This window comes from Klebsiella sp. 18074, assembly GCF_902705905.1.
GTDB classification, from domain to species: domain Bacteria; phylum Pseudomonadota; class Gammaproteobacteria; order Enterobacterales; family Enterobacteriaceae; genus Klebsiella; species Klebsiella terrigena.
Window position 1 is genome coordinate 1 of record NZ_CACSIS010000013.1, and the last position, 113,171, is coordinate 113,171.

A 113,171-nucleotide genomic window follows, 5' to 3' on the forward strand; every position below is an offset into this window, starting at 1 on the left:
AGCCGGTGGTCTGGATGGCATCCGGGCCGTACTTAGCCTTAATCGCGCTGAGGCGCGTGGCAACGTAGTCGAGGGCCTCATCCCAGGAGACGGACTCCAGCCTGCCGCCGCGCTGGCGGCGGATCATTGGGGTTTTCAGGCGCGGGGTGAGGATCTGGGTATCGTTAATAAAGTCCCAGCCGTAGTAGCCCTTCAGGCACAGGGTTCCCTGGTTATTTTTGCCCATCGCCGGCTCGGCGCGGATAATCTGCCCCTCTTCGGTCACCAGCTTTATCTTGCAGCCGGCCGCGCAGTAGGGGCACACGGTTGTTACCATTTTCATTGTGACGGGACTCCTTTTAATCATGCGGCAGCGATGTCGCGATTAAAAAAACAAAAAAAAACCAAACCGGCTGCTGATACCGAGATCGACAGCCGCTTGTATCGCCGGAAAGCTCATCATCAGCAGTAGGGTCACGGCGAGGGTCAGGCGAAGTAGCATGGTGGTTTCTCCGCAAGCTGTTGTGCTTATTTGCAAAATGAAACGCGGCAGCGGGTCACCCCGATGCCGCACCGTCCAGCGCTACTCCTCATGCTGCTGTTTTTTAACCTTGCGCATTAATAACCACATGCGCACCGTGCGCGGCGCACGATGCGCCGCCTGAGCTTCCGGCACCAGACCGGTGTGCTTGTTGTAGCCGTTGAAAAACAGGTTCAGGGTGACGGCGCTAAACGTAGCCAGCATGATCCCGCTGTGCAGCAGCGGCTGCAGTACCTCGGGGAATTTAGAGAAAAACTGCGTCGATAGCGTTGGCGTCAGGCCGACGCCAAGGCTGATGGCGACGATATAGAGGTTGTAGCGATTGGTGGAGTAGTTGATGCGGGCGAGAATGCGTATCCCCGTTGCCAGCACCATGCCGAACATCACCAGCCCCGCACCGCCCAGCACGAACTGCGGGATAGAGGCCACCAGCACCGCCATCTTGGGCACCGTGCCAAAGATAATCAGAATGGCGCCAGATGCGACGCAGACCCAGCGGCTATGGACGCCGGTGACGCTGACCAGGCCCACGTTCTGCGAGAAGGAGGTGTGCGGAAAGCTATTAAACAGCCCGCCGAATAGGGTACCGATGCCGTCAACGCGCAGGCCGCGAATGATATCTTGCGGCGTCAGCTTACGACCGACAATTTCGCCAAGCGCCAGAAACATCCCCATTGACTCAATGAAAACGATGATCATGACGGCGGTCATCGTGATGATTGATATCGGATCGAAGACGGGCGTACCTAAGGCCAGCGGAGTGACCACGGCGAACCAGTGGGCGTCATGCAGGCCGGTGAGGTTAACCTCATTCATCATCATCGACAGGCCGAAACCGAAAACGATGCCTAACAACACGGCGACGTTAGACATAAAGCCTTTGGCAAAGCGGGTGACCAGCAGAATAAACAGCAGTACGGCAAACGAAATCCCCAGATAGATGGGGCTGCCGTATTCCGGATTACCTTTCCCTCCGGCCGCCCAGTCGATCCCGACCTGCATAATGCTCAGACCGATGGATGTGATGACGACGCCGGTGACCAGCGGGGGGAAAAGCGGCATCAATCGGCCGATCAGCGGCGCCAGGAGGGTGGTAATGATCCCGGCCGCAATCGTCGCGCCGAAAATACCCATCAGTCCGATATCGGGATTCATGCCGATGGCCAGCATCGGCGTCACGGCGGCGAAGGTCACCGACATAATAACCGGCAGGCGAATGCCCATAAAACGTCCGACGCCGATACACTGCAGCAGGGTAACGACGCCGCAGCAAAACAGATCGGAGCTGATCAGCAGTGCGACCGTTTCCTTGCTTAGCCCCAGCCGGTCGCCAATCATTAAAGGGACGGCGACGGCACCGGCATACATAACCAGAACGTGTTGCAAACCAAGAACGACCAGCTTCCCCGGGGATAAGACGCGATCCACCTCATCAATTGTGTGGGGGCTACCAGTGACCGATGGTGGTTGAGAATCAATGGCGCTCATAATGTATTTCTCCTTAATATCCAACGGCGGGCTTAGGAGCCGACCGGGAAGGGGGTGAATAGAGAGAGTGCAAAGCTCGCTATTACCATGCTTAGGCAGTGCCAGTTTTTCTTCCTGCAGGCAAAATAATGTTGAAATGAGTCGAATATCACAGAAAGAGGCGGTAACGGCGGCGCGCGGTGGGAGAAAAAACGCCGTGGAGAAAATAGCGTCTCATAATGAGAGGGAAATAATCATTCTGACTCACAATATGATTCTGCAGCGCGTCTCCCTGATATTTATGCCGGGTGAAGGGGATATTTTTTTGAGGCTGCTCGCAAAAATAAGTTCGCCACGATTGAGAATGTAAAAATCGCCTGATTATTGCATCGCGACCCTTTGTCAATTTCGGAATAATAACAAGGGAAGCCAATGAACCGATTTATTGTTGCCGACGCTGCGAGCTGCATCGGCTGCCACGCTTGCGAAGTGGCCTGCGCTGTCGCCCACAACGAGGACTGCTGGCCGCAGCGGCGGCATGATTTTCTTCCGCGTATCCACCTGGTTTCTCACCGCGGCGTCAGCCGCGTGACCACCTGCCGTCACTGCAACGATGCGCCCTGCGTGGCCTCCTGCCCGACCCAGGCGCTCTGTTTCTCCACCGACAGTATCCAGCTTAAGCCGGCGGAGTGTATCGGCTGTAAAAACTGCGCCGTTGCCTGTCCCTTTGGCGCGATCGAGATGGTAGCCGCCGGTGAGGATGCGCCGCAGCTGGCGCAGAAATGCGATCTTTGTCGCCAGCATCCGTCGGGCCTGCAGGCCTGCGTCAGCAGCTGCCCCACCGAGGCGCTGCGGCTGATGGATGAATCCGGGCTAAACCAGCTGCGTCGTGAAAGGCAGGCCCGTGCCGCCCAGGGTCAGCCGGTGCGGATGCGGGGCGACGACCGGCGTTCGGCCTTCTTGCGTAAGCCGCCGCGGGTGGGGGGGCAAAAGATCTCCGCCGAGGAGCGCAAGGCGCATTTCGCGGAGATCTATCACCCACTCGGCGCCGCTGAGGCGGAATATGAGAGCGAACGCTGCCTCTACTGCGCGCAGAAAGCATGGTGCAACTGGACCTGCCCGCTGCATAACCACATCCCGGATTTTATTCGCCTGGTGAATGAAGGAAAGATTATCGAGGCCGCGGAGCTGTGCCATCAAAGCAGCTCATTGCCGGAAATCTGCGGCCGGGTCTGCCCGCAGGACCGGCTGTGCGAAGGGGCCTGTACCATGAAGACCCAGGGCGGGGCGGTAACCATCGGCAATCTCGAGCGCTATATTACCGACAGCGCGCTGGCGATGGGCTGGCGGCCGCAGGCAGGGGACGTCAGCCCTCGTGAGGAGCGAGTGGCGGTGATTGGCGCCGGGCCGGCGGGCCTGGGCTGCGCCGATATCCTGACGCGCGCGGGGGTAAAGGTTGACGTTTTCGACCGGCATCCGGAAATCGGTGGGCTGCTGACCTTCGGTATTCCGCCGTTTAAGCTGGATAAGAGCCTGCTGGCGGTGAGAAGAGAGATTTTCAGCGCCATGGGCATTCAGTTCCATCTTAACCACGAGGTGGGGCGCGACGTGGCGTTCGCCGATCTGCTGGCCGACTACGATGCGCTGTTCCTCGGCGTCGGCACCTACGGCCTGATGGCCGCCGGCCTCGAGGGGGAAGATGCCTCGGGGGTGATTCAGGCGCTGCCGTTTTTGATTGCCAGCACCCGCGAAGTCATGGGACTGGAGGCGTCCGGGGAGTATCCGCTCACCGATATCGAGGGTAAGCATGTTGTGGTGCTCGGCGGCGGCGATACGGCGATGGACTGTCTGCGCACCGCCGCTCGACGCGGTGCGGCGAGCGTGACCTGCGCCTACCGCCGCGATGAGCAGAGCATGCCGGGTTCGAAAAAAGAGGTGGTCAACGCCAGGGAAGAGGGCGTGGCGTTTCAGTTTAACCTCCAGCCGCAGCGGATCCTCCGCGGCCGTAAAGGGGCGGTGCGCGCGGTGAGCATGATCCGTACCGAAATGGGCGAGCCGGGGCCGGACGGGCGACGTCGCCCGCGCCCGGTTGCCGGTTCTGAGTTTGAGCTGGCGGCCGACGTGCTGGTGATGGCGTTTGGCTTCCAGGCGCACGATATGCCCTGGCTGCGCGGTCACGGGATCGACCTCGACCGCTGGGGGCAAATCTGCACGGGCGGCGAAGGCCGGGCCAGCACGCAGACCCGCAATGATAAAGTTTTTGCCGGCGGCGACGCGGTACACGGTGCCGATCTGGTGGTGACCGCAATGGCCGCCGGGCGCCGGGCGGCGGAAGAGATGCTCGGCCTGTTTAAGCGAAAGGAGAGCCTATGACCCGTTTTATTATCGCCAGCGCCGAGGCCTGCATCGGCTGTCGGACCTGCGAGGTCGCCTGCGCGCTGGAGCATTCTGCATCCGCGGCCATGTTTCAGCCGCGTCTGAAGGTCCAGCGTCTCGATAGCCTCAGCGTACCGGTAATGTGCCATCAGTGCGAGAACGCCCCCTGCGTGGCGGCCTGCCCGGTGGCGGCGCTGAGCATGGGAGAGGATCGGGTTGAGGCCGATGCGTCGCGCTGCATCGGCTGCCAGAGCTGCGCGGTAGCCTGCCCCTTTGGGGCCATTATCGTGGAGATTGTCGCCGCGCATCCGCCGCTGATTATCAAATGCGATCTGTGCGCGAGCCGCGAGGGCGGTCCTGCCTGCGTGGCGGTTTGTCCGACCGCAGCGCTGAGCGTGATGACCAGCGAGCGGCTGGCCACGCTGCTCAAACGGCGCCAGGAGGCCGCCGCGCGCGGGGAATGGAGATCGCTGTCGAGCGATCCCCTGGTCAGCTGAGAAGAGGTTCCGTTCAGCGGGCGCCTGGCAGAACATGCGGCCTCGGTGCCAGGAGGCCGCTGCTAGCGAGCGGGGAATGGAGATCGCTGCGGAGCGATCCCCCTGGTCAGCTGAGAGGAGGTTCCGTTCAGCGGACGCCTGGTAGAATATGCGGCCTCGGTGCCAGAAGACCACTGCTAGCGAGCGGGGAATGGAGATCGCTGTGGAGCGATCCCCAGGTCAGCTGAGAGGAGGTTCCGTTCAGCGGGCGCCTGGTAGAATATGCGGCTTCGGTGCCAGGAGGCCGCTGCTAGCGAGCGGGGAATGGAGATCGCTGCGGAGCGATCCCCAGGTCAGCTGAGAGGAGGTTCCGTTCAGCGGGCGCCTGGCAGAACATGCAGCCTCGCTGCCAGAAGACCACTGCTAGCGAGCGGGGAATGGAGATCGCTGTCGAGCGATTCCCCTGGTCAGCTGAGAGGAGGTTCCGTTCACCGGACGCTTTGCAGAACATGCGGCCTTGATGCCAGGTGACCGGGTTAAGGGGAAGATAACCGTCTTCCCCTTAACAATCCCCGCGGTCCCGCACGGAAATCGGTGCTGCGCTCTGCGCTCACCTCCCGGCCTGCAGCCTGCGGTCGGCTCAACTCGACCTGCTCGCCCATTTCAGGGGCTCGCTCCTGTCTCGATTCGCCTCTTGCCGCCATCCCTGGCGGCCAGCCCTTGTCTTTCGGCCTTCGGTTCGCCGATTTCAGCGGGGAGCCAGGGCCCCGCTGCATGCCTTTTCGCTACGGGACGCACGTCGTCGCGGTTGAATCAGGCAGCAAGCGGTGCACTCGCGGATCAGGTAAAAAAGCCGGTCAGCTGCTCTGCTGACCGGCTTGAGGCCTCGTGGACTAACCCGCGCCGATGCATGGCCGACGCAGCCTTAAGACAGCGCGTCCATCCGCGCCCACATCTTCATCGCCGCTTTCTGAGCCTCGGCAAAGAGCGGCTGGTGATCGAAGCTAAACCGCCGGTTCTCGTAAATCATCACGCCATTGACCATCACGCTATGCACGTGGCTGCTGCCGAGGCCAAAGGCGATATGCCCGGCGATATTCTCGGCGATAAGCGGCGTGGGCGACGGATAGTCGCAAATCGTCAGGTCGGCTTTGTATCCCGCCTCGAGGCGGCCGAAGCGGGCGTTAAAGCTGCGGGCGAGCAGCTCGTTGCCGTTGCTTAAGGCGCGGGCAAAGCCGTCCGGCCACAGCGGCCCGCCGGCGTCGCGGTGCTTAAAGAAGGCAAACTTTAGCTCTTCAAACATATCCGAGCCCAGGCCGTCGGTGCCCAGCGCCAGGTTGCGGAAGTCCACCAGTCGCTGGTTATAGCCGACGTGGTTGTTCATATTTGAGCGCGCGTTATGCACCAGGAACCCATCCTGAGAATTGAGGATCTCAATATCTTCATCGGAGAGGTACAGGCCGTGGGCAACCAGCGTCTTGCGGTCAATCAGGTTAAATTCCGCCAGCCTGACCAGCAGGTCTTTACCGTAGCGATGATGGCTATGGCTAACGTCGTAACGGTCCTCCGCCGCATGGATATGCAGGCCGCGGCCGGTGGCCTGCAGCGCCTCGCCGAGCATCGCCAGCCCTTCGTCGGGTAGGGTAAAGGGGGCATGGGCGCCGATGTGCGCCTCAACCAGGTAGGGGTCGCGGCCCATCTCCCGGGCGCTGTCGACTTCGTGGGCAAAGCGAATATTCTCCTCAACGCAGGCCCGGAGCTCCTTAAGCCCGCCGTTGCGATCGGTGGTCTCAAAGCAGGTCATTCCCCGCAGGCCGACCCGCAGAAAGGCGCTGCGCAGCTGGCTGAGCGACCCGGCGATATAGCCGGGAGAAGCGTGGTGGTCAATCACCGCGGTGCAGCCGCTGCGCACGGCTTCCATGGCGCAAATCAGCCCGCTGTAGTAGAGCGACTCCTCATCCAGCGCGCGGTCGAGGCGCCACCACAGATTTTTCAGCGTCGAGATAAAATCGGGGCTGGAGGGGATAGTGGCCTGGATCCCGCGCGACAGGCCGGAATAGAAGTGGTTATGCGCGCAGACCATCCCCGGCATCACCAGCCGGCCGTGCATCTCTTTGACCGTGGCCTGGGGATAGCGCTGAGCGATCCCCGGAGCAATATCGAGGATCGCGTCGTTTTCAATCGCGATATCGATACCTTCCATGACCTTCGCCGGATAGAGCTGCGCGGCGGTGGCATTTTTCAGAATTAAGATACTCATACTTCGACGCCTCCCAGCAGGTAGCGGTGGTTAAGATGAACGTGGCTAATGATGCGGCAAAGATCGGTAACGGCAGGGGGAACGTCAGCGATATGGCCGCTATCGTCGATTTTCAGCAGCCAGGTATGCTCGTTTTGCCGGAGGTGAACGCTGTCGTCCTCGATGAAGAAGCCGGGGTTGCTGCTGTTGGCGAAATCCTGCGCCAGGCTAAAGACGGTAATTTTGTCTTTGTAGGGCTTGCCCTGCCACGGGCAGAACTGTGCGCAGTTGCCGCATTCGTTGCAGTAGGCGTCGAGGTGTAGCGTCTGGTAGCGGTTCTGGAATCCCGGCACGGCGATTGAGACGTTGGCGCGGTTTGGGCACACGTCCACGCATTTGCTGCACACGTAGTTGCACTCCAGGCAGCGATCCGCCTCCTGAGCCACGAACGCCTCCCGGCGATCCCTTGCCACCTCAGCGATGGCGATAGTCCCTTTGCGCTGGTAAATATCCGCCGGATCGACGTTGTTCCACCGCTTATGCTGATGGTGGTTGGCAATATTCTCTCGCGCCAGAATCGCATCCGCTGCCCGGCGCGCGTTGCCGATCGCCGAGACGATGGACGACGGGCCGCGCTGAACGTCGCCGATAAGAAATACCCCCGGCAGCGCGGTTTCTCCCGTAGGATCCGCCGCCGGCCAGCCGCTGTCGTCCAGCGGAATGCCCATCGCCGCCAGCGCCGCAACGTCCTGCTGTTCGCCGATAGCAGTAATGACCGTATCCGCCCGTAGGGTGCGGGTTTGGCCGGTTGCCAGCGGGCGACGGCGGCCTTTTTCATCGGCGTCGCCGAGCGCCATCACCCGGACGGTGAGCGTCCCGTCGGCGTAGAATTGTTCAGGATTACTGAGAAACTCGAACGCGACGCCGTCACGCTGCGCCTCTTCATACTCTTCGCGCCATGCCGGCATCTCCTGCAGAGAGCGGCGGTAGACGATGGTTGCTTTCTCCACGCCGGGTACCCGCAGCGCGGCGCGGGCGCAGTCCATGGCGGTATTGCCCGCCCCGATGACCACCACCTGTTTCCCCAGGCTCAGCGTCACTCCGCGATTGTATTCGCGTAAAAACTGCAGCGATTTTCGCACGTTACGGTTGTCGCCGCTGAGGCTGACGCCGCTGTTCTTGTCGGTGCCGGTGCCGACCAGCACGTAGCGGTAGCCTTCGCCGCGAAGCTTCTCCACCGTCAGCTGCGGATCGCAGCCGTAGACGATATTAACCCCGTGGTTCACCACAAAATCGATATCGTGCTGAATCAGCTCCCCGGGAATACGGAAGCGCGGAATGATGTTGCGCACCACGCCCCCGGCGTTGGCTTCGCGTTCAAACAGGGTTACCGGGTATCCTGCTCGGGCGAGAAAGTAGCCGGCAGCAAGCCCCGCGGGGCCTGCGCCGATCACCGCCACCGGGTTCAACGAGCCGGAGCCGGCCGGCCTGTGCCAGCGCCGCCGGTACTCTTCCCAGCCTTTCTCGAGCGCGATTTTCTTCAGCTCGCGGATATTGAGCGAACTGTCGTAGTCGAGGCGAGTACAGTTGCTCTGGCACTGATGATCGCAAATATGGCCGGTAATCGCCGGCAGGGCGTTACGCTGATAGATAAGCTCCAGCGCGTCGGCATAGCGCTGCTCGCCCATCAGGCGAATATACTCGGGGATATCCTGCTTAATCGCGCAGGCGCTCACGCAGGGCGCGACGTAGCAGTCGGTGAGCGGCAGTGGCTCTGCGACCTCGATGCGGTCCGGCGATTTCCAGTGCTTCTGGGTGTACTCCATGCTGATGGCTTTTTCGGCCAGCGCGCTGAGGCGCGGGACGTCCACCTGCTGTAAATCCCAGCCGCTGGCCTGCTCCAGCTCGCGCATGCAGGCACTTAGCCGCAGATAGCCGCCCGGTTTTAGCAGGTCGGTGGCCATGGTAATCGGGCGGATCCCGGTTTCAAATATCTCGCGGATCGTCAGCTGGCTGGCGCCGCCGGAGTAGGAGATAGGCAGCCTGCCGTCAAATTCGCGGGACAGCAGGGCGGCAACGTTGATGGCGAGAGGGAAGAGCGCGCGGCCGGACATATACATCTCATCGCCGGGCAGCGCCCCTTTGCGATTGATCGTCCCAAGAGTGTTGGTCAGCTTGACGCCGAAACCCAGCCTGCGCTCCTCCGCCAGCGCCATCAGGCGGTGCAGCATTTCCAGCGCCTGGCCGATTTTCAGATCGTGGTCAAAGGACTCTTCATTCAGGCCGATGTAGCTAAAGCCGCAGGTATCGAGGATTTCGCGCACGCGCGGGTAGCCAAGCAGCGTCGGGTTGAGCTTCACAAAGGTATTCAGCCCTTTCTCTTCCAGCATATAGCGGCAGATGGCCTCAATTTCATCGGGCGGACAGCCGTGCATGGTGGAGAGCGTGACGCCGCTCACCAGCCGGCTCGGGATGCGCTGGGCCAGCGTCGCCAGCTGCGGACGAATATCCTCCAGCTGATTGCCGATCACAAAGCGGTCGCTATGCGTCCAGCGGGAGAGCGTATCGCGATACTGCTCGAATTTAGGATGAAAGGCGGCATCGATCATATTGTCGATAAACTGCTGCATCGGCGGCTGCTTAATACCGTCGAGGTTATAGCCGACGCTCATATTAAAAATAAACGACTTGCCGGATTGTGACGGCGTGAAGGGGAATATCTCCTCCAGCAGGTGGAGGATAAACCAGGCTTTCAGATATTCATCCCAGGCTTTGAGCAGGGTAAATTCGGTGGACCACTCGGTGTTAAAACATTCGTCCTCGGCGTCGATACAGGGTTTTTCTAGCTCAAGGTGGTCGAGGATCTGCACGGTTTTCAGTTCAATAAAACGCCCGCCGGTGAGCCATGAGGTAATGATATTTTGCGCCAGCTGGGTGTGCGGCCCGGCAGCGGGGCCGATGGGCGTGGCGCAGCACTCACCAAATACGCTCAGGCGCCTGGACGTTACCGGGATATAAAACTGCTGTTCCGGAATGCCGAATATTGAACGGTGATGCTGGTACTCATCGAAAATACGCGTCAAAAGTTCCTCAAACGGGACGGGACGCATAATATCACCCATAACCCTCTCCTTAGATTCATGTATGCGATCAATGTTGCCGGTACGAGCGCGCTATTTTCAAGGCTGCCATCTCAGTAATGAAAATAGCGTGCGGCGTATTCATTCCGGCGGATGGAGAAAGGAATAGCAACATTCGCACCAGTTATTTAACCGGCGGCAGGATTAGGCATGAATTTGTGAAGGAACTCTAAAGTTGACGACGGTTATTGCCGTGAGATCGCCTGTTTAAATGAGAATTAAAATCATTCAATAATGCACGGGGAGAATAGCGTTAAAAATTATCGGCGAGCTATCACAATGATAATGTTTGCTGTGCGGCTTTATTATTAAACGGGCAAACTATTCCGCCAAATGAGTCCGCCAAATGAATAACGGACGTGCTGCCGGCAAATAAAACCGTCCGCCTGACCCCGCTTCCGCGACCCGGTTCACGAATCTGGCCTAAAAGCTGCGGCTGAGCATGAACCTTGCATACTCCATTCTAGCGTTAGGCCGCTGCCGTCAATGCTGTCCGCCGTTTCAGGCCCGCCGGCAGGATGTCGCCGCTGGGTGGGAGAAATCAGCAGTCTCAAAGTGAGAAAATGCGGCCAGCCCGCAGATGACGCAGTGCAGAGTACAGGACCCGGCCCGCCCGGGCTGACCACCGGAATAGCCATTGAGGTTGTTATGAATATTTTCTCAGAAGCCGCGAGGCTTGAAGCACAGAACTGCCCGTTTGCGCTGGCGCAGATTGTCGAGAGCCGTGGCTCAACGCCCAGACACTCCGCGCAGATGCTGATCCGCGCTGATGGCACCATTATCGGTACCATCGGTGGCGGGATGGTCGAACGTAAGGTCATCGATGAAGCGCTGGGGGCGATGGCTGAAAAGTCCTCGCGCATGTTTCACGGCCGGATGGCGCGCAGCGGCACGGATGCCGTAGGTTCCGACTGCGGCGGGGCGATGTCGGTGTTTATCAGCGTCCACTGCCAGCGGCCGCGGCTGGTGCTGGTCGGGGGCGGGCACGTCAATCGCGCAGTGGCGCAGGGCGCGGCGCTGCTTGGGTTTGATATTGTCGTCACCGATATCCATTCTGCCAGCCTCGATCCGCAGCTGTTTCCGCCGACCGCCCGGCTTGTGCATGCCGAAAGCTTTGCCGCGGCCGTTGAACGGCTGGCGGTGGGGGCCGATGATTTTGTCCTTATCGCCACGAATAATAAAGACCGGGAGGCGCTGGATAAGCTGATCGACCTGCCGGTGGCCTGGCTCGGGCTGCTGGCCAGCCGCCGCAAGGTGCAGGTGTTTTTACGCCAGCTGCGGGAAAGCGGCGTGGCGGAAGAGCATATTGCGCGTCTCCATGCGCCGGTGGGCTACAACATTGGCGCCGAAACGCCGCACGAGATTGCGGTCAGCGTCCTGGCCGAGATCCTGCAGATCAAAAACCAGGCTCCCGGCGGCCTGATGATGCCCGTATATCAGGATAGTGAGGGACAGAAAACGCTGGAGACCGCATGATGTGAACCCCCTCGCGAGTGCCGCGAGGGGCCGTGGGCTATCCTTCAATCAGGGTTCCCGTTTTGCCTTCTATCCCTTCCCGGGCCTTGCTCAGCATGGTAATTAAGGCCCGGCGCCCCGGCCGGGAGCGGGCAAACGCCGCGGCGGCCTCGACTTTCGGCAGCATGGAGCCTTTGGCGAAATGGCCTTCGGCAATAAAGCGGTCGGTATCGCTCAGCGAGAGCCGGTCCAGCCACTGCTGATTGGCCTGGCCAAAGTTGATGGCTACTTTTTCCACCGCGGTAAGGATAATCAGCATATCGGCATCGATCGTGGCGGCGAGCCTGGCGCTGGCCCGGTCCTTATCGATGACCGCGCTCACCCCGCGCAGGTGGTTCCCCTCGCGGACCACCGGAATACCGCCGCCACCGACGGTAATCACCACCTGTCCGGCATCCATCAGCGCCTTCACCGTCTCTTTTTCGATAATATCGACGGGCTCCGGCGAGGCTACCACCCGCCGATAGCCGCGCCCGGCATCCTCTTTCAGCGTGTAGCCCTGGCGGGTCAGGACTTTGGCCTCCGCTGCGCTGAAGAATGAACCGATGGGCTTGCTCGGATCGAGGAAGGCCTCATCGGCGGCGTCAACCTCAACCTGGGTGATCACCGTGGCGACCGGAACCGGCATCCCGCGGGCGAGCAGCGCCTCGCGCAGCGCATTTTGCAGATCGTAGCCAATGTATCCCTGGCTGAGGGCGACGCAGACCGACATTGGTAGCATCGGGGTATGGGCCTCGGTTTTGGCGGCGGCTTCGAAGGCCAGATTGATCATCCCGACCTGCGGGCCGTTGCCGTGGGTCACCACGACCTGATGCCCTTGGGCAATGAGGTCAACAATCGCCTGCGCGGTTTGCGTCACCGCCTGCATCTGTCCGGCAAGATCGTCCCCTAAGGCGTTGCCGCCGAGGGCGAGAACAATTTTCTTACTCATTAATGCCTCTCTTTAAAAGCGTGCGCCGCGCGAGAAATCCGGCGCGGCTGAAAAAGGGTTACGGCGTATAAATCGGCCTTGCCCGGCGCTGCCGGTAAAGGTGCCGTGGCTGAAAATGACCCGGCCATGAGACAGCGTCTGGCGGATGGCGCCCTGGCAAATAAACCCCTCCCAGGGCGAGTAGTCGGCGTTGTCGTGGAGCTGTTCGTGGCGGATGGTGGTGGTTCGTCGCGGGTCGATAATGACCACATCGGCATCCGCGCCGGGTGCCAGCACGCCTTTTCGCGGCCAGAGGCCAAACAGCCTGGCCGGCGTGGTGCTGACGAGCGATACGAAGCGCTCCGGCGAGATCCTGCCGCTCATCACGCCGTGCGAAAACAGCAGCAGCAGGCGGTTCTCAACTCCGGGCAGGCCGTTGGGGCAGCGGCTGAAGTCGCCGCCGGATAGCTGCTGTCGCTGGGCCATGGAGAAGGCGCAGTGATCGGTTGCCACCACGTCAATGGCGCCATCGGCGATGCCGCACCACAGCGCGTCGTTGTGGCGGGCGTTGCGCAGCGGCGGACTGAGCAGAAACTGCAGCGCGTCGTCGCGCTCGTAGCAGCGCTCGTCGAGCAGCAGATACTGCGGGCAGGTTTCGACCCAAACCGGCTGCCGGCGCGCCTGGGCAAGGCGCAGATAATCGAGCCCCAGCCCGTTAGAGAGATGCACGATATACAGCGGGGCGTTGCCGGCAAGCTGGGCCAGGTTGATCATCCTGGCGATGGCTTCGGCCTCGCACTCCGGCGGACGGCTCAGGGCGTGATAGCGCGGCGCGGTTTTGCCGGCGGCGAGAAATTCGGCGCGCTTTTGCGCAATCACGGCATCGTTTTCCGGGTGGACGGTGGTGAGCGCTCCGGCGTGATGCAGATGCTTTAGCGCCTGAAGAACCTCGTCATCGTTAAGCTTGTACTGGTAGGTGAGATAGAGCTTAAAGCTGCTGATCCCCGCCTCAACCATCAGCGGGATCTCATCAAGAATGGCGTGGTTGATATGCTGGATCACGCCGTGAAAGCTGTAGTCGATGGTTGCTTTGTAGGCGGCGTAGCCGTGGTAGGCCTCAAGCTGGTGGCGCAAACGGCAGCCGGCTGGCCCGAAGCCCATATGATCGATAATGGTCGTTGTGCCGCCGCAGGCGGCGGCGCGGGTGCCGGTGAAAAAATCATCGCAGCTGCGGGCGAGTCCGGTATCAATATTAAAATGCGTGTGGACGTCCACGCCCCCAGGCATCACGTAGCATCCCTCGACGTCAATTATTTCGCAGGGCTGCTCCACGGTGATGTCTGCCGCCAGCTGACTGATTAAGCCGTTTTCAATCAGCAGGTCCTGTTTTGCCTGGCCGTCAGCGTTGACGACGGTGCCATTTTTAATCAGTACGCGCATAAAAAGCTCCAGACTCCCGTCGCTGGCGGCGGGAGGTATTGCGGATAATCATTATTCTGTTGCCAGCCAGCTCAGCGGGATGGCGGCATACATTGCGGCACAGGTCACGAGATGCGATTTCCAGGTTTTTTCATTCGGGGCGTGGGCTTCCGGCTCTTTGCCGGGGCCAAAGCCAATGACCGGGATCCCGTGACGGCCCATGATCGACACGCCGTTGGTCGAGAACGTCCACTTATCGACCACCGGCGCTTTGCCAAACAGGCCCTCATAGGCGTTACTGAGCGCCTGGACGGTAAAGTGGTTCTCCTCCACTTTCCAGGTTGGGAAGTAGCACTCGGTGGGGTAGACCAGGCCGGTCCAGGAAGGGCGGTCGTAGTTGTACATCGATACCACCGCCCCCGTTTTTTGTACCGCCGGCAGGGCGCGGATCTCGTCCAGCGCGCCTTCCCAGGTCTCTCCCCAGGTCAGGCGGCGGTCGATGGAGACGGCGCAGCTGTCGGCAACCGCGCAGCGGCTGGGTGAGGTAAAGAAGATTTCCGAAACGGTCAGAGTGCCTTTGCCGAGGAAGTCGTCATTGCCCAGGCGTTGGGAGAGGTCCTGCAGTTCGTTAAGAATCGGCCCCATTTTGAAAATCGCGTTATCGCCGCGCTCCGGCGCCGAGCCGTGGCAGCTGACCCCCTGGACGTCGACGCGGATCTCCATGCGTCCGCGCTGGCCGCGGTATATCTGGCAGTCGGTGGGCTCGGTGCTGACCACGAACTCGGGACGAATGCCGGACTGCTCGATGATGTACTGCCAGCAGAGGCCGTCGCAGTCCTCTTCCTGAACGGTACCGGTCACCAGCAGGGTATAGTCATCCTCGAGGCCCAGGTCCTTAATGATTTTTCCCGCATACACCATCGAGGCCATACCGCCTTCCTGATCCGAGGTGCCGCGCCCGCCGATCAGCTCGTCGGTCTCCATGCCTTCATAGGGATCGAAATTCCAGTTTTTGATATTGCCGATGCCCACGGTGTCGATATGCGCGTCCATTGCCACAAGGCGCGGGCCGTGGCCGATATAGCCGAGGATGTTGCCCATAGGGTCGATTTCAACTTTGTCGAAACCCACCTTCTCCATCTCTTTTTTAATTCGCTGGACGACGCGCTTCTCGTCGCAGCTTTCGCTGGGTATGGCCACCATATCGCGTAAAAAACGCGTCATATCCTGCTGGTAGTGGTTAGCTTTTTCGAGGATCAGTTTGAATGGAATATGCTTAGCCATGGCTCGGTTCTCCGGTTCTGATTTTCCCGCCGCGCGGGATGAGTTGAAAAGTATGCTGAGGCCTATCGTGTTGCCGGGTGTTTGCCTTCCCAGACCACTTCCCGGTAGTGCTTCACGTCGGTATCGCCTTCGGTGCTGATGACCAGCACGACGGCGTTGCTGTCCAGCCTGAGCTTGTGCATCAGCGCTTCGCGCTGGGGATGAAAATGTACGGCGGCCAGCACTCCGAGCCCGACGGCGCCGGACTCGCCGGAAATCACCCGCGGATCGCCGCCGGTGGGATTACCCAGCACGCGCATCCCGAGGGCGGCGACGGCGTCCTGGCAGGAGATAAATTGGGTCGCGCAGTTGCGCAGAATTTCCCAGCCCAGCGGATTGGGCTCGCCGCAGGCGAGGCCGGCCATGATGGTGGCCATTTCGCCGCCGACGTTGACGATTTGGCCCTTAACGCCGGAGCGGTATAGGCAGTCGGCCAGCTCGGGTTCGATAATCACCGAATGCAAATTGTTGGCGCCATAGGCGTCCACGAGGTAGCCCAGCACGCCTCCCGCCATGGCGCCGACGCCGGCCTGCAGAAACACGTGAGTGGGGCGGGCAATGCCCATGGACGCGATCTGCTCGACCGCTTCGTCGGCGAGGGTAGCGTAGCCTTGCATAATCCAGGTCGGGATGCGGGTATATCCCTCCCAGGCCGTATCCTGCACCACCTCCCAGCCGTTTTGCTGCGCCGTTTGCAGGGTGAAGCGCACGGTATCGTCATAGTTCATTTCGGTGACGATGCATTCGGCGCCGAGCCGCCGGATGGCGTCGACGCGCTCCTGGGCCGATCCTTTTGGCATATAGATCACCGCGTTCTGCCCCAGCTGCTGCGCGGCCCACGCCACGCCGCGGCCGTGGTTGCCGTCGGTGGTCGTTGCGAAGGTCATTTTCTCCGTCATGCCGGGCTTGAACGTGTCGAAGGAAAATTCGTTGATATCCAGGCGATATTTTTCGCACAGCAGCTGCGCAATGGCCCAGGCGCCGCCGAGCATCTTGAAGGCGTTCAGGCCGAAGCGCTGCGATTCATCCTTGACCAGAATCCGGCCGAGGCCAAAGAGGGCGGCAAGGTCGTCGAGGGCATACAGCGGCGTGGGCTGATAGCCGGCGATTTTTTGATGGAAGCAGCGCGCCTGCTGCGCCTGCTGGCGAGAAAAAAGCGGCGAGCCCGTGGCGTTAAAAAACCGATTATCGGCAATATCCATTTTCAGTGAGAAAGCAGACATACTCTTTCCTTATCCTTCATGACGTGAGAGGGAGAGCCAGCCAGCGGCCGGCCTGAGGGGTTATTTGACGCGTTTTTGCGCTTCGTCCAGCAGCTGATCCAGCAGCAGGCCGGGTTTGGCATATTTCCGACAGAGGATCATCGAGGCGATGATGTACGGCTTCCAGCTCGCTTCTTTATAGGTGGCGATGCGGTATTTTTCGAAGACCGCTTCGCTGACTTCGCCCTCGGCGCAGGAGACGCCGGTGATATCGGCGGGGAGACAGTGCATATAGAGCGCGTCGCCGCCGTTCGTCTGCGCCATCATCTCTTCGGTGCAGTGCCAGTCTTTATGATTCGCGTTCTGCGCCAGGCAGGCGGCTTCCAGGGCCTCCAGTCCGTCGCGATCCTCGGCGCGCAGCAGTTCGGTGCGCTTTTCCATGACCTTGTAGGGCGCCCAGGATTTCGGGTAGACGATATCGGCATCCTTGAAGGCCTCTTCCATGCTGGTGACCTGGCGGAAGCTGCCGCCGGAGGCCTCGGCGTTGTTTTTGGCGACTTCGATAACGTCGGGGATCAGATCGTAGCCTTCCGGGTGGGCGAGGGTGACATCCATACCGAAGCGGGTCATCAGGCCGATGATGCCCTGCGGGACCGAGAGTGGTTTACCGTAGCTCGGAGAGTAGGCCCAGGTCATGGCGACTTTTTTGCCTTTGAGTTCCTCTAGCGAGCCGAAATGCTCCCGCAGCCAGGCGAGGTCGGCCATGGCCTGGGTTGGGTGATCGATATCGCACTGCAGGTTGATAAGCGCCGGGCGCTGGGGCAGCACGCCCTGACGATAGCCGTCGTCGAGCGCTTCGCCCACCTCGCGCATATAGGCGTTGCCGGCGCCGAGGTACATGTCGTCGCGGATGCCGATAGCGTCCGCGCAGAAGGCGATCATGTTGGCGGTTTCACGCACGGTTTCGCCGTGGGCAATCTGCGATTTACCCTCGTCCAGGTCCTGCTGCGCAAGGCCGAGCAGGTTCAGCGCCGAGGCGTAGGAAAAGCGCGTGCGGGTTGAGTTGTCGCGAAAAACCGAAATGCCCAGACCGCTGTTAAATACGTTGGTGGCGATATTTTCCGCGCGCAGGGTTTTTAATGCCGCCGCAACGTCCAGCACCTGTTTTAGCTCATCCGGGGACTGCTCCCACGTCAGCAGGAAGTCCTTCTGATGAAGATGCGAATCTAGCTTGTTGATATCCTTAATCAGGTCGTTAACAGTTTTCATTTTTTAAATCCTGGGGTGAGTGACGGCTTAATGATTGCTGTGCGGTCGGAAAAGGGTGGTGACGCAATAGCGACTGCCAGCGCTATATTTCTCCTAACAATAAGCATGCCAGTTCATCCAGCCTCAGGCGTAACGGGGGGGAAGGGGCGAGAATTATGCGAAGGTTGTCACGAAATATAGCTTCAGGTGGTCAGAGGTAATAATAAATTCACGGTCTTATTCGGATGCGGGCGAAAGCAGGTTAAGTCCGCGAAGAGATATACCCTCGGCGGCGGCGTAAAAAGTCACCAAAGTGATAAATACACCGCGTCAATTCTCATATTGATATGAAAATGTGATACTTCTTACATATTTTCGTCAAGGAGTGAAAAAGAAGCCTGCCTCTATCAAATATTGTTGGCGGCTGAGTTAGTATCATGGCCGAAGAATAAGAACAATCACATATCCCAGATATCTCAGTTGGTTAGTGATATTAAAAGGTCTATTATGATGCCCTCTAACACATTTTCCGTTTTGATGCAGATTCAGCCGACCATCCAGCGCTTTGCGAGGATGCTATCCAGCGTGCTTCAGCTCGAAGTTGAAATTGTTGATAACACGCTGTGCCGGGTTGCCGGGACCGGCGTATATGCCAAATCACTGGGGCGCAAATTAAATACAGATTCGCGACTTTTGCGCTACATTATTGAAACAAAGAAAGAGAAGGTGGTAACCCATTCCCGTTTCGATCCCTTGTGTAAAGGATGTACCAGTAAAGATAGCTGTAAAGAGAAAGCTTTTCTGGGTACTCCGGTTATTTATCAGGAGCAGTGCGTAGGGGTCATTAGTCTGGTGGCATTAACCTGCGAGCAGCAGGAGCGTATTAATAACAACCTGCGCGAGTTTTCCGATTATGTCCGCCACGTTTCGTCTATATTTGTTTCACGACTGCTGGAGGATCAGGGCGGCAGCGATAATATCCAGAAGATGTTTTTAACGATGATCGAAAATATGGACCAGGGGGTTCTGGTTGTCGGTCACGATCAGAAGGTCAAATTTGCCAATCATACGGCGTTAAAGATTCTCGGGGCGAACCAGGGAAATATGATCGGTCAGCTCATTAATTTCAGGCCGCTGACCTTTGAGCATAATTTCACGCGCGGTCATATGCAGCACGTGATCTCATTCGATAACAAGACCGAAATGATTATTGGCCAGCTGCACGCGGTTCAGGATCAGTGGCTGTTTTTAATGGCCTTCCATCAATCGCACTCCTCCTCGAATTTAACCGCCTCGGTGGAGGAGCCGCAGATTGAGCAGATGGTGGGAGAGTGTCGGCCGATGCGGCAGCTGAAAAAGCTGATCAGCCGCATCGCCCCCAGCCCCTCAAGCGTCATGATTGCCGGCGAAAGCGGCACCGGGAAAGAGGTGGTTGCCAGAGCGATACACAAGCTCAGCGATCGTCAGGCCAAACCTTTTATCGCCATTAACTGCGCCGCTATCCCTGACCAGCTGCTGGAAAGCGAGCTCTTCGGCTACGTCAAGGGCGCGTTTACCGGTGCCTCGGCGAACGGCAAGACCGGGCTTATCCAGGCGGCAAACCACGGCACGCTGTTTCTCGACGAGATTGGCGATATGCCCCTGACGCTGCAGGCTAAGCTACTGCGGGCGATTGAATCGCGCGAAATCCAGCCCGTCGGCGCCAGCCATCCGGTGCCCGTCGATATCCGCATTATTTCGGCGACTAACCAAAATCTCGAGCAGTTTATCGTGGCCGGTAAATTCCGCGAAGATCTCTACTATCGCCTCAACGTGATCCCTCTCAGACTGCCGCCGCTGCGGGAGCGTCAGGAGGATATTGAGCTGCTGATCCACTATTTTCTCCATCTGCACACTCGGCGCCTTGAGCTGGTCTACCCCGGCGTGGCTCCGGAGGTCGTTGCCATGCTGAAGGGCTACCGCTGGCCGGGAAATATTCGCGAGCTGAGCAACCTGATGGAGTATCTGGTCAACGTGGTGCCCTCGGGCGAGGTTATCGACGCCTCGCTTCTGCCACCCAATATTATCAGCGGCGCCAGGCTTGCCGAGCGTGAACCTGGCGCCGCCCTCCCGGTGAGCATGCCGGGAGAAGAGGAGAGCGTCACGGCGCTGGAGGAGATGGAAAGGCAGATGATCCGCGAAGCGTTAACCCGCCATAGCAATAAAAAGCAGGCGGCAGATGAGCTCGGGATTGGCATTGCCACCCTGTATCGTAAGATTAAAAAGTATGAGCTGGTGGGGCTGTAAAAGCGCCGGCCGGAGGGGCTGAAAGCACCCCGCGTATCACTCTGAGAGTCCAGTTATCAAAATCGCTACCGGGCGCCCGCTTCGTTGTCGCTCTTTGATGACTTTGGGGTTGTTCGTTTTTTGAGCGCAATGTTCAAAGCGATCCGCCGTCGTGCTTGCTCGCTTCAGTCGCCATTTCATAGTCTTAACGGGATGGATGGCACCGTTCTTGCCTTGTGATGTTCTCTTCGGCCGCCGCGGCGGCCGGTAGCAAACATGATAAGGACAGGAACATGGCGCAAACCAATGACAATATCGCTCCCTCATCCGTACCCCCGCGACACGCTTTTTTTTCAAAACCACGCATTATCGCCCGACCGGGGTTTAACCGCTGGCTGGTGCCGCCGGCGGCGCTGGCGGTGCATCTCTGTATCGGGATGGCCTACGGTTTTTCCGTCTTCTGGCTACCGATGTCGCAGCTGGTGGGCGGCAGCGGATCGCTGCACTGCCCGGTCACGATGTCCTTCTGGCAGCAGCTTTTTACCCGTGAATGCGACTGGAAAATCTCGCTGCTAGGCTGGACCTATACGCTGTTTTTTGTCTTTCTCGGCTGCTCCGCGGCGCTGTGGGGAAGCTGGCTGGAAAAGGTCGGGCCGCGGCTGGTGAGCTTCATCGCAACGCTATGCTGGTGCGGCGGGCTGCTGCTCTCAAGCGTTGCCATCTATTTTCATCAGCTCTGGCTATTGTGGCTGGGGGCAGGGGTTATTGGCGGAGTCGGCCTTGGGCTGGGCTATATTTCTCCGGTCTCGACCCTGCTGCGCTGGTTCCCCGATAAGCGCGGAATGGCCGCCGGCATGGCGATAATGGGCTTTGGCGGCGGCGCGCTGGTGGGGGCGCCTCTGGCAAACGCGTTGATGAATTTTTTCGCCGACGCGACGGGTAACGGCGTCTGGCAGAGCGTTCTGGCGCTGTCAGTCATCTATGCCCTGTTTATGCTCTGCGGTACCTTCGGCTATCGTCTGCCGCCGATGGGCTGGCATCCTGCCGGAGAGAAGGCGCTAAAAGTGATGAGCGCGCATTCCACCATTCAGGTACACGTCAGCATAGCCTGGCGCACGCCGCAGTTCTGGCTGCTGTGGCTGGTGCTGTGGCTGAACGTAACGGCGGGGATCGGTATTTTAGGGATGGCCTCACCCATGCTGCAGGAGATTTTTGCCGGCAAGCTGCTGGCGACGAGTCTGCAATGGCACGAGCTTAACGCCGACCAGCTACGGCGCATCGCGACCATGGCGGCAGGCTTTACCGGGCTGCTGAGCCTGTTTAATATCATCGGCCGCTTCTTCTGGGCTTCGGTTTCGGATCTTTGCGGCCGGAAAATGACCTTTGCCATGATTTTTCTTCTCGGCGCCGCGCTGTACGGCTCCTTGCCGCTGATCAACCACGGCGGCTATGTCGCCATTTTCGTCTGCGCCCTGTGCGTTATCATTTCGATGTACGGCGGCAGCTTTGCCACTATCCCCGCCTATCTGGCCGATATCTTCGGCGCGCAGATGGTGGGGGCGATTCACGGGCGTCTGCTGACGGCATGGTCCGCCGCCGGTATTAGCGGCCCGGTTTTAGTGAATTATTTACGGGAATATCAGCTGGCGCAGGGGCTTGCTCCACAGCGGGTATACGATATTACGCTGATGGTCCTCACCGGGCTGCTGGTTATCGGCCTGATCTGCAACCAGCTGATCCGCCCGATACCGCAAAAATATGCTATGTCCGCCCAGCAACAGCAGCAGGCGAAGGGGTTGTATACGGTGAATGAGAACGCGCAGCTCAGCTGGGAGCCGCGGCCGTCGAGGGCGCTGATGGCCTTGAGCTGGTTCGCGGTAGGGGTGCCGCTGCTGTGGGGAATAGGGACCACCTTCCAACAGGCGGTGAAGTTCTTTATGTAGCTATCCGCCAGGCAAGCGCCCGCCGGGGCATCGGCCGGGTGCTCGCTAAATCGCCGTTTATCAAAATAATTCCCATTCGACCCGTCGGTGATACACTACATACTGTGATCTTTGTCATACCGTAATTAAAACAGAGAAAAGAGACACTGCTATGCAACATATCATTGAGGGTTTCCTCAACTTCCAAAAAGAGATCTTCCCCCAGCGTAAAGAGCTCTTTCGTAGCCTGGCTTCCAGCCAGAATCCCAAAGCGCTTTTTATCTCCTGCTCCGACAGCCGTCTGGTGCCAGAACTGGTGACCCAGCAGGATCCTGGACAGCTCTTTGTTATTCGTAATGCGGGTAATATCGTGCCTTCCTTCGGGCCGGAACCGGGTGGGGTTTCAGCTACCATCGAGTACGCGGTTGTTGCCCTCGGAGTGACCGATATCGTGATTTGCGGCCATTCTAACTGCGGCGCGATGACGGCGGTTGCGACCTGTCAGTGCCTCGACTCCATGCCGGCGGTTTCCCACTGGCTGCACTATGCCGATGCGGCGAGAGCGGTGGTTGATAGCAAAACCTGGGATAGCGAAATCGATAAAGTGAATGCGATGGTGCGAGAGAACGTTATCGCCCAGCTTAACAATATCAAAACGCATCCGTCGGTAGCCGTCGGGCTGCGCGACGGCGCGCTGCGCCTGCACGGCTGGGTATATGATATCGAAAGCGGTGCGATTGGTGCCCTCGATAAAAACACCAAATCCTTCGTCTCGCTCTCTGAAAACCCTGAAGTTTTCTTCGAGTAGCTCTTCTACAGGGCATGGAAGCCCTGCATCCCGCACTTCGCCGTCATCCTGCTGATAAACGCTCCGCTACGCCCGCTCGGGTCTGATAGAGGCTTTGCCGATCGCCAGCAGCGCGACGCTCAAAATAAATCCCGTTCCGCTGAACAGATAGAGCGAGCCGGCGGCTCCGATAGCCTCAGCGCAGTATCCCGCGCTGAGAGAGACGATCGCCGAGACCGCCATTTGTCGCCGGTAGCTTCTGGCGATCGCGGCTGGCACCTGTTGCCGCTCGAAGTTTCTGAGCAACGCGTAGACGGCGAGGGAGAACACGACGTTAGAGAAAATATGCGCCACAAAGACCAGCGCCAGCGCCACAGCGGGCCACGGCGCGAAGGGGATCAGCCCGTAGCACAGCAGAAAAATCGCCAGGCAGCCGATCGGCAGCCCGTTGCTGCTGCTGTTTTTTTCAAAACGCGCCGGGTTGAGCAGCAGCGGCCCAACCAGCTGGCCCAGGCTGCGGGTAAAAAGCAGCGCCAGAGCGGTTGTTTGTTCCGGCGAGCCTGATGAGAGCGCCCCAGGTGCCAGCCCCGGAAGCAGCGCCATTGCCGGCGCCCCCGCCGCGGCCAGCAGGGGAAGGAGCAGCATCGCACGGCGCTGGGAATGGGTCAGCGTTTGCCGGCGCAGCGGAGAGTGGCTCCGGACGTGCTCGACAAACGGCGCGCCGACGCGCGTTTTCGCCCGCCCGAGGAGGATGAGGGCGGCGGCGAAGCTCAGCAGATCGATAAGCAGCAGATGCGTTGCGCTCATATATCCCCGCAGGACGAATCCCAGACCAATACCGCAGAGCACGTTACCGGCAAAAATAATGCTTTCGAGCGTCGTGGCGACCGGGAGCTCCTCTTCGCTCAGGCCGGTTTTGAAGAGTTGACTCAGCGCCGGGAAGGTCATGCCGGTGGTGAACGCCCCGATCGCCTGAGCGATGAGCAGCAGCGGGATAGAGTCAATCGCCACGGCATAAAACGGCGCCGCCAATCCGATAAGGCCGAGCCCTTCGCCGAGTATCAGGATCGTAAAGGGGCTCAGGCGCCGGCAAAAGCGTTCGCCCACGATGCTGCCGAGCAGTCCTGGCACGGTGGACAGAACGTAGGCGAGAGCCAGCGACGCGACGGGTGTCGAGAGGCGGATTAGCTCGCCAAAAACGACGATCCAGGTGATACCGTTGCCTATCGAGGAGATCAGAAACGCGAGAGCGAGCAGGCGTAGCCACGGCTTATTCGCCATGGTCTGGAGAAGGATTCGAATCATTGTCATGTCCGTAATAAGCGAAAAATTGTCTTTCCAGCCACGGGCTAGCCGCCGTTAGCTGAAAATTAATACAACTGTTATCGGGCTTATTGTCAGGACATTACATAACCAGGGATCCGCCGGGGAGGAGTGCAAGTGTTAATTTAATATTGCATATTTGTAGCGTTGTCAACGCCGGCGCGCCGACAACGCTATCGTGCTCTCTGCCGTGCTGGCGGACGGCTTACAGCACGCCATCGCCGCCGTCCGAACACCAGACCTGGCCGGAGGTGAACGAGCAGGCGTCGGAGGCCAGCGTCACGTACAGCGGGGCAATCTCCACCGGCTGCCCAGGGCGACCGAGCGGGGTATCCGCACCAAACTGGCGGACCTTCTCCTCAGGCTGGCCGCCGCTAGACTGCAGAACCGTCCAGTAGGGGCCGGGGGCGACGGCATTGACGCGGATCCCCTTCGGGCCCAGCTGTTTGGCTAATGATTTAGTGAAGGCCACGAGGCTGGCTTTGGTCTGGGCGTAATCAAAGAGTATCGGGCTCGGCTTAAAGGCCTGAACCGAGGAGGTGTTGATGATAGCGCTATGCTCTTTGAGATGGCGCAGCGCGGCTTTGGTTATCCAGAACGGCGCGTAGACGTTGGTTTTGAAGGTGGCGTCAAAATCCGCCGTCGTGAGTTCTGCCAGCGAGTCGCAGTACTGCTGACGCCCGGCATTATTGACCAGAATATCCAGACCTCCCAGCTCTCTGGCGGCCTTTTCAACCAGCGCTTCGCAGAAGGATTCGCTACGAATATCGCCGGGAATAGCCACCGCCTTGCGCCCTGCGGTCTCAATCAGAGCGATGACCTCTTCGGCGTCGGCTTCTTCCTCCGGCAGATAGTTTATCGCCACGTCCGCTCCTTCCCGAGCAAACGCAATGGCCACCGCGCGGCCGATACCCGAGTCGCCGCCGGTAATCAGCGCTCTCTTGCCGGACAGCCTGGCCGAGCCAACGTAGCTTTCTTCGCCATGATCGGGAACGGGCAGCATCTCCGATGCCAGGCCGGGAGGTGTTTGCGGCTGGTCGGCAAAAGGAGGGAGGGGGTATTGTGCGCTGAGTTTGGCGTGGTCGCTCATCTAATTTCCTCTGTTCAGGTAAATATTAATAATAGGCCCAACGACCGGCGCGAAAAGGTATTTTATGGATTAATTAAGCCGTGGTGTCGGTGTTATTATGTTGCCGCGGGAAGATATCATGCGTAATTGGCTGATTAGCCTCCATGTTTTATTCCAACGCCCGATTTGGGCTGAATAAAACTTTAGGATTGTTCCAGCAGTCGGTGCGGAAGGTATTACCTGGCGATGCGTGGTGGTAATAGCCTGCGGCAGGATGATATTAATTTTACGTTCTTTACAAATACGCCGAATTTTAGCGCTGAAAAAATAATTCGGTGCCGCTTAATAGGTTGTCCGGTTGAGGGTTATGCGGGATGGAATGAGATGTTTAAATTTATTTCTGGCGCCATTTTTATTGGCCTGGCCCGCCGGGTAAGCGATCCGGCGGTTTGACACAGGCTTCATATCACTTACTGTTAACTCTCGACGGCGATGATTTTCCATCGCGAATCATTTTTCATAAACCAACCGAAAGGTAGCATTATGGCAGAGCACAGAGGTGGAACGGGTAATTTCGCGCAAGACCGGGAAAAAGCATCTGCAGCCGGTCGTAAAGGCGGTCAGCATAGCGGGGGGAATTTTAAAAACGATCCTCAGCGTGCTTCAGAAGCCGGGAAAAAGGGCGGTGAGAATAGCCACGGCGGCGGGCGTAAATCAGGCGCCAGCTAATTCCCGCTCGGTCTGGCATAAAGCGTAACGCTATCGTCAGCGTCATATATCCTGCGGGCCGTTGGCCCGCATTTTTTTGCCCACAGCGTCAACGCACCGGCATCAATGCTATATATCTGCGTCGTCTGTTAAATAGTCTGCTCTTTGCGTAACGACCGCAGCCAGCAGCGGAGGATAAATACTATGTCCCAGTCTAGCGTAAACGCCCCTGATAAACCGGCCCGCCATCCGGCAAAAGGCGATCCCCGCGAACGAGGGGAAATACCGCGTAAAAGGGATGATAGCGAAGATCGCAAAAAGGACCCCTGGCAGCCTGCTCCCGACCGGCGCTAAGGGCAGGGCCTTAGCGCCGATGCCCGCCCGAAAGCGTCAATGGCGGCTAGCGCTCGATAAACGGCAGCCACCGCCGCGGGCGCGCTGCCGGCTGCGATGCGGCTTTAGCCATCGCGGCGCCGATCTCCGCGCAGACCGTAAGCCCCTGAACGAACGGGCGGTCGTGCATGAGATAGGGCAGCGCACCAAACGCAATGCGCCCGCGAACGATCTCCGGCTCCAGCAGCGTATAGTCTTCCCCGACGTCGGGAATAGCGTCCCCGGCGGCGAGGATCTGCTGGCGCAGCGTCGGGAACGGCAGGTCTTTGGTCTTCAGCGGCTTCTGCCCTCTGGCATCGATAAAGACCTCAAAGGCATACCTGGACTGGCCAACGCTAATTTCCGTTAGGTTATCCTCAATGGCGATGGCGTAATCGGGCCCAAGCGGGAGAATGCTGATAACGCCGGCCTCGTGCAGCGCCAGCAGCCGACGAATGGATTGCGACGGGATCGCCGCGTAGTTATCGATAAATACCCGCGCCAGGCCGGCGCTAAACCGCTCGCTGTCCCGTGAGTTGAGATGAGGGACGATGGCCTGGACCGCTTCATGCAGTCTGAGGATTGCGTAGCGCCAGGCCACCGTGCGCCTGTCGCGCTTGTTGCGCTCGACCTCGATGAGATTCGCCTCGGCCCAGCGGAAAGGGTCACGCTTCCTGCGCGCGGCGAACCAGGCATTGTGGAAGCTGTCGGCGTTAAGCGAGTGCAGCGCTATTTCCCGGCTCCACTGCGGGTCGGCGGCGTCAATTTCCTGCGCCATCAGCGCGAAGACCCGGTCGAGCAGCCCCTCGGGTCCGACGGCGATGTGCCGGGCAATCGCCTCGTTGCTGGCGATTGTTAAGGGCTCATAGGGAATGGGGCAGTAGAAGTCGGCTTCAGGCAGGATCCCGGAGCGAGACATCATCACCATTTCCAGCGCCTCGCTGCCGCGATCCAGCCTGAAGCTCAGCGACCGGTCCTCCGCCTCCACAAACTCCCCGTGCTGCGCGGCAACCGCCATGGCGGCATCGATGCCGCTGAGCGACGTTCCCATAATTCCGACCCGACAGGGCGCGATGCGCGCGCTCATTAGCCCCGACCACGGGCTCGGGAAATGGGCGCGCGGGGTGGTGTCGTCGTCAGGCCAGACGTGGCCGGTGGCGATAACCGCAAGGTCAAAATGCGCGGGTTCTGTAACCCTCTGGGCGCAGAGCATCACGCCTTCGGAGGTGACGTGCAGATCCTCCACCCGGCAGGATTCGTGGATCGCGACCTCAAATCCGCGCCGGCGGGCCGTCGCCACCAGCTGCAGAAACTGGTCGTGGAAATATTCACCCAGCAGCAGGCGCGGCAGGAACTGGCGGATATGAAGAGACTCTTTACGCACCCCGTAGCGCGCCAGATGCTCAGCGCTCAGCCCCTGCAGCCAGTCGATATAGGTTGAGAAAATGGGGGGGATTTCGATGCTGGCAATGTTCGCCAGCATCATCCGCGCGGTGTCTTCCTTGCTATAGGGCATCCCGACGCCGGCCCGGTCGGCCTGTTCATAGATGGAGACGGCAAGCGGTATCGCGTTCTGTAAAAGGGCGTGAAAAGTATAAATCCCCGTCGGTCCGGCGCCGATAATCGCAATTTTCTTCATTGATATGGGCTCGTTGTTTTAGGCGCAGCCATCCGTTATCTGGCTGATGCTGAAGGTGTAACTAAGGGCACGGACCAAAGTATAAACGAAGGATCGCGGGGCAACGGTAAAGTGCCTGTATCTGCTAGCGAATAGTTGTGCTGAAGCGGCGGGAGCATCCTTTCATTAAAGGGGACTTAAAATCATTTTTTGTTGTTGTCAATTCCGCGGCGTTAGCCTGCCCGGTATGAGGAACCGAAAATCATGGGGATGAGGGGAATTAATAATTAACGCGGACGGTATTTTTCTTGCGGCAATAAACAAGCCCAGAATTTAATGATTGTGATTATATACTCGTCATACTTCAAGTTGCATGTGTGTTGGCTACGTTCGCTCACCCGAATCACTTACTGGTGTAAGCTCATCGGGATTCACTCCCTTGCCGCCGTCCTGCAACTTGAATTATTTAGAGTATATTATGATTAAATTGTGTTTATTTAATGTGGATGTAATTCATTGAATTTTATTGGCTGTAATTAATAAATCTTGAGTTTATTTGTATCTTGCTGTTTTTATTGTTTTATTTTTATTTACATCCTGCCAGTTAATTATGGGCTTGATAATGAATCTCGTTTTTAATAACGTAGGGCGGCACAATAATCCTATTGGGTGCTGTTCGGAATACGCTCTCAAAGAATAGCGTGGCGCGTTTGTCTCTTCGTTTTTCCAGGGCGGAATTTTTATTTTTGGCAAAAAGGGTTAATTGATATCCCGATATAACATCGGGAGGCGCCTGCTTACGCCAAAATCAGAGACGATGTTCTGTGCCTGGAGGTTGCTGCCGTTGTTTATCTGACGGATGAAGAAGGCGTGCCCCGACAGCAAAAAAAGAAAACAGGGCATATTTCATGAAACATTATTCGCAGTACTCGCTGGCCGTGCTGATTCACATGGCTATCTGGGGAGTGGGGTTGCCAGCGCAGGCCGCTGACGACAGCACGCCAGACGAAACGAAGAAATCCGCTGCGGCAACCGCATCGGAGAATCACGACGAAACGATGCTCGTTACCGCGGCCGCGCAGACTCTCCAGGCCCCCGGCGTCTCCACCATCACTGCCGATGAAATCCGCAAACATCCACCCGCACGCGACGTCTCCGAACTGATTCGTACCCAGCCCGGCGTCAACCTGACGGGCAACTCCACCAGCGGTCAGCGCGGTAATAACCGCCAGGTCGATATTCGCGGTATGGGGCCTGAGAACACGCTGATACTGGTGGACGGTAAACCGGTGACCAGTCGTAACTCCGTGCGCTATGGCTGGCGCGGAGACCGCGACACGCGCGGTGATACCAGCTGGGTACCGGCGGAAATGATTGACCATATCGACGTTATTCGCGGCCCGGCGGCGGCCCGCTACGGCAATGGCGCAATGGGGGGCGTGGTTAACATTGTCACTAAACCGACCAGCAGCGAGTGGCATGGTTCCTGGAATACCTATATGAACGCCCCTCAGCACCGTAAAGAGGGCTCGACGAAGCGCACGAACTTCAGCCTAAACGGTCCGCTGTCGGATGAGGTCAGCTTTAATTTATGGGGTAACCTGAGCAAGACCTAGGCCGATGCCCAGGATATTAACTCCGGTCATGAAGCGGCACGAACCGGTACCTATGCGGGATCCTATCCTGCAGGGCGCGAAGGCGTCGTGAATAAAGATATCCACGGCAAGCTGCGCTGGGAGTTTGCGCCGATGCAGGCGCTGGAGTTCGAAACCGGCTACAGCCGTCAGGGCAACCTGTATGCCGGCGACACGCAGAACACCAACACCAGCACGCTGGTGAAAAGCATGTACGGCAAGGAGACCAACCGCCTCTATCGCCAGACCTACGGCGTGACCTGGACTGGCGGCTGGGATAACGGCGTGACCAGCAACAGCTACGCCCAGTATGAACATACCCGCAACTCCCGGATGAGCGAAGGGCTGGCGGGCGGAACGGAGGGCATCTTCTCCAGCAGCGAATTCTCGGATATCGACCTCTCGGACGTGCTGTTGCACAGTGAAGTGAATATCCCGTTTACCCTCGGGGTTGAGCAGAATCTGACCCTGGGCACCGAGTGGAACCAACAGCGGATGAAGGATGGCGTGTCGACCACCCAGTCTCTCTCCTATGGCTCCATCGACGGCACCCCGGCAACCGGGCGCAGCCCGTACTCCAGCGCGGAAATTTTCTCGCTGTTTACCGAAGACAATATCGCGCTGACGGATAGCACCATGCTGACGCCAGCCCTGCGCTTTGACCACCACAGTATTGTCGGTAATAACTGGAGCCCATCGCTGAACCTCTCCCAGGGGCTCTCCGATGACTGGACGCTGAAACTGGGGATTGCCCGTGCCTATAAAGCGCCGAACCTCTACCAGCTCAACCCGAACTATATTCTGTACAGTAACGGCCAGGGCTGCTACGCCAGCAGTTCCGCCTGTTACCTGATGGGTAATAGCGATCTGAAGGCCGAAACCAGCGTTAACAAAGAGATCGGTCTTGAGTATAAGCACGAGGGCTATCAGGCGGGGCTGACGTGGTTCCGCAACGACTACCGCAATAAGATTGAATCCGGTTACTCGGCGGTAGGCACGGCCAGCAACGGTACGACCAATATCTATCAATGGGAAAACGTGCCGAAGGCGCTGGTAGAAGGGCTCGAAGGCTCGCTAAACCTGCCGGTGAGCGAAACGGTCAACTGGAGCAATAACCTGACGTGGATGCTGCAGAGTAAGAACAAGACCACCGGCGATCGCCTGTCGGTCATTCCGCAGTTCACGCTGAACTCGACCGTTAGCTGGCAGGTGCGCGACGATCTCTCCTTACAGAGCACCTTCACCTGGTATGGCCGCCAGAAACCGAAGCGCTTTAACTATAAAGGTGAGGCGGTGTCCGGAAGCGAGCTAAACGAAGTCAGTCCATACAGCATTGTTGGGCTAAGTGCGACCTGGGACGTCAATAAAAACCTGAGTCTAACCAGCGGCGTGGATAACTTGTTTGATATTCGCCACTATCGTGCCGGTAATGCGCAGACGACGGGGAACTCGACAACCGGGGCTTATCTGTATGGCGCCGGCGCGGAAACCTACAACGAGTCGGGGCGGACGTTCTATGTGAGCGTGAATACGCATTTCTAAGGCATCATCAATCACGGGCCGGGATATTTTGCTATTTCGGCCTTTTTTGCCGTCAGCTAAAACAACTTGTCCGTAGCATTTGCCGGGCGGATTGCTGGCGCTAAAAGCACCTACGCTCCGTGCCGCTGACGGATCTGGTCAGGACTGGAATCTGGGATGTCTGGTTAGCATCAGGCGTAGGGTATTAAATGAATTTGGATGTCGTGGAACAGGGGATGTCGAGTAGGACTGAACTGCTTCAGGAAGCGCTTCTTTCGAGGAAAATGCACCAGATTAAGAAAATCTGGTGCGTCCGAGTGGACTCGAACCACCGACCCCCACCATGTCAAGGTGGTGCTCTAACCAACTGAGCTACGGACGCATTTGGTGCGTTTAATTGGACTCGAACCAACGACCCCCACCATGTCAAGGTGGTGCTCTAACCAACTGAGCTATAAACGCTTTATGGTGCGTTCAATTGGACTCGAACCAACGACCCCCACCATGTCAAGGTGGTGCTCTAACCAACTGAGCTATAAACGCTTTATGGTGCGTTCAATTGGACTCGAACCAACGACCCCCACCATGTCAAGGTGGTGCTCTAACCAACTGAGCTATGAACGCAATGTTGTGGTGACAACGGGGACGCATATTAGCGATAGGGAGAGGTTGTGGCAAGAGGCAAACGTCACTTTTCTTGCAGAACAGACGCGATTGCGGAAGTTTTACTCATATTGTCTATATTTTGCTGATGATAAAGGATATTTCTTGCCCAGTTTGCCCCGGTAGGCCCTGGCGAGCGGGGAGATGGGGCGTTTCGCCTCGCCTGCAGAGAACCTGTTGGCGGGCGGACGCGGTATCGTTAATCCGTCGCGGACGCACAGGGGAGCGCGGCGGGTAGCCGGCGTCGGCTAACTCTTATCCCGGGTGAAATAGATAAAAGATGCGCGCGTGTTGTCGCGATATTTATTAATTAAATGTAATTAACTACCGATAATGATTTGTGTGGTCAATGTATTCGCTTTGGCGATATTTGTGATGTGGGTTTTTCTTATGTGCGATATTAATATGATTATCTTCTTTGCTGGTTTGAGTTTTATTTTGGTCACGAATTTATGGCTATTAACAGCGTAACGTGGTTCTCGCACTCACTAAACAATCAAGGGAAGTGAAAATAAGCACACAGGAAGTTCAGGATTTAAAAAACGAAGAGATAGATGGCGCGTACCTGAAGGCCTGCGTGGTGAATACCACCCGCTATCGCGTGCATGGTGAGATAAAATATGCCGCCTGCAGCACCGACGATTTTGACCTGCGGGCCGGGGCGCAGGAGTCGTTTGCCCGCGGGCTATGCCTGCTCACGCGGATTAATGCGGTAGTGCAGCTTGAAGACCGGGACATACAGGCGAAGCCGTATACCTCAACCGGCACTTCATACAGCCAGTTCGCGGTGATTGAAGTTGCGCCAGGGATCTTTGAAGTGACGCGTCGTACTTAATAATAAGTATCGGCGTAACGCTTTTGTATTTTGATATGAACAAGGTCGCTGTTGCGGCCTTTTTTAATTTATGGAAGCGTTGAGTTTTATTTAAATATAAGACGAAGAGTGAAGAGGGCACAGATTATCAGCAGGATCAGAATGAGCTCAAAACGATAGCGTTGCAGCATAGTGCTCTCCTAAAAAAATCGGCGCTGAAGCAGCGCCGATTTATTACGATACCAGACTAAGCGGAGTAATTATGCAGCCGGCTGTGCAGCAGGTTTAGCGGCAGCGTGGTGTTTAGCTTTGTGGTGTTTTTTAGCGGCCTGAGCTTTCTGGGCTACGGCAGGTTTTGTTGCGGCTTTATGGTGTTTTTTAGCGGCCTGGGCCTTCTGGGCTACGGCAGGTTTTGCTGCGGCTTTGTGATGTTTTTTCGCAGCCTGAGCTTTCTGGGCTACGGCAGGTTTTGCTGCGGCTTTGTGGTGTTTTTTAGCGGCCTGGGCTTTCTGGGCTACGGCCGGTTTAGCTTCTGCTTTTTTGTGTTTTTTAGCAGCCTGAGCTTTCTGCTCTGCAGCCGGTTTGGCGGCGGCTTTATGATGTTTTTTGTGATGAGTGGTCTTGGCAACGGTGCTGTGAGTTGCAGCAGCCGGAGCCTGAGTGGTGCTTACCGCATCAGCAGCGAAAGCAGCAGAAGAGAGACCCATAGCAGCGGCAACGACCAGAGCTAATACTTTTTTCATTCTGATATCCTCGAAAATGTTTCTTCAGTTAACCCCCACTGCGGGGCTGTTGAAACAACTATATGCCGGTCATGGCGCGAGTTCAGTGAGTGTTTGGTATCGGCAGGTAACCGAATGTACGACGCAGGCTGCGGGAGGGCATAAGGGGGTTCCGCTAACGAAGAAGCGTTAGCGGAGTGGGTCGTGATTAGCCGCGCGACGTTTGGGCAAGCGTCGCGGCGAGCTCACGTTCGCTCATCGGGATGCAGTAGGCGGGTGTGCCGCGTTCAAAGCGCCATCCTTCGCTGAGCGGCCCGACGTCAAGGGCATCAAAACCAAAGGCGTCGTACAGCGCGGCGGCGATGGCTTTCCCCTCTTCGTCATCGCCCGCCAGCGGCAGCGCCCGGCGATTTTCCGCCCCGGCGGCCAGGCCATCGCTTTCCAGCTGCGTCATCGGGATGGCGTTGAAAGCTTTGGTGATTCTGGCGGCGGGCAGGATCCGCGCCAGCAGTTCGCTGGTGGTGGTTTGCCCGGAGTCGAGCTCGGCAATGTCGCCGTCCCGTTCGGGGTAGTAATTGACCGCATCAATAACGTGTTTGTTGTTAATGCCAGCGACCGGCAGCGCGTTGACGGCACTGAGGGGGACGGCAATCACCACCACCTCGCCAAATTCGGCAGCCTCGTCCGCGCAGCCCACCTGGCAGCCGATCATCGGCCGCAGGCTGAACAGCGTCTGCGGCCCCCGCGAGTTACTGAGCATCACGTCGTGGCCGGCCTGCAGCGCAAGCTTAGCGATGGCACGTCCTACAAACCCGGCGCCTATTATTCCGATCTTCATCTTTAACTCCTGACAAATTGCCTCGTTGAGGGAATAAATTTAATTCCCTCGTCACAGAAGATAAATCGTAAGATGGTTGCATGATAAACAACTCAAATGAGTGAATCATGGATCAGCTCACCAGCATGAAGGTTTTCGTCAAGGCGGCAGAAACCGGCTCATTTGCCGCCGTCGCCGAGCAGCTGCAGCTTTCGCCGCAGATGGTTGCCCGCCACGTAGCGGCCCTGGAGGCACATCTCGGCACTTCGCTCATCGCGCGAACGACGCGGCGGCAAACCCTGACCGATATCGGCCGCAGCTACTATGAGCGCTGCCGCGTGGTGCTCGACGAAGTCGCTGAGGCCGACGCGCTGGCGCTGGAGATGAAGGCGACTCCCTCCGGTATTATCAGAGTCAATGCGCCGGTTACCTTTGGTTCACACGTGCTCTCGACGTTTATCACCGACTATCTCGCCCGCTACCCCGAGGTTCAGGTTGAGCTGACCCTCAGCGACCGCATCGTCGACCCGATAGAAGAGGAGTTCGAGGTGATTATTCGCATTGGCGAGCTGGCCGACAGCACCATGGTCGCCTGGCCGTTGCGCCCCTACCGGCTAATAGCCTGTGCCTCACCTGACTATATCTTGCGCCACGGCGAGCCGCAGACGCCGGTGGATCTTCAGCACCACTCCTGCCTGGTCTATGGCCACTGGTCGGCCATGAACGCCTGCCGCTGGCAGTTCGCCAGGGAGGGCGCCACGGTGGAGGTTAAGCCCGCAGGGCGCTTTCGTTCGAACGACTGGAAAGCGCTGATGAACGCCGCTCTCGCCGGACACGGCATCACCCTCGGGCCGGAAGAGGTGCTGAGAGTCGAGGTTGAGGAGGGCAGGCTGGTGCAGGTTTTATCGGGGTTTTCCGGCCCTTCGCGACCGATGCATGTGCTGGTGCCGGCAGGACGCCGACGAACGACCAAAATCAAATGCTTTGTCGAGGCGCTGAGAGAGGCGCTGGGCCCGCGCGGGCCCGGCTATCGCTGAGAAACGGCGCCCCGAAAACGGGGCACCGCTGCCGGTTAGCGCGCTGCGCGCTGTAAAATGACGCTCGACGGCTGACGCTGGAGGAAGCGCATCCGCAGCATCATCAGGATTGCCGCGGAGGTCAAGCCGATAATAAACCCGCACCAGAAGCCGGCAGGCCCCATGCGCGGGACGACAATATCGGTTAACGCCAGCACATAGCCGCTCGGCAGTCCCAGAACCCAGTAGGCGGTAAAGGTAATAAAGAAGATTGAGCGCGTATCCTTATAGCCGCGCAGGATCCCGCTGCCGATGACCTGGACGGAGTCGGAGATCTGATATATCGCCGCCAGCAGCATCAGCTGGGAAGCCAGCACCACCACTTCCGGGTTGTCGTTATAGAGAAGGGCGATCTGTTTACGCATCAGGATGGTGAAAATCGCCGTGATCGCGGCCATGCAGACGCCAACGCCGACGCCGGTTCTGGCGGAGGTTTGCGCATCCAGGGTTGAGCCCTGGCCGAGACGAAAGCCGACGCGGATAGTAACCGCCGCCGCCAGCGACAGCGGTAAAACGAACATCAACGAGCTGAAGTTAAGCGCAATCTGATGGCCGGCGACATCGATAATGCCCAGCGGAGAAACCAGCAGCGCAACCACCGCAAACAGGGTCACTTCGAAAAAGAGCGCCAGCGCGATCGGCAGCCCGAGCAGCACCAGGCGCTTGAGGATGGCAAAATCCGGCTTGCTGAACCCCTCGGAGCCCCGAATATCACGCATTGAGCGCGCCCGACGCACCCAGGAGATCATGCTGAAAAACATCACCCAGTACACGGAAGCCGTTGCCACGCCGCAGCCCACGCCGCCCAGCTCCGGCATGCCGAAATGGCCGTAGATAAAGATGTAGTTGACCGGGATATTCACCAGCAGGCCGATGAAGCCCATGACCATCCCCGGCTTGGTTTTCGCCAGGCCTTCGCACTGGTTACGCGCAACCTGGAAGAAGAGGTAGCCCGGAGCACCCCACAGCAGCGCGCGCAGGTAGCCGACGGCTTTATCCGCCAGCGCCGGGTCAATATTATTCATTGAGCTGATGATATAGCCGGCGTTCCACAGCACCACCATCACCAGCACCGAGACGAACCCCGCCAGCCAAAAACCCTGGCGCACCTGGTGCGCAATGCGCTCACGGCGCCCGGAGCCGTTGAGCTGCGCGACGACCGGCGTTAGCGCCAGCAGCAGGCCGTGGCCAAAGAGGATCGCCGGCAGCCAGATGGAGGTACCGATGGCGACGGCTGCCATATCGGTGGCGCTGTAGCCACCCGCCATGACGGTATCGACGAAGCCCATTGACGTCTGGGCCACCTGCGCAAGGATGACGGGAATAGCCAGTGCTAACAACTGACGCGCTTCAATGAAGTACTTCTGCACCTGTACACCTTTATATTGTTGTTATTTTGAGACTAAAAAAGCCGCCGTTAATGGCAGCAAGAAGAAAAAGCAGAGGGATTAGCCAGTCTATTGTAGCGAGGATTAGCCATTAAGCCAGTGAAAAAATGGTAGGGCACGATGCGTGCTGGCAACCTTATTTACCACCTGTTATTGTTCCCGATTAATATATTGTGAGCCATTTCTACAGGAGCAAAGCATGTTTACTGGCATTGTGCAGGGGACCGCTAAAGTGGTGTCCATCGATGAGAAGCCCAATTTTCGTACCCACGTGGTGGAACTGCCTGAGCACATGCTCGACGGACTGGAAACCGGCGCGTCGGTTGCACATAACGGCTGCTGTCTGACCGTCACCGAGATCGACGGCGCGCGCATCAGTTTTGACCTGATGAAAGAAACTCTGCGCATCACCAACCTCGGCGCCGTGCGTCAGGGAGACGTGGTCAACGTTGAGCGCGCGGCAAAATTCAGCGATGAAATCGGCGGCCATCTGATGTCCGGCCATATAATGACCACCGCAGAGGTGGTTAAGATCCTGACCTCGGAAAATAACCGCCAGATCTGGTTCAAGGTCCAGGACCCGGCGCTGATGAAGTACATTCTGTATAAAGGCTTTATCGGCGTTGACGGCATTAGCCTGACGGTTGGCGAAGTCACGCCAACGCGCTTCTGCGTGCACCTGATTCCGGAAACGCTGCTGCGCACCACGCTGGGGGTGAAAAAGCTGGGGGATCGGGTCAATATCGAGATTGACCCGCAGACGCAGGCGGTGGTCGATACCGTTGAGCGGGTGCTGGCCGCGAAAGAGGCCGTCCAAAAGGCGACGCAAGAGTCATAGTCGTGGGCTGCTCGCTACGATGGGGCTGCCGTTTAGCTCCCGGCCGCAGCCTGCGGTTCGCCGATTTCAGCGGCGCCATTTCTCATCGTTGAAAGCCCGCTATTGCGGAAAAAAGTACGGGATGGAGAAAAAAATGCCTGTCGGTGATGACACCGGCAGGCATGTTGAGTGCAGGTCAGGATCTAGCGCGCCACGCGCAGGCCGCTCTCGGCACCGCGAGAAAACACCACCTGCCATAGCTGAATATCGCGTGCGCGAAAGGCACCGGCGCAGGCGTTCAGATAATAGCTAAACATGCGCTTGAAACGCTCGGTGTAGTTATCGGCGATATCCGGCCAGCTGGCGAGGAACCGCTCGTACCAGGCCATCAGCGTGGTATCGTAATCGGCGCCTATATTGTGCCAGTCTTCCATCACGAAATGCGTTTCGCTGGCTTTTGCAATATGGCGTACCGACGGCAGGCAGCCGTTAGGGAAGATATATTTATTGATCCACGGATCGACGCTCAGGTCCGTTTTGTTTGAACCGATGGTGTGCAGTAAAAAAAGACCGTCCGCTTTCATATTCCGGTCGACGACATCGAAATAGGTGGCGTAGTTTTTCGGCCCTACGTGCTCAAACATACCGACGGAAACAATGCGATCAAAACTATCATGTAAGTCGCGATAGTCCTGTAGCAGAATAGTGACGTCTAATCCCTCACACCGCTGCTGGGCCATTTTTTGCTGTTCGGCAGAAATGGTAACGCCAACCACGCTAACGTGATAATTTTTTGCCATGTAATAGGCCAGACCACCCCAGCCGCAGCCAATATCCAGCACCCGCATCCCCGGTTCAAGCTGTAGCTTACGGCAAATAAGATCTAATTTAGCCTGCTGAGCCTCTTCCAGAGATTGCGCCTCTTTCCAGTAAGCGCAGGAATATTGCATATAGGGGTCGAGCATCTGACTAAAGAGGTCGTTGCCGAGATCGTAGTGCTCTTTGCCGACTATCCAGGAACGTTTTTTACTTTGCAGATTGAACAGGCGAGCGGCAGCAATACGCAGCGTATCTTTGAGATGGCGGGGAAGCTGGTTTTCCAGCCCGGCGCGCAGCACCTTGTGGAAGAAAATATCCAGACGCTCGCAGTCCCACCAGCCGTCCATATAACTTTCACCTAACCCCAGAGACCCTTCCTGTAGCACGCGCTTAAAAAAGAGGGGGTTTTTTATCCGTAGATCGGAGGGAGCGGGGCCATTAATTTCAATACCCGCACGACCGAGCAACTCAGCTGTAATTCGGTACCAGTCGTCATTTGGTACACTTACTTCTTCTATACACGATGAACTCATAGCTTCTCCATCACGCCCAAGTGATCAGAACCTTAAAACAGCGTAGACGCTTTTTTTGGCATTGTGAGAAATCTCACGGAAAATCCGTGAAGCTGCTATCCGACGTAGAACAGAGGAAGGGAGATAACCCTTGCCGAAAGGCCTTCCATGGTGAAACGGGAAGCATCCTGCTCCCGTTAATATCGATAAACTTTCTATTTATGTGATACGGGATCCAGTATAGGCCCCTATTTTAAGGCTTTCAATAAAAACATATTAGCAGGCTAATTACTGGACCTTAACATCGCTGAAACCATTCTATGCATGTGACGACTGGGTGCTGAGACGGGCGCTCCGCAGCTGCATCGCATATCCCAGTCCGGCCAGCACGATGGAGGCCAGCATCACGCTGGTGGTGGTGAGCAGCGGGGTGGCAATCAGCGTTGACACCAGCAGGCTGGTCAGGAAGCACAGTCCGAGCTGCAGGGTATTCTGCAGCGCCGCGGCGCGACCCGTCGCCTGAGGGAACGGCCGCAGCGCCTGGGCGACGACAATCGGGTAAATGGCGCCGTTAACGATAGCCATCACGCAGAAGGGGGCCATCAGCGCGACGATGGAGACATCCTGCTGCAGGCCCACCAGCCAGGTGGCGGCAACGCTGATCGCAAAAACGACCAGCAGCCACGGCAGCAGCAGCTGTCCCTGCCATTTCTGCAGCGCCGCACGACAGCCGTATCCGCCGATTAAAAAAGCGATAGTCTGCGGCACGTAGCTCAGGCCGATGGCGGTTGGCCCGTAGCCCATGTCGTGCAGAATAAACGGCGAACCGGTCAGCCAGGCGAAAAAGCTGGCGGAGCAGGCGGCGTAGATCAGCACGTTGCCGCTGTATTCGCGCGAGCGCAGCAGCGCCAGGAAGGTGAGCTTTTTCTGCGTGCTGCTATCGGGTCTGCTCACCGGCTTGAGGCGTAATGCAGGCAACATCAGCAGCAGAGTGATGATAAACAGGGTAGCGAAGATAGCCTGCCAGTCGAAATGGGCGAGCAGCCAGCTGCCGAGCAGCGGCGCCAGTGCCGGGGAGAGGCCCACCAGCGGCATGATGGTGGCGAATATGCGGTTGGTGCGCTGGGCAGGATAATAGTCGGTGACCATCGCCTGCCAGGTGACCGCCGCCGCGCAGACGCCGATGGCCTGCACAAATCGCAGCGCCAGCATCAGGGTCGCGTCCTCGACCCACAGCATGCCAAGGCAGCCGACGGCGAAGATCGCCAGGCCGCTGAGCAGCACCGGCTTACGCCCATAGCGATCGGATACCGGGCCCCAGAACAGCTGGCCAAGGGCGAAACCGGCGAGAAACACGCTCAGGCTGGCGCTGACCGAGGCCGCCGAAGTATTGAGATCCTGTTGGATAGCCGAAAACGCCGGCAGATACATATCAGTTGCCAGGAAGCCGAGCACGCTGAGGCCCGCCAGCCAAACCAAAAATCCTTTCCCAGGTTGTTGCATAAAGTTCTCTTTTTTCTGATGCAGGTAAGATGCCGCAGAGTGTAGGGAGTGCATTCTGGCTTGTGAAACGCTAATATTTGTTACATGCGTTCAAAAAATTTGCAGGCAGAATATGTGGTCCGAATACTCCCTTGAAGTGGTTGATGCGGTTGCGCGCAACGGCAGCTTTAGCGCAGCGGCTCAGGAGCTGCATCGTGTACCCTCGGCGGTCAGCTACACCGTGCGTCAGCTCGAAGAGTGGCTGGCCGTTCCGCTCTTTGAGCGCCGCCATCGCGACGTGGAGCTCACCCCTGCCGGGGTGTGGTTTTTACAGGAAGGGCGTTCTGTTATCAAAAAAATGCAGATCACCCGCCGCCAGTGCCAGCAGATCGCCAACGGCTGGCGCGGGCAGCTCTCAATTGCGGTTGACGATATCGTTAAGCCGGCGCGGATGCGGCAGATGATTGTCGATTTTTATCGCCACTTTCCGGACGTCGAACTGATTGTTTTCCAGGAGGTGTTTAACGGCGTCTGGGACGCGCTGGCCGACGGCCGCGTGGAGCTGGCCATCGGCGCGACCCGCTCGATTCCGGTCGGCGGACGCTACGCCTTTCGCGATATGGGCATGCTGAGCTGGCACTGCGTCGTCGCCAGCCACCATCCGCTGGCGAAAATGAGCGGCCCGCTGAGCGATGACACGTTGCGCAACTGGCCGTCGCTGGTCAGGGAGGATACTTCACGATCGCTGCCGAAGCGCACGACGTGGCTGCTGGATAATCAGAAGAGGGTGGTAGTGCCGGACTGGGACGCCTCGGCAACCTGCCTGTCGGCCGGGCTCTGCATCGGCATGGTGCCGTCGCACTTCGCCCGTCCGTGGATCGACAGCGGCGAGTGGACGGCGCTGGCGCTGGAAAATCCGTTCCCGGACGCCGCCTGCTGCCTGACCTGGCAGCAGAGCGATATCTCGCCAGCGCTCTCATGGCTGCTGGACTACCTTGGCGACAGCGAAACGTTAAATCGGGAGTGGCTGCGGGCGCCGGAATAGCCGACGCCCGGCAGGATTAGCGGCGGTAGTCGACGAACGGGCCGTCGATCACCGAGCGGCGCTCGACCAGCCGCGGGTGAACTTCGATAGACTGCGATTCTTCGCGCTTGTTAACGATGCGGTCCATCAGCATATTGAAGGCGGCTTCGCCGAGAGAGTCCTTTGGCTGATGAATGGTGGTCAGCGCCGGGCTAAAGTAGCGGGCGTTGCGCACGTTGTCATAGCCAATCAGCGAAATATCCTGCGGAACGCGCAGGCCCATTTCGTCGGCGGCGCAAATCGCCCCCATTGCCATGATATCGCCGCCGCAGAAGATGGCGGTCGGACGATGCTGCTGGCTGAGGATCTGCTGCATGGCGCGGTAGCCGGACTCCGGCTCGAAGTCGCCCTGAACCACCCAGCTTTCCGGGACGTTAATCTGCGCTTCTTCCATCGCTTTCATAAAACCGGCCAGACGCCCGGCGCCGGTGTTGCGCTCCAGCGGACCCGGGATCACGCCGATTTCACGATGGCCGCGCTCAACGAGGTAGCGACCGGCCATATAGCCGCCTTCAAAGGCGTTATCGATAACCGAATCGGTAAAGTCGGCCTTGGACTCACCCCAGTCCATCACCACCATCGGGATGTTGCGGTACTCTTCGAGCATCGAGAGCACCGACTGCGGATATTCGGAGCACATCACCAGCAGGCCGTCGACGCGCTTTTGTGCCATCATTGACAGGTAGGCCTGCTGCTTTTCCGGATCGTTCCAGGCGTTGCCCAGAATTAAGGTGTATCCCTTCTGGAAGCAGCTCTTCTCAACGGACTCGATAATCTCGGCGAAATAGGCCGCTTCGCTGCTGGTAGCCAGCAGACCGATCGATTTGGTGTGATTAACCTTCAGGCTGCGCGCCACCGCACTCGGAGAGTAGTGCAGCTCTTTGATGGCAGCCCATACCGCGTTGCGCGTCTCTTCAGCGACAAAGCGGGTTTTGTTAATTACATGTGAAACTGTTGTAGTGGAAACGTTTGCGCGCTTCGCTACATCTTTAATTGTTGCCATTACTTCTCTCTCCAGACCTTGACCTGATCGTCTGATTATCGATACGGAAACGTTTGCCTATACACACCCTGAGTACAATGTTCAACATTGCATTACGTCGGGAAACGACACAGAACGACAGGAAGGGGTCAATGGCCGATACGCTTTCAAATTAGCGTGGGATTTTGTCCGATCTTGCGGCAAAGGGGAAGAGTAAAAATGTGCATCACCCTAAATCTCAGAAGATTTTTATACAATATTGTGCAAAAATGAGCAGGCTCACTTTTCTTGTGGGGATAATCAGGGGGAAAATTGATGGATACAGATTTAAAGTTTTCGCTGACCACGACGATTATTGTTCTGGGCCTGATCGTGGCCGCAGCGCTGACCGCCGTACTGCACTAATTTTTTCGGGGGAGAGGCTCCTTTCCCCTTATTTCCGCGCATTATTATCAAATTCGCAAAAATCTTTTGCCATTTCGTTTACTTTTGTTTTTCTGTGATTGATGTCATGCTTTTGGCTTCTGATGAGATACCGTCGCTGAGGACGGTCTGCTGGAGTCATTGCATGAAGATCAACTTTCCCCTGTTAGCGCTGGCCATTGGGGCGTTTGGTATTGGTACGACCGAATTTTCCCCGATGGGATTACTGCCGGTTATCGCCAAAGGCGTGGATGTATCCATTCCCGCCGCGGGGATGCTGATCAGCGCCTATGCCATCGGCGTGATGGTCGGGGCGCCGCTGATGACGCTGCTGCTGTCGCACCGCGCGCGCCGTAGCGCGCTGATTTTCCTGATGGCTATTTTTACCCTTGGCAACGTCCTCTCGTCAATGGCGCCGGATTACACCACGCTGCTGCTCTCGCGCATTATCACCAGCCTGAACCACGGCGCCTTCTTCGGCCTCGGGTCGGTAGTGGCCGCGAGCGTGGTTCCTAAGCACAAGCAGGCCAGCGCGGTAGCCACCATGTTTATGGGGCTGACCATCGCCAATATTGGCGGCGTTCCGGCGGCGACCTGGCTCGGTGAGACCATCGGCTGGCGCATGTCCTTCCTCGCCACGGCGGGTCTTGGCCTGGTGGCGATGGTCAGCCTGTGGTTCTCGCTGCCAAAAGGCAGCGCAGGGGAGCGGCCGAACGTGAAGGAGGAGCTGGCGGTATTGATGCGGCCGCAGGTGCTCTCCGCGCTGCTGACCACCGTGCTCGGGGCCGGGGCGATGTTCACCCTCTATACCTATATTTCGCCGGTGCTGCATACCATTACCCACGCTTCGCCGCTGTTCGTCACCGCGATGCTGGTGCTGATTGGCGTCGGCTTCTCTCTGGGCAACTATCTGGGCGGAAAATTTGCCGACCGCTCGGTTTCCGGCACGCTGAAGGGCTTTTTACTGCTGCTGATGGTTATCATGCTGGCGATCCCGCTGCTGGCGCAGTCGCAGGTCGGCGCGGCCATCAGCATGGTGGTGTGGGGCGCGGCGACGTTCGCCGTGGTGCCGCCTCTGCAGATGCGCGTAATGCGCGTGGCTCACGAAGCGCCGGGGCTCTCTTCTTCGGTGAATATCGGGGCGTTTAACCTCGGCAATGCGCTGGGCGCGGCGGCCGGGGGGGCGGTGATTTCCGGCGGGCTGGGCTACGCATTTGTTCCGGTGATGGGGGCAATCATCGCCGGCGTGGCGCTGATGCTGGTGCTGTTCAGCGGTCGCGGACGGCCGCAAGAGGCCTTAGCCAGCCGCTAATAATCACCGCAGAAGGGTTTCCCCTTCTGCGGTGCAGTTTTATGCCGCCAGATTAGCCGCGACAAACTTCCAGTTTACCAGCGCCCAGAAGTGCTCCAGATAGTTCGGACGGGCGTTACGGTAGTCAATGTAATAAGCGTGTTCCCAGACATCCACGGTCAGCAGCGGTTTAGCGCTGCCGGTGAGCGGCGTGCCGGCGTTGCTGGTGGAGACAATTGCCAGGCTGCCGTCGGCATTTTTCACCAGCCACGTCCAGCCTGCGCCGAAGTTTTTCGCCGCCGCATCGGTGAACTGCGCTTTAAAATCAGCGAAGCTGCCGAAGGATTTAGCGATGGCTGCCGCCAGTTCGCCTTCCGGCTCACCGCCGGCATTCGGCGCCAGACAGTTCCAGTAGAACGTGTGGTTCCAGACCTGGGCCGCGTTGTTAAAGACGCCGCCTTCGGAAGAACGAACGATCTCTTCCAAAGACTGGCCTTCAAAAGCGGTGCCCTTGATCAGGTTGTTGAGGTTAGTGACGTAGGCCTGGTGATGCTTACCGTAATGGTATTCCAGGGTTTCAGCGGAAATGTGCGGCGCCAGGGCGTCTTTCGCATATGGTAATGCAGGTAATTCGAACGACATTGCTACTCTCCTTATTATATTAATGCGTGCAATAACCATGTAGTACACAGGGAGATAGTAGCAAATTAAAAGATGTGGCAAAAGAGAGAGTTAACCTGCCGCAGGCGCGGCAGGGGGTCATCAGCGGATTGTTTTAGGCGTCATCACGCGGCGGGCGCCAACGTAGTGGCGAACCCAGTAATCTTCGCTTAACGAGGTAATCTGAATATCGCGTCCGGTACGCGGCGACTGGATAAATTTGCCGTTGCCGACGTAAACGCCGACATGATCCGCCGTGCCGCGACCGCGGGTGCGGAAGAAGACCAGATCGCCGCTCTGCAGCTCGCCGCGATCGACGGGGCGAGCATCGCGCAGGTGGTACATTTCGTTCGCCGTGCGCGGGATATGAATCTTCACCAGGTCTTTATAGGCGTAATAAACTAGCCCGCTGCAGTCAAAGCCGGTGCGCGGCGAGGTGCCGCCCCAGCGATAGGGCTTGCCAATTTGGTCCATCAGCTTCGACATCGCGGTGCTCTGCGCTTTTTGCACCCGTACCTTATGCGCATCGGCCAGCGTCAGCGGCACTTCTTCCTCGGCAACCGGCTTGCAGCGCTTTTTATAGCCTTTACGCACGACGCACTTCTGCTTCACGCTGGCCATCGCCCGCGTCGGCTCGATAGTAGATTTAGCCGAGGTCGCGCACTGTTTTTTATAGCCTTTGCGCAACACGCACTTTTTCGTTCCACCGGCGGCCTGACGGTTTAATGCCGTCTGGCTCGAAGCGGTGGTGCGGGTAGGGTGTTTGGTGCGGGAAGAGGTCGATGCTTTCTTGCTGGAGGTTTTGACGCTGGATTTTGTTTTCTGAGTGGAGGCTTTTTTCTTGCGTTCGGTGGTGCCCTTTGCCTGATGCGCTTTCGGCGTGGCGGAGGCGTGCGTATGCCCTGAAGCATGCGCCAGTGGTGTAAATGAGATAGATGTAAACAGTAATGCGCAGAGCGAAATCGCGATTTTGTTTAGCCGCGCCACTGAGCAATCCCCTGATTAATTACTGACATATACACATACCTGAGCATGAATGACAAAACCCAACGATTCTAATGCATAAAAACCCTGAAAGTTAATACTCTTTTGTATCTAAAGTGCATATATAATTTTCTTCTTTAGAATCAATTGGTTAAATTGGTCAATTCAAAATCATTCAAAACAAACTCATAACTATATTTCGATCTTATCCCACTCCCTTCCCCTGTCATCGCGATATTTTGCTGTCATGACACCCGACTTATGCCCCAGAAGATGCTGCGCAAAGTCCTCTCCAGCCTGTTTATCGTACAATCGTGCTGACAGACTTCGTAGCTCATGAAAGCTCGGCGGCTCGCCAGAGAAACTAAGCCCGGACAGCTCGCGCGCTTTCCTGAAATTACCCGATACTGTTGCGGGTGATAATGCCTTACCTGCAGTCGATGAAATAATGTTTTCCCCGCCGGACAGATTGCGGCATTTCGCCAGAATTCCTTCGAGAGACACATCCAACTCATCAAGCCTCAATGCTACAGGTATGGCTAGTTTGGCCCCGGTTTTTTTCTGCTCTACGTAAAGATACCCCTCCCGCACATCCTCCCAGCTCATTGCGCATAAATCACTGATGCGCTGCCCGGTAAGTACAGCCAGATCCATCGCCAGATTTACCCACGGAGAAAGCGCCTCTGCTGCCTGGTAAATTGCCCGGTATTCGTCCAGCATCAATCTGGTGCGTTTTACCTCGAATTTAGCGGTTCTCGTTGCCGTGACGGGGTTAACCGTGATATGACCCTCCGATATAGCCTCCCTAAAAATATCGCTTAACGTCGACCTAATCAGCTTTGCCATTGCGTTCTTTCCTTCAGCTGCGTAATCGTTGAGGATCATGGCTATTTGCCTGGTGGTTATTTCCGCGATTGGGTTGTCCTGCATTCTTTCCTTTATAGACCTTAGTTTGCTCGCGTAGTCGATGAGTGTTTTTGGCTTCAGCCCCCGAGCCTGGAGGATCTTTTCGTAACGCTCCAGCCATGAATGAAAAGTAACGGAATCCACCTGGCTTATCCGCGCGCTGAGAGGGATATGGCCAGTATCCCCGAGCAACTCGATATTTGCCTGTATTGCCTCACTGACGGCAAGTCGTCGATTCCTGCCCAGACCATACTCCTTTCCGTTTCGGGGGTCGCGATAGCTGTAATAGCCTTCATTTCTGACATAGAGGTTAGGAGGCAAATCGCGCCTCTCATGGTTTCTTCTTCTTCCCACTAGTCATTCTCCGTAAAAGGCCACAGGTTGATGATTGAGCCGATTCAACCTTAACGGCTGTTTCCTGAAACAAATACTCCACACCATCTTTCTTCGGGGCCGGATAAATTTTGCTTTCTCTAACCCAACGGCGAACGGTTTCAAGGCTGCGCGGCCGCGGCTGCCGATCGTTCCATTCTTTTAAAGTAATAAGGGCCATGTTTACCTCATTACCGGCCTCTAAAGTAAACCAGGCCGGACTAATAAATTGATAAATCGATATCAGGAAACCTGGCCGGGTAAATTCCGGAGCCGCCGGGCGCAGTTCATGGCCGTGGCCACGTAGCTGCAATGTCGGTTCACGACCTCGACCGTAATTTTCGAACCCTGAACGATAACGGTGTAGGTCCGCTTCATTTTCTGGCGCCCGTACTCGCCGTAGAGCTCAACATGCTTGGCCAGTGCCGCGTCACATGCCTGGCGCCCTAGCGGAGACTGCTTGCTTCGGTTTATCAGTCGCATACACACCTCACACAAAGACGTCAACGGGATCGCCTGCGGCGTGTGCGTTGTCGTTCGCCTCTCGCCGCATGCCAAGCACATAACCAACCGGATCCCAACTGGAAAGAATCGCGCTGAGCTCCCTCTGGCTATGCCAGGTCGTCAGGCGCCTCTTCAGTTCAGTGGCGCAGGCGCGCACATTCGCCCGAGTGGGGCCGGCCATCTTCATGCACAGGCAGAGAGTTAGCAGCAGATCGGAATACTCATCAGCTGCTGCGCGTAACGCCGCGGGGTCAATGCTGGCTTCGAGTTCGGGTAATCGATGTTTGAGGCTCATGCTGCATGCTCCTTTTTCTGCTGCACTGCCAGGTTAAGCCAAAGGCATTCAGTGCGAATGGCCGTCCCTCGACCGGTGCTTATGCGAGATGATCTGGTGACCTTTTTCCAACTGGCCAGCATGTCGTTATAGAGTTCGCTGTCATAACCGCTGATCATCACCATTCCCTGCAAAGTGCCGGCTACGGCCAGTAACTGCTCATGGCCTTCTTGCGTCATTTCATGGGCGTAGTAACGGTTTCTCTGTACCCGAGTTTCCGGCAGATACGGCGGATCGATGTAGTACAGGGTTGTTTCAGCATCATGGGTACGCATAATCGAAAGGGCGTCTTTGTTCTCGATGATGACGCCCTGCAGGCGCTGACAAACAGCAGCGAGATTCGCCGGGTAGCGCTCCCACAGATGCGCTGCAGTTGCGTATTTGCGCTTGCTGTCACTTCTAAAACCGGAGTTTCCGCCAGCCGCAGCAGCAGTGCCAAAGCCCATGCAAGAGCGAACTACCATGCGGCGGGAACGTTCAACCGGGTCAGAAGTTGGTTCCCATGCATCGCAGAACTCATCGCGTGAGTAGGGCGTTAGGCAGCAAGCATCCTGCAGGCGTTGATTCAGTTCCGAGTCACGCAGTACACGAAACAGGTTCACCACCTCGCCATCGAGATCGTTGTAAACCTCGGAATAGCTACGCGGTTTCTGAAGCAATACGCCAGCTGCGCCGCCGAACGGTTCGACATAACAGACATGCTCCGGCATCTGTTCGATAATCCACGGCGCCAGACGAAATTTACCGCCGTGGTAACGGATGGCCGGATGTTTGATAGACTTTTCTCTTAACATTACGTTACCGGGAGGGCGAACCCTCCCGCCTCCCTTAGCCCACGTATTCCGGTTTCATGTCGTCCAGAGTGATGCGGAACTGGTCATACAGTTCATCACCGAGATGGCGTTTCGCGGCGGCGAGTGTGCCTTCCGCTTTAACAAACAACTCTTCCGCCTCCGGTTCGCCGGGGTTAGGAACGGAATTAATCGCGGCTTCAATCTTGTTGCGAGCATCGACCTGGTAGTAGCGCTTCACTGCCTTATTTTTCAATTCAGTGAACAGAGCAGTACCAAGCAAGGTTTTCTGTGACTCGATATCTGCACGGATAGCTTTGGCCTGATCAACGGAGCTTGCTGCATCAATACGATCGCGTATTTCGTCGGCAGCAGTATCAACGTTAGTTCCCGACTCCTGAGTACTGGCCGTAGCACCTACCGTGCTGGTGATCTCATTCAGCGTGATTTTTTCAGCCTGAGTGGGGTTTATTACCTTCTCTTCGCGCTCGTCAATTTCGTCGGCGGTATAGACCCCGAGGATCACATCTGGGCAGTACAGTCGCGCCCAACGTTTAACGGCGAGATAGGCCAGTTGCTGGCGGGGGTCAGTCGCCCACAGAGTAGAATTGCGAACTTGTGCCTGCGAAAGCATCAGGACAAGCTCGCGAGGTTCTGATTCCCCTTTGAGGGTTGCCCAGGCGCGAACGCCCACGCCAGCTTCATCTTTCAAATTCCAGCCCGGAGCGATGTACTTCTTGTTCTGGCTGCTTGTCTTCTCGACGAAGCGTCCGACGATATTTTCCCATGCGCCAAACCATTCAAAGTGAATACGGTCTTTTGTCGGAGCCATGGTGTTGATCACTGCATTAACCAGTTGCGCTTCATAACCAAGCACACCGGAGTTACCAACGATGAAAGTCTTTTGCGCTACAGCGAAAGGATCCATTCCCCAGCGCGCAGCCTGCATAACGACTGCCATGCAGGAATCAGGCTTGCCGCGGTAATGTTCAGGAACGAAATTACCGCTGTTTGCCATCACCTCAGATATTTTCAGGAGGCGGTTGAATAATTCGCCATTCGTCAGAATAGAAATGTTGTCGATTTTCTGGGTCTGGTTGTCAGTCGTAGTCATCAAATTGGACATAGTTATTTCCCCCTTAAGCCTGTACGCGCAGCGCTTCGAGACGGCGCACATCAAAATCGTTGAGCTCTTCGGCGTAGTCTTCGGTAATTGGCGCCGGCCACTCGCCTGTGTCGAAACCGTGAGCTATGGCGCGCATCGCTTTGCGATATTCCAGCATGCCGAGTTCCAGCAGCTCTTCGGATGCCTCGATGATGGCGATCCAGTGGTAGTTCTCGTCTTTGTTGACGAAAATCCAGAAAAACTGATCGAGGGCTGCGGTTTCGCAGTACATTGCTGCGCTCAGGTGGTAGTCGCGCTCGATGATTTCCCGGTGCAGTTTGGCGCGCAGGCCTTCCTGTTTGATATTCCACATGCTGATGGTCTTCAGGTCTGCACCAATGCGCAGGCCTCCCATGTCGATCTCAAGGTCAGGGCGCACGCGGATTTCCAGGCCAGTCTCTTCATCAATACCGAAATAGCTCACCTCGACGGCGCGGCTCGGGTGTGTCAGCAACTTGCCGGCGGTCGGATGATTCAACAGTGCTTTCTGAATGGCCAGCGCAGTGCTTAGCTGCTGACGGGTAACCAGCACTTTTCCTTCCGGGTTCTCGCGCCAGGCATCCAGCAATTCGTCGGCGAATACCGCATCAGCATTAACGGATTTCACAATCTGAATGAGATCCGTTTTGGTGCCGGAGACTTTCAGCGGCTGCGGCTTCTGGGCTTCCTGTGCGACCAGGTCAGGATTAATGATTGCCAGCTGTTCCAGCAATGCGTCGCGGCTGCCGCTGGTTTTAACCGGCGCGGGCAGGGTGGCGTTGTATTCTTTGATGCAGGCCTTCATTGCCGTAGCAGTATGCTTAGTCCCATTCTCGATGCGCTGGAACTCTTCCGGTAGTTGCTCATATGACGCATAGGATTCGTCAACGGATGCCCCAAGCGGGAACGGCGCGGGCAGGGTGGCGTTATGTGCATCCAGCAATGCTTTGATATCGTCACTGCTCAACAGTGCCGGCAGGGTAGCGTTGTACTCATCGATAAAGGAGCGGATCGTTGCGGTGGTGGTGAATGCACCTTCGGGGATTACGGGCTCGACGCTGAACTCTTTGTCCATGTCGTCAGGCTGCAGCGCCAGTGCATGCACAAGGTTGCCCATATCCAATACCGGGGAGCGCACTTTCTGAATGGTTTTAGATACGTGGCGTGCGTCGAAATACATCAGGGATACTCGAGCATCCTTGACCATCGTGGAGCTGGTACCGTTGGCTGCGTGATAAACCTCATTCGGCAGGCCTTCATAGCGCCCCGGTTCGAAAAACTCAGGCCACTCCACCTTTAACTCTTCAGCGGTCGCGCTGAGTTCAGGCTGTGCTTCCGCCGGGGTTACGGCATCTGTTTGCGGATCAACTGCATCAACGCTTTCGCCTGCTGATATCGCATTTTCAACTTCGATTTTGACCGGCTTAGCCGCTTCCATCTGCACATTGCTGGTGGCCTCTTCTTTGGCGTTTGTTGGGGCAGGAGAGGCCATCAGGCCTTCGATGGAGAACATGCCAGCGCCGAGATTGGCGACTTGCGGTTGTTCTGTTTTCTCCAGCTCTGCAGCGACCACATTTGGATCCGTCGGGTCGCTAAAGACCTCGCCAAACTCACCGTGCTCTGTGGTCGGCTGTTTATCAACATCATCGAAGGTCTGTGTTTCTGCTCTTGAATGGGCGGTTCCTCGGGGGGCATCATCCCATTCCGGATAACCTTTAGAGGGTTCACCATTCTCATAGATGCCATTTTCGGTAAACCAGTTGCGAACCATCGCCCGCAGTTCTGAGGTATCTTCCTCACTGTTCCATTTAATGGCTCGGGTGACACCGAAAATGCTGTGAGCGTCGTAGTCGAGAATGTCGGTGGTTTTGCCGAGGATCTTCAGCGCTTTTACGTGAATATCCTCTTTCCGGTCTACCAGGTCCTTCGCTCCAATGAGCTGGGGGCGGCTAATTTTGCCCGGTTCGGCATCGGGATAAAGTTGAGCAATGGCGATCTCAATGCCAAGATTCGCCATGCTCTGAGTTACAGCACGTTTGTAGCGTGGGGATTCAGTAGTAGTTTGTGTCTCTTGTTTTTGAATCCCTGAAATCCGATTCCCACCGGCCCACTCTTTGACCAAAATGCCACGGTCAATATGCGGGGTTTCCATCCAGACTTTCAGGAAATTAAGCAGCAAACCGAGCTCAGTCCGCTTGTCTTCGGGAAATACCTTTTTAACAGCGTCGGTTAATTTCCAGAGATTGGCTGTCGTGAGTTCGTCGATCTCAGGAATGCTTCGTGTCGCCAGCAACAGATTCTGGATGTAGTGGTTGTCAGTATCCATTTCCAGCGCGCCGATTTGGATACGCTGCCTCTGAGTGACATGGTGAGCAACAGCGTTGCTAATGAACTGAGAGATAATGAGTTGTGGTCTGCGAAGTTTCACGACCGGATAAAGTGTATTTTGATCGTCGTCTTCAGTGATATCGGCATTACCGGCGCTGGACTGACCAATCAGAATTTCACCTGTCGACGTGTCGACACCATCCACGATGACAGCCCCGTTGTCCTGGCTCTCTTCTTCCTGGTGGAATTCGTCGGCAGGAACTGCGCCCGCCTTCAACTGCCAGGTGCGCTGGTCGTCTGCGAGTTCGTAACGGTTGCACCATCCGAAATCGAGCACGCCTTCAGCCGGCAGGTCGTTAAATACCGGGAAATCGGTGCGGATCGGCTTATTGTAGTCATGACCACGGCCCGTTTCGATTCCCGCATCTTCCAGGTCTACTTCGAGCTGCAGGTTAGCGCGAGCTTCAGATTTCGCGGTGCGCCAGATAACGCCGTCTGGCTTACCTGATTTTTGAGTGGCCCTTATCAGATTAAAAAATTCCATGTCGTTGCCTCGATTTTGGATGTTAGAATCCACGGGCCATTGATAGCGCCCATTGTGTGTTCATTGGTTTTTGGTAATTTCCGGTGGAACTTTGGTCGGTGTCACCGGACGTACAGCCCGCTTCGGCGGGTTTTACGTTATGCCTCGTTGGCCATCTGGTCGTACTGACCGCACTTCTTAGAGCAATACGTTCTTTCTCGTGGCGCCAGCTGCGAGCCGTGAATGATGAGGATGGTCATGTTTACTTCAGTGCCTTCCTCGATCGGCATGCGGCAGTACGCGCATTTCTTTTGCATCGTGCCTCCTACATTTGCGCCGTAAATGCGGCGGGGTGCTCTTCTAAAACGCCCTTCAGTGGATAACAATCACCGTGAACGCCTTGCTCAACGGCTGCGTCTTTACAATCCTTCTCGCTGTCGTAAACACCGAGCAAAACATCCTGATTTCCGCCAGTTAACATGCCAACGGTGAGCATCAGCGCGAACATCGTGCTCATGACGGATCACCTTTTTGCGCGAACAGCGCAACCAGACGGCAGAAAAGGTGGCGGAAAAAAGAGCCTGTTTTTGCGATCAGATAACAAACCCTGCGAGCAAAAGCCTCGCTTTGCGTCAGGCGAACAGCCTGCTGACGAGCGGGCTGGCGAGCATAATCAACCATGAAATTACCCCTACCATTGGTTTGTAAGTGGCGGCCCAAAACAGAAGGCCGATAACTACCGAAATGACCATAGAGCGAATGCCGTTTTTACTCATTTCAGCTCCTGCCTTAACGCGGCAAACGGTGCTTGCTGACTAACCATTAATCAGGCTTTGCAATGCGGCGCCGGGTGCCTCCCGGTGACGGTAGCCAGTTAACAACTACTGCCGGCTGCTTCTTTTCCACCCCACCCGGGAAACAAGGCGGTACCGCTATAACTGAGCCGCGTGCGCATAGCCGCATTCACCGCATTGCAAAGCCTGCTGATTAGTTTTTCTGTCCCTTAAGGCCGGGTAGCCGAACGTTTTTTATCGGAGCAACGCAGCGCGTTGTTGATGAAATGAGTTTAACCATTACTAAACCTTTTTGTAAAGCGATAAGTAAACTTTTTGGTGAAGTAAATGCTAAACTTTTGCTGGGATTAGATTTTTAGAGGGAAAGAACAGAGTTGGTGGCGAAAAAAAACCGCCATATTGGCGGTTTAGATATTTGATAGCTATTAAAATCACTTTCTTGAAGCGAGTAACTCTTTGAAAAGCTCGTTAAATTTGTTGTATTTAGATTCAAAATCTTTGAGTGCTTCCCGCTTTGCCGAATCAGGAAATCCGCGAAAGTACTTTATGAGTTCTTCTTCTTCTGTACTTAGTTCTAAAGCAGCAAGTTTTGCAGCTGAGTTCTCATCATCAGCGTCAAGATAGCCGGCAGGCATGCCATAGTCTTTTTCTAGACGCCTTGCAGCCCTTTCACCAAAAGAACTCCGCCCATTTATCAGTTGCGATAAATAGCTCTTCTCTTTCTCTGGTAACGACTTTTCTGAGAACCACTCTTTAAGCCGTTTTCGTCTGATATCTGATGTCGTCATATGCGCATTTTGATTAGTAATTTATAAACAAGCAAATACTTGACTTTTAGGTTTAGTAATTTATAAACTCAAGCTACATTTACGAAGGAGCATGTATGCAACTCAAAGACTATCTCAGCATGAAAAGAGGAAACGCAAAAGCTTTAGCTGTAAAGCTTGAAGTTTCAACCTCTTACTTATCGCAAATGGCCTCGGGTAACGCAGCTATTTCACCCGCTCGCGCCATTCTTATTGAGCAACTAACAGATGGGCGAGTTACCCGAGCTGATTGTTTTCCAGATGAATGGCGAAGTATTTGGCCGGAATTTGTTCCCTCGGTCGAAACGCATAACGCTGATCAAGATCAGGGTCGGGGGTAGCGCATGCATTCGCTTCACTTCCAACAGAATACCGGAGCCGGTAGTCCCAGGCTGATAAACCGCAATCAGTCCGGCGGCCATGTTACTCATGATCAAATCCGTGCGGTTATCCGAGCTTGGTCAGCGTCGCTGGATAACCAGGATGTAGTCGCTGCACTGGTCATTGAGGAATGGGAAAGGCAGGGCGGTACCGGGCTAGATTTCCCTAAGGAACTGAGTCGCAGACGTCAGAAGTTGTTCCGCTGGCTCGATGGCGAAACGGAATATGCCCGAGAAAATATCAGGCAATTAACCCCGGCGATCTTAGCCGTTCTTCCCCTCGAATTCCGTAATCGACTGATGCCGCAGGACGATGCTTTGTCGCGTCTGGCTTCAGCTATCAAGGAGTGCGCTGAAGCAAAGCAGGCCGTGATGTTGAACGCGCCTGAGCACCAGAAATTAAAAGAGGTCAGTGAAGGGATTACTTCGTTGTTCCGGCTAATGCCAGAGCAGGCAGGCGTGCTGATGAGCATGGTCACTTCGATGTTGGGGGGCATGTGATGCGAAAGCCAAAAAAGGCGAAAGCCGGACTGCGCTAACAGTACCGACTTTCTATGCGAAATGACTGGATCAATTCACAGGGGCAATTATGAACACGAAACTAACCAATATCAATAACGGGGGTGCCAATGGCTAAAAATTCGATCGACGCTTACGGCGCCAACGGTAAAAGCAACGTGCTTTTTTTCGATCCGGAAAGTCTTCACCTGGTTACCGATACATCACACCCGCTATACGACGAGCGTGTACACCTGCCGCTGAGCGAATCGGTGATCCTCAACATCATGGAACTTGGTGTAATCGAGCCGATTATCGTGTGGAAGGACCCAGAGTCTGGAAAAACGTGTGTGGTGGCCGGTCGGCAGCGCGTGAAGAACGCCACAGAGGCAAATGCCAGGCGTAAGCGGGAAGGGCTAGAGCCCTGGCCGATCCCGGGCATTGCTAAGCGCGGGTCAGCTATTCAAATGGCCAAATACATGGTCAGCGAAAACGAGATAACGCAACCAGATACGCCACTGGGACGGGCTAAAAAAATGGTTCAGCAGATGGATTACGGGCATGACGAAAGTGATGTTGCTCTTCTTTTCGGCTGTAGCGTTAAAACTGTCCAGGCTACCGTGGCGCTCCTGGATGCGACGCAGGCTGTTCAAACTGCTGTTGAGTCCGGGAAAGTTACGGTCACACAAGCCCGCCAGCTCGTTGATATGCCTCCGGATAAACAACGTGAGACAGTCAAGCAGTTAGAGGCAGCCGCAGAGGGTGTAACTGGCCACGAGAAAGCACGCCGTCAGCGCGCTGTCCTCGGCGATACAAAGCCGCGACTTAAATCCCGTAAGGAAATCACCCAAACCCTTCAAAACGCCACCGGCGACTACGCCGCGGCTTTGCGATGGGTGCTCGGTGATGATAAGGCCCCGGATTAAATACTCAACGGGGTTTAAATTCGTGACTTCGTTAGTTGGATTTTGCAGTTTCAGCGGCTATTTGGAGCGCTGATATTAACGATTCGGCATCGTTGAAATGAAAGCGAATCGTATCAGATTCATCGCCCTGAACACTGCATTGAGAAATGATGATTTCGCTACCTTCAACAGAAATATCAATTTGATCGCGATGCGGAAGAGAAAAGGAAAATGACTCCATTTGAAAATCTCTTAAACGGTTTGTCTTGCTCATGAAAAGGGCTAAGTGGGTAGTTTATGGCTAGATATCGAAAAATAGAAGTTCAAATGTGGGGGGATAGTAAATTCCGCGCGCTGTCTGCGTTGCCGCCTTGCGGGCAAGGGCTCTGGCTGTATTTATTAACGAATGTAAATACGAGTCCTATACCTGGGTTATTTCGCGCGGGAAGGGCAGCGATCGCCGAAGAATTGGGATGGTCCCTTGAAGCCTTTGATAAAGCCTTTCAGGAAGCCTTTAACCAAGGGATGGTGAAAGCTGATTTTATATCTCGTGTTGTGTGGATTCCTAACGCGATAAAACACAATCGCCCGGAGTCCCCTAATGTAGTTATTTCCTGGGGAAAAGAGATTGATCTAATACCAGAATGCACCCTCAAGGATGAGGCAATAGCTACGCTATATGATCATATGCAACTAATTGATTCCGAATCAGATAAACCTGAGAAACGATCTTATTCAACAGCCTTTGAGAAAGCGTTTGGAAAGGCTTTGGGAAAGCCTTTCGGGAAGTCTATCCCTAATCAGGAACAGGAACAGGAACAGGAACAGGAACAGGAAGACGATAGTTCGGGGCATGGCTCCGCCACACCCCCAGGCGGTCAGAGTCAGAGCGAAGGCGATAAACCAGAACCGAAAAAAACATACCCGGATGAGTTCGAGTTGGTCTGGTCGATTTATCCAAAGCGGGCAGGGGGCAACAGTAAGTCCGATGCGTTCAAGGCCTGGAATGCCCGCATCAGGGATGGAACAGCTGCTGAGGAAATTTACTCAGGCGTGGAGCGCTACGCGGCTTTCGTGAAATTTGAGGGAAACCTGAACACGCAGTACGTGAAACAGGCGAAGACGTTTTTCGGTCCCGGTATGCATTTCAGCGAACCGTGGGCGATTCAGCAGGCGCCAGGCACACGAGATCCCAATCAGATTTCGGAGCCTGACAAAACCATCCCATCGGGATTCAAGGGGTAGCGATGAAAAACATTGTTGGTACCGGCAGCGCGCTGGAGCGCCTGAAACGAATTATTCCAGCGAGTGTGCAACCAAAATTCGGCACAGTCGCAGAATGGCGCGCCTGGCAAGAGTCCGAAGGGCGGAAGCGCTGCGAGGAACTGGAGCGGGAAAACCAGAAGACTCGCGCTGAGAAAATTTTTGGGCGCGCGGGTATTCAGGATCTGCACCGCAGCTGCACGTTCGCAAATTACCAGGTGAACGGCGATGGCCAGCGCCGGGCGTTAACGCTGGCAAAAAGCTACGCGCAGAACTTCGGTGACGGGTTTACCAGTTTTGTATTCAGTGGCAAGCCGGGTACCGGGAAAAATCATCTGGCCGCGGCGATCGGAAATTATCTGCTGCAGCGCGGGCATACCATTCTGGTGGTCACGATACCTGACCTGATGCTGCGGGTTCGGGAATGCTACGACACGGGAAAATCGGAAGCGGAACTACTGGACGACCTTTGCCGGGTTGATCTGCTGGTGCTGGACGAAGTGGGCATTCAGCGCGATAGCCGGAATGAGAAAGTCATTCTGAACCAGGTCATTGATCGCCGGCTTTCGTCGATGCGCCCGGTAGGGGTCCTGACCAACCTGAATTATGAATCGCTGGTGGAAACCCTCGGCGCGCGGATCCTCGACCGTCTCCAGATGGATAGCGGTATCTGGGTCAATTTCGACTGGGATAGTCACCGCAAAAATGTGCACCATTTGCGCGTTGTGAAGTGAGGAGATTATGGCTAACAAATCGCGCGAACAACAGCAGGCGAGCGTTCAGAAAATTATCGAACTGACTCTGGCGAGAGGCCGCCTGACGGTGAAAGAGGCCTGCGCCGAACTTCATATGTGTCGTGATTCCGTAGGAAAACATTTTCGTGCTGCGGCGCGTTCCGGAAAAGTCGTCCGCTATGGGCGTCTCGGGTTGTTTCGAGACCAACGAGCAACCATTGATTTTGATCTCAACAGATTTAGTTATCGTAAGAGCTCAGGAGCAGGCAAATGAGCAAACAACGTAAATGGCGCTTTGTCTTTGAAGGAGCTGAGCAGCGGGAAGGCGGTCATTATGTCGATAAGCCAGAGGCCAACAAATGACTAGAAACTTAACTGAAAAACGTATCGCTGAAATTCTCGCTCGCGCAGAAGTTTGCGACGACTCTGTTTTAACAGATTACGCTGATATAGCGTCAGCAATGCGCGAGCTACAGGAACGCCGCAAGGCTGAGCAGGACAGGGACCCACTAGCCTATACCGATGAGCGAAACATAGGCTATATCAACCAGGGTAGAGATACAGCGCATCTGTGGGGCGAGCAGAACTCAGAGCCAGCAGATGTCGCGCTCTACCGCCACGCGCAGCCAGCGCGGGTAGAGACCGAGGATTTATACAAACTCGCTAATCACATAGCCAGCAGCAAAAGCGGGCTGCCTGATGAATGGCTGGACTGGGCCAAGGAACTGGAAACTGATATTCGCCGCGCCGCCGTGCTTCAGGTAGGCAACTCTCTGGTAATTCCGGATTCTATCCGCGACGCTCTGCTCAAATCACTGGCCGCGATGGAATTCATGGGCGATACGCTGAATAACCTCGACGCTGTTTGTACCGAAGATGTTGGATTTGTAGCCCCAGCATTCGACGCGGTTCGTAGTGTGCTCGCAGCCGCCCAGCAGGAGGTGAAATAGTGGATCCTTCACGGGAATATGCCTGTGGTCGCAAAGATGATTATGAGAGAATAACCGAAGTCTTTTAGTGAATATTTATGTGTTGTAACTCAGATCTGAGCTAGCGCTCTTACGATACAGAGCTTAAGCTCAGCTGACAGGCAGCTTTGTGCCAAAAGCAGACATTTTGTCTCTCTATTCAGGCGGCCAAATTAAGTAAACCACTTCATACTCACTGATCAGCCGCGATGTGTGCGCTGTGTTGCAGCTATCGCAATCACATCCTAAGAAGATTTCTGAGAAACGCAAATAACTTCAATGATATTATATACAAAGGAAACGCCGGGAAGCCGGGGTAAAGTTCGGGTGTCACAAAGCCCCTAACCGCTTCGCGGTGCATCACATAGCAATCACCTATCCCTGAGGTAACTATATGGACTTTACGGAATATCAAGAAGAAATAATCGAAGATGTTAAATCTTGCCTTGAAAGCTTACAAGTCCAACCCATTTTATTCATGGGTGCAGGTATTTCACAACGATATATAAAAGCGCCTGACTGGGAAGGTCTACTGAAGCAACTAGCGGAAATCTGCCCCTTGATCAAACGCCCCTATGGTTACTACAGCCAAACAAAGGGGGATAACAAGCCATTGATTGCTAGCGATTTTTGTGACTTCTATGCTGAATGGGCTTGGGATGATGGCAAGGATCGCTATCCAGAGACATACTTTGAAGGAACGACGGCAAAAGATATTTATATTAAGCATGAAATTGCATCTATTCTGAATGAATTATCAAACTCCGTTGATTTCTCGAACATGGAATATACCGAGGAAGTTCAGAAATTAAGGAAAGTAAAACCTCATGCAATAATTACAACAAATTATGACGACACATTAGAAAAAATATTTGACAATTATCAGGCAATAGTTGGTCATAACGTTGTTAAAGTGAATTATTCATCTTATGGCGAAATCATGAAAATTCATGGTAGCAGTCATGAGGTTGAAAGTATTGTTATTACAAATGAAGATTATGTTGATTTCTATAAACGTAAGAAATATATCAGTGCTAAGTTGCTAACATATTTTGCTGAACACCCTTTGTTTTTCTTTGGGTACAGCATCAATGATGAAAACATAAAGGCAATTCTCTCTGATATAGATGAAATCATCGCTCCCAATAATGCATTGATTCCAAACATTTATCTTGTCTCCTTCAGTAAGGACTGCGAGGCCACTGGTTCTCATCAGAAGGAATTGCTAATCGGTGTTGGTGAGAATAAAAGCATTAGAATCAAGGTGATATACGCAAATGATTTTGGTTGGATTTTTGATGCATTATCATCTAATACACCGGAAATTAGTGTTAATCCAAAACTTGTGCGTGCATTTCTAGCCAGAACGTACACATTCGCATCAGAATCCCTTGTTAAACAAGAGCTTCCATACGATTTTGAGATGTTCCGCGATATTGCAGAGCATGATGATGCATTAGCAAAAATGTATGGTATCGCTGAACTCAATAATGGGCAGGCACTAAATGCTAGTTTCCCATATACAATATCTGATCTGGCAAGGATTCTCGACATGGGATCGTGGCACTATGTTAATCAAGAATTCGAGAAATTAAGAAAACTAACCGACTTCAATATTAAAGCATCAGACAACAATTATCATGTTTTCATTAAATCTGGGAAAAGTGGTGTCGGAAAATACTCATCTGAGGCACTTGATTTATTGCGAAAATTAATAAATGGAGAACATTTTGAGTTAAACCCATAATTAAAGATGATGCGCTCAATGACGTTATGCTAAAGAGGCCGCTGCGGGAGACATTTTCGCAGCGGCCTTGACATGTCAGCCTGAGTTAAATAATTTTTTTACAGTTGTTTTACGTCCGCTCCTCGCTCTCCACTACGGTAACTGTGTGCCAACAGCGGACGTTGATGCCTCAGTTGTACAGTGGAAAGGCAAAGCAGAAAATAAAAGGCTTGAAATTCGACTCTACAACTGTAAATTTAAACAGTTATTTATCCAGCAAATAGGACTTTTGAAATGAATGGCTCGGTTGAAGAGATAAGTTTTGAGATTTGTGAAAACACTGATGCGGAACAATCATTACCTATTGAAGAAGGGCTCAATCATTTCAACGATTTAATGACGGGAATAAGTGACCGTAAACCATTATCTGTATTAATAAAATCAACTAAAACTGGTGAAGTACTTGGAGGAATGCAAGGACGTTCGTCACTGGGTCTCCTTTTTATAGATCTTTTCTATCTTCCACCGGAGCTGCGGAGAATGGGGCTTGGTACAGATATCCTCAACCGTTTCGAGGATGAAGGGCGGAGAAGGGGCTGCACAGCTGCATTTTTGTATACGATAAGCTTTCAGGCTCCTGATTTTTACAAAAAACACGGTTGGGAGGAATTTGGGCGTATTGGCTGCGAGCCGGAAGGTACAAGCCGGATATTTATGAAGAAATCCTTATAAAATTCATCTTCATCTTTCAACAGGGGCGTCAGCTCTTCGCTCATAAGGGACAACCATACTCAAATCTCCCATATTGCAGGAGATTTGAGTATGAACACTTCATCATGGAACAAAGGCCGTATCGTAGGCCAAAAAAGACCACTTCAGATATCTCATATCTGGGGGATCCGAATCAGGCTTGAACTGGAAGGTAAGACGCGCGATTTGGCTCTGTTCAATATGGCCCTGGACAGTAAGCTACGAGGCTGCGATCTGGTAAAACTTAAAGTATCTGATGTTGCATATGGTAACTCTGTTTCAAGCAGGGCAACGGTGTTGCAGCAGAAAACCGGTAGCCCTGTCCAATTTGAGATAACCAAAGGGACAAGAGAAGCTGTTACTGCATTGATAAATATTGGTAATTTACATAGTAATGACTTCTTGTTTCGATCCCGGGTCGGTACTAACCAGCACATATCAACCCGGCAATACAACCGGATTTTTCATGGGTGGGTAGCAAAGCTTGGTCTCGACGATTCGCTTTACAGCACACATTCCATGAGAAGAACAAAACCTTACCTTATCTACAAGAAAACTAAGAATCTCAGGGTGATCCAACTTCTGTTGGGCCATAGGAAACTGGAAAGCACAGTCCGTTATCTGGGCATTGAAGTCGATGATGCGTTAGAGATCTCTGAATCGATTGAAGTCTAAGGTTGTCAGGGCTGCAATAGCAGCCCTGTGCCAGGAGCGGACGTTACTGGGGTTCTGAAAAGCACCTTTGTAATAGCCTGATTAGCTTGCCCCTTTATGTATGTTAATCTGAAGCCAATAAAACAATTACGTCGGAGAGCGTATGCAAGGTCCGGATCCACTGAACAAGCATCCAATGGAAGGGTTTCCTCAGGTTTGTTTCATCAAAAATACAGTGACGAATCCAAACATTATCATTGGCGATTTCACCTATTACGACGACCCAGAAGACTCTGAGAATTTTGAGCGGAATGTTCTGTATCACTTCCCTTTCATCGGTGACAGACTGGTTATCGGTAAATTTTGCGCTATAGCAAAAGGTGTCCAGTTCATTATGAACGGTGCGAACCACAAGTTATCAGGCTTCTCTACGTTTCCATTTTATATTTTCGGAAATGGATGGGAAAAGGCGATGCCAAAGCCCGAAGATTTGCCGTACAAAGGCGATACGATAATCGGAAATGATGTCTGGATAGGTTACAAAGCGCTGATCATGCCTGGCGTGAAGATCGGCAACGGCGCGATTATTTCCTCCCAGGCTGTTGTTACCACCGACGTGCCTGCTTATACCATTGTCGGTGGAAACCCTGCAAAAGTGATTAAATCACGATTTCCAGATGAAATAGTAATCGAACTGGAAAAATTAGCGTGGTGGGAATGGTCTGTAGAAAAGATAACTAAACACCTCACGGCAATAATGTCTAATGACATTAATACGCTTCTTACAATCGAGTAATCTGAATTGGCACGGCCAGCCGACATCTCGTTCAAAGCAGCTCCTGAATCGTCTCACTGGCCATTTTTGCCAGGAGCGGACGTTTGAGAGACATCCAAACCCATCTCCTGTACGCTATTGTTCATAATTTGTAAGGTCGATAGGTGTTGGTTTATGGTTAGCCCAAAAGAAATAATGCAGCATTATGTCATTGATCCTCAGGATAGTTATTTTGTTAATGGCGTACCGCCGATTGAGAATGTTGCAGTCGTTGCTTATGATCCCCTGTGGCCGGAAATATATTCATCGTTAGCATCCACTATTAAAAATAAATTAGGTTCGAATTTACTAAGAATTGATCATATAGGTTCTACGGCGGTACCTGGTCTGGCTGCCAAACCCGTTATTGATATTGATTTGACAGTTGCTGATGCTACAGATGAAAAAACTTATGTATTAGCACTTGAGAGTCTTGGGTATAAACTAATTGTGCGTGAGCCTCGCTTCCATGGACATCGTCTTTTTCATTACGATAATCCCAGAGTTAACCTTCATGTTTTCACTCAAGACACTCCTGAAACAATCCGACATGTGCTTTTTCGAGATTGGTTGCGACAGTCAAAGAAGGACTGTCAGCTATATGCTGAAGTTAAATTAGATGCAATTAAAGGTTGTAGCTTAGATATTCAACAATATCACGAAAATAAAAGCAAGGTGGTGCGTGAAATCTATCAGAAAATATTCAAACATTTAGGCTATATCTAATATGTTTCTTGACCGTTATTGTTTGATATTTACACCAAATATTATGGTTGAAAATCAAAAACTGAAAAATACAGATAAAGAGATGTAGGGAGAATGATGCAAATTTCTTTAAGAATCGCCACCAACGCTGATCTCGTCATCGTTAACGAGCGCTATGCTGAGATTGATTTTGTTCCGTCACTTGCAGGGGAACTAATCGTATTGGCGACTGATGGCGATAATATTGTTGGTCAAGGTAGAGTTGTAAAAATCGATACAGAAAGCGGCGAGCTTGGGGGAATTTATGTTTTTCCCGGCAATGAGGGTCTGGGGATCGCCCGTAAGGTGGTAGATTTCCTAATTAAGAACTCAGGTCTGTCAGTTCTTTACTGTTTACCTTTTGCTGAGCTTGAAGGTTTTTACGGGTCAATGGGATTTGGTACCGTCAAAGATATAGAGAAAATCCCACCGGCGGTTATCAAAAAGCATGAGTGGTGCCTGAGTAACTACGATAAAACCGTACTCCTTCTGAGTAAGGAGATGAACGTATGCAGATACTCAGACTAAAAACAGATCGCTTGCTGTTAAAACCATTAGGCACCAGAAAGTGCTGTCCTACCGACAGGTTAAAAAACTGAACATCCGGGAAATAGCAGATGCCACAGGCTATAGTTGCTCTCAAGTATGTAGCATCCAGACCCTTTCCCGGCAGGCAGAACGCGTTACGACTAACGAGGTTTTATGAAAATCAGAAGGTTCACTAATGGGGATGAAATTGCGTTATTCAGGGTCTTTTTATCTTCTGTACATACCATCGCATCACACTACTACACACATGAACAAATAGAGGCCTGGGCTCCACCAGATATCGACCCGGAACAATGGGCCAATTACATGAAGGAGCTGCGCCCCTTTGTTGTTGAAGTGGATGGGGAAATAGCTGGATATGCAGATGTTCAGCCGAATGGGTACATTGACCATTTCTTTGTCTCAGGAACCTACCCGAGACAGGGAGTAGGGACGCTACTGATGAATTGCATTCATGAAGAAGCTAGACAACTTGGAATTGCTGAACTTACTTCAAATGTGAGTAAGGCTGCGGAAGAGTTCTTTCTACGGCAAGGCTTTCAAGTAGTGGAACGGGGTTTTCCTGTCCGTCGTGGCGTGACACTACAAAATGCATTGATGCGGAAATATTTGGCGAAACAATAGAAAGCTGGTTGAAGGAAAGTATTGACCTTTTCGCCTGATTGAAATCAGTCAGTACAGAAAACCATCATAACGTACAATATTTTCCGTTTCCCAAACGGAGTCCTGAATTGGCGCAGTCAATTAAGTCAACGGGAGAATAACGTCAGCACCCCGTTCAACGCAGTCCCTGGATTTTTTCACAGGCAGGTCTGTGCCAGGAGCGGACGTTTTACATATTGCTATTAAATGCTTAAGGTTAGTCCTCAATGATTACTTAAACTCCTGTTCATCTATTTCAAAAATGTATAATCTGCTTAAGAAAAGATCGAGGACATGAGGGGGAATGATGTCTACTGTTGCAGATTTAGTATCAGCTTTAGCTTGGCCATTAGCTTTTGTATGGTTTGTTCAGAAATATGGTAATGATGTTAAAGAGCTAATTCTCCGGCTATCTAAAGTAAAATTTGGAAATGCGGAAGCTGAATTTACTTTAGGGTTAAAAGCCGCGGAAGAGTTAGCTAATGGAGCTCCCATGGTTGAAGCATCAAAAAATCTACATGAGGAAGGCATCGAGTTTTCTAAACGTATGTCGCAGTTAGAGCGCATTGCGGATGTATCGCCTAGGGCCGCAATTATGGAGTCATGGTTACTAATTGAAGAAGCGGCAGGAAAAGCAGGCTTTGTCCAAGGAGCATCTATTCCACGAATCAATCCTTTATTATTTATTGAATGGTTAGTAAGAGAAGGTAAAATTGATAAATCAACCGCTATATTGGTCGATAGGATGAGAAAACTACGAAATGAAGCGAGTCATTTGAAAGATTTCGAACTCACAAAAGATGAAGCTGAACGATATCTAAAAATAGCCGTTCAGATCTCTCTTCTTATCATCGAGCCGGATTCACTCGTAGTGTTAGAAAATGAGTAAACGCATCCAGCCGCTCACTCTAAGGCAGGGTTGGCGGCTGAAAAAAGTACGTTACCTAACTGTTATGCTTTTCTCTATGAATTAACCAAACGTTGATAAGCAGAAACTTTTCCAAGATTAGGGAGTTGAGGCAGTGTTGCTGTTGCGATGTAACCCAGAGCTTGAATTACAACTTGATTAGTAGAAGTAAATGTTGCAGCTAGATTTTTATAACTCTCAGCACATCTAGCTATAGAAACTCTGGATGCAAATTCACTATCCAAGACAAGTCTTACAAACTCTTTTAATTCGTTGTCACCAAACTTAGCAATCATCTGATCGTAATAATATACAGCCCCATTTGAAACGCCGTATCCATTGCCCAATTTACACATAATTATGGTTTTGACGTAATCCTTTCTTACTGCATCAGGTATAATTCCGGTGCTGGATATATATGCAGCCAAAGCTGAAGCATGAGGCGGTTCACTATGAAAATTATTCCATCCGCTGTGAGCTTGATATAGATTATATATCTTTATCGACATTTCAACTGATAGTGTATCTGCAGGCAAATATGGCAACCCACTAACAATAGTCAAAAATTCGTTTGCTGCATCACGCCGAGAGTTCTCGCCATTAGTAGCAAATGACTGGTATTTAATGCCGCAGTTATATTTCGCACTATCAGATGCTAAGGTCCAACAATCATTTGCAATGCCTTTAATATTGTTTTTAATTTGCACCGATGCAGAATCATTTGTATACATTCCAAATATAGTTCGCAGGAGAGAATTTAGAGCATCTAAAGGTAGAGTTTGTAAGCCTGTTTTGATATGGGCTATGGCAGTCGTATCTAAAGACTCTTGTTTGATGCTTAACAGAAAGCGATTTACATTTAAGGCTGCAGGTTCAGGTTGCTTTGATATCACTTCTTTTATACATGTTTCTAACCAGGAAACTAATTGAAAACCACTTAGCTGATTCTGGTTAGGGTGTGCTGCGCTTGCCCAATTTCGCATATCCCTAATGTAATCTAAGTGTTTAAAACCTAAATCTGAAAGCAGACCTGTTAGGTGACATCCCCTAATTAATTCCCACTCCTCAACCTTTACAAGATCATCAATGGATTTTAATTTATCTCGTCTTTTAGGATCGGTTATTATGCTGTCATAAAAATAATCAATATCATTTAATGAAACCTTCCATCTCAAATTGGTTACAGTCTCATTCCACAGAAAATTCAGAGCAGCATCAAAAAGACCAGCGCCGCATGCTGCGACGAATTTCGATAAATATAATGACCCAGACCGGGTTTGTGCCGTCATGTTACTTATGACATCGGGAAGATTTGAAATAACTCTGTGACGTTCTGAATTCTCTACGAGAACATTATTTGTGGGCAAGTCTAGACTTGTTAGGTAGACAGCAAGTGACGTATTAAATTGGTCCACTACAGTTGTGACACTTTGTGTGTCAACTACTAATAAGTTATTTGCCATTTTCATTCCTTTTCATCGGTTTTCATGCTTCAGTCAACAGTTCAGAAAGAATTCATAACGATTCCATTAATTATTCATGTAAGTCATTTGAGAAACACTTGATAGTGTCTCATTTTTTATCACGGGCTTTTGATTCTAAAAGCAATTTAAACTAGCTGAACCAACTGATGCAACTAAAAAAACCAAGATCATACTGGTACTTTATCTACCAAAGCCAACTACAGCTCACAGCATAAGATCCCTTTGCTGGTTTGCTTCCCTGTAGGGTGATCATTGCCACACGATAAGCTACTTCCGCTCCTCGCTCTCAGGAGACCTACAGCGTCACGTGTTTGTCTGCTGTGTGCCAGGAGCGGACTTTACTCTCTTACATTTTACGGAATGTGAGTGCGCTACAAATGTGGATCAAGGCTCCAGATACCACGAGCCAGTGACGCGTACTACTTCGATACGTCCGGCCGTAACAAAAAATAAACCTTGTCAATTCAACCCGCTACGGCGGGTTTTTTTATGCAACTACTGATAGAAAAGTTAACAATTCGTTCTCTTAAGATATTGAACATTTATCGGCATGGGTGTACTGTTTATTTATACAGTATATCGATGTCGAGGTTACTATGAGAATTGAAATCACAATCGACCGCAAGAAGGTGTTGCCAGATGGTGCTGAGCCTGCCCTTGAAGCTGAACTGCTGCGGCGGTTCAGCCAGAAGTATGAGGACTGCAAATTATCAGTACGTCGCTCCGGGGCTGATAGTCTGAGTGTTTTGGGTGGTATTGATGGCGATAGAGAAACGATAGAAGAGATTCTGCAGGAAACGTGGGAAAGTGCCGACGACTGGTTTTACTGAATTGGCTTTAGTTGGTAGCAGGCATTTTTGTCAGAGCATCGCATACAGCGTTTCCCTCAGATGCAGCTGCCAGACATCTTTTTAGTCTGAATGTAGCTCGGGGAGGGGCGATGGATATTGAAGAGGCCATTCGTATAATCAAAAAAGGTGGCGAATACCGAATAAAATGCAATGGTGACCAGGTTATCGTCCTTGAAAAGATCAGCGAAAAGCAATTTCTAGCTACCATCGAAGAGTTTGTAGAATTGTCTATTGAAGCTGGGATAATTGACCCGGCATATATAAACTTGCCATAATCAATTTGCCGCCTGAACAACGGCATCGGAGTATTGCAGCGCCACCGGAGAATCACGATGGCGCATTTGCACCTAATAAAGCAGTCACAAGGCATACTGATCCCTGCAACGCAGGAGACCAGCGAATTTCTGCAATCAAAATGCAGGCTCGGCGCCGTCCTGGAAGCCGACTATAAACTCGTCCGCAACCCGGCGTTTCATCGCCGCTACTTTGCTTTACTCAATCTCGGCTTTGACTACTGGGAACCTACCGGCGGAGCGATCTCATCCAATGAGCGCAAGCTTGTGTATGGCTACGCCAGTTTTCTAGCCGCCTATGGCGGTAACGAATCAGCCCTTCTTGATGCCGCAGAACAATACCTCGATCGCGTAGCCGAGAAACGCGCCGGCAGCATCAGCATCTGTAAATCTTTTGACGCCTATCGGACGTGGGTCATTGTCGAGGCAGGGCATTATGACGCCATACAACTGCCGGACGGAACGCTAAAAAAACATCCCCGTAGCATTTCTTTCTCCAGCATGGACGACACCGAATTCCATGAATTGTACAAGGCGTCGTTGGATGTTCTCTGGCGCTGGATCCTATCCCGTTCTTTTGGCAGCCAGATGGAAGTCGAGAACGCCGCAAACCAGCTTCTGAGCTTCGCGGGGTGATGCCGATGAAATATTCGTGGTTTCACCATAACGACTGCACAACGCAGCAGGCCGACGAATTGATGGCGAAGTATCGCCAGCAGGGCGTGAAGGTTGAGCGCAGCCTCAATCAGGACCTTCTCACCTGGACCGTCAGCGCGCAGCTGGTGGAGGACAATAAACCACCTCGCCCGGATTCCCGCTGGCGTAACCGGATGTGGGGGTGATGATGGTCAAGAAACCCCAACGGCGCTGCAAAATCTGCCGGGTTAAGTTCACTCCTGCATTCGAAAATCATCGCTGGTGCTGTCCTGAGCATGGGGCGGAGTTTGCCATGCAGGAGTTGGAGAAGAAACGAGATAAGCAGACCCAGGCCAAGGAGAAGAAAGAGCGCGCCGCCTGGCGGAAACGCAAAGCTGCGGCGAAACCTCTCAAGCACTGGGAAGATATGACCCAGCGCGTCGTTAATGACTATATTCGCGAGCGCGACTTTGACCTGCCGTGCATCAGCTGCGGAACATTCGAGACGGTCCAATGGGAAGCCGGGCATTACCGTTCCCGCGGTAAGGCATCACACCTTCGCTACCACGAAGACAACATTCACAAACAGTGCCATCACTGCAACGTGCAGCTATCCGGAAACCAGCAGCAGTGCCGCATCAATCTGGTAGCCAAAATCGGCGCAGAGCGCGTTGAAGTGCTCGAAAACAACAACACCCCTCACCGATACACCATCGAAGAGCTGGAAGGCATCAGACGCCATTACAGCGCGTTACGCCGCGCACTCGTCAAGCAAAGGGAGGCCGCATGAACCAGGACGTAATCGAGCGCATCTGGGAGCGCCGGCAAAAGCTCCGCCTCTGCCGGCACCGCGGAACGGTGATGACCGACTACCGAATACTGAAAAACTTTGTTCGCATCTATCAGACCCTGGGAGAGACAGCATGAAACTGGAATTAACCAACGAACAGCACCAGTGGATCGATCAGTGGCTTCAGCTCTGGGGCGCATGGTGTCAGACAGGAAAGATAGACAAGGCGATGATAAACATGATCGCCAAGTTCATGGCGACAGTTGAACCGCAGGCATCATCTCGCCCCGTATGCAGCGACGATGACGGGATGCTTATTGACGCCATTATTCGGCATTACCTTAAAAATGTAGATGAGAATGCGTGGAAAGTGATTTTCACTTATTACGTTTGCAACTCGAGTGAGATACGGATCGCCTCATGGCAGCATGCGGTAAGCAAACCACGCCTGATGAAGACGCGTGCTGGTAATCAGTATAAGCACCCAAGCATTTCAACCATCCGGCGAGAAGTTAAGCAGGTAATCAATGCTGCACTGTTTTGCCTATATCAACCTCTGCAAAATGCTTTCATTGATCGCGATAATGTGAGGAAAATTGCAAAAAACACTAATAACGTGCTTGCATTTTAATGAACAAATGAGCAATATATTTAGTGTAGGTTGCCGTATTTGCGTTTGTCCTATCAGAACTCCAAAGCCTCGCCATTGTGCGGGGCTTTTTGTTTTCCTGCGATACGACAGGGGAGGGCACGAGATGCATTTCATCAGTACCCCTGTCATATCGCCGCAAATAGGGTAGTCTAATCGGTAAAGAATCCGTTTACTTCGATAAGTTTCCTGATTGACCCACCCTTTGGTAATCAGAAAGCGTTTCTGAAATGAACTTTTGATAGCATACGCCTCAGGAGTTTGATTTGTTGTACGGTAACGTTGCTATTGGATAGGTTGACGTTTGGATTAATTTGCACCTGTCTGCATTATCCTTATCTGCATACAGGAGGATGTATTTCTGATTATCTGGAAAAAAAAGTAGAGCATCCCCGTTAACAAAATGTGTTACCCGAAAAGGAATTTGGTTATCTGTCACATCTTTTTTCACACCCGAAGCAACAATAAAATGATCGTCCCATTTCATGGTTGAAAGTCCGTAACTGAACCGTGAAATGGTAACATCCTGCCGTTGCGGGCAGGATAATTCGATTGCGGTGTTCGCAAGTGCTGGAAAGACAGAAGCGTTTAATAAGATGGCGTACATGATTATTTTCATAAAAATCCCTTTTTTGACCTAACTTATTAATATATCACAAATTATAAATATTTAAAAATGCATGGGTTTGTGTTGCTCGCATTGAGATAACGATAATAGAATGCCTAAGTGATGAATCCCTCTATGCGGAGGGGCGTAAACAGCAAGTTCGTTAGTCAATGTAAGTCGCGAGTCACGGATGTTGTCCAAAGGCTCACCGGGAGGCACCCGGCATCACAACGTTATCTGTTCAAACATATGCCATGCTGGTAAGGCGGTGGCGTTATGAGAAAACCATTTTTAAATAGTCTTGTTGGATTCGGGATATCCATCGGCATAGCATTAGTAATTGTTTCGCTGATAGTTGTTCTGAAAGGTATTGGTTTATGGTAGACCTGCACATTGATTGTTTTTGAGCCCCGGCACTCGCTGGGGCTTTTCTATTTCAGGCTCACGGGAATCATCCTCGACGCGTGTTGTTGTTAATCCAGCCAGTGAAGCCTGACCCTTTCAAACACACAGCACCCCGAACCCTAATCGGAGGTGAGAGATTATGAAAATGCCCAATAACCCGAGTAACTGGCCTGATTTGCTGGAGTTGCTGCAGAGCTGGTGGCGCGGAGATACGCCGTTGGGCGCTGTGCTGCTCTCGGTTGTCATGGCGGGCCTTCGAATCGCTTATAGCGGCGGCGGCTGGAAAAAAATGCTTCTTGAAGGGCTTCTGTGTGGAGCGCTGACGCTGACATTCGCATCGGCGCTTGAATACTTCGACTTTCCAAAATCCCTCTCAATCGCCATTGGCGGCGGGGTGGGATTCATAGGCGTGGACGCTATCAGGGCGTTTGCAATGAAATATCTGGGCGGCCGATTTGGTATCGGTGGCGGCGATAACAAGGCGTAATCATGACAGCAGATCAGATTATCGAGGGAATCCTCGGAAAAGAGGGCGGTTATGTCGATCACCCGTCGGATAAAGGCGGCCCGACCCGCTGGGGGATCACACAGACCACCGCTCGTTCGCATGGCTATACCGGCGACATGCGGAACCTACCCAGAGAAACTGCAAAACAAATCCTGCTTAATGATTACTGGTCAGGCCCTCGCTTCGACCAGGTTGCAAATTTGTCTACGCAGTTGGCGGATGAGCTTTGCGAAACAGGTGTAAACATGGGGCCCACCGTCGCCAGCAAGTTCTTTCAGCGCTGGCTGACAGCAATGAATATGCGCGGGAAGCTTTATCCCGACCTTATCCCGGACGGTGCTATTGGCCCGCGAACTATCACCGCTCTGAAGGGATACCTTTCTGCCCGTGGGAAAGAAGGGGAGCAGGTGCTACTTCGAGCACTGAATTGCAGCCAGGGTGCCAGGTACCTCGAACTGGCTGAAGGTCGCGAGGCGAATGAGGACTTTCTCTACGGCTGGGTTAAGGAGCGTGTGCTATGAAGATGCTGATTTTCTTCCTGCTGGCGCTGGTGGCTGTGCTGGGCCTGTTACTGCTGCGCAAATATACCCGGCTGGAGTTTGTTGGCCATGCCCGCCTGTTGCTGAAAACATGGTCTGTGAGGCTGGGTGCCGTCGGCGCGCTGATTGGCGTTTGGGCGCAGTCGTTCCCGGATGCCGCTCTTCATGCCTGGGCGATGCTGCCGCCGGACATTAAAGGCATCCTCCCGCCCAATATCGTGGCGATGATTAGCCCCGCGCTGGTGGTGCTGGCGGTGCTATCGCAATACGTAAGGCAACCGGCACTGAAAGATAAGGCCGACGAACTGAAGGGGCCTCCGCAATGAGCTTTGAAATAATCGCCGGGTTGGCAGTGCTAATTATGGGGGCTATTGCCGGTGCGTTCGGTATTGGCCACGCCCGCGGCACTAGTAAGGCCGAAGCCAAAGCCGAGTTGCAACGCACCGAAGAGAACGCAGCTGGCAACGTCGCAGCGGCAGAACGCAAAGCGGAAGTCACGAAAGGGGCCAGCGATGTACAGCAGACTGTTAGCCATATGCCTGATGACGATGTTGATCGGGAGCTGCGCGAAAACTTTACCCGCAAAACCTGAAGTCATCGATACCGCCTGCGACTGGGTTCGGATCATCTACCTGACCGACCACGATATCGATGTGCTGGATAAGCAGACGAAGCGCGACATTCTTGCGCATAACAAATTAGTGCGGACGAACTGCCCAAATGTCTACCCGGCCAAGAGCAAAAACAATCATTGGCCAACTCAATAAAATTAACTAAGTCAAGGCATATCATCCTCGATTGTAAGGTATCTTTTACAGGGTTAACTTACGGCTCACCTGTGGTAGTAAAATTTCTTTTTTTTCTAACATATCAGTATGTTTGACTGGCTGGAATTATGATTTTAATTTTTTGATATTAACTCTAGTAAAGTTAATGTCTCATCGGATAGTTCTTTTCTAGTAATCCAAAAGTCATAGTTTAATTGCCATGAAATACCATCTTTAATGTTATACCCGGGTGTCGCGATTGGACTGTCATTATGATTTCTCTCTGACGCTTCCATTTTTGCTAATGGAATTCTAAGTCTGTTTATCTTATTTTTAAGTGTGTTAATTTCACACAGGAAAGGCCTTAGCTGGGAGGCATCTTTACGCGCATCTTGGCTCATTGTCCGTATTAATTCATAGGTCCCCATAACCCAAAGCTGAGAAATAAAAATATGGTCACCTAAATCTTGGAAGGGATTGTTTGGGTGCCCAGTTGAAACAACTCCTTCATCATCTTTAATTAGTCTTGCATCAAGGGCGCCTAATCCTTGAACCGTAATCATTGCCCATTGATTAAATTTCATCATACCAAAAGAAGCCATTATCCAACGTTTGTGGCGTTCAACATCAAACCACCCCATAGCATTGGAAAGGGCCATTCCTTGTCCGGGAGCGCGTTCATAGCTTTTCATCTCGCTCATATTTCAACTTTCCTCTAGTGAGAGTCGCATTAATCATCAGATTTTATGAGTATTTCGCATAAAGAGTACAGTCTGTAGCCCTACTACTTGCAGGAAACATGTCTGTGTGAGTGTCGTGCTGTAGCGCGCCCTGACAATGATTACTAACCCACCAAGGGATAAATCACCCGATATACGCCCTAAGGATAAACCATGATCGTACGTGCAAAATTTCAATGCAATAGCATCCAGAAATCACAGGATAACTCTACCGCTGTTGCCCACCTGATCGCGGTAACTGCCGGCAGCACTGAGAACGAAAGTTGGTCGAAGTATACCCCCAGCGGTCAGTTGTAGATGGTCATCTCTAACCCAGCAGCATTCGAACAGTTTGAGCAGGGGAAAGAGTACTTCATCGATATCTCCCCTGCCGAGTAAGCATTACAGGAGCCATTCAACGAGTGTCTTCGATAATGCTCCAAACATCGCACAGAGGTAAACATGTCAGAAATCACATCTGCAGAACAAATCCGCCTGAACCTGCTTTCAACCCTGAACTACGACACCGCGGCCGCAAAAGAGGCAATTGAGTTCGTTCAGGACAGCCAGCTCAAATATCAGCTTTTTATCCAGCAGTACAGTCGTGTGACAACTGAATCCGAAGTGGTGGCAAGGACCATCAAAGCGGTTCAGGAGTCGACGGAAGCTTTAGCGTTGTTTGATACTGAATAGAGCAACTGATGGCATTGCAGAAGCCCCTCATAGGAAGGGCTTCGATAATGTGTAGTTTTTTTATTTTCTAAAGATCCGACCTAATGCAGTTAAGGCTGCACACCGAGTATCACTTCCGCCTTCTTCTGCAGCTTTCTTTAAGCAGGTTATGACTTCGTTGGTGGCTGGTGCGCCTTCACCTAATGCTTTAAGTGCTGCTACTCTGGTGGATGCACCGCCTGATTCAACATTGCGAATCAGAAGATCAATTATATCTTGTGTCATAGCATTTCCTGTCCAGAGGTAATCAGCCTTCCCCCTTAATTAAGAATTCGCTAGTGTCCCACCACTAGTGGGCTGAGCAATTACATTAAGCATGATTAACGTTCTTAGCAAATGGAGTGCTTGTTTTATGCGATGTGATCGCGATAGATGCTGGACTTCAAAAGACCGTGATAATCTAGGGTGATTCGGGCATGTACAGGGGCATTTATGGAATGGATTAACGTGGAAGAGCGAGTACCTATGCCATTTGAAATGGTTATTCTTGATACTGATAAAGGAATTGCTGTTGGCTGTTTCGACGCGTTCGGGGAGCCCAATCAAGCAATTTTCGGTTTTAGTGGCGTTGTGGCTCACTCTAGATTTGAAGTATTGCGATGGATGCCATTACCTCAAAAATGATGTTTATTGTCATCACAAAGGCCACCCATGGGTGGCCTTTTTAATGGCCTTAACTACAGGAATTCATCATGGCGAAACCGGACTGGGGCGAGCTTCAGCAACGGTTCCTGTCCGATCATGCCGCAACCGGCGTATCACCGAAGGATTGGTGTGAAGCGCAGGGACTGAATTACGCTACCGCCCGTAGATACATCAAAAAACGTTCTGCGCAAACTGCGCAAAAACCTGCGCAGATGAAATTGCGCACTGCGCAGAAAGAAAAATGCGCAGAAGAGCTGGTGGACGATGACGGTCTTACTGCCCAGCAGCGATTATTTGTCGCGGAATACCTGAAGGACAATAACGCCACGCAGGCCGCCATTCGCGCCGGGTACAGCAAAAAGACTGCTGAGCAAATTGGTTATCAACTGCTTCAGAAACCTTCAGTTGCGCAGGCTATTGCGCAGCAGCAGAAAGCGTCCATTGTGCGCACACTGGGCAGCGCAGATGAAGTGCTTGAGCAGATGTGGCGCCTGGCCACCTTCGATGCCAACCAGCTTTCACAATATCGCCGCGGGAGTTGCCGTTACTGCTGGGGCTTCGGTCACCAGTATCAATGGCGTGATGCTGTGGAGTACGAAGAGAAGCGACTCGAAGCGCTAGAGCACAAACGTCGCGAACCTCTCGATATTGGCGGCTACGGTTATGACCATACCAGAGCACCTAACCCGGAATGCCCTCGTTGCAATGGCGACGGCATTGGCCAGCCGTTCTTCGCTGATACGCGCAAACTGGCACCGGATGCTGCGCTTGCCTATTCCGGCGTGAAGCTCGGGAAAAATGGCGTAGAGATAACCGCCATCAGCCGCGAACGAATGTACGAGGCAGTGATGAAGCGCCTCGGCCTGGCTGACAGTGAATTTGCTCAGTGCCTGCAGCAAATTGAAATCGAGCGCCGGCAACTGGAAGTAGAGAAATTACGGAAAGAGCTCGCAGCTGATCCTGAAGATGACGAACCAACGCCGGTAGCGATCAATATCAACGTCGTGGATGCAAGAGTGAGGGAAGAGGATGGCGATAGCACCGACGCTTAACATCCCTCAGGCCCGATTCCTCGCAATGGAGCACAAATTTAAAGCCTACGTGGCCGGGTTTGGTTCCGGTAAGACGTGGGTCGGCTGCGGCGGTATCTGCAAGGGGATGTGGGAACACCCTAAAATCAACCAGGGCTACTTTGCCCCGACGTATCCGCAGATCCGCGACATCTTTTATCCCACTGTTGAAGAGGTGGCCTTTGACTGGGGGCTGAATGTCAAAATCAACGAGGGGAACAAAGAGGTTCACTTCTATGCCGGGCGACAGTATCGCGGAACAACGATCTGCCGCTCGATGGAAAAGCCACAAACCATCGTTGGTTTTAAAATCGGTAACGCGCTGATTGATGAGCTGGATGTGATGCCTGCCAAGAAGGCGCAGTTAGCCTGGCGAAAAATTATTGCCCGTATGCGTTACAACGTTCCCGGTCTGAGAAACGGAATAGACGTCACCACGACACCGGAAGGGTTTAAGTTCGTCTATCAGCAGTTCAAAAAAGCGGTACGCGATAAACCTTCGCTCTCAACGCTATATGGACTGGTTCAGGCCTCAACCTTCGACAACGAAAAGAACCTGCCGGCGGACTACATTCCATCCCTGATGGAGTCTTATCCGCCGGAGCTAATTAAAGCGTACCTGCGTGGCCTGTTCACCAACCTGACCAGCGGCACGATTTACCACCAGTTCGACCGCAAGTTGAATAACTGCAAAGAAGAAGAGCAGCCCGGCGAGCCGCTTTATATCGGTATGGATTTTAACGTGGGGAAAATGGCCGGCATTGTTCACGTTCTCCGCCTCGGGCTTCCCTGTGCAGTAACGGAAATCATCAAGGCTTATGACACCCCGGACATCATTCGCATCATCAAAGAGCGGTTCTGGCTGTATGACGGCCATGACTACCGAAAGGTGCGTGAAATCTACATTTACCCAGACGCTTCTGGCGATTCTCGGAAATCAGCTCATGCCAGCACTACGGATATCGCCCAGCTTAAGCAGGCCGGTTTCAACGTGATCGTGAACAATTCAAACCCGCCGGTAAAAGACCGTATCAATTCGATGAATGCCATGTTCTGTAACGGCAATGGCGAGCGTCGCTACAAAGTAAATGTGAAGCGGTGTCCGGTCTATACGGAATCGCTCGAACAGCAGGTATGGGGCGAGAACGGGGAGCCGGATAAATCGGCCGATAACGATCACCCCAACGATGCCGGCGGCTACTTCATCGTGAAACAGTTCCCGATCATCAAACCGACAGGCAAATCAACACCACTTCGGATGTAAAACCATGCCAGATATTTCAACACCCAATCTCGATTACAACGACATGATAGAGGCGTGGGATATCAACGATGCGTTGATGGGCGGCACGCTCGAAATGCGGCGCCAGGGGGCGACGTATCTCCCTAAGTGGCCTAACGAAGACCCTGACAGCTACAAAGAACGATTAGCGGTTGCAACCTTGCTCCCTGCCTATGAAGAAGCCATTAAACAGAATATTGGGCGGGTATTTGCTGAGCCCACGGTTCTGAGTGAAGACACGCCTGAAACAATACAGGAGTTGGCGCCTGATATTGATATGGAAGGAAACCGGATCGATGTCTGGGCACAGCAATTTTTCAGTATCGGATTCCAGTATGGTCTGGTGCATGCGCTGGTGGATTTCCCGAAGGTTGACCCGGAGGCAGTAAAAACAAAGGCCGACGAAAAAGCAGCAGGCTCCCGCCCATACGCCACGATGCTGAACCCCCGGCAGGTCATTGGCTGGAAGTCGAAAGTTGCCAAAGGGAAGGTGGTGCTGACCGACCTGCGTATTAAAGAGGTGATCGTTGTCGATGGCGAAGATTACGGGCAGACAAAGGTGGAGCAAATTCGCCATATCATGCCCCGCAAAGTCGAAATTTACCGCCGTAACAAGGGGGATAACGGCGAAAGTCAGTGGCAACTTCACGAGGAGTGGGAAACCAGCCGTGATGATATTCCCCTGGTGACGCTCTACACGAAGCGAACAGGATTTATGCGCGGCTCTCCGCCGTTGCTGAACCTGGCATTGCTGAACATCAAGCACTGGCAGAGCCAGAGCGAGCAAGACAACATCCTGCATGTCGCGCGTGTGCCGCTGCTGGTGGCTTACGGTCTGGCCGATAACGAAACGCTAACGATCGGCTCTTCTACTGCAACCCGCTTCGACGATCGCCAGCGCCAGGGGCTGGAGTATGTGGAACATACCGGCTCAGCCATTGAGGCCGGAAAGATCTCACTGGAAGACCTGGAAAACCAGATGCGTCAGGCCGGCGCAAAACTGTTACGCGCCGAAAACACCTCAACCAAATCCGTTGACCAGACCAACGAAGAGCGCATGCAGGAGAATTCGCCGCTGTATACGATGGCAAGTTCACTGGAGGATGCTCTCGATAACATCCTGCAAATCATGGCTGAATGGCTGGGTGAAAAAGAGGGCGGCAATGTTGATGTGCGCACCGAACTGGATGTTTCGGCGCAAACCTTTGACGCAACCGCGGCAACAGCCGTTCAGTCCTTACGCCAGGGGGGCGACATCCGCCAGGTTGATGCCGTGCGTGTTCTTCAGGCACTGAAATTTATCGACCCTGACGCAAACCCTGAAGAGGTGATCGACGAACTGAGGAATCAGCAGGTCACGCTGGCGAGCGGCCTGAATAATGCAGGCGGTGGAAATGGTAACGGCTAATGACCGGCTCAGTGATGAATCACTGGCGCATGCTATCTGGATAAGCCGATATAGCACCGGCGTTGCCAGTCGTATGATGAAATTACTGAACGACAGCGACGCTGAGTTAACTGCCCAGTTGCTGGTGGCCATGGATACCCTCGACGCAGATAGCTTTACTGTTTCTCGTCTGGAATCGCTGCTTGTCAGTGTCAGGGCGTTGAATCATGAGGCTGTACAGGCGATGTACGTCGGGTTATCTGCTGAATTGCAGGAGCTTGCGAAGCATGAGGCTGGTTTCCAGTTAAGTCTGTTCCAGTTTGCCATTCCTGACGATGTTCTGGCACTTCACCCACTAGTCGGTATCTCTCCTGATGCTGTGTATGCGGCGGCGATGGCTCAGCCATTTCAGGGGCGCCTGCTGTCTGAGTGGGCGGACAACCTTGAAGCCGATCGCATGACGCGCATCAGCAACACTGTGCGGCAGGGGTTCTTGCTGGGTGATACAACGGAACAGATAGCTCGCAAGGTTCGCGGCCACGCTAACCGTGGTTATCAGGACGGCGCGTTGCAGATGAGCCGGACAAATGCCGGGAGTATTGCCAAAACGGCAGTAGGGCACTTGGCTTCGACGGCAAGGCAGAGCTTTGCGACTGCCAACGACGACATCCTGAAAGGTAAGCAGTGGCTGTCCACTTTGGATAGCCGGACATCAAAAGATTGCCGGATTCGTGACCGCCTCAAATACACCCTGGATGGTAAACCCATCGGCCACAAAATTCCCTACCTGCAGGGACCGGGGAAAATTCACTTTTGCTGTCGCAGCGTCGAAACGTACATCCTTAAATCGGCGGACGAGCTCGGTATTGCCGTAGGTCAAATATCAGATAGCTCCCGTGCCAGCATGGATGGTCAGGTGCCTGCGGATACCGATTATCAGGGCTGGTTCTCCCGGCAGTCGTTCACGCGACAATCTCAGATTGTCGGAGAAACACGCGCACGGTTGATTCGTGATGGCGGCATGTCGCCGGATGAGTTCTACACCGACAAAGGCGAATGGCTGACGCTGGACCAGTTGCGGGAACGTGACGAGCAGGCATTCAGGAACGCCGGAATTTAATCATCATATTCATTCACAGGCTGCCTTAGGGTGGCCTTTTTATTGCCGCAATCCGGATGGTGAGCGGTGCAACGGTCGGATGACCCCGAAAAGGTATCAACATGAAACTGAAGACAGCAGAAGTAAACGGCAAACAGTATGCCGAAATTGACGCGAACGGTCTGCCCGTCTACGTCCACGACGACGGCCAGGAAGTCGGTTTTGATGCTGTGCAGGCGGTTGGGAAAATTTCCGCGCTGAATGGCGAAGCAAAATCTCATCGTGAAGCCAAAGAAGCTGCTGAGGCCAATCTGGCTAAATTTGCCAAAATTGGTGACCCGACGAAGGCGCTCGAAGCGCTGGACATGATGACCAAAATCGACCAGAAAAAGCTGATCGAAGCAGGTGCTGTTGACCAGGTGAAAGCTGATATCACCAAATCGTTCCAGTCTCAGCTTGATGAGGCGAACCAGCGCGGCGACAAGCTGGAATCACAACTCTATCAGGAAATGATCGGCGGCCGGTTTTCTGGCTCAAAATTCATCACAGATAAAGTGGCTATCCCGGCCGACATGCTCCAGGCGCGCTTTGGTCAGTCCTTCAAAGTTGAGGATGGCAAAGTCGTTGCCTATGACGGCTCCGGCAACAAAATTTATTCCCGCTCTAAACCGGGCGAACTGGCGGCCTTTGATGAGGCGCTGGAGTTCCTGGTGGAACAGTACCCTCAGAAAGATCACATCCTGAAGGCCAGCGGAAACCAGGGGGGCGGCTCTCGCCAGTCCCAACATGCACTCGGGCAGAAAACAATGAAGCGCGATGCGTTCACCAGTCTGAGCCCGACTGATCAGCAATTGACCCTCAAAGACGGTATCACCATCGTCGATTAATTCTTTTGCCAGTCGTCGGATGGCGGCTGGTGCCAGAGCTGGATAGCTCAACCAACCCTAAATTTTAATCTCCAAGGAATCCATACAAATGGCTAACACGCTTACCGGGTTGATCCCGACTATCTTTACGGCTCTGGATACCGTATCTCGCGAGCAGGTCGGTTTTATCCCGGCCGTATCCCGCAATGCAAAAGCTGATGCGGCGGCGAAGGACCAAACTGTCACCGCACCGGTTGCGCCAGCGGCAACCACTGTTGATATCACTCCGGGTGCTACGGCACCGAATGACGGCGATCAGACGATAGGCTCCGTCGATGTCAAAATCACCAAATCCAAAATGGCCCCGGTCAAATGGAACGGTGAAGAACAACTGGCCCTCGGCCCGGCAGGCACCTACAACACCATTCTGGCGGATCAATTCAAACAGGCGTTTCGCGCGCTGGCGAATGAAATGGATGCTGATTTGGCTGCGTTGTACTTCGCCTCTTCCCGTGCTGTCGGTACGGCTGGTACAGCTCCGTTCGGGGTTGCCGGTGATTTGTCGGATGCGGCAAATACGCGCCAGGTATTGTCCGATAACGGCTCACCGACTACAGATTTGCAGATGGTCCTTGGTTCCTCTGCGATTGCTAACCTCCGCGGTAAACAGTCTGTCCTGTTCAAGGTGAACGAGTCCGGCACTGATGCGCTGCTGCGTGAAGGTATCGTGGGTCGTCTGGAAGGCTTCAACATCCACGAATCTGCACATGTTAAGAAACGTGCCGCATCTCAGGCTGCCGGGTATCTGGTGAATGGTGCAAAAGCTCAAGGCGAAATCCTGATTGCGATTGATACCGGGACTGGTGCTTTTGGCGCCGGTGACATCGTGACGTTTGACGGCGACAGCAACAAATACCTGGTTGCTGCCGCGACCGCCTCGACCATCACCCTGGCTGCTCCGGGCTTACGTCAGGATCTGGCCGATAATACCGCCATTACTGCTGGTGGTTCCTACACCGCAAATATGGCGTTCGACCGCAATGCGTTCCTGCTGGCGGCTCGTACCCCGGCGATGCCGCAGGGCGGGGATACTGCTGATGACGTAATGAACGTTACCGACCCGGTATCCGGCATCACTTACCAGGTTGCGCTCTACCGTCAGTACCGCCAGGTGCGTTACGAAGTTGGTCTGTCCTGGGGCGTTGCAGCTGTGAAAACTGAGCATTCTGTTCTGCTGCTTGGTTAACAATTATGGGGCTTCGGCCCCTTTCTTTTTTCTGGGGTAATTATGGCTGGATTAACCAAAGAACAGCGCGCAGAACGCGCTGCAGGAAAACTGGCAACCGCGCAGGTTGATACCAATACTCCTGCACCGCAGGCACCGCAACTGGTGGTGATGGTTACCAATTTCATGGCATTCCCCGGCGCGCCTACCACCGCAGACGTTCATCCTGACGAAGTGGAAAACTGGAAGGCGCACGGCTGGAAAGAAACGGAGTGAGCATGATTACGTTCATCACCGTAGACGTCGTCGATTCGATTCTGGGCGCCACCTGGACGGATGAAAGCAAAAAAGCCAAATCTGTGCTGATGGCTAACACCTGGATGAATGGACTCAACCTGAAACTGCCATGCGATAAGGCAACTCACGAAACCATCATTCCTGACGATGTTAAGCAGGCTGGCGCCTATGCAGCGCTAGCGGCCTCGAATGGTGGCCTTTATCAGCAGAAAACCGATTCTGGTGTGTTGCTGAGTAAGACGGTGGATGCCGATGATGTCAGCGTTTCGAAGACCTTCGCAGAACTAGCTACCAACAGCTCGGCATTGCTTGATACCGACTTGCAACTTGCACTGGCCATGCTCAAACCATATGGCGTTAATCAGTCTCAGGTGCGCCTGGTAAGGGGATAACATGCAAAATCCAGATGTGCACTATGCCGGCGACGGGCTCGGTCCCCGCGATGTGTTTGTGAATGGAAACCCGATCAGACATGTCGTTTACGCAAACCAGGCAAAGGGTGTTGTAGAGTTTGCTCCGCTCCCGCTGCGGGTTAAGCGCAATGGCGAAATTTATACCCGCAAACTCCACGGTACAGTGATCGTTAAACCTCAGCAGCGTATTGGTGGGTGCAATGGGCATTCGTGACGAGCTGCAAACCGAAGTCGCCGCGGCATTCGATACCGACCTGCAGGATGCCGTTAAGGATTTCACTGGGTCATATACCGTTCGGGGTGCCTGGGACCCGGTGACGGAAACCGGCACTGAAACGCAGGTGACTTACTCGGGGCGTGGAGTGCTGGCCCGTTACAAACTCCGCCGTATCGATGGCGTTAACATCCTGCATGGTGACCTGAAATTAACCGCCTTGGTTAACGAGGTGACCGATAAGCCAGCAGTCGGACACTTTATCACTGCGCCGGATCCGATTACTGGAGCGCTCCAGCGCTACGAGGTTATAACGGCTGCCGCAGATTCTGCCGGAGCTGCGTACTCCATTCAACTGCGGAGGGCGTGATATGGCTAAAGGCTGGAATATTGACCCGGCAGCATTCGCGGGGCTGGTGTCCGAGGATGTCAAACTTCGCCAGAGAACGATCGCTATTCAGTTGCTGAACGAAATCGTGCAACGGTCTCCCGTCGGTAACCCTGAGCTCTGGGCTATCAATGCCACAGCTGTTCAGTACAACAAAGCGGTGGGTGATTGGAATGAGTCTCTCTATGCCGATCCTGCGAACCTGACGAAAACCGGACGGTTAAGGAAGAAAGTCCGCGTTAACGACAGCATGGATATCCGGCGCCCGGCGGAATACCGCGCAGGTACGTTCAGGGCTTCGCATTTCGTCAGTCTTGGTTCTCCGGATTACTCAGTGCCAACTGAGCCGGATCCGCGGGGAACGATGACGTTCCTTAACGGCCAAAACATCATTGACCAGGCTCCAGCCTATTCGGTGCTCTATATCCAGTCAAACCTCCCATATTCCGTGTCGCTGGAGAATGGTCACTCAACGCAGGCGCCGACAGGCGTCTATGCCGTCTCGTTTAATGGTGTGATTCAGGCCTACAAATGACCCTCACAGAAATCAGACAAGCTGTCATTTCCAGAATGGCGGCGCAGACCGCTATTGCCTCTGATGCGGTGGATTATCCCAATGGCCCGGTATTCGATCCCAGCGGTCGCAGCATCTGGGCCCGTCTCACCAACATACCAGGACAAGCTGGTGCAATCGAAATAGGGGCGGGTCCGATCGTTCACAGGACCGGTGTACTCATAATCCAACTGTTCGTCCCTGTAGGCTCCGGAACGTTACTGATTACAGAAACAGCAGACCAGTTAACAGAGCTTTTCGAGTTTCAGGACGACGGAAGGCTGAGTTATTTCGCAGTCTCAGCTGTACCCGCCGGAGAAACAGATGGCTGGTCACAGCTGAATCTTCAAATCCCTTATCGCGCTCTGTAGCGCACAAAAAACAGGAGGCTCCTGTGAGCTCAGGTGCAAAAGTAGTATCCGCGGTAATTCGCGAGACAACCCCCGGCATTACGCCAACTGTGGGATCATGGGGCCTGCTACGTCGTACCTCGTTTGGTGTGAAGCCAACACAGAACATTAACGATAACGACGAAATCGGCGGCGACCGCATGGCTCAGGGCGTGTCACGCGGTACCGTGGATGTCGGAGGTGATGTCGGCACGCGGTTCCGCTGGAATCAGCATGATGAATTCCTTGCCAGCTGCTTTGGTGCTGAGTGGGCAAACAACGTGCTGACCATGGGCAATGGCCGCATCACGTTTTCGGTGGCTACTTATGCTGATGATGTGGGGATCGCCCAGATAGCCCGCGGTTGCCAGGTCGGTACTTTCCAGATGGAAATCCCGGCCGACGGGGATATCACCGCGACCATCACGTTTGCCGGTCTGGACTGGGAAACGAAAGGTGACGATACCAGCTATTTCACCTCGCCAGTGGATACCGCCGGGGCGCTGCGATACTCATTTAAGGAAGTCACGAATATCCGGCTGAATGGCGTTGACGGCGGTACCGGGTTCTGTGTGGATTCGTTCAATTTCCAGTTCAACAACAACATGCAGACCCAGCGTTGTATCGGTACTGGTTCGGCGTTCGCCGGCGCAAATATTCCTACCACATTTACGCCGTCCGGGCAGGTCACGCTTTCATGGTCAAAGGCAGCTTGGGAGGTCTACAAAAAAACATTCACCGGTGAAACGGTGCCTTTCAGCTTCACGCTGGAGAATGCTGAAGGAGCTTATACCTTCGACTTCCCGGAAGTGCAGATTTCGGGCGACTGGCCAGATGCCGGCAGCACCGACATTGTCCAGGTTCAACTCGATATCACGGCTGCCAATACGCCGCCCACGATTACGCGAGCGCCGAAAGTCGCCGCTACGGCCCTCAGCGTAGCACCACTCACATCATCTGGTGCGATTGGCTCAACTGTTAACCTGACTGCCACGTTAACTCCAGCGGACTCCAGCGACACAGTTGAATGGACGTCTTCGGATCCGGCGATTGCCACCGTGACTTCAACCGGGCAGAAAACGGCGCAGGTCACGCGCAATGCTGCTGGTACCGCGACCATTACCGGCAAAGTGCGGACCTTTACCGCAACCTCTGCAATTACCGTCACTGCCCCTTAATTTCCCTGACCCGTCCCGTAGCACATCGCGGTTCGGGCTTTTTATGGAGCCTTTATGCTGATAATCTCCACCCAAATTGACCTGAACGGCGAACGCTGGTTTTTCCCTTTCAAGAAGCCAGAAGGCAGCAAGAAGAAATTTACCCCAGAAGAAGAATCGCTGTTCAAACTTCGCCTGCTGGTGGCCAGCAGTGAGAGTCCGGAATATCGCTCTCGCAACGCTTTGGTGCGTCGCCACATCGACAAGATGGATGCAGGTTACCAGGTAGGGACAAAGGATTTTAACCTTGCCAGCGTGGGCGATATCGACTCTGTTGATGACTTGCTGATCGACAACGTCGCCCGGTTTCTGCTGAAAGACTGGGAAGGTGTTGGCCAGTTGGTAGATGGCGCCGAAGTCGCTATCAACTACTCACCAGAAATTGGGATTGTCATGCTGAAGCAGCACCCTGAACTGTACTGGCGGATACTGGCCGAGGCTGCAAATATTGCTCAGGGTAAAGAGCAGCAGACTCAGGAAACCGTAAAAAAGCCCTCGAAGCGCAGCAATGGCTGAAAGAGTTCGGCGGCGAGCAGGGCGAAAAATCAAAGTGGCGACGGGAGAGGCTAAACCTTCCGTCAATCCCAGAACCGACCATTGATGCTGTAACGGGGGAGATCCTCAACGCTTACGCCATGATATCGCGCGGCAGGCAGTATGCAGGAATGGCCGGAGTGCCGCTCCCTTTATCCCTGAACGATATTGAGCTTTACCTGGCATCGCGCACCATCCTGATCGACCGCATTGAGTTTGACGCCGCTATTTTGGCGCTCGACGATGCCTGGCGGGACGAATGGGCGGCGGAGCAGAAAAGAAACAGCCAGAAGAAATGAGCTCCCTCAGGTGTTCTTTTACTGTCTCTGGGTAGTGATCAGTGTAATGATACTGTGTAAAAAAACAGCCATCAACTCGGAGGGCGCAAAATACTACAGCAATAAATGTAAGTGTGCATAGCCAATACGGCATTATTTTGTGCAAAAAATGCTATTTCTGCTTCGGTTTGAAGAATCGATTGCACATGCATCGTGTGCATAATATTACGTAATCGTAATTACATTTGCCTGTTCATATTGATAACTTCGTCGATTTTGCTGCTATCGTGAAAACACGCGTCCTAAAAAATCGCCTAACGTGACGGTAAAACAAGATTTAGCTCATTGCTCAAAAATGACCAATGGTATTAAACTCACCATCGACAACTTATGTTGTGTAGACCTAATGATGAACACCATGGTCGATAGTCAGAGGTACTCCTGGGGTACAAGGAGAACGCTATGCATGCTAATCAAATAGAAAAAAATAAAATGCCATTTTTTGATACCCTCAAGACAGCTGCGACCGTAGGCTTGCTGATGCAGCAAGTCTCCGCTATACCATGCGTTGAAGGGTTTGATAACGTTCGCGCACCTTATGCGTTACAACTAAGTGCAGAAACCAACACGCAGATTGCGATGCTCATGATGAATGAGGCGCTGGACTTCATATCCAGCCTAACCACGACATTGAATCGTGCGTATACTCTTTTACTTGAGTCTGATGACTTGAATCGTTGTCGCGTTATCGCCATTCTGGACCCAGAAAAGACTGATCTCATTGAGTTGCAGTTAAGGGGGCTAGAGGGTGCGATAAGAAATGTATTTAATCATTGCTCAGAAGATAAGAAACACCTTCTTAAGACGCCATTGATAGTGACGGCGAAGGCGAGGGCATCAGCGTCGAAATTAAATCACCTGATCGCTCAGATGTCTATCCCTGCGAAAGTATTCCATAGCAGCATTGATATGGAAGGTATCAGAGCTCTGGCTAAACATGGTTCTGAAGTGTTTACATCTGGAAAATTCCACTGAGGTAGAAATTGCACGTAACCGTTGAATGCAATCCTCAAAGCTATGAGTATTACCTTTCACCGGTTTTTGTGAGGTTTCCATCGCTTGAAGAATCATTGTTAGAAGATTTCAGGATGTATAAGGCAACTGGTGTTTTGCCGCACTATTTTGGCAGAGACACAACCTATGATAGGCCTGTAGAAATCCAAGATTCAGGCCTTTGGCATATACATTTAAGCCTTGGTGATGATGGTTTTTTACCCCCACCAAAAAATGCAAACCTTCAAGATCAAAAAGAAATGCAGTGGTACCGAACTTCAGATACTGCCCTAGTCTATGCGAAGGGGTTGATAGACGAAAACAGCTATTCTCTTATAGCTGTCTTCACTCCTCCAGCACACAATAAAGCTCAAGACTTTGGTAGGATGAAAATCCTAGCTGGCTACGCCAGAGAATTTTCAGAAAGAATCTAGCCCGCCCTCCGGCGGTTTTTTGCTTTCTGGTCCCGCTCATTTTCCAAATAGTGCAGATAATCCTGCAGATGTCGCAGCTTGTACCACAGTTTTAAGTGCTTCCGTTGATAGTTCGCCGAGTGTGGATTTTGCCTTCTCTTTCTGTTCGTCGTTCATGTTGGATATGGCAATGAGGTCTTCGAGTACGACTACGGCTTCTCGATGGAATTTGATGGTCTGGACGTTGAGGATTGCAGAGAGGCCGCCGTCGTTAAGCATGAAGTCAATGCCTCTGCAGGTTACAGAAGACATATCAAGAATGCTAAATGCGAGCTGATCATCCAGGTTACTCCCTATTCTTGGAAAGGTTATGAGGTCGTGACCAGAAAGATAAAACAAGTTAGCAAGTAGTTTATCCAAAGGTGCGGACATTATCATTTCAGACACATAATCATTGCCAAGTTCATCAACAGTCCTTGGGTAGGCATCTATGCATACTTTGAGTATTTCAAGCTGTAGTTCCCTGTCGAACTTATCCATAGACGCTCCTTGATGTGATGTTTACCATCTAACATATCCTTGTAGCGAAGCGACGAAAATCCTGATAAATGATCAGCTAACTTTGTGGTTTTGTTACTTCTTGTTACTTTCCTTGGTAGATTGGTGCTTTCAATGCACCGCAAAGGAACTATCGATGAATGTGAAAATACTGAATGTACATAACCATGGGAACCAAAATGAAGAGTATGTTTTCATTGAGGTTCTTGAGGATTGCGATATTGGTGAGTACATGCTCGCTGACAGTACGTATACTCAAAGTGGGAAGATTTCGAACAAAATCCGCCATACTTACTGGTTTCCGGATAAAACAGTAAAAAAAGGTGAGTTTGTATCTTTGTGGACCAGTGAGGGAGAAAACACGGAAGGAAAAACCAAGGGCGGCTCTAAGATTCACAGATTTTATTGGGGGCTTAATAGCGCTGTTTGGAACGACGAAGGGGATTGCGCGTTGCTTTTTCATGTCGCAGAATATTCTAATCATCGCGCTAAATAAAGTGATTTAATATAGCCCACCTGTGTGGGCTTTCTCTTTAATGCCGTTTAGTGTAGTAATTTCTAGTCCTCGGATTTACGTAATAACCACCCTTATGTGATGAACCGTGATCCGAATAGTAATGACCACCCCTATAACTCTTTGCCATTGACATACCACTAAATATCAAGACGAAAAACGCTAACATAATCAGAACGATTTTCATCTTTTCCTCTGCGTGTAGACCGCCCGCTGGCGGTTGATGGACCGTATTCCTGAGTGAGCAGAAAAAACATCCTGATAAACGATCAGGTGATTTTGCCGCCTACGCGCATCCCTGCTACTCTGAGTGCAAATATTAATTATGGAGATATGGATGTGAAGATTACCGGATATATTGCTATCGTGATTGGTATTATCTTCGCTGTGTCAGCCTTGTTTATGGATGTGACAGTGGTTGCAGGTGATGGTTACAGAGTTAACAACCTTGGTTTAATGTCTTCACGACAAAATTACATGATATTTGGCGGGTTCGTAGCGATTGCAGGAATCATTATCACTTTGGTCGGTGAGAAGTTCAAACCATCCGCAAACTCAGTCAAATGTCCATACTGCGCAGAATTAATAAGCGCAGAAGCGGTGAAGTGCAAGCATTGCGGAAGTGACGTTATCCCTTCGAAGACAATAGTTAGCGCTGATGATGCTAAGGCCAGTGATAGGCTGGCTGACGTCAATGTAAAGTTGATCGCAGGGATTGTGCTGGTGGTCTTTGCGGCGATTATCGGCGCAATAATTTTTCACCGTCAATGAGTTAAAAGCGTAACAGTTTCAAAAGCTCTAACCTCGCTTCGGCGGGGTTTTTTATTGCCCGGAGAAAGGTAAATGACTGAACAAACATCCCGCCTTGCGATCGTTCTTGATAGCTCCGGGGCAGAGAAGCAGGCTGACAGCCTTACCGTTGCGCTTGATAAGATGACTCAGTCTGGTGATAAGGCTGTAACCAGCATATTCAAAGTGACAAAAGCGACTGACGAGGAAAAAGATGCTCTCAATAAATTGCGAGCAGCTATTGATCCGGTTGGTGCTGCAATTGATACCGTAGGACGTCGCTATAGTGAGCTGAAAAAATACTTCGATAAAGGGCTAATTGACGAAGAAGAGTTTCGTTCGCTGTCCAAGATGCTGAATGACACCACTGCGGAACTAAGTGGTGTTGCACAAGCTCAACGAGAAGCAGAAAAGGCCAGCAAACTGGCTGCTTTGCAGCAGGAAGCGCAGGCTGATGCATTCCAGAGAATGCTCGATAAAATCGACCCTCTGGCAGCTGCGCTTCGCAATCTCGAACAACAGCAAAGTGAACTGAATACCGCCTTTAAATCGGGGGCAATTAATACTTCCCAATATGATGCATACAGCAAAAAACTGCAGGAGACTCGACGGGAGGTCACTGGAGCTGCTCAGGCAGAACGCGAGGCAGCAAAGGCCCACGACGAGCAGGTTGCCGCATTGCGTCGGCTTGAGGCTCAGATTGACCCAGTAGGAGAAGCTTTTCGGCGCCTAAATGAACAACAGCGGCAGTTGGATAGTGCTAAAGCGACCGGGATGCTATCACCGCTGGCGTACGATCGCTTGAACAGCAAACTTGCTGATTCCCGCGATGCACTGGAGAAAACCCAAACTCAACTGGGTAAAACTGGGCAATCCGCAGCTCAAACTGCCAATGCTATGCGCATGATCCCCGCTCAGATGACGGATATCGTTGTCGGCCTATCTTCCGGTCAAAGCCCATTCATGGTGCTCATGCAGCAGGGCGGTCAGCTTAAGGATATGTTCGGTGGCATCGGGCCAGCGATTAAAGGGGTTGGCACCTACGTCATGGGGTTGGTTAACCCCTATAGCGTGGCTGCCGCTGCTGTTGGGTTGCTCACTTATGCCGTATATCAGAACCGACAGGAAATTGATGCTGCGACAAAAATTGCAACAACATCACTTGGTGCTAATGGTGATGCCGCCGAACGTCTGGCTCTCAATATGGTTGCTATCTCCGACAAGACCGGTCAGGCGATTGATGAAGTCGGCAGCATGTTTATTACGACCAACGATGGCGCCAGTGAGGCAATTAATAAATTAATCGATGTTGGTTACAGTTATGACGAAGCGCGACAGAAACTTGCTCAGTATAAGGACTCGGCCAATTTCACTGCACTGAATGCTGATATCGACCAGCATCGCCGGGAGATCCTGAAAATAGGTGACTCTTGGACAGCCGCGGCGATTAAGGTCAAAAACTATTACACCGCAGCAGATAAGGGCAGGCAAAACGTAGCGCTTGGCGGCGCTATTGACCCCACCATGCGATTCATCGGCCAGGCAATTGATCTGCAATCCACAATGAATACCCTTACCATAGATGGAAATAAAGCGGTTGCTGAATCAGTTGACTGGATAAATAAGGAATATTTGGCAACTGACAGGGTGGCCGGCTCTGAAGCCCGCTTAAAAGAAGCAAGAGCACAAGCCAGGAAAATAGCTTTTTCAGGAAATAAAGAGGCGATTGAACAAGCTAACGCGTTGATTGCTGCGCGCGAAAAGGAACTTGAGCAGGCTAAAAAAGGCCAGCAACCCAAAACACCAAAGGGTAAAGCCTACAACGAGGATGCTGCAACCCGACTCCTTGACCAGATAAACCAGCAGACTGCCGCTATGCAGTCTCAACTGGACGCCAGCGATAAGCTGAACAGCGCAACACAGGCGCGGGTTAAGTTCGAACAGCAGATCGCTGACCTCAAGTCTAAAACGCAGCTCACTGCCGACCAGAAGTCTATTCTTTCGCGCTCAGATGAAATCCTGCAGGCCTACAAGCAGCAGGAGGCTCTGCAAAATTCAGTCAAGACGCTGGACGACTACCGAAAAATGCAGGAGCAAATTGCACCAAAGGAACTGCGACAAAATGAGGCGTTGCAAACGCGCCTCGAAATTCTGCAAAAGATGGTGGCTCTCAAAAAGCTGTCTCCTGAAGCCGCTGGACAGCAAGCCAGTGACCTGATTAATAAGTCAGTGCTGCCGGATTCCGTTATCTCTGGTGTGAATAAAGCTGGTGGCACGCTGACATCAGGGGCAATCAATAGCGACCTTTCAGGGCAGGGGTTGAATATGATAGGGCTGCAAATCGATCCGCAGCTTGAAATCATTGATAAGTTGAAGCAGGCCCAGACTGATTATGCAACATGGCTAAACCAGCAGCAGCAGGCGATAACGCAAAATACCGTCCTGAATGAGCAGCAGAAGCAACAACAGCTTCTGGCCTTGCAGCAACAAGGGCAGCAGAACCAGGAGGCGTTAAGTACGGCTGTCTATGTTGCGCAGATGCAATCCGCGCAAAATTCCTTCTCCAGCATCACCGATTCGATGGGGACAATGTTCGGGGAGCAATCCATGATGTATAAAGCGGCCTTTGTGACCCAGAAAGCATTCGCGATTGCTCAGGCAGCACTACAACTCCCGATGGCAATGGGGCAAGCTCTGGCCGGGTTACCGTTCCCCGCCAATATTGCGGCTATGGCCTCGGTTGTTGGATTGATGGCAACGATTACTTCCAGCATAACGAGCGCGGCAGCTGTTGGTTTTTCCTCTGGCGGCTATACCGGTCCCGGTGGTAAATATCAGCCTGCTGGTGTCGTCCATAAGGGGGAATATATCTTTGATCAGGCATCCACGAACCGCATCGGGGTTTCAAACCTTGAAGCGCTACGAAACGGGCGACCGCTTGATGCAACGCTGGGTCGCACCGGGTTCGGAACTGGGGTGCAGAACGTAAGCAATAATCAGCAAACGACTGTAATCCAGCCTAACGTTACTGTGCCGCCAATAACCATTAACGGGAACCCGTCTGATGCGACTTTGATGCTTGTACAACGTGCGGCTCGCGATGGGGCCAGGGAAGGTTATCAGCAGGTAGCAAATGATCTCGCTAAGGGGGTTGGGCAGGTACATAAGGCGCTCACTGGTGGTTATAACACTGGCAGGAGGCAGGGATAATGCCTGATATCTACTACCCCCACGATTCTCTCCCTATGCCGCTTCAGGATGGTTACGGTTTTCAGCCTTTAAGCCCGTTAAAGCGTACTTCGCTTACCACTGGTCGTTCGCGCCAGCGTCGGGCGTATACCTCAACACCTACCGAAGCGAGTGTCGCATGGTTCATGGAGACCGATGCTCAGGGGCTGGCATTTGAATCCTGGTACCGGGACACGCTTTCCGACGGTGCTGCGTGGTTCATGATGAAACTGCAAACCCCTGCCGGGGTTAAGTTCTACAAATGCCGTTTTAAGGATATCTATCAGGGTCCAGTGCTGGTGCCCCCGCTTTCCTGGCGCTATTCAGCGACGCTGGAGCTGTGGGAACGTCCTCTTATTCCGGCTCCGTGGGGGAATTACCCTGAGTGGATTATTGGCAGCTCGTTACTCGATATCGCGCTTAATAAGGAGTGGCCTAAACATGACGATTCTTAATCGGCTTTATGCCAGCAGCGGTTCGGAGGCTATCATTCAAACACTGCAAATAAATGTTGGGGATGCAGTTCATTATATTTGCAACGGTTATGAAGATATCACCGCCACCACGGAAGGAGGGCAGACCGTAACATTTATTGCAGGAGGAATCGAAATATCCCTACCCGCCAGAAATAGTGACGGGACACAAGATTTAAAATTTGTTGTCGGAAATATTGATGGTGAGGTATCAACGATCATTATCGATGCGTTGGACGATCTGAGTGAGTCTTCATTGACCTATCGTAATTATGTTTCTGATGATCTGTCCGCGCCTGCCTCTCCTCCATACACGCTGAAGCTGAAACCCGGTTACTGGACGGCTATCTATGCGCAACTTACTGCCGGGTATTTGAATGTGCTCGATACTGCATGGCCTCGTAATCGTTATACGTTGCCATTCTTCCCGGGTCTTCGCTATACGAATTAATCAGCTGACTAACTGACAAAAACAACCTCGCTCTGACGAGGTTGTTTTATGCCTGAATTTTGCGGAGGCGTGATGTTTAAACAGAAAAAATATAAGTCCGTCGGCTGGCTGAAAGGTGGCAGGGATTACCCCGCTCTCGACTGCTTCGGCCTTATTAATGAAATTCGTCGGGACCTGGGGTTACCAGCGTGGCCGGATTTTGCAGGGGTGACGAAAGACGATGGGGGCCTCGATCGTGAAGCCAAAAAATTTATGCATTCGCTGACCCGTTGCGACCCCTGCGAGGGGGCTGGTGCAATTTGCTATTCCGGCTCCACAGTGACACACGTCGCGATTGTAGTGCGGATAGGTGAGCAATTGCATGTTGCAGAGTGTAACCCACAAACAAACGTTACGTTTCTTCCGCTGGCCCGCTTTAAACGGCGCTTTGTAAAAGTGGAGTTCTGGCAATGACCATCCGATTTTATCCTTCACGTCTGCCGGGCGAACCGCTGGAAACACACGAACATAGTGAAATGTCTTTCCACGACTGGATGGTATTGAACGTAAAAGAATATCGGGATCAGGAAAAACACCCGATAGCGGTTGAGGTGGGTGGCATTAATGTCCCTCCCCAGGAGTGGCCGCTTTGCTTTATCAAGCCTGAAAGCGATGTGAGGATTTATCCCGTACCATTTGCAACGGCCGCAGCTGTCGCAGCCTGGGCAGCGTTGGCAATAGCCGCGGCATCAGCGGTTTATGTGCTTATCACTATGTCCAACATGGACAAAGGCGGTTATTCATCATCATCCGGTACCGGTCTGGATTTAAACCCGGCAAAAGCGAACACTGCAAAACTTGGCGATCCCATCCGCGAATTATTCGGACGCTATCGCGTATATCCCGATTATGTCGTGCAGCCTGTCACCCGATTTGATCCAGATGACCCGACGATAATGCGTGTGGAAATGCTGCTGTGCGTCAGCGTCGGCAATGTGGCTTTCACCACCGGTGATATCCGTATTGGCGAAACGCCGGCGGCCGCGCTGGGCGATAAGTTTTCCTCAACCGTCTACGGGCCGGGTGCTGATGTGTCGGCTGATCGCCGTAGCGAAAACTGGTACAACTCGACCGAGGTGGGCGGCACATCATCCGGTACCGGCCTCGATATGGCTCAGACCTCACCCGATTCGACGGATATCACGGCTGATAGCATGACGGTATCGGGCCCATCTGTAACGTTTTCGGGATTGATCGATTCCAGTGTTGACGATGATGAAGGTAACACCCTGCCAGAGTCATGGGTCTCCGGCGCACAGGTGACAATTATCGCTCCGGCCAACTTCCAGATATCGACGTCATCGGGTTACAGCCTAGTGACCAGCGACATTATTGCGGAGATTAACCCGTATCCGGGAATGCCGGTTACGTTAGAAATTAACGGTGCTCAGTATGAGCTGTTCATCGCGACCTACACCCCCAAACAGGATGCTGTTCCTGGTGTCGGGGGAACGGCTGCTGCGGTGCGTGGTAATGCTGCACCGACAACCTATGATTTTTCAGTAACAGGCCAGACGTTTAATCTGACCTGGCAGGGGGCTACTTACACGATCTCGCTCATGGCGAACTACGGCACTATATCCGGGTTGCTGGCAGCGATTAACGAAGGGATCACCGGTTCCGGCCTCATTGCTCATGATGATAGCGGCGTGGTGCGTATTGTGGAGATATCGAGTCCGTGGCGTGGCGGCTCCATCACCTCATCGTCGCTTCCGGTATCCGTCTTCGGGGATAACCCTGATTCTACGTCAGGCACGGCATCAAGCGGTGGTAGCCCTGCGATTACGTCTAATGTCACCCTCGCATATGGAAGTGCTGCAGGTGCGGCCTTCTCGGGTATTCCTGAAGGTACGCAGCGGCTTGCCCTGGCCCATAGTGGTAACGAGTATCGGATCGCTGATGCCGACGGCACTACGGCAACGGTTCAGCGTGTAATTGAGGGTGTAATAGATCCATCCTGGCTCGGCTTCTCTCCGCGCACGATGATCGATTACCAGGCCACAGGTATCAATGACAATAATACCTGGATGGGACCGTTTCTTGTCTGTCCCGAAAATGAAGTTGTGGATGCCTTTGAAGTGAATTTCTCGTTCCCGTCGGGAATTTGCGGGTTCGACAGCAAAGGCAAAAAACGCATCCGCCATTGTGAATGGGAGATTCAGTATCGGGTATATGGCTCCGGCTCTGGCTGGACCAGTCGGCAGGGCGTTTACGCGCTACAGAACGTCAACGGACTGGGGTTTACTGAGCGCTTTGATCTCAGCACGACGGGACTAGTTGAAGTGCGTTGCCGCCGCCGGAACGAGCAGGGTTCGAACAACGCACGCGACTCGATGTACTGGCAGGCGCTGCGTGGTCGGCTATTGGCTCGGCCATCATCCTATGCTGGCGTTACGCTTTTGGCGGCGACGGTGGAAACCGGCGGGAAGCTGGCGGCGCAGTCTGATCGACGTGTGAATGTCGTCGCGACGCGAATTTACGATACAGGCGCAGCGAGAAGTATTTCCGGAGCGTTATATCACGTTGGCAAGTCCCTTGGTCTTGATATGGATACAGAGGCAATAGACCTGCTGGAATCGACGGTCTGGACACCGAACGGCGAGTATTTTGATTTCCCCGCCGGTGACAGCGTTTCCGCGCTGGAAATGCTGCAGAAGATTGCTAACGCCGGGAAATCGTATTTCCTGCTGAGTGATGGACTTGCCTCTGTCGGGCGGGAAGGGGTTAAGCCCTGGACCGGGATTATCAGCCCGCATGAAATGACCGAAGAGCTGCAGACTGCCTTCACCCCACCGTCAGATGACGATTACGACGGTGTTGATGTGACGTATATCAATGGCACAACGTGGGCAGAGGAAACGGTACAGTGCCGGGTGCCTGGCAATCCAACCCCCTTCAAAATTGAGGATTACAAGTTAGATGGCGTTCTTAACCGGGATAAAGCTTATCAAATAGGCATGCGTAGGCTGATGAAATATCAGAATCAGCGACGTAGCTATTCAACAACGACCGAGCTCGATGCGCTTTGTTATAACTATGGCGATCGTATTTTGCTGACGGATGATATACCCGGAAACAAAACGATTAGTTGCCTGGTTGAAGCAATGATCACAACGGACGGGGTAACGACGTTTACGGTTACTGAGCCACTCGACTGGTCGTTTGAAAACCCGCGTGCGCTCATACGATATCAGGACGGTTCAGCCTCCACATTGCTGGTGGCAACGCGGGTGGGGGATTATGAACTTTCGGTTCCCTGGCTGTCGAGCTTTGAAAATATCATTCTTGGTGATCCATTCATTGAACCGCCACGACTAATTTTCTGTACGTCATCACGCAGGACATACGACGCGATTATCGAAGAGATTGCCCCGCAATCCGATGGTACATGCCAACTGACGGCTCGCCAGTACCGCGATGATTTCTACGACTACGACAACGCCACATACCCCGGCAACGTCGCCTAATACCCCACAAACCCCCTAATTAACTTTCTTTCGCACAAACCCTCGTTTGCGCGAACGCTATTTTTTGGAGCAAAAAACATGGCCTATGTTCCACCCGTGGGGCAGACAACAGACCCCGATATTTTCCTGGAAAACGTTAAGCGGGCCGATCGGCTGATTAGTGGGCCGGCGGAAACGGTGCCTGACCGCGGCGGGGAGTCGCTGGATACCTGGCGGCTGATGATGGAGAAGAACGCCTCCACGATTAAAGAAGCCCAGGACAGCATTACCATCCTGGGCCTGCCATTCACGACGCGTGAAGAGGCACAGGCCGCAGCAGATGAAGGGAAAATTCCAGTTGGTGCAGTAACGTGGGCTCGAAATGCTGGCGATGCTTCGCTGGCGGACGAACTCATCAACAACGGAGGTACGCTGGAGGCGACTGGTCGCAGTATGGTGTCCAAAGCCTACATCGACGTCAGATTGCCTTCCTCAAGCCGGAGTCGTTTATATGCTGCGGTTCTGGGTGCTGACGGAACGGTTCTAATCGGCGGGCGCAAATCCGACGGGAAAACGGAAATTGCTGATGGAACTGTTTTAGAGGACGTTATCGGCACGCTGCGCGTCTATACCGACATTAATACGGCAATGTCAAAAACGGCACTGGATATGTGTTTCGTCTATGTTGACGCTGATAATAACCCTGCGCTCTACGCTAACGTCAATAATTCCCCTGTTCAGGTATTTTCCATCATCACGGAAAATCAGATTACGAATAAATTTCAGCGCTCAGGATATATCGCCGGGGCCGTCGGGAAAAATGATGAACTGCTGTACGGCAGCCGAAAATCTGACGGGGCGTTTGTTACCTTTCTTAGCGGGAATATTGACGAAAAAATTCAGTGGCTGATTGATAACTCAGGCAGTGTTACGCATGCAGTCATTGCCGACGCCCCAGGCGACAGTAAAACCGCAGGCACTGGCGGTACGCCGTATCCCACGCAATTAGCAACACTTATTGGCAATGGCTTCACCGCCAACAATTATGGTATCGGCGGTCAAAAATCCGCCCAGATTGTGATGCGAATGGGGGCCGTACCGACCTATATCACGGTCACCGGCAATGCTATACCGGTGGCAAACAGCGCTGTTACCATCACGCAGTTTAACGGCGCCAGCTCAACGGCCGCACCGACATACCCCAGCCAGGATCGACGCATTCTCAGCACCAATTCGGACAATACAACGCGTACCCTGGACGGGTGGATTTGTGGTGTTAAATGCCGCATCACCCGAACAGCCAGCGGCGATAACAACAACACCAAAACGGAGGTGTATACGCTGACGGCGCTGGAGGGTACCGGCGTGCGTTGCCTGCCTGGGTCGCTGTTCGTGCCTGATTACGCGATGCAGGACTATTCGGACCGGGAAATGTGGATTTGTGCCGGTATTAACGATTTTCGCGCTGGAGCTTCCACCTCTGCCGATTACGATGATGATGTGGCAGCCATCAAAGCCAACGTGGATGCCCTGGTAGCGTTTGCCGAGAAATCCGGCCGTAACATCCTTCTGTTCGGTCTGACGGCGGATAACTACTATCCCGTCGAGTTTTACGGTGGTATCCGCTATCAGCGCATTTTAGAAATCAACTACTACTGGTCGCAGAAATATCCCAACTATTACGTCCGGGGAAATAATGGTCTGGACCTGCGCGAAACCCTTGTCGCAGCCTATAACAGCAGCATTGCCCAGGACGTGACCGATTACGGCGAGGACATCACGCCCTCATCGCTTCGAAGCGATGACCGACATCCCAACACAGCCGGCTACGGCATTTATGCAGCCCTTGGCTATCAATTCAGAACTAAACGAGGCTATTAAGAATGGCGAGATTTCTACAATCAGACGAGTCGCCTCTGGCTGGCGGCGGGAACTATTTTGAAAACGACCCGGCCATTATTCGAGGCGCCACGCTGGGACTCCTCGATTTCAGCAATGATGTTTGCTATTCCGGCGGCACACCAATTCCGGCCTACGCGAATCTGCTGAATCTGGTATATGGCGGGACCAACGCTACCAACGGGCCGAATGCCCGCGTACTGGAAACCGGTATGCTGAAGTTCGACGGCACTGAACCCAACATCAATGATTATGTGCTGCTACCAACGAATGAGTTTTCGTTACCAGCTGGCTGTAAACGGGCGCTGGCCAGTGTCGCCGTAAAACTCCCTGCATCGGGTTATGGCACGCCTGCGGCAAACCGGTACCCTCTGTTTTTTGGCCGCCTCAATAATACCGCTGCTGCCAGTATTAATTTTGGTATCTGGGGGATAGTCAGCACTGCCGGCGTTCTGACATCCGTGCAGGGCGCACTGATGGGGTCAGTACCGGTATCGGCGACGGCCCAGCTTGCAACACTGACAGATGGGAATGTGCATGTAGTGTCCGTATACGCTGACGGGGAAACCACAGTGGGAACACTTGTTACACGCATTTATGTTGATAACACGCTGGTAGCTACAGCGACTAACAGCGCGTGGGATGGAGTGATTCCAGCACCGACCAATCTGCCGCGTATTGGCAGTCATCCGGCGACCATTCACAGTCCGTGGGGTGGTCAGATGGTTGGCCGCCCGATGCTGGTAAATCTCACCGGGAAAACCACTGTTGCGACAGATTTGATCGCCCAGGCGGTAACGTTAGCTAACGAGTATCTTGTTTAACAAGGGGAATGCACGATGAGTGGAATAACGCGTCTGGAAAATCTGCTGATCGAGAACCAAATCGATGGCTCAGTGACCTATCTTTACGCTGATGAAAACGGCAACCTGTATGGCGTTGTTGTCAGTGAGGATGGAAGTCTGGTTGTTGACAGCAATTACCTGCCAACTGAAGTGTACCAATTAACGGATTTCCCTGAAGATCAGCTTCCAGCTGATTAAATTCCCGCTGTTTATTCTCTATGCCGGTTGCTCTTCTACTATCGCAAGCTGACGGTTGGTCAGGGAGGGAGTCGCAGGACAAGGTGAACATCATAGGACGGGTGGCTTACATTACGCCCATTACGCTGGAAATCGTGCCGTAGCTGCGCCAAACCATTTGGTGACTTCGCTGCTGAACAGCAGGATAATTGTTCTTAATTTCGTCCAAAATGATCAATTAATACATTGACAAAGATGTAGCGAACGAGCACATTTTCAGTGTTTTGCAGTACAATCAATACTCATAAAACTACATAAACACATTCCTCGCGTGGGGGCATGCTTGATCCTTGAAGCTCATGAACCTGCTGGTTGACTAGGAAGAGTGTTTCCGGGTTTTGAAAGGGTAATTTTTACGGCATCTTCCGTCAACTAGCTATTGAGAACCACTAAAATGTTGTCGGGTAGATTTTTCAAGAACAGTTCCATCACATTAGGGTTTCCATGGCTCTCCCTCTTGCTTAAAGAATGAGTAATGTATTGTCCTTAATGGAAATCGGTTAAGGCTAATTAATTTTTGGTATTGTAAGATTTTTTTTGTTTTCAATTGGTTTAGTGTTTAAAGTGTTTGATATTAATGATGGTGGGGTGGTTGTAGTTGTAGTTGTAGTTGTAGTTGTGGTTTTTGATTGTTTAGTCTTCTTTTTTATGATTTTTTACATTTTATTAATGTGTGCTTGGTTAAAGGTATAAGTAATGGCTGATATAAAAGAAATATTTGATGGTTTAAAGGACTGGGTGGTCAATCCTATTCAGGAATCCATTTCTTTTCGTGCTAGAAGTGCGTTTTTTGGATCGTTTGTAATTTCCTGGTTTGTCATGAATTGGGATAAGGTCGCTTATTTTATTCTTTCTGGGGATGATATAATAAAAAAATTATATATTTTAAAGTCTGAATTGCCTGAGCCAGGATATGAATATTCTTATTTCCACTTGCTAGTCTCTCATTTTTGGTATCCTCTATTGTTTGCGACTATTTTTGCTGGGTTATATCCGGGGGCAATGATAGTAATTAAGTGGTTTCATGGTTTCTTCTTTGAAATATTAAATTCACTCGATGTTGGTTATCAAAAAAGAATTGAAGTCCAGAAAAAAGAGTTGGAGGACGACATAATTGAAAAAAAAGGAAAGCAAGATAAAAGACGTGCTGAAATTGAAAGGGGAATAGCTAAGGAACGACAGGATGCATATATTTTAGATAATGGAACGGATGCCCTTCGTCAAGAATTTAATGACAATGCTTTAAATAATGAAAGGCTTGTGATTGAAATAAATACCAATAAGGAGATAATAAAAAAATTAGAAGAACGTAAGGTAGAGATAAATGATGATGTAATAGATTTATCAGGTAGGTATGATATATTGAAGACTCAAGATGAAATACATGAAAAGTTGACGGGTGAAATAGCTAAGTTAACTGCTGATCTGGATGTTGCAATTGCTAGCAAAAAAGAAATTGACAATAGGTTGGTGCCGATAATTAGTGGTTACAAAAGCTATGTGGATTATTCTTCTCTATTGAAGGAAGCCTTGTCTAACGAAAGGATTAATAAGAACAAGTTATATGATGAAGTGTGTGGTTTAATTGATAAAATAAATGACGGGAGAAGTTTGATAAATGAATATCCGATGATCTCAACAGCTTATAGCCAAAGGAAAGGTGAAATTCCAGTAGGTGACCACGACCCAATAGAAGAACCCCGGAATCTGTTTGAATAATATGTTTCAGTGAGGCTCTAGTTATATTAACCTCATAAGACTTAGTTTTGGAGTCTTTAAAACTTTTCTGAACTAATATGCAATCTCGTTAAGGTGTGTTGTTGTTCGTTTACGACCTGTTCCTGTCCAGATATTGCGCTCAGGCATAGTTAGCGACCGACGTCTGGTGATGACTCCGGAGGTTGTCGAGCAGGCGCGACGAATGCTGGATAACGGCGCGACCCGGCAGCAGGTGGCCGACCTGATCGGGGTAGGTGTGAAGACCATTTACAAATATTTCCCTGCGGGGTAAGGATGCTCACCTGAGAACCGTATTTCAAGCAAAAGGACATGATTATATCTTGGCCCGGTTGCTATAGATTGATGAACAGACAGGTGTTTAACTGAAATGTCATATGTTTTTGTAATGAATTGAAATGTAATTATTTAAGAGGATGATTGGATGAATTAAGATGTGACGTTACACGACAATTTTTATAATGCTCGCACATCTAAATTTAGAAAGATAAACCAATGAATTTAAAATTTTAATAACACATTTCCAGGAAATAATCTTCGGTTTGAAGGTTATGTGTCAAGAGTTTTCAAAGAATTGTCTGATGGACTCCTTTTCACCAAGGTATTCAAAGCCGAACAAACGAATTTTAACTTGGTTGTAAAACCATGCATTATCATGCCGTTCAATTACTCCCCCGGTATGGAAGCATAACCCCGTTGCTGCCCGAATAATCGCATATTTATCATTGCTGAACCTGACTCTATGGATGCAGAAAGGTTGGTTTACGTCTCCAAGAACACGGCTGGCAATGATATCCCCTTCAATAAAAACATCTTTCCTGCTTTTCATAAACCTTCCTTCATCTCAGTGATAAGCTGTTTTAGTACTCTGTATTGTTCAAATGCGAAAGTGCTGATCAGCCACCAATACACCAACATTCTGATGGTCTGAATAATAGCCCACAGGCAGGGCACTCCAGAACCGCATTTTTCCGTAATTTACCTGCTTTCTGATCGGCCCGGTGGGCACATACCGGGCAAGCCACGTGAACGGGTCTTTCTTTAAAATGCCTGAGTCCATTTGTATAAGACATAAATTGATACTCTATGGAATGTAATATTCATTATACGCCTTTAAACAAGATTATTTAGATAATGTTATGTGGATTTATTACTAAATCAGCAAGTCAGACCCGCAGACCACCTAGGTGATTTGTGATATAATACCCTTCCGTGAGAAATTTATAATGAAATCAGAAGACATCCTCGACTGGTACCCGGCGCAATTGCCGCCAGTGAAAATTATCCTTGGTGAAGCCGTGCTGGCCGTCGGCAAACAGGGGCGCCCCATTAACACCCGGACGTTGCTTGAGTACCTGCAGGTGATGCAGGACAAACAAAAAAGAAGGGATGACAAAACCGCGATGAAGACCGCAATTGATGTTCTCCGGGACAATCAGCGCACTAACGGCAGACGTTAATGCGCACGCTAAGCCAGCGTCAGTTCTGAATGATATCAATGGTATGGAATTGTCCGTCATCCATCAGCGGAATGCTGTCATCGGGGAGGATGATGCCGTCCAGAGTGGCCTGGTATTTCCCGGCGCCACGTGAAACGCTAATGTGATACTGACTGTCGCCGTACTGATATGTCATGGAAAACGACGGCCAGTTGTCCGGCAACAGAGAATGAACGGTAAGGGAAGTACCGCAACGTTTTATCCCCAGCAGCTCCTCTGTCAACAAACGGTATGCCCAGCCTGCGGAACCGGTATACCAGCTCCATCCGGCACGACCCGTATGCGGCGCGACGCTGTACACATCAGCGCTCATGACGTAGGGCTCCGCTTTATATCTTTCCACTTCACAGGCATCCAGCGTGTGGTTTATCGGGTTGATCATTGACCACAGCTGCCACGCGCGTTCTGCATTCCCCATCCGGGCAAACGCCATCACCGCCCAGATGGCGCCATGAGTATACTGCCCCCCGTTCTCCCGCACTCCTGGCAGATAGCCCTGGATATATCCCGGATTCAGCCCGTGCCCATCGAAAGGTGGCGTTAACAGTTTGATTAGCCCGGCCTCGTTATCCACCAGATGCTTATCCAGCGCCTGCATCGCCATGACGCTACGCGCCCGGCTGGCGACCCCGGACAGTACCGACCAGCTTTGCGCAATCGCATCAATTCGACAGTCTTGCGACGCTTTTGAGCCCAGGGGAGTACCGTCGTCAAAATATCCTCGCCGGTACCATTCACCGTCCCATGCCGAGGTTTCGAGATTTTTTTGCAGGCGCAGCGCCTCTGAACGACACATTGAAGCGACGCTGGCATCCTGTCGCCGATCGGCAAGCGAAGCGAAGCGTTGTAAAATATCGTACAGGAAGAAGCCCAGCCAGACGCTTTCACCTTTCCCCTCAATGCCAACCTGGTTCATCCCGTCATTCCAGTCGCCGGCCCCCATCAGCGGGAGACCGTGCTGCCCGAAGCGTAATCCATGCTGAATAGCTTTGACGCAGTGTAACCATAGCGTCTCTTCGGTGCTGCTGATGACCGGCGTGTCGTAGACGGACTCTTCACCCGGATGGAGCGGGCGACCTTGCAGATAAGGAATATTCAATTCCAGTATTTCCGTGTCCCCGATCGTTTCGACATAGTGACAGACTGCGAGCGGGAGCCAGAGATAGTCATCCGAACAGCATGTACGCACGCCGTTACCGTGAGGAGGGTGCCACCAGTGTTGCACGTCTCCCTCAACAAACTGTCGTGTTGCGCACAGCACTATCTGTTCGCGCATCCTTTCCGGGGCGGCGTGACTGAGCGCCAGCGTATCCTGCAGCTGATCGCGAAAACCAAATGCGCCGCCGGACTGATAGTAACCGCTACGCGCCATAAGGCGACTGGCTATCGTCTGGTACAGCAACCACCCGTTGACCAGTAAGTTCACGGAGGTGTCCGGGGTATTGACCACCATTTTATCGAGTACGTGATGCCAATAGCGGTGAACGTTGTTCAGCTCCTGGCGGACGGTATCCTCATTCAGATAGCGGGCCAGGGTCTCCTGAGCCCGGCTATGATTTTCATCCACGCCAAGGACAAAAATAAACGTTCTCTGGTCGCCATCAATTAGCGTGGCCGCGGATTGTACTGCTGCGCAGGGATCCAGCGCGGCCCCCGTTTTACCCGAGAGCCTGCGCAGCTTCATGGCGTCCGGATTTTGCAATGAACCGTTTCGGCCAATAAACTCGCGGCGGTCGCCCGTCAGCGAGCAGTCGGAGCCGCTGACGGCAAAAAATGCCGTGCGCTCGCCGCCGTTAGCGCCGTAAAAGTTGTTGGCCATCACCCCGCAACCGCCAGAAATGTTGACTGGATACGTAACGATATGGGAGGCCGAACGGGTTTGTAAATCCCCAAGCGTCCACTCCGCATAGCCGGTGACGGACAGTTTACGCGTTCGTCCCGAATTATTACTGAGCGTCAGGATCGCCAGTTTAACCGGTGCCTGTTCGGCGACCAGTATCGTCAACTCACTGTCTATCCCGCTCTCCCGGTGGGCAAACACGCTGTAGCCAAAACCATGACGGGTCAAATAGTCGCCGTGGCCGCGCACCGGCAGTATCGTCGGCGACCAGCACGCACCGCTCTCTTCATCACGCAGATAGAAGGCTTCACCACTGCGGTCGCTCACCGGATCGTTTTCCCAGGGCGTTAAGCGGTATTCATGGGCATTTTCATACCAGCTGTAGGCCTGTCCCGCCTCTGAGATAACGCTGCCAAAATCGGCGTTTGCCAGCACATTTGACCACGGAGCTGGCGTCGGCTCGTTTTCCCTGAGGACAATCTGATACTCCCGACCATCCTGAGAAAAGCCGCCGAGCCCATTGAAATGGCGCAGCTGATGGGTATCAGGCGTCCAGTCGGTATGTCGATTGCCCTCCGCTGCAGGGTGCGGAATTAGCAACCTGGCCTGGGGTTTTAGGGTATGAATGCGCTGGTTAAGCTGTTCACTTAGCCCGCCGGCTCGATCATCAAGGTACAGGCAGGCGACGCTCATCAGAAGCTGCTTATCCTCGGCGGAGAGATGCTCGCCATTACGGACAAAAATCCCGCCTGATTTATCCAGCAGGCTGGCTCCCGACCTGGCATAAATCAAATCCATAATCTGGTTTTGCAGCGCCTGCTGGTAACCGCCAGGGCTCTCATTGAGGATCACCAAATCGACCTCCAGCCCTTTCTGGCGCCAGTATCGGTGCGCCTGAATAAGTGTTGTTACCGAGGCGATACCCTCTTCGCTGGTGATACTGAACAGCACTATCGGCAGATCGCCTGAAATCGCCCAGCCCCACAGGCCGGACTGACCTCGCCGGTTACGGCTGATAATCTGGCCGTCGGCGCGCAGCTCGTGACAGGGGTAAAGCACCGCGCTGGCGAGACGGTTAAACAGCGTGGCATCATCTTCACTGGCGTTCATCTGGCGTAACACCACCAGACTGTGGGACCAGGCCAGTTCAAAGATGCGGTCAGCGATGGGGTGATCTCTGTATTTTTCAAGCAACGCCAGGCTGTGCTGGCGGCTTTCGCTGATACCGTAAACGATATCGATAGTGACGGGCTGTCCCGGCAGTAGCGTGATAGCGTGGCGAATCGCCAGTATCGGATCAAGAACGGCCCCCGAGGTATTGCTGAGCGGTCCTTTTTTTACGCTTGTCAGCGCATTTGAAGGGGTTCTGCCGCGGCCAATAAATGCTGCCCTGTCGGTTTCAAACGAGATGCTCTTACTGTTATTGCCATGCACGACCACCATGTGAAACATGCACGGGTTCTGTTCGTCCAGCGAACGCGGGCGGCGATGGCACAGGATCGCGTCACGATCGGGGTTAATCTCGGTCTGGATGAATAAATTGCTGAATGCCGGATGGGCCCGATCGCTGGCGTCGGACGCCAGCACCACTTCGGAATAGGTTGTCAGTTCAAGGTCGCGCGGCATTCGCCCCCTGTGTACCAGCGTGAGCCTCCGTAGTTCAATATCATCTTCCGGGGAGACCACAATCTGGGTTCTGACACTCAGCGATCCGAAAGTACGCCTGTATTCAGCGCCGGCATCGGTAAAGATCGCCTCGTCGCCGTTATCGGCGTCTTTGCCGGTGGGATGCCAGGTATTGCTCCAGACTTCGCCCGTTTGCGAATCGCGGATATAGCAGAATGCTCCCCAGTTATCCCGGGTCGTATCGCTGCGCCAGCGCGTGAGGGCAATATTGTTCCAGCGGCTATAGCCACCGCCACCGGGGGTCAACATCAGATGGTAATGACTGTTGGACAACAGCTGAACTTCAGGCACCGGCGTATCTGCTCCGGTGAAAATACGCGGTTCGTAGCGAACGGGTTTGACCCTTCCTTCATGGGATTCGAAATGACGGCGCGGGCTGTAGAGATCGACCGCATCCGGCACGCGCTCCTGTAACAGCAGGCTCGCCGAGCGGAAGACGGTACTGGACATGAATCGATCCGTCATCGGGGCGTTAAGCAGCACGTGAGCCAGCGCCTGAAATGCCATCCCCTGATGGTGCGCCATCCAGGACTGCACGACGGCATACAGCTGCCCGGTTGCGAGGCGGGAGGGAGTATAGTCCAGCGCTTCATAAAAACCGTATTCGCCGCGCGCGCCGTTTTTTTCCAGGCTGAGCAGATTCTCGCAGGCTTTCTGCGGAGAGATCGTTAGCGCCAGCAGTGTCGCATACGGGGCGATGACCATATCGTCAGCAAGTCCTCGCCGCAGACCGAGGCCCGGTACGCCAAATGCCTGATACTGATAATTGTGCTGAACATCAAAAGCATGATAACCGGACTCCGATACCCCCCACGGCACCCCACGCTCTTTGCCCCAGCGTATCTGACGCTTAACCGCGGACTGGCTCATTTCATCGAGAAGGCTACCGGGCCAGGTGGGCATCACCAGGTTTGGCATCAGGTATTCAAACATCGAACCGCTCCACGACATCAGCGCGGTTTCATGGTCAATGGTGGTGAACAACCGTCCCAGGGCATACCAGCTTTTTAACGGCAGCTGGTTAGTCGCGATGGCGAGAAAACTGGTCAGACGGATTTCAGACGGCAGAAGATCGTAATGGCTTTTATCGGGTGTGTTCGTATCACAGTTGTAGCCGACGCTGAGCAGGCTGGTCGCCTCGCTGTACAGAAAAGCAAAATCCATTCTCGCATGATCGTTCAGCCGCTGTTCAAGTTCAGTGATAATCTTCAGCCGCATGCGGGCCAGCGCCGTAGCCGATGCCGGAGGCGTTCCTTCGCCGCAATAGCTCGCGCCGGCAAGCCAGCTCAATGTCGGCAGCATCTGTTCGCTATACGTCTGAGGTATCCAGCCAAGCAAATGCGACCATTCATGGCAAAGCTGCACCAGCTGATGCTCAAGGTGTCCTGTCCAGCGCACCACAAGGCTGCTCTCCTGAGCGCACTGCGTCGTCAGATGGTTACACTGGGCGCGCATTTTTTTAAGTTCGTTGAACAGCTGCGTCGGAGGCAGCGACGCTGCGTTCAGGCAGTGCTTGCGCAGCAGTCGCAGACCGGTTGGCGCGTTCTGACCCCAGTGTTTTTCCAGAATGATTATCGTATCGTTCAGTCCGGCCAGGATCTGCTCGCTGTTCAAAACCGGCTGATGACGCATGGCGGACAGGCCTTCGCGCAATGTTAGTAAATGGCCGGCCATATTGCCGCTGTCAACGCTCGAAACATAGCGTGGGCTGAGGGGCGCGAGCGTGCGGGTGTCATACCAGTTAAAGAGATGGCCCCGGAAGTGTTCCATTTTATCCATTGAGTCGAGAGTCATCGTCACGCGCTGTAAAACCTCTCCCCCGGGCAGGTAGCCAAAATCCCAGGCGGTCAGGTTGGCCATCAGGGAAAGTCCGATATTGGTGGGGGAGGTGCGATGTGCGATGGTTGGCTGCGGTATTTCCTGGTAATTGTCCGGTGGAAGCCAGTTCTCTTTTGCCGTGGCAAAGGTTTCAAAGAAGGCCCAGATTTCGCGACTCGTCTGACGCAGCAGCTGCTTCTGTTCCTGGTTCAGCGAAATCGCCTTACGTTCAGGCTGGCGGCTTAGCCAGCTCAGCAGCAGGGGGGCCAGACACCATAGAACGCCGACGGGCAGAGCGATAGTCAGAAGCCGTGGGGAAAAATGAAAAGTCATCATCGTCAATGCCGCCCCGGCGACAACATTCAGCCACATCGCCCGATAAAAACGAATCACCGAAACGCCGGGCTGATGGCCGTCGGGGCTGTGGCTGGTCCACTGGATGAGATTGCGCTGACTGACGCCAAGACGCCAGAGCGTCACGGCAATGGCGTACAATGAGTATCCGGCCTCATGCGGCAGTATCGCAAAATTGAGCCCGATACGGGAAAACCGTTTCAGCGCCCCGGCCGCGACGAGTGGAATATGCAGCCGCAAAGGGCGACGAAGCGGTTTATGCAGAAGGTCGTGGCTGATACTCAGCGCTGAAGGCAATAACCACACCAGCGCCAGCGCGCCAAGCCAATAAAGCGGGTTGGGGACCAGCAGCAGGGAGCAAAAAAGAAGCGCCAGCAAAGACGGGCTGACCAGACTGCGGCGTAAATTGTCGAATAACTTCCAGCAGGAAAGCGCCGATAGCGGGTTTTTATCCCGGGTTCCATCCGCCTTTCTGACGTACGGGCTGAGCCAGTTAAGCAGCTGCCAGTCGCCACGGATCCAGCGGGTGCGGCGGGCAACGTCTGACAGATAGTTGTTCGGGTACTGCTCGTAGAGTAAAACTTCACTGAGTAGCCCGGAGCGAGCGTAGCACCCTTCGAGTAAATCATGGCTGAGGACCAGATTTTCCGGGCAGGCGTTGGCGGTGGCCAGGACAAAGATATCGACGTCATAAATGCCCTTACCAACGAACGATCCTTCGCCGAAGAGATCCTGATAGATATCTGAAGACATCATCGAATAGGGATTATTACCCGGCACGCTGCTGCGCATGGCGGCATAGCGTCCCTGTCCGTTGCGCGGCATTTCCTCCGCCATCCCGGGCTGTAAAATGCCGTACCCTTTGACGACCCTCTGCCGTAGCGGATCATACTCTGGCAGGTTGAGCGGATGCGCCATTGTCGCGACCAGCTTATGCGCCGTGTCGCGCGGTAACACTGTATCGCTGTCCAGGGTGATGACATATTTAATATGACCCGGCAACAGATGCGCTGGCGCATCTGCGACGCTGGAAAATTGTGCCGCGGGATGGCGCAACCAGTTGTTCAGCAACGCCAGCTTTCCCCGTTTGCGTTCATAACCCATCCATTTTTCTTGCGTGGGGGCCCATTCTGGCTGTCGGTGCAGAAGATAAAAGCGTGGGCGGCTGGCTGGATAACGGCGGTTAAGATCCTCAGTTTCCGCGATGGCCTGTCTGAGCAGCCCGCTGTTTTCTGGCGGTTTTTCAACGGCGGAATCGGCAAAATCGGTGAGAAGGGCGAAGCGGAGGTTTTCGTTCTGATTACCCAGCCAGCACACTTCCAGGCTGGTGAGGAGCTTGCTGATGCTTTCGTGACTTGTCAGCATACAAGGGACCACTACCAGGGTCGCGCAATCAGCCGGAATTCCAGCGGAAAAATCCATTCGCGGCAGCGGTCGGGGTATTCGAAAGCGAGTGGTTGCTTCGCTCAACAAATCGTTCATTAACTGACTGACCGCCAAAATAAGCGGCAACGCCAAAAGTATCAGCATCCAGCCCATTCCCTGCTGCGCGGTTTCGTGCAAAACTCCGGCCGTCACCGCTGTCGTCAGCAGGCTCAGGCTGCCAAGCCATGACAACAAGGGGATTTTGTTGAAACTATGCCGCAGGCGTATCAGCCCTGAGGTATCTGCGGAAAGCTGTACTTCCAGCAGCTCGCGGCCTCCACCGGCCAGATAATAACCAATATGATGCCCCGGCGTGCCGGGCGCATTTTCCACAGAAAGGGCCAGTACCCGGCTGGCTACCTCTGACTCGCTGAAACGACTGTCTCTGGCCAGGATCTCGATGACGTGGCGGTAATGATCCCGGGTATCAAAGTGCATACGGGAATAGGTGCCGGCAGGATCGAGACGCAATGTCTGTTCTACGACGCTGATTGCCTCGGCGAAATCAGCCCAGTTCGTTTCGCTCAGCAAACGCAAGCCCGCGATGCTGTTGCTGACGGAAAGCTGGCTGGCCGCAAGCTGTTGATTGAAGCGGTGAATGAGAACCTCGGTTGTCACGCCCTGTTCAGCAAGACGCTGGTCCACCCAGGTCAGCGGCAGAGCCAGCGCATTGCCGCGCCCCTGCAGGCGGCGTACCAGTTCTGCGACAAACGCACTGCTCAGCGGCGGCCGCGCGCGCGCCATGTCGGCGACCACCATGATTAAGTCTGCCGGAGTATTCTCGGCACATTCGAAAATCCGCGTAATCCATGTATCTGCCAGGCTGCGCTCTTGCTGGGCTTTTACTACTTCCATACTGACGCGACGCAGATTTTCGATTAGAGACAGACGCAGCATGCCCGGTAGCGCCCAGACCTCGCCTAACGTCAGCGGCGTCACCTGTTGATAGGCCGCAATATAGCTGGTCAGGCTGGCCACATCCCAGCGCCCGTCTCCGTGGGCAATAGCTTCAGATGCAATATCGTAAATGCGTGGGCAGTGGTGAGGCGATGCCAGGGACGGGAGGCCTTTGCCAAAGCTTTTTGGCAGGTGCTGGCGGACAATGCGGATTTGTTCCTCAATCAGGTAGTAATTATCAAGCAGCCACTCACCCGCGGGCATGATGCTCGATTTTTTCCCGGCATTGAGCGCATAACAGTTTTGCGTGATCGCAGCCTCATTATCCCCCAGCCGTTTAAGAAGATAGTAAGGCAGCTTGTCCGGCGACAACTTATGAGTATGCGCCAGTTTCTGGCCGTAACGTTCCATCTGAGGCGTCGAAAACAGCTCAGAGCGCAAGCTATTTTCGCTTGTTGAGTCGTTGGCAGGAGACGGCACCAGTTCAGGGGCTTTCGTAGACATACGGGAGCGGCTAAACCATGCCCGGGGATTCATTTTCATAGCGTTGCTCTGATGCGACATTAACGCGCAGGAGCAGTTGCGAAATCAGTTCAGAAACGTTCTCTCAGGATGGGCGTAAGGCATCAGGGATTTAACAGCTGCCGGTCTTTATTTCAGTATAGAACACCGGTTTGTACGTGAGCCGGCGTAAGGGGTTAGCGTGGCGAGACAAAAAGGGCCTTACATCCCGGGCATAGCATTGCCTGCTTTAACCGAATCTTTGATGCAGGCTGGGGGGATTTTAAGCCGCAGATGGGGCAGGTGGCGGTGGACGTTCCACCGATGAGCTTCATTGCGTAATCGAGAAATGACATGATGATTAACCTTTCAATGAATGTTTTTTAGTCTACCATGTCTGGCTAAAATTTAATCTTTTTAATGTTGGCGCTTGCTATTTATATTTGTTATGTCATGAATGATTATTTAACACATTGTTTTTAAGTATTTTTTTATGGTTCTTATCTAAGGCTAGGTAATCAGCTTTGGTCTTTCATATTACTAACTGTGCGCGATACCGTATGCCAGATGAAATGTTTTGCAGACACAATTCCATCGGCGGCAATCTCCCCGGCTTCCTTACCTCCAATATCCTGTCTCATCCATTCACGAGCGGCTTCTGGAACCAGTACGAGCGGCCCGCGGTCGTGAATATCGATCAGCCCTTGGTCGGCGGTTGTAGTCACTATCCGATTTGATACTGATGGCTTTGTGGCGTAACTAAGAGGCACGGCAGGGAAAATGCTGCTGTAGGCAGGTCACAAAAGGGTCTTAAGTTATTGATAAATAGTGACTGGATTTGTGGTGCAATGTGGTGAATTGCAGTGTATTTTTTAATCTATTATTATTATAATTTTATGATTTATATGCGTATTATGTGTTTTGTTTTCACTTTTGTATCTAAAGTGTCGTTTGATTAACAATTGCAAAAAAATATGCCAGACATTGACCTGCTTGTACACAAAATGC

General features: G+C 53.1%; 113 protein-coding genes, 4 tRNA genes and 4 pseudogenes. 75 read left to right on the forward strand and 46 right to left on the reverse strand.

Translation table 11 applies throughout. The annotated features are described in order from the left end of the window. Both GVK32_RS14055 and GVK32_RS14060 read right to left on the reverse strand, forming a co-directional pair. A partial coding sequence (locus GVK32_RS14055) for a molybdopterin-dependent oxidoreductase (RefSeq protein ID WP_159873583.1) occupies positions 1-322 on the reverse strand: 322 nt, incomplete at its 3' end. Positions 323-562: 240 nt separating this feature from the next. Further along, the gene (locus GVK32_RS14060; RefSeq protein WP_159873585.1) at positions 563-2,008 is read right to left on the reverse strand and encodes a nucleobase:cation symporter-2 family protein; all 1,446 of its coding nucleotides are present in this window, start codon (positions 2,006-2,008) and stop codon (positions 563-565) included. 411 nt (positions 2,009-2,419) lie between these two features. On the opposite strand from GVK32_RS14060, the gene ygfT reads away from it, so the two are divergent. Beyond that, positions 2,420-4,360 (forward strand): formate-dependent uric acid utilization protein YgfT, encoded by a 1,941-nt coding sequence (ygfT, locus tag GVK32_RS14065; protein WP_159873587.1) that lies wholly within the window; start codon positions 2,420-2,422, stop codon positions 4,358-4,360. Continuing rightward, positions 4,357-4,860, forward strand: a complete 504-nt coding sequence (locus GVK32_RS14070; RefSeq protein ID WP_159873589.1) for a 4Fe-4S dicluster domain-containing protein — start codon at positions 4,357-4,359, stop codon at positions 4,858-4,860. The genes ygfT and GVK32_RS14070 overlap by 4 nt, the downstream gene beginning before the upstream one ends. A 904-nt stretch (positions 4,861-5,764) precedes the next feature. On the opposite strand, the gene ssnA is transcribed toward GVK32_RS14070, so the two are convergent. Together ssnA and ygfK are read right to left on the reverse strand one after the other, a co-directional pair. Then, positions 5,765-7,099 carry a putative aminohydrolase SsnA gene (ssnA, locus tag GVK32_RS14075; protein ID WP_159873591.1) on the reverse strand — a complete coding sequence of 445 codons (1,335 nt, stop codon included), beginning with the start codon at positions 7,097-7,099 and terminating at the stop codon, positions 5,765-5,767. Next, on the reverse strand, positions 7,096-10,200 hold the full coding sequence (gene ygfK / locus GVK32_RS14080; RefSeq protein WP_159873593.1) for a putative selenate reductase subunit YgfK: 3,105 nt from the start codon (positions 10,198-10,200) through the stop codon (positions 7,096-7,098). Before ygfK ends, ssnA begins: the two co-directional genes overlap by 4 nt. 666 nt (positions 10,201-10,866) lie before the next feature. Between ygfK and GVK32_RS14085 the strand changes: the two are divergent. Beyond that, positions 10,867-11,646 (forward strand): annotated as a pseudogene (locus GVK32_RS14085) (XdhC family protein); the annotation flags it as partial. Between the two features lie 85 nt (positions 11,647-11,731). Here GVK32_RS14085 and arcC read toward each other — a convergent pair. From arcC to ygeW, 5 genes are all read right to left on the reverse strand, one after another. Next, positions 11,732-12,664 (reverse strand): carbamate kinase, encoded by a 933-nt coding sequence (gene arcC, locus GVK32_RS14090; protein WP_159873595.1) that lies wholly within the window; start codon positions 12,662-12,664, stop codon positions 11,732-11,734. A gap of 12 nt (positions 12,665-12,676) precedes the next feature. Beyond that, the gene (gene hydA / locus GVK32_RS14095; protein WP_159873597.1) at positions 12,677-14,083 is read right to left on the reverse strand and encodes a dihydropyrimidinase; all 1,407 of its coding nucleotides are present in this window, start codon (positions 14,081-14,083) and stop codon (positions 12,677-12,679) included. 51 nt (positions 14,084-14,134) lie between these two features. Continuing rightward, a complete protein-coding gene (locus GVK32_RS14100; protein WP_132509845.1) occupies positions 14,135-15,346 on the reverse strand; it encodes a YgeY family selenium metabolism-linked hydrolase in 1,212 nt (403 codons plus the stop codon). Positions 15,347-15,408: 62 nt separating this feature from the next. Next, entirely contained in the window at positions 15,409-16,608 is a 1,200-nt protein-coding gene (gene dpaL, locus GVK32_RS14105; protein WP_159873599.1) for a diaminopropionate ammonia-lyase, read from the reverse strand. Positions 16,609-16,668: 60 nt separating this feature from the next. Next, positions 16,669-17,856, reverse strand: a complete 1,188-nt coding sequence (ygeW, locus tag GVK32_RS14110) for a knotted carbamoyltransferase YgeW (RefSeq protein WP_159873601.1) — start codon at positions 17,854-17,856, stop codon at positions 16,669-16,671. A 486-nt stretch (positions 17,857-18,342) separates the two neighbouring features. Here ygeW and GVK32_RS14115 point away from each other — a divergent pair, with 486 nt between their 5' ends. From GVK32_RS14115 to GVK32_RS14125, 3 genes are all read left to right on the forward strand, one after another. Further along, positions 18,343-20,121 carry a sigma-54-dependent Fis family transcriptional regulator gene (locus GVK32_RS14115; protein WP_159873603.1) on the forward strand — a complete coding sequence of 593 codons (1,779 nt, stop codon included), beginning with the start codon at positions 18,343-18,345 and terminating at the stop codon, positions 20,119-20,121. 272 nt (positions 20,122-20,393) lie between these two features. Beyond that, complete coding sequence (locus GVK32_RS14120) at positions 20,394-22,043, forward strand: OFA family MFS transporter (RefSeq protein ID WP_159873605.1); 1,650 nt, start codon at positions 20,394-20,396, stop codon at positions 22,041-22,043. A 151-nt stretch (positions 22,044-22,194) separates the two neighbouring features. Then, entirely contained in the window at positions 22,195-22,830 is a 636-nt protein-coding gene (locus GVK32_RS14125; RefSeq protein WP_071844942.1) for a carbonic anhydrase, read from the forward strand. A gap of 66 nt (positions 22,831-22,896) precedes the next feature. Here the strand turns inward: GVK32_RS14125 and GVK32_RS14130 are convergent, their stop codons facing one another. Together GVK32_RS14130 and GVK32_RS14135 are read right to left on the reverse strand one after the other, a co-directional pair. Further along, positions 22,897-24,114 (reverse strand): hypothetical protein, encoded by a 1,218-nt coding sequence (locus tag GVK32_RS14130; protein WP_159873607.1) that lies wholly within the window; start codon positions 24,112-24,114, stop codon positions 22,897-22,899. Between the two features lie 223 nt (positions 24,115-24,337). Continuing rightward, on the reverse strand, positions 24,338-25,222 hold the full coding sequence (locus GVK32_RS14135) for an SDR family oxidoreductase (protein WP_159873609.1): 885 nt from the start codon (positions 25,220-25,222) through the stop codon (positions 24,338-24,340). 225 nt (positions 25,223-25,447) lie between these two features. Here GVK32_RS14135 and GVK32_RS14140 point away from each other — a divergent pair, with 225 nt between their 5' ends. From GVK32_RS14140 to GVK32_RS28890, 3 genes are all read left to right on the forward strand, one after another. Then, a complete protein-coding gene (locus tag GVK32_RS14140; RefSeq protein WP_159873611.1) occupies positions 25,448-25,654 on the forward strand; it encodes a hypothetical protein in 207 nt (68 codons plus the stop codon). A 90-nt stretch (positions 25,655-25,744) separates the two neighbouring features. Beyond that, entirely contained in the window at positions 25,745-25,930 is a 186-nt protein-coding gene (locus GVK32_RS14145) for a general stress protein (protein WP_159873613.1), read from the forward strand. Positions 25,931-26,113: 183 nt separating this feature from the next. Then, positions 26,114-26,263, forward strand: coding sequence for a hypothetical protein (locus GVK32_RS28890; protein ID WP_200842880.1), 150 nt, complete (start codon positions 26,114-26,116; stop codon positions 26,261-26,263). Between the two features lie 46 nt (positions 26,264-26,309). On the opposite strand, the gene GVK32_RS14150 is transcribed toward GVK32_RS28890, so the two are convergent. Continuing rightward, on the reverse strand, positions 26,310-27,920 hold the full coding sequence (locus tag GVK32_RS14150; protein WP_159873615.1) for an FAD-NAD(P)-binding protein: 1,611 nt from the start codon (positions 27,918-27,920) through the stop codon (positions 26,310-26,312). A gap of 929 nt (positions 27,921-28,849) precedes the next feature. On the opposite strand from GVK32_RS14150, the pseudogene GVK32_RS14155 reads away from it, so the two are divergent. Next, positions 28,850-31,075, forward strand: a pseudogene (locus tag GVK32_RS14155) (TonB-dependent siderophore receptor). A 284-nt stretch (positions 31,076-31,359) separates the two neighbouring features. Here GVK32_RS14155 and GVK32_RS14160 read toward each other — a convergent pair. The 4 genes from GVK32_RS14160 to GVK32_RS14175 form a co-directional block, all read right to left on the reverse strand. After that, a tRNA-Val gene (locus tag GVK32_RS14160) sits at positions 31,360-31,436 on the reverse strand. Positions 31,437-31,439: 3 nt separating this feature from the next. Further along, positions 31,440-31,516 (reverse strand) — tRNA-Val (locus GVK32_RS14165). A gap of 4 nt (positions 31,517-31,520) precedes the next feature. Beyond that, positions 31,521-31,597 (reverse strand) — tRNA-Val (locus GVK32_RS14170). Between the two features lie 4 nt (positions 31,598-31,601). Then, positions 31,602-31,678, reverse strand: a tRNA-Val gene (locus tag GVK32_RS14175). A gap of 544 nt (positions 31,679-32,222) precedes the next feature. Between GVK32_RS14175 and GVK32_RS14180 the strand changes: the two genes are divergently transcribed. Next, complete coding sequence (locus GVK32_RS14180; protein ID WP_159873617.1) at positions 32,223-32,552, forward strand: hypothetical protein; 330 nt, start codon at positions 32,223-32,225, stop codon at positions 32,550-32,552. A 239-nt stretch (positions 32,553-32,791) separates the two neighbouring features. On the opposite strand, the gene asr is transcribed toward GVK32_RS14180, so the two are convergent. Further along, positions 32,792-33,274, reverse strand: a complete 483-nt coding sequence (gene asr / locus GVK32_RS14185) for an acid resistance repetitive basic protein Asr (protein WP_159880933.1) — start codon at positions 33,272-33,274, stop codon at positions 32,792-32,794. A gap of 187 nt (positions 33,275-33,461) precedes the next feature. Next, complete coding sequence (locus tag GVK32_RS14190) at positions 33,462-34,091, reverse strand: NADPH-dependent F420 reductase (RefSeq protein WP_159870745.1); 630 nt, start codon at positions 34,089-34,091, stop codon at positions 33,462-33,464. Positions 34,092-34,198: 107 nt separating this feature from the next. On the opposite strand from GVK32_RS14190, the gene GVK32_RS14195 reads away from it, so the two are divergent. Beyond that, complete coding sequence (locus GVK32_RS14195; RefSeq protein ID WP_159870747.1) at positions 34,199-35,107, forward strand: LysR family transcriptional regulator; 909 nt, start codon at positions 34,199-34,201, stop codon at positions 35,105-35,107. A gap of 35 nt (positions 35,108-35,142) precedes the next feature. On the opposite strand, the gene mdtK is transcribed toward GVK32_RS14195, so the two are convergent. After that, entirely contained in the window at positions 35,143-36,516 is a 1,374-nt protein-coding gene (gene mdtK / locus GVK32_RS14200; RefSeq protein ID WP_159870749.1) for an MdtK family multidrug efflux MATE transporter, read from the reverse strand. Positions 36,517-36,733: 217 nt separating this feature from the next. Between mdtK and GVK32_RS14205 the strand changes: the two genes are divergently transcribed. After that, positions 36,734-37,372: a riboflavin synthase gene (locus GVK32_RS14205; RefSeq protein WP_041145922.1), complete on the forward strand. Its 639-nt coding sequence runs from the start codon at positions 36,734-36,736 to the stop codon at positions 37,370-37,372. 182 nt (positions 37,373-37,554) lie between these two features. On the opposite strand, the gene cfa is transcribed toward GVK32_RS14205, so the two are convergent. Beyond that, positions 37,555-38,703 carry a cyclopropane fatty acyl phospholipid synthase gene (cfa, locus tag GVK32_RS14210; protein ID WP_123708177.1) on the reverse strand — a complete coding sequence of 383 codons (1,149 nt, stop codon included), beginning with the start codon at positions 38,701-38,703 and terminating at the stop codon, positions 37,555-37,557. A 297-nt stretch (positions 38,704-39,000) separates the two neighbouring features. Beyond that, positions 39,001-40,185 (reverse strand): purine nucleoside transporter PunC, encoded by a 1,185-nt coding sequence (punC, locus tag GVK32_RS14215; protein WP_159870751.1) that lies wholly within the window; start codon positions 40,183-40,185, stop codon positions 39,001-39,003. A gap of 112 nt (positions 40,186-40,297) precedes the next feature. On the opposite strand from punC, the gene punR reads away from it, so the two are divergent. Then, positions 40,298-41,209, forward strand: coding sequence for a DNA-binding transcriptional activator PunR (gene punR, locus GVK32_RS14220; protein ID WP_159870753.1), 912 nt, complete (start codon positions 40,298-40,300; stop codon positions 41,207-41,209). 16 nt (positions 41,210-41,225) lie between these two features. Here the strand turns inward: punR and purR are convergent, their stop codons facing one another. Further along, positions 41,226-42,251: an HTH-type transcriptional repressor PurR gene (purR, locus tag GVK32_RS14225; RefSeq protein ID WP_041145918.1), complete on the reverse strand. Its 1,026-nt coding sequence runs from the start codon at positions 42,249-42,251 to the stop codon at positions 41,226-41,228. A 294-nt stretch (positions 42,252-42,545) separates the two neighbouring features. On the opposite strand from purR, the gene GVK32_RS14230 reads away from it, so the two are divergent. Beyond that, positions 42,546-42,635: a YnhF family membrane protein gene (locus GVK32_RS14230; protein WP_041145917.1), complete on the forward strand. Its 90-nt coding sequence runs from the start codon at positions 42,546-42,548 to the stop codon at positions 42,633-42,635. A gap of 163 nt (positions 42,636-42,798) precedes the next feature. Then, complete coding sequence (locus GVK32_RS14235; protein ID WP_133599513.1) at positions 42,799-43,965, forward strand: MFS transporter; 1,167 nt, start codon at positions 42,799-42,801, stop codon at positions 43,963-43,965. A 39-nt stretch (positions 43,966-44,004) separates the two neighbouring features. On the opposite strand, the gene sodB is transcribed toward GVK32_RS14235, so the two are convergent. From sodB to GVK32_RS29135, 13 genes are all read right to left on the reverse strand, one after another. After that, complete coding sequence (gene sodB / locus GVK32_RS14240) at positions 44,005-44,586, reverse strand: superoxide dismutase [Fe] (RefSeq protein WP_041145915.1); 582 nt, start codon at positions 44,584-44,586, stop codon at positions 44,005-44,007. Between the two features lie 120 nt (positions 44,587-44,706). Next, on the reverse strand, positions 44,707-45,591 hold the full coding sequence (locus tag GVK32_RS14245) for a C40 family peptidase (protein WP_159870755.1): 885 nt from the start codon (positions 45,589-45,591) through the stop codon (positions 44,707-44,709). A 189-nt stretch (positions 45,592-45,780) separates the two neighbouring features. Continuing rightward, on the reverse strand, positions 45,781-46,848 hold the full coding sequence (locus GVK32_RS14250; protein ID WP_159870757.1) for a tyrosine-type recombinase/integrase: 1,068 nt from the start codon (positions 46,846-46,848) through the stop codon (positions 45,781-45,783). After that, positions 46,826-47,179: an excisionase gene (locus GVK32_RS29130; RefSeq protein ID WP_227697863.1), complete on the reverse strand. Its 354-nt coding sequence runs from the start codon at positions 47,177-47,179 to the stop codon at positions 46,826-46,828. The genes GVK32_RS14250 and GVK32_RS29130 overlap by 23 nt, the downstream gene beginning before the upstream one ends. After that, positions 47,110-47,349, reverse strand: a complete 240-nt coding sequence (locus GVK32_RS14260; protein WP_041145912.1) for a DUF4060 family protein — start codon at positions 47,347-47,349, stop codon at positions 47,110-47,112. Before GVK32_RS14260 ends, GVK32_RS29130 begins: the two co-directional genes overlap by 70 nt. Positions 47,350-47,356: 7 nt before the next feature. Continuing rightward, entirely contained in the window at positions 47,357-47,665 is a 309-nt protein-coding gene (locus GVK32_RS14265; RefSeq protein WP_143716453.1) for a hypothetical protein, read from the reverse strand. Beyond that, entirely contained in the window at positions 47,662-48,498 is an 837-nt protein-coding gene (locus GVK32_RS14270; RefSeq protein WP_159870760.1) for a DNA adenine methylase, read from the reverse strand. Before GVK32_RS14270 ends, GVK32_RS14265 begins: the two co-directional genes overlap by 4 nt. 34 nt (positions 48,499-48,532) lie before the next feature. Next, complete coding sequence (locus GVK32_RS14275) at positions 48,533-49,621, reverse strand: RecT family recombinase (RefSeq protein ID WP_159870763.1); 1,089 nt, start codon at positions 49,619-49,621, stop codon at positions 48,533-48,535. Between the two features lie 13 nt (positions 49,622-49,634). Then, complete coding sequence (locus GVK32_RS14280; RefSeq protein ID WP_159870766.1) at positions 49,635-52,511, reverse strand: RecE family exodeoxyribonuclease; 2,877 nt, start codon at positions 52,509-52,511, stop codon at positions 49,635-49,637. Between the two features lie 137 nt (positions 52,512-52,648). Continuing rightward, the gene (locus GVK32_RS14285) at positions 52,649-52,807 is read right to left on the reverse strand and encodes a YdaE family protein (RefSeq protein ID WP_143716457.1); all 159 of its coding nucleotides are present in this window, start codon (positions 52,805-52,807) and stop codon (positions 52,649-52,651) included. Positions 52,808-52,815: 8 nt separating this feature from the next. Beyond that, complete coding sequence (locus tag GVK32_RS14290) at positions 52,816-53,007, reverse strand: DUF1482 family protein (protein WP_143716458.1); 192 nt, start codon at positions 53,005-53,007, stop codon at positions 52,816-52,818. Between the two features lie 115 nt (positions 53,008-53,122). Next, entirely contained in the window at positions 53,123-53,266 is a 144-nt protein-coding gene (locus tag GVK32_RS28895) for a hypothetical protein (RefSeq protein ID WP_167690986.1), read from the reverse strand. A gap of 449 nt (positions 53,267-53,715) precedes the next feature. Further along, positions 53,716-54,072 (reverse strand): hypothetical protein, encoded by a 357-nt coding sequence (locus GVK32_RS29135; protein ID WP_227697864.1) that lies wholly within the window; start codon positions 54,070-54,072, stop codon positions 53,716-53,718. 95 nt (positions 54,073-54,167) lie between these two features. Between GVK32_RS29135 and GVK32_RS14300 the strand changes: the two genes are divergently transcribed. The 3 genes from GVK32_RS14300 to GVK32_RS14310 all read left to right on the forward strand — a co-directional run bounded on the left by GVK32_RS14300 (position 54,168) and on the right by GVK32_RS14310 (position 55,894). Continuing rightward, complete coding sequence (locus GVK32_RS14300; RefSeq protein ID WP_132509875.1) at positions 54,168-54,431, forward strand: YdaS family helix-turn-helix protein; 264 nt, start codon at positions 54,168-54,170, stop codon at positions 54,429-54,431. 3 nt (positions 54,432-54,434) lie between these two features. After that, positions 54,435-54,971, forward strand: coding sequence for a toxin YdaT domain-containing protein (locus GVK32_RS14305; RefSeq protein ID WP_132509877.1), 537 nt, complete (start codon positions 54,435-54,437; stop codon positions 54,969-54,971). A 128-nt stretch (positions 54,972-55,099) separates the two neighbouring features. Next, positions 55,100-55,894, forward strand: a complete 795-nt coding sequence (locus GVK32_RS14310; protein WP_132509879.1) for a ParB/RepB/Spo0J family partition protein — start codon at positions 55,100-55,102, stop codon at positions 55,892-55,894. A gap of 31 nt (positions 55,895-55,925) precedes the next feature. Here GVK32_RS14310 and GVK32_RS14315 read toward each other — a convergent pair whose 3' ends face one another. Beyond that, positions 55,926-56,147 (reverse strand): hypothetical protein, encoded by a 222-nt coding sequence (locus GVK32_RS14315; protein WP_132509881.1) that lies wholly within the window; start codon positions 56,145-56,147, stop codon positions 55,926-55,928. Between the two features lie 23 nt (positions 56,148-56,170). Between GVK32_RS14315 and GVK32_RS14320 the strand changes: the two genes are divergently transcribed. The 12 genes from GVK32_RS14320 to GVK32_RS14375 all read left to right on the forward strand — a co-directional run bounded on the left by GVK32_RS14320 (position 56,171) and on the right by GVK32_RS14375 (position 65,606). Beyond that, on the forward strand, positions 56,171-57,118 hold the full coding sequence (locus GVK32_RS14320) for a hypothetical protein (protein WP_227697865.1): 948 nt from the start codon (positions 56,171-56,173) through the stop codon (positions 57,116-57,118). A gap of 2 nt (positions 57,119-57,120) precedes the next feature. After that, on the forward strand, positions 57,121-57,870 hold the full coding sequence (locus GVK32_RS14325) for an ATP-binding protein (RefSeq protein WP_132509884.1): 750 nt from the start codon (positions 57,121-57,123) through the stop codon (positions 57,868-57,870). Positions 57,871-57,877: 7 nt separating this feature from the next. After that, the gene (locus GVK32_RS14330; protein ID WP_132509886.1) at positions 57,878-58,144 is read left to right on the forward strand and encodes a DUF977 family protein; all 267 of its coding nucleotides are present in this window, start codon (positions 57,878-57,880) and stop codon (positions 58,142-58,144) included. 85 nt (positions 58,145-58,229) lie between these two features. After that, positions 58,230-58,820: a hypothetical protein gene (locus GVK32_RS29140; protein WP_227697866.1), complete on the forward strand. Its 591-nt coding sequence runs from the start codon at positions 58,230-58,232 to the stop codon at positions 58,818-58,820. A 412-nt stretch (positions 58,821-59,232) separates the two neighbouring features. Next, complete coding sequence (locus GVK32_RS14340; RefSeq protein WP_159870769.1) at positions 59,233-60,585, forward strand: SIR2 family protein; 1,353 nt, start codon at positions 59,233-59,235, stop codon at positions 60,583-60,585. Between the two features lie 273 nt (positions 60,586-60,858). Beyond that, entirely contained in the window at positions 60,859-61,296 is a 438-nt protein-coding gene (locus tag GVK32_RS14345; RefSeq protein ID WP_159870772.1) for an N-acetyltransferase, read from the forward strand. 90 nt (positions 61,297-61,386) lie between these two features. Next, the gene (locus GVK32_RS14350; RefSeq protein ID WP_159870775.1) at positions 61,387-61,989 is read left to right on the forward strand and encodes a site-specific integrase; all 603 of its coding nucleotides are present in this window, start codon (positions 61,387-61,389) and stop codon (positions 61,987-61,989) included. Between the two features lie 142 nt (positions 61,990-62,131). Next, a complete protein-coding gene (locus GVK32_RS14355) occupies positions 62,132-62,764 on the forward strand; it encodes a Vat family streptogramin A O-acetyltransferase (RefSeq protein ID WP_159870778.1) in 633 nt (210 codons plus the stop codon). Positions 62,765-62,917: 153 nt separating this feature from the next. Then, complete coding sequence (locus GVK32_RS14360) at positions 62,918-63,508, forward strand: GrpB family protein (protein ID WP_159870781.1); 591 nt, start codon at positions 62,918-62,920, stop codon at positions 63,506-63,508. Positions 63,509-63,601: 93 nt separating this feature from the next. Then, positions 63,602-64,054 carry a GNAT family N-acetyltransferase gene (locus GVK32_RS14365; RefSeq protein WP_200842881.1) on the forward strand — a complete coding sequence of 151 codons (453 nt, stop codon included), beginning with the start codon at positions 63,602-63,604 and terminating at the stop codon, positions 64,052-64,054. A 174-nt stretch (positions 64,055-64,228) separates the two neighbouring features. Further along, the gene (locus tag GVK32_RS14370; protein WP_159870787.1) at positions 64,229-64,699 is read left to right on the forward strand and encodes a GNAT family N-acetyltransferase; all 471 of its coding nucleotides are present in this window, start codon (positions 64,229-64,231) and stop codon (positions 64,697-64,699) included. Positions 64,700-65,024: 325 nt separating this feature from the next. Then, positions 65,025-65,606: a DUF4145 domain-containing protein gene (locus tag GVK32_RS14375; RefSeq protein ID WP_159870790.1), complete on the forward strand. Its 582-nt coding sequence runs from the start codon at positions 65,025-65,027 to the stop codon at positions 65,604-65,606. Positions 65,607-65,680: 74 nt separating this feature from the next. Here the strand turns inward: GVK32_RS14375 and GVK32_RS14380 are convergent, their stop codons facing one another. Further along, entirely contained in the window at positions 65,681-67,087 is a 1,407-nt protein-coding gene (locus tag GVK32_RS14380) for a hypothetical protein (RefSeq protein ID WP_159870793.1), read from the reverse strand. A gap of 617 nt (positions 67,088-67,704) precedes the next feature. On the opposite strand from GVK32_RS14380, the gene GVK32_RS14385 reads away from it, so the two are divergent. The 7 genes from GVK32_RS14385 to GVK32_RS14415 all read left to right on the forward strand — a co-directional run bounded on the left by GVK32_RS14385 (position 67,705) and on the right by GVK32_RS14415 (position 70,309). After that, positions 67,705-67,938 carry a DinI-like family protein gene (locus tag GVK32_RS14385; RefSeq protein ID WP_115192522.1) on the forward strand — a complete coding sequence of 78 codons (234 nt, stop codon included), beginning with the start codon at positions 67,705-67,707 and terminating at the stop codon, positions 67,936-67,938. A 110-nt stretch (positions 67,939-68,048) separates the two neighbouring features. Continuing rightward, the gene (locus GVK32_RS14390) at positions 68,049-68,234 is read left to right on the forward strand and encodes a hypothetical protein (RefSeq protein WP_115192523.1); all 186 of its coding nucleotides are present in this window, start codon (positions 68,049-68,051) and stop codon (positions 68,232-68,234) included. 57 nt (positions 68,235-68,291) lie between these two features. After that, complete coding sequence (locus GVK32_RS14395; protein ID WP_159870796.1) at positions 68,292-68,888, forward strand: DUF1367 family protein; 597 nt, start codon at positions 68,292-68,294, stop codon at positions 68,886-68,888. Next, positions 68,888-69,094, forward strand: coding sequence for a hypothetical protein (locus GVK32_RS14400; RefSeq protein ID WP_159870799.1), 207 nt, complete (start codon positions 68,888-68,890; stop codon positions 69,092-69,094). Before GVK32_RS14395 ends, GVK32_RS14400 begins: the two co-directional genes overlap by 1 nt. Before the next feature lie 2 nt (positions 69,095-69,096). Beyond that, positions 69,097-69,678, forward strand: coding sequence for a recombination protein NinG (locus GVK32_RS14405; protein WP_159871018.1), 582 nt, complete (start codon positions 69,097-69,099; stop codon positions 69,676-69,678). After that, positions 69,675-69,815, forward strand: coding sequence for a YlcG family protein (locus GVK32_RS14410; protein ID WP_159870802.1), 141 nt, complete (start codon positions 69,675-69,677; stop codon positions 69,813-69,815). Before GVK32_RS14405 ends, GVK32_RS14410 begins: the two co-directional genes overlap by 4 nt. After that, complete coding sequence (locus tag GVK32_RS14415; protein WP_159870805.1) at positions 69,812-70,309, forward strand: antiterminator Q family protein; 498 nt, start codon at positions 69,812-69,814, stop codon at positions 70,307-70,309. The genes GVK32_RS14410 and GVK32_RS14415 overlap by 4 nt, the downstream gene beginning before the upstream one ends. A 271-nt stretch (positions 70,310-70,580) precedes the next feature. On the opposite strand, the gene GVK32_RS29145 is transcribed toward GVK32_RS14415, so the two are convergent. Beyond that, positions 70,581-70,946, reverse strand: coding sequence for a hypothetical protein (locus GVK32_RS29145; RefSeq protein ID WP_227697868.1), 366 nt, complete (start codon positions 70,944-70,946; stop codon positions 70,581-70,583). A gap of 532 nt (positions 70,947-71,478) precedes the next feature. On the opposite strand from GVK32_RS29145, the gene GVK32_RS14425 reads away from it, so the two are divergent. The 5 genes from GVK32_RS14425 to GVK32_RS29150 are packed head-to-tail and all read left to right on the forward strand — an operon-like array spanning position 71,479 to position 73,153. Next, positions 71,479-71,826 (forward strand): phage holin, lambda family, encoded by a 348-nt coding sequence (locus GVK32_RS14425; protein WP_159870808.1) that lies wholly within the window; start codon positions 71,479-71,481, stop codon positions 71,824-71,826. A 2-nt stretch (positions 71,827-71,828) separates the two neighbouring features. Continuing rightward, positions 71,829-72,368 (forward strand): glycoside hydrolase family 108 protein, encoded by a 540-nt coding sequence (locus GVK32_RS14430; RefSeq protein ID WP_159870811.1) that lies wholly within the window; start codon positions 71,829-71,831, stop codon positions 72,366-72,368. Next, positions 72,365-72,712 (forward strand): hypothetical protein, encoded by a 348-nt coding sequence (locus tag GVK32_RS14435; RefSeq protein WP_159870814.1) that lies wholly within the window; start codon positions 72,365-72,367, stop codon positions 72,710-72,712. Before GVK32_RS14430 ends, GVK32_RS14435 begins: the two co-directional genes overlap by 4 nt. Then, positions 72,709-72,978 carry a hypothetical protein gene (locus GVK32_RS14440; protein ID WP_159870817.1) on the forward strand — a complete coding sequence of 90 codons (270 nt, stop codon included), beginning with the start codon at positions 72,709-72,711 and terminating at the stop codon, positions 72,976-72,978. The genes GVK32_RS14435 and GVK32_RS14440 overlap by 4 nt, the downstream gene beginning before the upstream one ends. Continuing rightward, the gene (locus GVK32_RS29150; protein WP_227697871.1) at positions 72,935-73,153 is read left to right on the forward strand and encodes a hypothetical protein; all 219 of its coding nucleotides are present in this window, start codon (positions 72,935-72,937) and stop codon (positions 73,151-73,153) included. The genes GVK32_RS14440 and GVK32_RS29150 overlap by 44 nt, the downstream gene beginning before the upstream one ends. Before the next feature lie 134 nt (positions 73,154-73,287). Here the strand turns inward: GVK32_RS29150 and GVK32_RS14445 are convergent, their stop codons facing one another. Beyond that, positions 73,288-73,854 carry a hypothetical protein gene (locus tag GVK32_RS14445; protein ID WP_159870820.1) on the reverse strand — a complete coding sequence of 189 codons (567 nt, stop codon included), beginning with the start codon at positions 73,852-73,854 and terminating at the stop codon, positions 73,288-73,290. A gap of 480 nt (positions 73,855-74,334) precedes the next feature. On the opposite strand from GVK32_RS14445, the gene GVK32_RS14450 reads away from it, so the two are divergent. Then, a complete protein-coding gene (locus GVK32_RS14450; protein ID WP_159870823.1) occupies positions 74,335-74,565 on the forward strand; it encodes a DUF2560 family protein in 231 nt (76 codons plus the stop codon). A 60-nt stretch (positions 74,566-74,625) separates the two neighbouring features. Here the strand turns inward: GVK32_RS14450 and GVK32_RS14455 are convergent, their stop codons facing one another. Beyond that, on the reverse strand, positions 74,626-74,829 hold the full coding sequence (locus tag GVK32_RS14455) for a hypothetical protein (protein ID WP_159870826.1): 204 nt from the start codon (positions 74,827-74,829) through the stop codon (positions 74,626-74,628). A gap of 207 nt (positions 74,830-75,036) precedes the next feature. Between GVK32_RS14455 and GVK32_RS14460 the strand changes: the two genes are divergently transcribed. The 18 genes from GVK32_RS14460 to GVK32_RS14545 all read left to right on the forward strand — a co-directional run bounded on the left by GVK32_RS14460 (position 75,037) and on the right by GVK32_RS14545 (position 87,948). Continuing rightward, complete coding sequence (locus GVK32_RS14460) at positions 75,037-75,228, forward strand: hypothetical protein (RefSeq protein ID WP_159870829.1); 192 nt, start codon at positions 75,037-75,039, stop codon at positions 75,226-75,228. 68 nt (positions 75,229-75,296) lie between these two features. Continuing rightward, entirely contained in the window at positions 75,297-76,301 is a 1,005-nt protein-coding gene (locus tag GVK32_RS14465; protein ID WP_159870832.1) for a terminase small subunit, read from the forward strand. After that, a complete protein-coding gene (locus GVK32_RS14470; RefSeq protein ID WP_154145325.1) occupies positions 76,279-77,583 on the forward strand; it encodes a terminase large subunit domain-containing protein in 1,305 nt (434 codons plus the stop codon). Before GVK32_RS14465 ends, GVK32_RS14470 begins: the two co-directional genes overlap by 23 nt. A 4-nt stretch (positions 77,584-77,587) precedes the next feature. Beyond that, on the forward strand, positions 77,588-79,009 hold the full coding sequence (locus GVK32_RS14475; RefSeq protein ID WP_154145324.1) for a DUF4055 domain-containing protein: 1,422 nt from the start codon (positions 77,588-77,590) through the stop codon (positions 79,007-79,009). Further along, a complete protein-coding gene (locus tag GVK32_RS14480) occupies positions 78,996-80,108 on the forward strand; it encodes a phage minor head protein (protein WP_159870835.1) in 1,113 nt (370 codons plus the stop codon). Before GVK32_RS14475 ends, GVK32_RS14480 begins: the two co-directional genes overlap by 14 nt. A gap of 101 nt (positions 80,109-80,209) precedes the next feature. Continuing rightward, complete coding sequence (locus tag GVK32_RS14485; RefSeq protein WP_159870837.1) at positions 80,210-80,974, forward strand: DUF6651 domain-containing protein; 765 nt, start codon at positions 80,210-80,212, stop codon at positions 80,972-80,974. Positions 80,975-81,062: 88 nt separating this feature from the next. Next, entirely contained in the window at positions 81,063-82,199 is a 1,137-nt protein-coding gene (locus GVK32_RS14490) for a P22 phage major capsid protein family protein (protein WP_159870839.1), read from the forward strand. A 42-nt stretch (positions 82,200-82,241) separates the two neighbouring features. After that, positions 82,242-82,454 carry a hypothetical protein gene (locus GVK32_RS14495; RefSeq protein ID WP_159870842.1) on the forward strand — a complete coding sequence of 71 codons (213 nt, stop codon included), beginning with the start codon at positions 82,242-82,244 and terminating at the stop codon, positions 82,452-82,454. Between the two features lie 2 nt (positions 82,455-82,456). Further along, positions 82,457-82,867 (forward strand): protein singed, encoded by a 411-nt coding sequence (locus GVK32_RS14500; protein WP_159870845.1) that lies wholly within the window; start codon positions 82,457-82,459, stop codon positions 82,865-82,867. 1 nt (position 82,868) lies between these two features. Beyond that, positions 82,869-83,102, forward strand: coding sequence for a hypothetical protein (locus GVK32_RS14505; protein ID WP_130951624.1), 234 nt, complete (start codon positions 82,869-82,871; stop codon positions 83,100-83,102). Continuing rightward, positions 83,089-83,472 (forward strand): glutamate 5-kinase, encoded by a 384-nt coding sequence (locus tag GVK32_RS14510; protein WP_159870848.1) that lies wholly within the window; start codon positions 83,089-83,091, stop codon positions 83,470-83,472. The genes GVK32_RS14505 and GVK32_RS14510 overlap by 14 nt, the downstream gene beginning before the upstream one ends. Position 83,473: 1 nt before the next feature. Then, positions 83,474-84,025 carry a hypothetical protein gene (locus GVK32_RS14515; protein ID WP_159870851.1) on the forward strand — a complete coding sequence of 184 codons (552 nt, stop codon included), beginning with the start codon at positions 83,474-83,476 and terminating at the stop codon, positions 84,023-84,025. Next, a complete protein-coding gene (locus tag GVK32_RS14520) occupies positions 84,022-84,414 on the forward strand; it encodes a phage tail terminator-like protein (RefSeq protein WP_159870854.1) in 393 nt (130 codons plus the stop codon). The genes GVK32_RS14515 and GVK32_RS14520 overlap by 4 nt, the downstream gene beginning before the upstream one ends. Positions 84,415-84,437: 23 nt before the next feature. After that, complete coding sequence (locus tag GVK32_RS14525) at positions 84,438-85,610, forward strand: phage tail tube protein (RefSeq protein WP_159870857.1); 1,173 nt, start codon at positions 84,438-84,440, stop codon at positions 85,608-85,610. Between the two features lie 54 nt (positions 85,611-85,664). Beyond that, positions 85,665-86,165, forward strand: coding sequence for a hypothetical protein (locus GVK32_RS14530; protein ID WP_154145366.1), 501 nt, complete (start codon positions 85,665-85,667; stop codon positions 86,163-86,165). A 158-nt stretch (positions 86,166-86,323) separates the two neighbouring features. Then, positions 86,324-86,482: a hypothetical protein gene (locus GVK32_RS14535; protein WP_227697872.1), complete on the forward strand. Its 159-nt coding sequence runs from the start codon at positions 86,324-86,326 to the stop codon at positions 86,480-86,482. Between the two features lie 441 nt (positions 86,483-86,923). Then, on the forward strand, positions 86,924-87,496 hold the full coding sequence (locus tag GVK32_RS14540) for a hypothetical protein (RefSeq protein WP_159870863.1): 573 nt from the start codon (positions 86,924-86,926) through the stop codon (positions 87,494-87,496). Between the two features lie 8 nt (positions 87,497-87,504). Then, on the forward strand, positions 87,505-87,948 hold the full coding sequence (locus GVK32_RS14545; protein ID WP_159870866.1) for a type II toxin-antitoxin system YafO family toxin: 444 nt from the start codon (positions 87,505-87,507) through the stop codon (positions 87,946-87,948). 36 nt (positions 87,949-87,984) lie between these two features. On the opposite strand, the gene GVK32_RS14550 is transcribed toward GVK32_RS14545, so the two are convergent. Further along, positions 87,985-88,467, reverse strand: a complete 483-nt coding sequence (locus GVK32_RS14550; RefSeq protein ID WP_159870869.1) for a hypothetical protein — start codon at positions 88,465-88,467, stop codon at positions 87,985-87,987. 154 nt (positions 88,468-88,621) lie between these two features. Here GVK32_RS14550 and GVK32_RS14555 point away from each other — a divergent pair, with 154 nt between their 5' ends. From GVK32_RS14555 to GVK32_RS14610, 12 genes and pseudogenes are all read left to right on the forward strand, one after another. After that, complete coding sequence (locus tag GVK32_RS14555) at positions 88,622-88,981, forward strand: hypothetical protein (protein WP_159870872.1); 360 nt, start codon at positions 88,622-88,624, stop codon at positions 88,979-88,981. Between the two features lie 258 nt (positions 88,982-89,239). Next, the gene (locus GVK32_RS14560; protein ID WP_227697869.1) at positions 89,240-89,770 is read left to right on the forward strand and encodes a zinc ribbon domain-containing protein; all 531 of its coding nucleotides are present in this window, start codon (positions 89,240-89,242) and stop codon (positions 89,768-89,770) included. A 72-nt stretch (positions 89,771-89,842) separates the two neighbouring features. Further along, the gene (locus tag GVK32_RS14565) at positions 89,843-92,998 is read left to right on the forward strand and encodes a phage tail length tape measure family protein (protein WP_159870875.1); all 3,156 of its coding nucleotides are present in this window, start codon (positions 89,843-89,845) and stop codon (positions 92,996-92,998) included. After that, positions 92,998-93,471 carry a hypothetical protein gene (locus GVK32_RS14570; RefSeq protein WP_159870878.1) on the forward strand — a complete coding sequence of 158 codons (474 nt, stop codon included), beginning with the start codon at positions 92,998-93,000 and terminating at the stop codon, positions 93,469-93,471. The genes GVK32_RS14565 and GVK32_RS14570 overlap by 1 nt, the downstream gene beginning before the upstream one ends. Then, entirely contained in the window at positions 93,458-93,940 is a 483-nt protein-coding gene (locus GVK32_RS14575) for a DUF1833 family protein (RefSeq protein WP_159870881.1), read from the forward strand. Before GVK32_RS14570 ends, GVK32_RS14575 begins: the two co-directional genes overlap by 14 nt. A 72-nt stretch (positions 93,941-94,012) precedes the next feature. After that, a complete protein-coding gene (locus tag GVK32_RS14580) occupies positions 94,013-94,393 on the forward strand; it encodes a nitrite transporter (protein ID WP_134526383.1) in 381 nt (126 codons plus the stop codon). Further along, on the forward strand, positions 94,390-97,446 hold the full coding sequence (locus GVK32_RS14585; protein ID WP_159870884.1) for a host specificity factor TipJ family phage tail protein: 3,057 nt from the start codon (positions 94,390-94,392) through the stop codon (positions 97,444-97,446). The genes GVK32_RS14580 and GVK32_RS14585 overlap by 4 nt, the downstream gene beginning before the upstream one ends. A 78-nt stretch (positions 97,447-97,524) precedes the next feature. Beyond that, positions 97,525-99,306, forward strand: a complete 1,782-nt coding sequence (locus GVK32_RS28900) for a hypothetical protein (protein ID WP_200842882.1) — start codon at positions 97,525-97,527, stop codon at positions 99,304-99,306. 2 nt (positions 99,307-99,308) lie between these two features. Next, the gene (locus GVK32_RS14595; RefSeq protein WP_159870887.1) at positions 99,309-100,148 is read left to right on the forward strand and encodes a hypothetical protein; all 840 of its coding nucleotides are present in this window, start codon (positions 99,309-99,311) and stop codon (positions 100,146-100,148) included. Between the two features lie 15 nt (positions 100,149-100,163). Further along, positions 100,164-100,367, forward strand: a complete 204-nt coding sequence (locus GVK32_RS14600; RefSeq protein ID WP_159870890.1) for a hypothetical protein — start codon at positions 100,164-100,166, stop codon at positions 100,365-100,367. A gap of 735 nt (positions 100,368-101,102) precedes the next feature. Beyond that, on the forward strand, positions 101,103-102,125 hold the full coding sequence (locus tag GVK32_RS14605) for a hypothetical protein (protein WP_159870893.1): 1,023 nt from the start codon (positions 101,103-101,105) through the stop codon (positions 102,123-102,125). A 148-nt stretch (positions 102,126-102,273) separates the two neighbouring features. Then, a pseudogene (locus GVK32_RS14610) lies at positions 102,274-102,417 on the forward strand (helix-turn-helix domain-containing protein); the annotation flags it as partial. Positions 102,418-102,699: 282 nt separating this feature from the next. Here the strand turns inward: GVK32_RS14610 and GVK32_RS14615 are convergent. After that, the gene (locus tag GVK32_RS14615) at positions 102,700-102,972 is read right to left on the reverse strand and encodes a hypothetical protein (RefSeq protein ID WP_123552194.1); all 273 of its coding nucleotides are present in this window, start codon (positions 102,970-102,972) and stop codon (positions 102,700-102,702) included. 67 nt (positions 102,973-103,039) lie between these two features. Further along, complete coding sequence (locus GVK32_RS29530; RefSeq protein ID WP_218029264.1) at positions 103,040-103,216, reverse strand: YnfU family zinc-binding protein; 177 nt, start codon at positions 103,214-103,216, stop codon at positions 103,040-103,042. Positions 103,217-103,369: 153 nt separating this feature from the next. Here GVK32_RS29530 and GVK32_RS14620 point away from each other — a divergent pair, with 153 nt between their 5' ends. Further along, a complete protein-coding gene (locus GVK32_RS14620; protein WP_095096819.1) occupies positions 103,370-103,603 on the forward strand; it encodes a hypothetical protein in 234 nt (77 codons plus the stop codon). 19 nt (positions 103,604-103,622) lie between these two features. Here the strand turns inward: GVK32_RS14620 and GVK32_RS14625 are convergent, their stop codons facing one another. The 3 genes and pseudogenes from GVK32_RS14625 to GVK32_RS14630 form a co-directional block, all read right to left on the reverse strand. Then, positions 103,623-112,205: a GH36-type glycosyl hydrolase domain-containing protein gene (locus tag GVK32_RS14625; protein ID WP_159870896.1), complete on the reverse strand. Its 8,583-nt coding sequence runs from the start codon at positions 112,203-112,205 to the stop codon at positions 103,623-103,625. 155 nt (positions 112,206-112,360) lie between these two features. After that, entirely contained in the window at positions 112,361-112,519 is a 159-nt protein-coding gene (locus tag GVK32_RS29160) for a YnfU family zinc-binding protein (protein ID WP_218029263.1), read from the reverse strand. Between the two features lie 162 nt (positions 112,520-112,681). Further along, a pseudogene (locus tag GVK32_RS14630) lies at positions 112,682-112,897 on the reverse strand (SOS response-associated peptidase family protein); the annotation flags it as partial. Positions 112,898-113,171: the final 274 nt, after the last annotated feature.

Bases quoted from the DNA above. Each gene is read 5' to 3' on its own strand.
- GVK32_RS14060 (WP_159873585.1), bottom strand. From the start codon at position 2,008: ATGAGCGCCATTGATTCTCAACCACCATCGGTCACTGGTAGCCCCCAC.
- ygfT (WP_159873587.1), top strand. From the start codon at position 2,420: ATGAACCGATTTATTGTTGCCGACGCTGCGAGCTGCATCGGCTGCCAC.
- GVK32_RS14070 (WP_159873589.1), top strand. From the start codon at position 4,357: ATGACCCGTTTTATTATCGCCAGCGCCGAGGCCTGCATCGGCTGTCGG.
- ssnA (WP_159873591.1), bottom strand. From the start codon at position 7,099: ATGAGTATCTTAATTCTGAAAAATGCCACCGCCGCGCAGCTCTATCCG.
- ygfK (WP_159873593.1), bottom strand. From the start codon at position 10,200: ATGGGTGATATTATGCGTCCCGTCCCGTTTGAGGAACTTTTGACGCGT.
- arcC (WP_159873595.1), bottom strand. From the start codon at position 12,664: ATGAGTAAGAAAATTGTTCTCGCCCTCGGCGGCAACGCCTTAGGGGAC.
- hydA (WP_159873597.1), bottom strand. From the start codon at position 14,083: ATGCGCGTACTGATTAAAAATGGCACCGTCGTCAACGCTGACGGCCAG.
- GVK32_RS14100 (WP_132509845.1), bottom strand. From the start codon at position 15,346: ATGGCTAAGCATATTCCATTCAAACTGATCCTCGAAAAAGCTAACCAC.
- dpaL (WP_159873599.1), bottom strand. From the start codon at position 16,608: ATGTCTGCTTTCTCACTGAAAATGGATATTGCCGATAATCGGTTTTTT.
- ygeW (WP_159873601.1), bottom strand. From the start codon at position 17,856: ATGAAAACTGTTAACGACCTGATTAAGGATATCAACAAGCTAGATTCG.
- GVK32_RS14115 (WP_159873603.1), top strand. From the start codon at position 18,343: ATGATGCCCTCTAACACATTTTCCGTTTTGATGCAGATTCAGCCGACC.
- GVK32_RS14120 (WP_159873605.1), top strand. From the start codon at position 20,394: ATGGCGCAAACCAATGACAATATCGCTCCCTCATCCGTACCCCCGCGA.
- GVK32_RS14125 (WP_071844942.1), top strand. From the start codon at position 22,195: ATGCAACATATCATTGAGGGTTTCCTCAACTTCCAAAAAGAGATCTTC.
- GVK32_RS14130 (WP_159873607.1), bottom strand. From the start codon at position 24,114: ATGATTCGAATCCTTCTCCAGACCATGGCGAATAAGCCGTGGCTACGC.
- GVK32_RS14135 (WP_159873609.1), bottom strand. From the start codon at position 25,222: ATGAGCGACCACGCCAAACTCAGCGCACAATACCCCCTCCCTCCTTTT.
- GVK32_RS14140 (WP_159873611.1), top strand. From the start codon at position 25,448: ATGCGTGGTGGTAATAGCCTGCGGCAGGATGATATTAATTTTACGTTC.
- GVK32_RS14145 (WP_159873613.1), top strand. From the start codon at position 25,745: ATGGCAGAGCACAGAGGTGGAACGGGTAATTTCGCGCAAGACCGGGAA.
- GVK32_RS28890 (WP_200842880.1), top strand. From the start codon at position 26,114: ATGTCCCAGTCTAGCGTAAACGCCCCTGATAAACCGGCCCGCCATCCG.
- GVK32_RS14150 (WP_159873615.1), bottom strand. From the start codon at position 27,920: ATGAAGAAAATTGCGATTATCGGCGCCGGACCGACGGGGATTTATACT.
- asr (WP_159880933.1), bottom strand. From the start codon at position 33,274: ATGAAAAAAGTATTAGCTCTGGTCGTTGCCGCTGCTATGGGTCTCTCT.
- GVK32_RS14190 (WP_159870745.1), bottom strand. From the start codon at position 34,091: ATGAAGATCGGAATAATAGGCGCCGGGTTTGTAGGACGTGCCATCGCT.
- GVK32_RS14195 (WP_159870747.1), top strand. From the start codon at position 34,199: ATGGATCAGCTCACCAGCATGAAGGTTTTCGTCAAGGCGGCAGAAACC.
- GVK32_RS14205 (WP_041145922.1), top strand. From the start codon at position 36,734: ATGTTTACTGGCATTGTGCAGGGGACCGCTAAAGTGGTGTCCATCGAT.
- cfa (WP_123708177.1), bottom strand. From the start codon at position 38,703: ATGAGTTCATCGTGTATAGAAGAAGTAAGTGTACCAAATGACGACTGG.
- punC (WP_159870751.1), bottom strand. From the start codon at position 40,185: ATGCAACAACCTGGGAAAGGATTTTTGGTTTGGCTGGCGGGCCTCAGC.
- punR (WP_159870753.1), top strand. From the start codon at position 40,298: ATGTGGTCCGAATACTCCCTTGAAGTGGTTGATGCGGTTGCGCGCAAC.
- purR (WP_041145918.1), bottom strand. From the start codon at position 42,251: ATGGCAACAATTAAAGATGTAGCGAAGCGCGCAAACGTTTCCACTACA.
- GVK32_RS14230 (WP_041145917.1), top strand. From the start codon at position 42,546: ATGGATACAGATTTAAAGTTTTCGCTGACCACGACGATTATTGTTCTG.
- GVK32_RS14235 (WP_133599513.1), top strand. From the start codon at position 42,799: ATGAAGATCAACTTTCCCCTGTTAGCGCTGGCCATTGGGGCGTTTGGT.
- sodB (WP_041145915.1), bottom strand. From the start codon at position 44,586: ATGTCGTTCGAATTACCTGCATTACCATATGCGAAAGACGCCCTGGCG.
- GVK32_RS14260 (WP_041145912.1), bottom strand. From the start codon at position 47,349: ATGCGACTGATAAACCGAAGCAAGCAGTCTCCGCTAGGGCGCCAGGCA.
- GVK32_RS14265 (WP_143716453.1), bottom strand. From the start codon at position 47,665: ATGAGCCTCAAACATCGATTACCCGAACTCGAAGCCAGCATTGACCCC.
- GVK32_RS14270 (WP_159870760.1), bottom strand. From the start codon at position 48,498: ATGTTAAGAGAAAAGTCTATCAAACATCCGGCCATCCGTTACCACGGC.
- GVK32_RS14275 (WP_159870763.1), bottom strand. From the start codon at position 49,621: ATGTCCAATTTGATGACTACGACTGACAACCAGACCCAGAAAATCGAC.
- GVK32_RS14280 (WP_159870766.1), bottom strand. From the start codon at position 52,511: ATGGAATTTTTTAATCTGATAAGGGCCACTCAAAAATCAGGTAAGCCA.
- GVK32_RS14285 (WP_143716457.1), bottom strand. From the start codon at position 52,807: ATGCAAAAGAAATGCGCGTACTGCCGCATGCCGATCGAGGAAGGCACT.
- GVK32_RS14290 (WP_143716458.1), bottom strand. From the start codon at position 53,007: ATGAGCACGATGTTCGCGCTGATGCTCACCGTTGGCATGTTAACTGGC.
- GVK32_RS28895 (WP_167690986.1), bottom strand. From the start codon at position 53,266: ATGAGTAAAAACGGCATTCGCTCTATGGTCATTTCGGTAGTTATCGGC.
- GVK32_RS29135 (WP_227697864.1), bottom strand. From the start codon at position 54,072: ATGACGACATCAGATATCAGACGAAAACGGCTTAAAGAGTGGTTCTCA.
- GVK32_RS14300 (WP_132509875.1), top strand. From the start codon at position 54,168: ATGCAACTCAAAGACTATCTCAGCATGAAAAGAGGAAACGCAAAAGCT.
- GVK32_RS14305 (WP_132509877.1), top strand. From the start codon at position 54,435: ATGCATTCGCTTCACTTCCAACAGAATACCGGAGCCGGTAGTCCCAGG.
- GVK32_RS14310 (WP_132509879.1), top strand. From the start codon at position 55,100: ATGGCTAAAAATTCGATCGACGCTTACGGCGCCAACGGTAAAAGCAAC.
- GVK32_RS14315 (WP_132509881.1), bottom strand. From the start codon at position 56,147: ATGAGCAAGACAAACCGTTTAAGAGATTTTCAAATGGAGTCATTTTCC.
- GVK32_RS14320 (WP_227697865.1), top strand. From the start codon at position 56,171: ATGGCTAGATATCGAAAAATAGAAGTTCAAATGTGGGGGGATAGTAAA.
- GVK32_RS14325 (WP_132509884.1), top strand. From the start codon at position 57,121: ATGAAAAACATTGTTGGTACCGGCAGCGCGCTGGAGCGCCTGAAACGA.
- GVK32_RS14330 (WP_132509886.1), top strand. From the start codon at position 57,878: ATGGCTAACAAATCGCGCGAACAACAGCAGGCGAGCGTTCAGAAAATT.
- GVK32_RS29140 (WP_227697866.1), top strand. From the start codon at position 58,230: ATGACTAGAAACTTAACTGAAAAACGTATCGCTGAAATTCTCGCTCGC.
- GVK32_RS14340 (WP_159870769.1), top strand. From the start codon at position 59,233: ATGGACTTTACGGAATATCAAGAAGAAATAATCGAAGATGTTAAATCT.
- GVK32_RS14345 (WP_159870772.1), top strand. From the start codon at position 60,859: ATGAATGGCTCGGTTGAAGAGATAAGTTTTGAGATTTGTGAAAACACT.
- GVK32_RS14350 (WP_159870775.1), top strand. From the start codon at position 61,387: ATGAACACTTCATCATGGAACAAAGGCCGTATCGTAGGCCAAAAAAGA.
- GVK32_RS14355 (WP_159870778.1), top strand. From the start codon at position 62,132: ATGCAAGGTCCGGATCCACTGAACAAGCATCCAATGGAAGGGTTTCCT.
- GVK32_RS14360 (WP_159870781.1), top strand. From the start codon at position 62,918: ATGGTTAGCCCAAAAGAAATAATGCAGCATTATGTCATTGATCCTCAG.
- GVK32_RS14365 (WP_200842881.1), top strand. From the start codon at position 63,602: ATGATGCAAATTTCTTTAAGAATCGCCACCAACGCTGATCTCGTCATC.
- GVK32_RS14370 (WP_159870787.1), top strand. From the start codon at position 64,229: ATGAAAATCAGAAGGTTCACTAATGGGGATGAAATTGCGTTATTCAGG.
- GVK32_RS14375 (WP_159870790.1), top strand. From the start codon at position 65,025: ATGTCTACTGTTGCAGATTTAGTATCAGCTTTAGCTTGGCCATTAGCT.
- GVK32_RS14380 (WP_159870793.1), bottom strand. From the start codon at position 67,087: ATGGCAAATAACTTATTAGTAGTTGACACACAAAGTGTCACAACTGTA.
- GVK32_RS14385 (WP_115192522.1), top strand. From the start codon at position 67,705: ATGAGAATTGAAATCACAATCGACCGCAAGAAGGTGTTGCCAGATGGT.
- GVK32_RS14390 (WP_115192523.1), top strand. From the start codon at position 68,049: ATGGATATTGAAGAGGCCATTCGTATAATCAAAAAAGGTGGCGAATAC.
- GVK32_RS14395 (WP_159870796.1), top strand. From the start codon at position 68,292: ATGGCGCATTTGCACCTAATAAAGCAGTCACAAGGCATACTGATCCCT.
- GVK32_RS14400 (WP_159870799.1), top strand. From the start codon at position 68,888: ATGCCGATGAAATATTCGTGGTTTCACCATAACGACTGCACAACGCAG.
- GVK32_RS14405 (WP_159871018.1), top strand. From the start codon at position 69,097: ATGGTCAAGAAACCCCAACGGCGCTGCAAAATCTGCCGGGTTAAGTTC.
- GVK32_RS14410 (WP_159870802.1), top strand. From the start codon at position 69,675: ATGAACCAGGACGTAATCGAGCGCATCTGGGAGCGCCGGCAAAAGCTC.
- GVK32_RS14415 (WP_159870805.1), top strand. From the start codon at position 69,812: ATGAAACTGGAATTAACCAACGAACAGCACCAGTGGATCGATCAGTGG.
- GVK32_RS29145 (WP_227697868.1), bottom strand. From the start codon at position 70,946: ATGAAAATAATCATGTACGCCATCTTATTAAACGCTTCTGTCTTTCCA.
- GVK32_RS14425 (WP_159870808.1), top strand. From the start codon at position 71,479: ATGAAAATGCCCAATAACCCGAGTAACTGGCCTGATTTGCTGGAGTTG.
- GVK32_RS14430 (WP_159870811.1), top strand. From the start codon at position 71,829: ATGACAGCAGATCAGATTATCGAGGGAATCCTCGGAAAAGAGGGCGGT.
- GVK32_RS14435 (WP_159870814.1), top strand. From the start codon at position 72,365: ATGAAGATGCTGATTTTCTTCCTGCTGGCGCTGGTGGCTGTGCTGGGC.
- GVK32_RS14440 (WP_159870817.1), top strand. From the start codon at position 72,709: ATGAGCTTTGAAATAATCGCCGGGTTGGCAGTGCTAATTATGGGGGCT.
- GVK32_RS29150 (WP_227697871.1), top strand. From the start codon at position 72,935: ATGTTGATCGGGAGCTGCGCGAAAACTTTACCCGCAAAACCTGAAGTC.
- GVK32_RS14445 (WP_159870820.1), bottom strand. From the start codon at position 73,854: ATGAGCGAGATGAAAAGCTATGAACGCGCTCCCGGACAAGGAATGGCC.
- GVK32_RS14450 (WP_159870823.1), top strand. From the start codon at position 74,335: ATGTCAGAAATCACATCTGCAGAACAAATCCGCCTGAACCTGCTTTCA.
- GVK32_RS14455 (WP_159870826.1), bottom strand. From the start codon at position 74,829: ATGACACAAGATATAATTGATCTTCTGATTCGCAATGTTGAATCAGGC.
- GVK32_RS14460 (WP_159870829.1), top strand. From the start codon at position 75,037: ATGGAATGGATTAACGTGGAAGAGCGAGTACCTATGCCATTTGAAATG.
- GVK32_RS14465 (WP_159870832.1), top strand. From the start codon at position 75,297: ATGGCGAAACCGGACTGGGGCGAGCTTCAGCAACGGTTCCTGTCCGAT.
- GVK32_RS14470 (WP_154145325.1), top strand. From the start codon at position 76,279: ATGGCGATAGCACCGACGCTTAACATCCCTCAGGCCCGATTCCTCGCA.
- GVK32_RS14475 (WP_154145324.1), top strand. From the start codon at position 77,588: ATGCCAGATATTTCAACACCCAATCTCGATTACAACGACATGATAGAG.
- GVK32_RS14480 (WP_159870835.1), top strand. From the start codon at position 78,996: ATGGTAACGGCTAATGACCGGCTCAGTGATGAATCACTGGCGCATGCT.
- GVK32_RS14485 (WP_159870837.1), top strand. From the start codon at position 80,210: ATGAAACTGAAGACAGCAGAAGTAAACGGCAAACAGTATGCCGAAATT.
- GVK32_RS14490 (WP_159870839.1), top strand. From the start codon at position 81,063: ATGGCTAACACGCTTACCGGGTTGATCCCGACTATCTTTACGGCTCTG.
- GVK32_RS14495 (WP_159870842.1), top strand. From the start codon at position 82,242: ATGGCTGGATTAACCAAAGAACAGCGCGCAGAACGCGCTGCAGGAAAA.
- GVK32_RS14500 (WP_159870845.1), top strand. From the start codon at position 82,457: ATGATTACGTTCATCACCGTAGACGTCGTCGATTCGATTCTGGGCGCC.
- GVK32_RS14505 (WP_130951624.1), top strand. From the start codon at position 82,869: ATGCAAAATCCAGATGTGCACTATGCCGGCGACGGGCTCGGTCCCCGC.
- GVK32_RS14510 (WP_159870848.1), top strand. From the start codon at position 83,089: ATGGGCATTCGTGACGAGCTGCAAACCGAAGTCGCCGCGGCATTCGAT.
- GVK32_RS14515 (WP_159870851.1), top strand. From the start codon at position 83,474: ATGGCTAAAGGCTGGAATATTGACCCGGCAGCATTCGCGGGGCTGGTG.
- GVK32_RS14520 (WP_159870854.1), top strand. From the start codon at position 84,022: ATGACCCTCACAGAAATCAGACAAGCTGTCATTTCCAGAATGGCGGCG.
- GVK32_RS14530 (WP_154145366.1), top strand. From the start codon at position 85,665: ATGCTGATAATCTCCACCCAAATTGACCTGAACGGCGAACGCTGGTTT.
- GVK32_RS14540 (WP_159870863.1), top strand. From the start codon at position 86,924: ATGCATGCTAATCAAATAGAAAAAAATAAAATGCCATTTTTTGATACC.
- GVK32_RS14550 (WP_159870869.1), bottom strand. From the start codon at position 88,467: ATGGATAAGTTCGACAGGGAACTACAGCTTGAAATACTCAAAGTATGC.
- GVK32_RS14555 (WP_159870872.1), top strand. From the start codon at position 88,622: ATGAATGTGAAAATACTGAATGTACATAACCATGGGAACCAAAATGAA.
- GVK32_RS14565 (WP_159870875.1), top strand. From the start codon at position 89,843: ATGACTGAACAAACATCCCGCCTTGCGATCGTTCTTGATAGCTCCGGG.
- GVK32_RS14570 (WP_159870878.1), top strand. From the start codon at position 92,998: ATGCCTGATATCTACTACCCCCACGATTCTCTCCCTATGCCGCTTCAG.
- GVK32_RS14575 (WP_159870881.1), top strand. From the start codon at position 93,458: ATGACGATTCTTAATCGGCTTTATGCCAGCAGCGGTTCGGAGGCTATC.
- GVK32_RS14580 (WP_134526383.1), top strand. From the start codon at position 94,013: ATGTTTAAACAGAAAAAATATAAGTCCGTCGGCTGGCTGAAAGGTGGC.
- GVK32_RS14585 (WP_159870884.1), top strand. From the start codon at position 94,390: ATGACCATCCGATTTTATCCTTCACGTCTGCCGGGCGAACCGCTGGAA.
- GVK32_RS28900 (WP_200842882.1), top strand. From the start codon at position 97,525: ATGGCCTATGTTCCACCCGTGGGGCAGACAACAGACCCCGATATTTTC.
- GVK32_RS14595 (WP_159870887.1), top strand. From the start codon at position 99,309: ATGGCGAGATTTCTACAATCAGACGAGTCGCCTCTGGCTGGCGGCGGG.
- GVK32_RS14600 (WP_159870890.1), top strand. From the start codon at position 100,164: ATGAGTGGAATAACGCGTCTGGAAAATCTGCTGATCGAGAACCAAATC.
- GVK32_RS14605 (WP_159870893.1), top strand. From the start codon at position 101,103: ATGGCTGATATAAAAGAAATATTTGATGGTTTAAAGGACTGGGTGGTC.
- GVK32_RS14615 (WP_123552194.1), bottom strand. From the start codon at position 102,972: ATGAAAAGCAGGAAAGATGTTTTTATTGAAGGGGATATCATTGCCAGC.
- GVK32_RS29530 (WP_218029264.1), bottom strand. From the start codon at position 103,216: ATGTCTTATACAAATGGACTCAGGCATTTTAAAGAAAGACCCGTTCAC.
- GVK32_RS14620 (WP_095096819.1), top strand. From the start codon at position 103,370: ATGAAATCAGAAGACATCCTCGACTGGTACCCGGCGCAATTGCCGCCA.
- GVK32_RS14625 (WP_159870896.1), bottom strand. From the start codon at position 112,205: ATGAAAATGAATCCCCGGGCATGGTTTAGCCGCTCCCGTATGTCTACG.
- GVK32_RS29160 (WP_218029263.1), bottom strand. From the start codon at position 112,519: ATGTCATTTCTCGATTACGCAATGAAGCTCATCGGTGGAACGTCCACC.